The organism is Roseateles sp. GW821-FHT09G03, from assembly GCF_059416045.1.
Genome location: NZ_JBWKOK010000007.1, coordinates 57,672 through 170,198, shown reverse-complemented (window position 1 = coordinate 170,198; position 112,527 = coordinate 57,672). Strand labels below are relative to the sequence as shown.

General features: G+C 68.9%; 96 protein-coding genes and 3 tRNA genes (2 of these 99 running past the window's edge). 48 read left to right on the top strand and 51 right to left on the bottom strand.

The window, feature by feature from the left end:
* Window positions 1–807 carry the 5' portion of an O-fucosyltransferase family protein gene (locus AC07OZ_RS23770; protein ID WP_495469538.1) on the bottom strand. The gene continues 159 nt to the left of window position 1, outside the view, so 807 of the gene's 966 nt are visible here — the first part of the coding sequence; the start codon lies at window positions 805–807; its stop codon lies off the left edge, out of view.
* Between the two features lie 225 nt (window positions 808–1,032).
* Between AC07OZ_RS23770 and kdsA the strand changes: the two genes are divergently transcribed.
* On the top strand, window positions 1,033–1,872 hold the full coding sequence (gene kdsA, locus AC07OZ_RS23765) for a 3-deoxy-8-phosphooctulonate synthase (RefSeq protein WP_495469537.1): 840 nt from the start codon (window positions 1,033–1,035) through the stop codon (window positions 1,870–1,872).
* Here the strand turns inward: kdsA and AC07OZ_RS23760 are convergent.
* The 13 genes from AC07OZ_RS23760 to AC07OZ_RS23700 all read right to left on the bottom strand — a co-directional run bounded on the left by AC07OZ_RS23760 (window position 1,820) and on the right by AC07OZ_RS23700 (window position 17,095).
* Window positions 1,820–2,968, bottom strand: coding sequence for a glycosyltransferase (locus AC07OZ_RS23760; RefSeq protein WP_495469536.1), 1,149 nt, complete (start codon window positions 2,966–2,968; stop codon window positions 1,820–1,822). The two genes, kdsA and AC07OZ_RS23760, sit on opposite strands and share 53 nt — an antisense overlap.
* Window positions 2,969–3,111: 143 nt before the next feature.
* Entirely contained in the window at window positions 3,112–4,176 is a 1,065-nt protein-coding gene (locus AC07OZ_RS23755) for a glycosyltransferase (RefSeq protein ID WP_495469535.1), read from the bottom strand.
* A 219-nt stretch (window positions 4,177–4,395) separates the two neighbouring features.
* Window positions 4,396–5,697, bottom strand: a complete 1,302-nt coding sequence (locus tag AC07OZ_RS23750) for an acyltransferase family protein (RefSeq protein WP_495469534.1) — start codon at window positions 5,695–5,697, stop codon at window positions 4,396–4,398.
* A gap of 133 nt (window positions 5,698–5,830) precedes the next feature.
* Window positions 5,831–6,970 (bottom strand): non-hydrolyzing UDP-N-acetylglucosamine 2-epimerase, encoded by a 1,140-nt coding sequence (wecB, locus tag AC07OZ_RS23745; RefSeq protein ID WP_495469533.1) that lies wholly within the window; start codon window positions 6,968–6,970, stop codon window positions 5,831–5,833.
* Between the two features lie 7 nt (window positions 6,971–6,977).
* Window positions 6,978–7,529, bottom strand: a complete 552-nt coding sequence (rfbC, locus tag AC07OZ_RS23740) for a dTDP-4-dehydrorhamnose 3,5-epimerase (protein ID WP_495469532.1) — start codon at window positions 7,527–7,529, stop codon at window positions 6,978–6,980.
* Window positions 7,529–8,419 carry a glucose-1-phosphate thymidylyltransferase RfbA gene (rfbA, locus tag AC07OZ_RS23735; RefSeq protein ID WP_495469531.1) on the bottom strand — a complete coding sequence of 297 codons (891 nt, stop codon included), beginning with the start codon at window positions 8,417–8,419 and terminating at the stop codon, window positions 7,529–7,531. The genes rfbC and rfbA overlap by 1 nt, the downstream gene beginning before the upstream one ends.
* A 14-nt stretch (window positions 8,420–8,433) precedes the next feature.
* Window positions 8,434–9,315 carry a dTDP-4-dehydrorhamnose reductase gene (rfbD, locus tag AC07OZ_RS23730; RefSeq protein ID WP_495469530.1) on the bottom strand — a complete coding sequence of 294 codons (882 nt, stop codon included), beginning with the start codon at window positions 9,313–9,315 and terminating at the stop codon, window positions 8,434–8,436.
* A 3-nt stretch (window positions 9,316–9,318) separates the two neighbouring features.
* The gene (gene rfbB / locus AC07OZ_RS23725) at window positions 9,319–10,377 is read right to left on the bottom strand and encodes a dTDP-glucose 4,6-dehydratase (protein WP_495469529.1); all 1,059 of its coding nucleotides are present in this window, start codon (window positions 10,375–10,377) and stop codon (window positions 9,319–9,321) included.
* 82 nt (window positions 10,378–10,459) lie between these two features.
* Window positions 10,460–11,740, bottom strand: coding sequence for a nucleotide sugar dehydrogenase (locus AC07OZ_RS23720; protein WP_495469528.1), 1,281 nt, complete (start codon window positions 11,738–11,740; stop codon window positions 10,460–10,462).
* Between the two features lie 103 nt (window positions 11,741–11,843).
* On the bottom strand, window positions 11,844–13,253 hold the full coding sequence (locus tag AC07OZ_RS23715; RefSeq protein WP_495469668.1) for a mannose-1-phosphate guanylyltransferase/mannose-6-phosphate isomerase: 1,410 nt from the start codon (window positions 13,251–13,253) through the stop codon (window positions 11,844–11,846).
* Between the two features lie 130 nt (window positions 13,254–13,383).
* Window positions 13,384–14,406 (bottom strand): UDP-glucose 4-epimerase GalE, encoded by a 1,023-nt coding sequence (galE, locus tag AC07OZ_RS23710; protein WP_495469527.1) that lies wholly within the window; start codon window positions 14,404–14,406, stop codon window positions 13,384–13,386.
* Window positions 14,407–14,505: 99 nt separating this feature from the next.
* A complete protein-coding gene (locus AC07OZ_RS23705) occupies window positions 14,506–15,678 on the bottom strand; it encodes a porin family protein (protein ID WP_495469526.1) in 1,173 nt (390 codons plus the stop codon).
* Between the two features lie 22 nt (window positions 15,679–15,700).
* Complete coding sequence (locus AC07OZ_RS23700; protein WP_495469525.1) at window positions 15,701–17,095, bottom strand: undecaprenyl-phosphate glucose phosphotransferase; 1,395 nt, start codon at window positions 17,093–17,095, stop codon at window positions 15,701–15,703.
* Between the two features lie 136 nt (window positions 17,096–17,231).
* Here AC07OZ_RS23700 and AC07OZ_RS23695 point away from each other — a divergent pair, with 136 nt between their 5' ends.
* Together AC07OZ_RS23695 and ubiB are read left to right on the top strand one after the other, a co-directional pair.
* Window positions 17,232–17,765, top strand: coding sequence for a hypothetical protein (locus AC07OZ_RS23695; protein WP_495469524.1), 534 nt, complete (start codon window positions 17,232–17,234; stop codon window positions 17,763–17,765).
* A gap of 25 nt (window positions 17,766–17,790) precedes the next feature.
* On the top strand, window positions 17,791–19,344 hold the full coding sequence (gene ubiB / locus AC07OZ_RS23690; RefSeq protein WP_495469523.1) for a ubiquinone biosynthesis regulatory protein kinase UbiB: 1,554 nt from the start codon (window positions 17,791–17,793) through the stop codon (window positions 19,342–19,344).
* Window positions 19,345–19,385: 41 nt separating this feature from the next.
* On the opposite strand, the gene AC07OZ_RS23685 is transcribed toward ubiB, so the two are convergent.
* The 6 genes from AC07OZ_RS23685 to AC07OZ_RS23660 all read right to left on the bottom strand — a co-directional run bounded on the left by AC07OZ_RS23685 (window position 19,386) and on the right by AC07OZ_RS23660 (window position 22,257).
* Window positions 19,386–20,108, bottom strand: coding sequence for a sigma-70 family RNA polymerase sigma factor (locus AC07OZ_RS23685; RefSeq protein WP_495469522.1), 723 nt, complete (start codon window positions 20,106–20,108; stop codon window positions 19,386–19,388).
* The gene (gene sctJ, locus AC07OZ_RS23680; RefSeq protein WP_495469521.1) at window positions 20,083–20,640 is read right to left on the bottom strand and encodes a type III secretion system inner membrane ring lipoprotein SctJ; all 558 of its coding nucleotides are present in this window, start codon (window positions 20,638–20,640) and stop codon (window positions 20,083–20,085) included. The genes AC07OZ_RS23685 and sctJ overlap by 26 nt, the downstream gene beginning before the upstream one ends.
* Entirely contained in the window at window positions 20,640–21,002 is a 363-nt protein-coding gene (locus AC07OZ_RS23675) for a hypothetical protein (protein ID WP_495469520.1), read from the bottom strand. The genes sctJ and AC07OZ_RS23675 overlap by 1 nt, the downstream gene beginning before the upstream one ends.
* 13 nt (window positions 21,003–21,015) lie before the next feature.
* Window positions 21,016–21,618 carry a hypothetical protein gene (locus tag AC07OZ_RS23670; protein WP_495469519.1) on the bottom strand — a complete coding sequence of 201 codons (603 nt, stop codon included), beginning with the start codon at window positions 21,616–21,618 and terminating at the stop codon, window positions 21,016–21,018.
* Between the two features lie 92 nt (window positions 21,619–21,710).
* Window positions 21,711–21,992, bottom strand: coding sequence for a hypothetical protein (locus AC07OZ_RS23665; RefSeq protein WP_495469518.1), 282 nt, complete (start codon window positions 21,990–21,992; stop codon window positions 21,711–21,713).
* A 61-nt stretch (window positions 21,993–22,053) separates the two neighbouring features.
* Window positions 22,054–22,257 carry a hypothetical protein gene (locus tag AC07OZ_RS23660; protein WP_495469517.1) on the bottom strand — a complete coding sequence of 68 codons (204 nt, stop codon included), beginning with the start codon at window positions 22,255–22,257 and terminating at the stop codon, window positions 22,054–22,056.
* A 183-nt stretch (window positions 22,258–22,440) separates the two neighbouring features.
* Here AC07OZ_RS23660 and AC07OZ_RS23655 point away from each other — a divergent pair, with 183 nt between their 5' ends.
* The 4 genes from AC07OZ_RS23655 (at window position 22,441) to aspS (ending at window position 27,001) form a co-directional block, all read left to right on the top strand.
* Window positions 22,441–23,925, top strand: coding sequence for a high affinity choline transporter 1 (locus AC07OZ_RS23655; protein WP_495469516.1), 1,485 nt, complete (start codon window positions 22,441–22,443; stop codon window positions 23,923–23,925).
* A gap of 50 nt (window positions 23,926–23,975) precedes the next feature.
* Window positions 23,976–24,344, top strand: a complete 369-nt coding sequence (locus tag AC07OZ_RS23650) for an FmdB family zinc ribbon protein (RefSeq protein ID WP_495469515.1) — start codon at window positions 23,976–23,978, stop codon at window positions 24,342–24,344.
* Between the two features lie 20 nt (window positions 24,345–24,364).
* Window positions 24,365–25,042 (top strand): DUF502 domain-containing protein, encoded by a 678-nt coding sequence (locus AC07OZ_RS23645; protein WP_495469514.1) that lies wholly within the window; start codon window positions 24,365–24,367, stop codon window positions 25,040–25,042.
* Window positions 25,043–25,207: 165 nt separating this feature from the next.
* Window positions 25,208–27,001 carry an aspartate--tRNA ligase gene (gene aspS, locus AC07OZ_RS23640; protein ID WP_495469513.1) on the top strand — a complete coding sequence of 598 codons (1,794 nt, stop codon included), beginning with the start codon at window positions 25,208–25,210 and terminating at the stop codon, window positions 26,999–27,001.
* A 75-nt stretch (window positions 27,002–27,076) separates the two neighbouring features.
* On the opposite strand, the gene AC07OZ_RS23635 is transcribed toward aspS, so the two are convergent.
* The gene (locus AC07OZ_RS23635) at window positions 27,077–27,586 is read right to left on the bottom strand and encodes a hypothetical protein (protein WP_495469512.1); all 510 of its coding nucleotides are present in this window, start codon (window positions 27,584–27,586) and stop codon (window positions 27,077–27,079) included.
* Window positions 27,587–27,804: 218 nt separating this feature from the next.
* Between AC07OZ_RS23635 and AC07OZ_RS23630 the strand changes: the two genes are divergently transcribed.
* Window positions 27,805–29,394 (top strand): ATP-binding protein, encoded by a 1,590-nt coding sequence (locus AC07OZ_RS23630; RefSeq protein WP_495469511.1) that lies wholly within the window; start codon window positions 27,805–27,807, stop codon window positions 29,392–29,394.
* Between the two features lie 29 nt (window positions 29,395–29,423).
* On the opposite strand, the gene AC07OZ_RS23625 is transcribed toward AC07OZ_RS23630, so the two are convergent.
* The 3 genes from AC07OZ_RS23625 to AC07OZ_RS23615 are packed head-to-tail and all read right to left on the bottom strand — an operon-like array spanning window position 29,424 to window position 31,155.
* Complete coding sequence (locus AC07OZ_RS23625) at window positions 29,424–30,125, bottom strand: flagellar basal body L-ring protein FlgH (RefSeq protein WP_495469510.1); 702 nt, start codon at window positions 30,123–30,125, stop codon at window positions 29,424–29,426.
* A gap of 14 nt (window positions 30,126–30,139) precedes the next feature.
* Entirely contained in the window at window positions 30,140–30,739 is a 600-nt protein-coding gene (locus AC07OZ_RS23620; protein WP_495469509.1) for a cell division protein FtsI, read from the bottom strand.
* A 2-nt stretch (window positions 30,740–30,741) separates the two neighbouring features.
* Entirely contained in the window at window positions 30,742–31,155 is a 414-nt protein-coding gene (locus AC07OZ_RS23615) for a hypothetical protein (protein WP_495469508.1), read from the bottom strand.
* 303 nt (window positions 31,156–31,458) lie between these two features.
* Between AC07OZ_RS23615 and nudB the strand changes: the two genes are divergently transcribed.
* The 3 genes from nudB to clsB are packed head-to-tail and all read left to right on the top strand — an operon-like array spanning window position 31,459 to window position 34,126.
* Window positions 31,459–32,031: a dihydroneopterin triphosphate diphosphatase gene (nudB, locus tag AC07OZ_RS23610; protein ID WP_495469507.1), complete on the top strand. Its 573-nt coding sequence runs from the start codon at window positions 31,459–31,461 to the stop codon at window positions 32,029–32,031.
* On the top strand, window positions 32,028–32,855 hold the full coding sequence (locus tag AC07OZ_RS23605) for an endonuclease/exonuclease/phosphatase family protein (protein WP_495469506.1): 828 nt from the start codon (window positions 32,028–32,030) through the stop codon (window positions 32,853–32,855). The genes nudB and AC07OZ_RS23605 overlap by 4 nt, the downstream gene beginning before the upstream one ends.
* Window positions 32,852–34,126, top strand: a complete 1,275-nt coding sequence (gene clsB / locus AC07OZ_RS23600; protein ID WP_495469505.1) for a cardiolipin synthase ClsB — start codon at window positions 32,852–32,854, stop codon at window positions 34,124–34,126. Before AC07OZ_RS23605 ends, clsB begins: the two co-directional genes overlap by 4 nt.
* Before the next feature lie 211 nt (window positions 34,127–34,337).
* Here clsB and AC07OZ_RS23595 read toward each other — a convergent pair whose 3' ends face one another.
* The 3 genes from AC07OZ_RS23595 to hutU all read right to left on the bottom strand — a co-directional run bounded on the left by AC07OZ_RS23595 (window position 34,338) and on the right by hutU (window position 39,069).
* Window positions 34,338–35,612 carry an alpha/beta hydrolase gene (locus AC07OZ_RS23595; protein WP_495469504.1) on the bottom strand — a complete coding sequence of 425 codons (1,275 nt, stop codon included), beginning with the start codon at window positions 35,610–35,612 and terminating at the stop codon, window positions 34,338–34,340.
* A gap of 148 nt (window positions 35,613–35,760) precedes the next feature.
* Entirely contained in the window at window positions 35,761–37,320 is a 1,560-nt protein-coding gene (gene hutH, locus AC07OZ_RS23590) for a histidine ammonia-lyase (RefSeq protein ID WP_495469503.1), read from the bottom strand.
* A gap of 51 nt (window positions 37,321–37,371) precedes the next feature.
* Window positions 37,372–39,069, bottom strand: coding sequence for a urocanate hydratase (hutU, locus tag AC07OZ_RS23585; protein WP_495469502.1), 1,698 nt, complete (start codon window positions 39,067–39,069; stop codon window positions 37,372–37,374).
* Between the two features lie 141 nt (window positions 39,070–39,210).
* Between hutU and hutC the strand changes: the two genes are divergently transcribed.
* From hutC to AC07OZ_RS23550, 7 genes are all read left to right on the top strand, one after another.
* A complete protein-coding gene (hutC, locus tag AC07OZ_RS23580; RefSeq protein WP_495469501.1) occupies window positions 39,211–39,945 on the top strand; it encodes a histidine utilization transcriptional repressor HutC in 735 nt (244 codons plus the stop codon).
* Between the two features lie 73 nt (window positions 39,946–40,018).
* Window positions 40,019–40,573 (top strand): HutD/Ves family protein, encoded by a 555-nt coding sequence (locus AC07OZ_RS23575; RefSeq protein ID WP_495469500.1) that lies wholly within the window; start codon window positions 40,019–40,021, stop codon window positions 40,571–40,573.
* Complete coding sequence (gene hutI / locus AC07OZ_RS23570; protein ID WP_495469499.1) at window positions 40,570–41,823, top strand: imidazolonepropionase; 1,254 nt, start codon at window positions 40,570–40,572, stop codon at window positions 41,821–41,823. Before AC07OZ_RS23575 ends, hutI begins: the two co-directional genes overlap by 4 nt.
* A 27-nt stretch (window positions 41,824–41,850) precedes the next feature.
* On the top strand, window positions 41,851–42,675 hold the full coding sequence (gene hutG / locus AC07OZ_RS23565) for an N-formylglutamate deformylase (protein WP_495469498.1): 825 nt from the start codon (window positions 41,851–41,853) through the stop codon (window positions 42,673–42,675).
* The gene (gene hutF / locus AC07OZ_RS23560; RefSeq protein ID WP_495469497.1) at window positions 42,672–44,027 is read left to right on the top strand and encodes a formimidoylglutamate deiminase; all 1,356 of its coding nucleotides are present in this window, start codon (window positions 42,672–42,674) and stop codon (window positions 44,025–44,027) included. The genes hutG and hutF overlap by 4 nt, the downstream gene beginning before the upstream one ends.
* Window positions 44,028–44,114: 87 nt before the next feature.
* Window positions 44,115–45,671: a methyl-accepting chemotaxis protein gene (locus tag AC07OZ_RS23555; RefSeq protein ID WP_495469496.1), complete on the top strand. Its 1,557-nt coding sequence runs from the start codon at window positions 44,115–44,117 to the stop codon at window positions 45,669–45,671.
* Window positions 45,672–45,949: 278 nt separating this feature from the next.
* On the top strand, window positions 45,950–47,506 hold the full coding sequence (locus AC07OZ_RS23550) for a methyl-accepting chemotaxis protein (protein ID WP_495469495.1): 1,557 nt from the start codon (window positions 45,950–45,952) through the stop codon (window positions 47,504–47,506).
* 15 nt (window positions 47,507–47,521) lie between these two features.
* Here AC07OZ_RS23550 and AC07OZ_RS23545 read toward each other — a convergent pair whose 3' ends face one another.
* Window positions 47,522–49,204: a GGDEF domain-containing protein gene (locus AC07OZ_RS23545; protein WP_495469494.1), complete on the bottom strand. Its 1,683-nt coding sequence runs from the start codon at window positions 49,202–49,204 to the stop codon at window positions 47,522–47,524.
* A gap of 110 nt (window positions 49,205–49,314) precedes the next feature.
* Here AC07OZ_RS23545 and AC07OZ_RS23540 point away from each other — a divergent pair, with 110 nt between their 5' ends.
* Together AC07OZ_RS23540 and AC07OZ_RS23535 are read left to right on the top strand one after the other, a co-directional pair.
* Window positions 49,315–50,193: a DUF429 domain-containing protein gene (locus AC07OZ_RS23540; RefSeq protein ID WP_495469493.1), complete on the top strand. Its 879-nt coding sequence runs from the start codon at window positions 49,315–49,317 to the stop codon at window positions 50,191–50,193.
* 54 nt (window positions 50,194–50,247) lie between these two features.
* Window positions 50,248–51,180: a ketopantoate reductase family protein gene (locus AC07OZ_RS23535; protein WP_495469492.1), complete on the top strand. Its 933-nt coding sequence runs from the start codon at window positions 50,248–50,250 to the stop codon at window positions 51,178–51,180.
* Window positions 51,181–51,275: 95 nt separating this feature from the next.
* Here AC07OZ_RS23535 and AC07OZ_RS23530 read toward each other — a convergent pair whose 3' ends face one another.
* From AC07OZ_RS23530 to AC07OZ_RS23510, 5 genes are all read right to left on the bottom strand, one after another.
* On the bottom strand, window positions 51,276–51,806 hold the full coding sequence (locus tag AC07OZ_RS23530) for a Csu type fimbrial protein (RefSeq protein ID WP_495469491.1): 531 nt from the start codon (window positions 51,804–51,806) through the stop codon (window positions 51,276–51,278).
* A gap of 299 nt (window positions 51,807–52,105) precedes the next feature.
* Window positions 52,106–53,026, bottom strand: coding sequence for an arginase (rocF, locus tag AC07OZ_RS23525; protein WP_495469490.1), 921 nt, complete (start codon window positions 53,024–53,026; stop codon window positions 52,106–52,108).
* A 43-nt stretch (window positions 53,027–53,069) separates the two neighbouring features.
* Window positions 53,070–54,017 (bottom strand): LOG family protein, encoded by a 948-nt coding sequence (locus tag AC07OZ_RS23520; RefSeq protein WP_495469489.1) that lies wholly within the window; start codon window positions 54,015–54,017, stop codon window positions 53,070–53,072.
* A 120-nt stretch (window positions 54,018–54,137) separates the two neighbouring features.
* Entirely contained in the window at window positions 54,138–54,887 is a 750-nt protein-coding gene (locus AC07OZ_RS23515; protein WP_495469488.1) for a HesA/MoeB/ThiF family protein, read from the bottom strand.
* A 3-nt stretch (window positions 54,888–54,890) separates the two neighbouring features.
* Complete coding sequence (locus tag AC07OZ_RS23510) at window positions 54,891–56,051, bottom strand: trypsin-like peptidase domain-containing protein (RefSeq protein WP_495469487.1); 1,161 nt, start codon at window positions 56,049–56,051, stop codon at window positions 54,891–54,893.
* Window positions 56,052–56,064: 13 nt separating this feature from the next.
* Between AC07OZ_RS23510 and AC07OZ_RS23505 the strand changes: the two genes are divergently transcribed.
* Window positions 56,065–56,817: a Nif3-like dinuclear metal center hexameric protein gene (locus tag AC07OZ_RS23505; RefSeq protein ID WP_495469486.1), complete on the top strand. Its 753-nt coding sequence runs from the start codon at window positions 56,065–56,067 to the stop codon at window positions 56,815–56,817.
* The gene (pdxA, locus tag AC07OZ_RS23500; RefSeq protein ID WP_495469485.1) at window positions 56,814–57,842 is read left to right on the top strand and encodes a 4-hydroxythreonine-4-phosphate dehydrogenase PdxA; all 1,029 of its coding nucleotides are present in this window, start codon (window positions 56,814–56,816) and stop codon (window positions 57,840–57,842) included. The genes AC07OZ_RS23505 and pdxA overlap by 4 nt, the downstream gene beginning before the upstream one ends.
* A gap of 22 nt (window positions 57,843–57,864) precedes the next feature.
* Here the strand turns inward: pdxA and AC07OZ_RS23495 are convergent, their stop codons facing one another.
* Together AC07OZ_RS23495 and mscL are read right to left on the bottom strand one after the other, a co-directional pair.
* Window positions 57,865–60,285 (bottom strand): DUF1631 family protein, encoded by a 2,421-nt coding sequence (locus AC07OZ_RS23495; protein WP_495469484.1) that lies wholly within the window; start codon window positions 60,283–60,285, stop codon window positions 57,865–57,867.
* 117 nt (window positions 60,286–60,402) lie between these two features.
* Window positions 60,403–60,846: a large conductance mechanosensitive channel protein MscL gene (gene mscL, locus AC07OZ_RS23490; protein ID WP_067276605.1), complete on the bottom strand. Its 444-nt coding sequence runs from the start codon at window positions 60,844–60,846 to the stop codon at window positions 60,403–60,405.
* Window positions 60,847–61,067: 221 nt separating this feature from the next.
* Here mscL and petA point away from each other — a divergent pair, with 221 nt between their 5' ends.
* The 6 genes from petA (at window position 61,068) to AC07OZ_RS23460 (ending at window position 65,467) form a co-directional block, all read left to right on the top strand.
* A complete protein-coding gene (gene petA, locus AC07OZ_RS23485) occupies window positions 61,068–61,664 on the top strand; it encodes a ubiquinol-cytochrome c reductase iron-sulfur subunit (protein ID WP_067276601.1) in 597 nt (198 codons plus the stop codon).
* 32 nt (window positions 61,665–61,696) lie between these two features.
* On the top strand, window positions 61,697–63,097 hold the full coding sequence (locus AC07OZ_RS23480) for a cytochrome b (protein WP_495469483.1): 1,401 nt from the start codon (window positions 61,697–61,699) through the stop codon (window positions 63,095–63,097).
* A 26-nt stretch (window positions 63,098–63,123) separates the two neighbouring features.
* A complete protein-coding gene (locus tag AC07OZ_RS23475; RefSeq protein WP_495469482.1) occupies window positions 63,124–63,906 on the top strand; it encodes a cytochrome c1 in 783 nt (260 codons plus the stop codon).
* A gap of 166 nt (window positions 63,907–64,072) precedes the next feature.
* Window positions 64,073–64,690 carry a glutathione S-transferase N-terminal domain-containing protein gene (locus AC07OZ_RS23470; protein WP_067276593.1) on the top strand — a complete coding sequence of 206 codons (618 nt, stop codon included), beginning with the start codon at window positions 64,073–64,075 and terminating at the stop codon, window positions 64,688–64,690.
* 14 nt (window positions 64,691–64,704) lie between these two features.
* A complete protein-coding gene (locus AC07OZ_RS23465) occupies window positions 64,705–65,259 on the top strand; it encodes a ClpXP protease specificity-enhancing factor (protein ID WP_495469481.1) in 555 nt (184 codons plus the stop codon).
* Between the two features lie 132 nt (window positions 65,260–65,391).
* Window positions 65,392–65,467, top strand: a tRNA-Thr gene (locus AC07OZ_RS23460).
* A gap of 87 nt (window positions 65,468–65,554) precedes the next feature.
* Here the strand turns inward: AC07OZ_RS23460 and AC07OZ_RS23455 are convergent.
* A complete protein-coding gene (locus AC07OZ_RS23455) occupies window positions 65,555–65,890 on the bottom strand; it encodes a hypothetical protein (protein ID WP_495469480.1) in 336 nt (111 codons plus the stop codon).
* A 256-nt stretch (window positions 65,891–66,146) separates the two neighbouring features.
* Here AC07OZ_RS23455 and secA point away from each other — a divergent pair, with 256 nt between their 5' ends.
* From secA to argJ, 3 genes are all read left to right on the top strand, one after another.
* Window positions 66,147–68,906 carry a preprotein translocase subunit SecA gene (gene secA, locus AC07OZ_RS23450; RefSeq protein ID WP_495469479.1) on the top strand — a complete coding sequence of 920 codons (2,760 nt, stop codon included), beginning with the start codon at window positions 66,147–66,149 and terminating at the stop codon, window positions 68,904–68,906.
* 317 nt (window positions 68,907–69,223) lie between these two features.
* Entirely contained in the window at window positions 69,224–70,339 is a 1,116-nt protein-coding gene (locus AC07OZ_RS23445; protein WP_495469478.1) for an FxDxF family double-cut PEP-CTERM protein, read from the top strand.
* Between the two features lie 106 nt (window positions 70,340–70,445).
* Window positions 70,446–71,675, top strand: a complete 1,230-nt coding sequence (argJ, locus tag AC07OZ_RS23440) for a bifunctional glutamate N-acetyltransferase/amino-acid acetyltransferase ArgJ (protein WP_495469477.1) — start codon at window positions 70,446–70,448, stop codon at window positions 71,673–71,675.
* Window positions 71,676–71,742: 67 nt separating this feature from the next.
* Here argJ and AC07OZ_RS23435 read toward each other — a convergent pair whose 3' ends face one another.
* Window positions 71,743–73,137 carry a hypothetical protein gene (locus AC07OZ_RS23435; RefSeq protein ID WP_495469476.1) on the bottom strand — a complete coding sequence of 465 codons (1,395 nt, stop codon included), beginning with the start codon at window positions 73,135–73,137 and terminating at the stop codon, window positions 71,743–71,745.
* A gap of 165 nt (window positions 73,138–73,302) precedes the next feature.
* On the opposite strand from AC07OZ_RS23435, the gene AC07OZ_RS23430 reads away from it, so the two are divergent.
* Window positions 73,303–74,277 (top strand): response regulator, encoded by a 975-nt coding sequence (locus AC07OZ_RS23430; protein WP_495469475.1) that lies wholly within the window; start codon window positions 73,303–73,305, stop codon window positions 74,275–74,277.
* A gap of 57 nt (window positions 74,278–74,334) precedes the next feature.
* Here the strand turns inward: AC07OZ_RS23430 and AC07OZ_RS23425 are convergent, their stop codons facing one another.
* Window positions 74,335–77,913, bottom strand: coding sequence for a hypothetical protein (locus AC07OZ_RS23425; protein ID WP_495469474.1), 3,579 nt, complete (start codon window positions 77,911–77,913; stop codon window positions 74,335–74,337).
* 141 nt (window positions 77,914–78,054) lie between these two features.
* Here AC07OZ_RS23425 and AC07OZ_RS23420 point away from each other — a divergent pair, with 141 nt between their 5' ends.
* Complete coding sequence (locus AC07OZ_RS23420; protein ID WP_495469473.1) at window positions 78,055–79,335, top strand: class I SAM-dependent methyltransferase; 1,281 nt, start codon at window positions 78,055–78,057, stop codon at window positions 79,333–79,335.
* Here the strand turns inward: AC07OZ_RS23420 and AC07OZ_RS23415 are convergent.
* Window positions 79,284–81,818: a hypothetical protein gene (locus tag AC07OZ_RS23415; RefSeq protein ID WP_495469472.1), complete on the bottom strand. Its 2,535-nt coding sequence runs from the start codon at window positions 81,816–81,818 to the stop codon at window positions 79,284–79,286. The two genes, AC07OZ_RS23420 and AC07OZ_RS23415, sit on opposite strands and share 52 nt — an antisense overlap.
* 101 nt (window positions 81,819–81,919) lie before the next feature.
* Here AC07OZ_RS23415 and AC07OZ_RS23410 point away from each other — a divergent pair, with 101 nt between their 5' ends.
* Window positions 81,920–84,352 (top strand): membrane-bound PQQ-dependent dehydrogenase, glucose/quinate/shikimate family, encoded by a 2,433-nt coding sequence (locus tag AC07OZ_RS23410; protein ID WP_495469471.1) that lies wholly within the window; start codon window positions 81,920–81,922, stop codon window positions 84,350–84,352.
* Between the two features lie 399 nt (window positions 84,353–84,751).
* On the opposite strand, the gene AC07OZ_RS23405 is transcribed toward AC07OZ_RS23410, so the two are convergent.
* From AC07OZ_RS23405 to AC07OZ_RS23370, 8 genes are all read right to left on the bottom strand, one after another.
* Window positions 84,752–85,303, bottom strand: a complete 552-nt coding sequence (locus tag AC07OZ_RS23405; protein WP_495469470.1) for a hypothetical protein — start codon at window positions 85,301–85,303, stop codon at window positions 84,752–84,754.
* Between the two features lie 186 nt (window positions 85,304–85,489).
* Window positions 85,490–87,697, bottom strand: coding sequence for a prolyl oligopeptidase family serine peptidase (locus AC07OZ_RS23400; RefSeq protein WP_495469469.1), 2,208 nt, complete (start codon window positions 87,695–87,697; stop codon window positions 85,490–85,492).
* Window positions 87,698–88,332: 635 nt separating this feature from the next.
* Window positions 88,333–90,681, bottom strand: coding sequence for a TonB-dependent receptor (locus AC07OZ_RS23395; RefSeq protein ID WP_495469468.1), 2,349 nt, complete (start codon window positions 90,679–90,681; stop codon window positions 88,333–88,335).
* A 56-nt stretch (window positions 90,682–90,737) separates the two neighbouring features.
* Window positions 90,738–91,139 carry a DUF2946 domain-containing protein gene (locus AC07OZ_RS23390; RefSeq protein WP_495469467.1) on the bottom strand — a complete coding sequence of 134 codons (402 nt, stop codon included), beginning with the start codon at window positions 91,137–91,139 and terminating at the stop codon, window positions 90,738–90,740.
* Window positions 91,140–91,174: 35 nt separating this feature from the next.
* On the bottom strand, window positions 91,175–92,494 hold the full coding sequence (locus tag AC07OZ_RS23385; protein WP_495469466.1) for a M20 family metallopeptidase: 1,320 nt from the start codon (window positions 92,492–92,494) through the stop codon (window positions 91,175–91,177).
* 31 nt (window positions 92,495–92,525) lie between these two features.
* Window positions 92,526–94,367, bottom strand: a complete 1,842-nt coding sequence (uraD, locus tag AC07OZ_RS23380) for a 2-oxo-4-hydroxy-4-carboxy-5-ureidoimidazoline decarboxylase (RefSeq protein WP_495469465.1) — start codon at window positions 94,365–94,367, stop codon at window positions 92,526–92,528.
* A 29-nt stretch (window positions 94,368–94,396) separates the two neighbouring features.
* A complete protein-coding gene (gene puuE, locus AC07OZ_RS23375; protein WP_495469464.1) occupies window positions 94,397–95,353 on the bottom strand; it encodes an allantoinase PuuE in 957 nt (318 codons plus the stop codon).
* A 100-nt stretch (window positions 95,354–95,453) separates the two neighbouring features.
* Window positions 95,454–96,137 (bottom strand): GntR family transcriptional regulator, encoded by a 684-nt coding sequence (locus tag AC07OZ_RS23370; RefSeq protein WP_067276517.1) that lies wholly within the window; start codon window positions 96,135–96,137, stop codon window positions 95,454–95,456.
* A 188-nt stretch (window positions 96,138–96,325) separates the two neighbouring features.
* Between AC07OZ_RS23370 and uraH the strand changes: the two genes are divergently transcribed.
* The 3 genes from uraH (at window position 96,326) to AC07OZ_RS23355 (ending at window position 98,908) form a co-directional block, all read left to right on the top strand.
* Window positions 96,326–96,679, top strand: a complete 354-nt coding sequence (uraH, locus tag AC07OZ_RS23365) for a hydroxyisourate hydrolase (RefSeq protein WP_495469463.1) — start codon at window positions 96,326–96,328, stop codon at window positions 96,677–96,679.
* Between the two features lie 9 nt (window positions 96,680–96,688).
* Window positions 96,689–97,507, top strand: coding sequence for a xanthine dehydrogenase accessory protein XdhC (xdhC, locus tag AC07OZ_RS23360; protein ID WP_495469462.1), 819 nt, complete (start codon window positions 96,689–96,691; stop codon window positions 97,505–97,507).
* A gap of 144 nt (window positions 97,508–97,651) precedes the next feature.
* On the top strand, window positions 97,652–98,908 hold the full coding sequence (locus AC07OZ_RS23355; RefSeq protein WP_495469461.1) for a urate hydroxylase PuuD: 1,257 nt from the start codon (window positions 97,652–97,654) through the stop codon (window positions 98,906–98,908).
* A 24-nt stretch (window positions 98,909–98,932) separates the two neighbouring features.
* Here AC07OZ_RS23355 and AC07OZ_RS23350 read toward each other — a convergent pair whose 3' ends face one another.
* The gene (locus AC07OZ_RS23350) at window positions 98,933–99,310 is read right to left on the bottom strand and encodes a hypothetical protein (RefSeq protein WP_495469460.1); all 378 of its coding nucleotides are present in this window, start codon (window positions 99,308–99,310) and stop codon (window positions 98,933–98,935) included.
* 128 nt (window positions 99,311–99,438) lie between these two features.
* Between AC07OZ_RS23350 and AC07OZ_RS23345 the strand changes: the two genes are divergently transcribed.
* The 4 genes from AC07OZ_RS23345 to AC07OZ_RS23330 all read left to right on the top strand — a co-directional run bounded on the left by AC07OZ_RS23345 (window position 99,439) and on the right by AC07OZ_RS23330 (window position 101,090).
* On the top strand, window positions 99,439–99,606 hold the full coding sequence (locus tag AC07OZ_RS23345; RefSeq protein ID WP_495469459.1) for a hypothetical protein: 168 nt from the start codon (window positions 99,439–99,441) through the stop codon (window positions 99,604–99,606).
* A gap of 229 nt (window positions 99,607–99,835) precedes the next feature.
* Window positions 99,836–99,921 (top strand) — tRNA-Cys (locus AC07OZ_RS23340).
* Between the two features lie 8 nt (window positions 99,922–99,929).
* A tRNA-His gene (locus tag AC07OZ_RS23335) sits at window positions 99,930–100,006 on the top strand.
* A gap of 148 nt (window positions 100,007–100,154) precedes the next feature.
* Window positions 100,155–101,090: a sugar kinase gene (locus AC07OZ_RS23330; protein ID WP_495469458.1), complete on the top strand. Its 936-nt coding sequence runs from the start codon at window positions 100,155–100,157 to the stop codon at window positions 101,088–101,090.
* 9 nt (window positions 101,091–101,099) lie between these two features.
* Here AC07OZ_RS23330 and AC07OZ_RS23325 read toward each other — a convergent pair whose 3' ends face one another.
* The 3 genes from AC07OZ_RS23325 to AC07OZ_RS23315 all read right to left on the bottom strand — a co-directional run bounded on the left by AC07OZ_RS23325 (window position 101,100) and on the right by AC07OZ_RS23315 (window position 105,636).
* Window positions 101,100–101,864, bottom strand: a complete 765-nt coding sequence (locus AC07OZ_RS23325; protein ID WP_495469457.1) for a rhamnogalacturonan acetylesterase — start codon at window positions 101,862–101,864, stop codon at window positions 101,100–101,102.
* Between the two features lie 167 nt (window positions 101,865–102,031).
* Complete coding sequence (locus AC07OZ_RS23320) at window positions 102,032–105,082, bottom strand: TonB-dependent receptor (RefSeq protein ID WP_495469456.1); 3,051 nt, start codon at window positions 105,080–105,082, stop codon at window positions 102,032–102,034.
* 218 nt (window positions 105,083–105,300) lie between these two features.
* Window positions 105,301–105,636 (bottom strand): cupin domain-containing protein, encoded by a 336-nt coding sequence (locus tag AC07OZ_RS23315; RefSeq protein ID WP_495469455.1) that lies wholly within the window; start codon window positions 105,634–105,636, stop codon window positions 105,301–105,303.
* A gap of 179 nt (window positions 105,637–105,815) precedes the next feature.
* On the opposite strand from AC07OZ_RS23315, the gene kduI reads away from it, so the two are divergent.
* The 7 genes from kduI to AC07OZ_RS23280 form a co-directional block, all read left to right on the top strand.
* Window positions 105,816–106,652 (top strand): 5-dehydro-4-deoxy-D-glucuronate isomerase, encoded by an 837-nt coding sequence (gene kduI / locus AC07OZ_RS23310; RefSeq protein ID WP_495469454.1) that lies wholly within the window; start codon window positions 105,816–105,818, stop codon window positions 106,650–106,652.
* Between the two features lie 32 nt (window positions 106,653–106,684).
* Window positions 106,685–107,446 (top strand): 2-dehydro-3-deoxy-D-gluconate 5-dehydrogenase KduD, encoded by a 762-nt coding sequence (gene kduD / locus AC07OZ_RS23305; protein ID WP_297526818.1) that lies wholly within the window; start codon window positions 106,685–106,687, stop codon window positions 107,444–107,446.
* A 145-nt stretch (window positions 107,447–107,591) separates the two neighbouring features.
* Window positions 107,592–108,479: a carbohydrate ABC transporter permease gene (locus AC07OZ_RS23300; protein ID WP_431261013.1), complete on the top strand. Its 888-nt coding sequence runs from the start codon at window positions 107,592–107,594 to the stop codon at window positions 108,477–108,479.
* Window positions 108,476–109,405 (top strand): carbohydrate ABC transporter permease, encoded by a 930-nt coding sequence (locus AC07OZ_RS23295; protein ID WP_495469453.1) that lies wholly within the window; start codon window positions 108,476–108,478, stop codon window positions 109,403–109,405. The genes AC07OZ_RS23300 and AC07OZ_RS23295 overlap by 4 nt, the downstream gene beginning before the upstream one ends.
* A 51-nt stretch (window positions 109,406–109,456) precedes the next feature.
* Complete coding sequence (locus AC07OZ_RS23290) at window positions 109,457–110,665, top strand: ABC transporter ATP-binding protein (protein WP_495469452.1); 1,209 nt, start codon at window positions 109,457–109,459, stop codon at window positions 110,663–110,665.
* Window positions 110,662–112,002, top strand: a complete 1,341-nt coding sequence (locus AC07OZ_RS23285; RefSeq protein ID WP_495469451.1) for an ABC transporter substrate-binding protein — start codon at window positions 110,662–110,664, stop codon at window positions 112,000–112,002. Before AC07OZ_RS23290 ends, AC07OZ_RS23285 begins: the two co-directional genes overlap by 4 nt.
* A gap of 8 nt (window positions 112,003–112,010) precedes the next feature.
* Window positions 112,011–112,527: the 5' end (the start) of an oligogalacturonate lyase family protein gene (locus tag AC07OZ_RS23280; RefSeq protein WP_495469450.1), read on the top strand. The gene runs 635 nt beyond the window's last position; only the first 517 of its 1,152 coding nucleotides appear in the window; its start codon is at window positions 112,011–112,013; its stop codon lies beyond the right edge, outside the window.

Here is a 112,527-nt window from a genome sequence, read left to right as displayed (position 1 = left end):
CGCATCGACCACGGCCCGGTTCTCGGGGAACAGGTAGTAGACGAAGCGCGGGTCGCCCGCGGGCATCAGGTCGACGTTGGCGTACTGGAACGGGTTCATGAAGCCCGACAGCGGCATGACGACGCGGTCCGCGCGCGACAGCCAGCCCGCGAGCCACGAGAAGGTGCTGACCGCCATGACGATGTGGCGCGACTTCGCGATCACCGAGAAGTCGTGCACCGCGCCGCGGCTCGCCACGAATTCGGCCGCGGGGAAGGCCTCGCGCAGGCTGCGCACGTAGCGGCTGTCGTCGAGCTGACCCAGGAACACGGGCCGCAGCCCGCTCTCCGCCACGAGGTCGCGATAGAAGGACACCGGCAGCACCGTGTACTCCGGATGCACCGCCTGCAGGACCTCTCCCGCGCGGACATTGATCAGCAGCACGTCCGGCCCGTAGCCCTCGGCCTGCGGCAGCAGGGGGAAATGGGCGCGGGCCGCCTCGACCGGCGGGAGGTTGCCGACCTGGGAGGAATAGAGATTCAGCTCCACCCGATCCGTCCCGCGGCGCGCGACGCGCGCAGCGATGGCATCGAAATCCAGCACGGCCGACCGGTTGGACGTGTAGCGCAGCCGGTGGTGCCAGGTCTTCTGCGGGATCGGGGGCAGGTCGATCTGCCATTCGCCGATCCGGACGTTGGACAGCTCGAATCCCGGCAGACGCTCGCGCAGCGACAGGGCCGCGAGGTACTGCAGCATCTTGTTCCCGAGGTTGCCCGGGGCGAAGTCCATCTCGATGACGCCTCGTGGCGCCGTCGTCGTCTGGTTCATGGTGAGCTCCCTGACCGTGCGCCTGGCCACGGCGATGCGTTGTCGCCGATACACCTGGTCACGGGTGTTAAGAATATGCATGCCTCCGCCGATTGCCAGCGCTGTCATCACGCTGTCCCCTCAAGTGGGCGGGCGGCACGCCGGCGCAGCTCCGGAAGGTGGGTGCGCGCCTCCGCGTCGGGGGTCGCGATGGGATACTCCCGGCTTCCCCAGGAAGCGATTCACATGGTCAAGATCAACCACATCGAAGTCGACAACGCCAAGCCCTTCGTGCTGTTCGGCGGCGTCAACGTGCTGGAGTCGGAGCAGTTCGCCGTCGACGTCTGCGGCGAGTACGTCCGCGTGACGAAGGAACTGGGCATCCCCTATGTCTTCAAGGCCTCGTTCGACAAGGCCAACCGCTCCTCGATCAAGAGCTACCGCGGTCCCGGACTGGATGCCGGCCTGAAGATCTTCGAGGCCGTCAAGAAGGCCCACGGCGTGGCCGTGCTGACGGACGTGCATGAGCCGCACCAGGCCGCCGAAGTGGCCGCCGTGTGCGAGGTGCTGCAGCTGCCCGCCTTCCTGGCACGCCAGACCGACCTGGTGATCGCGCTGGCCAAGACCGGCCGCGTCATCAACATCAAGAAGCCGCAGTTCGTCAGCCCGCCGCAGATGAAGAACATCGTCGAGAAGTTCCAGGAAGGCGGCAACCCGAACGTGATGCTGTGCGACCGCGGCGCGCAGTTCGGCTACGACAACCTGGTCGTCGACATGCTCGGCTTCGGCGTGATGAAGCAGGTCAGCGGCGGCAAGCCGGTGATCTTCGACGTGACCCATGCGCTGCAACAGCGCGAGTCCGGCGCCGCCGCGTCGGGCGGCCGCCGCGGTCAGGTGACCGAACTGGCCCGCGCCGGCATGGCCATCGGCCTGGCCGGCCTGTTCCTGGAAGCACACCCGGATCCGGAGAAGGCGCTCTGCGACGGCCCCAGCGCGCTGCGGCTGTCGCAGCTCAAGCCGTTCCTGGAGCAGGTCAAGGCGGTGGATGATCTGGTGAAGGGCTTCCCGGCGCTGGATACGCACTGAGCGTCGCGGCGGCGGGCAGGTCGCCGACCGTCGCCGCTGAGCCCGCCGCGGACCCCGCGGTCGCCGCGCCCGCCTGGATCTCCCGCAGCCACCGGCACAGCCGGTCGGCGTAGTGCGCGAAGGTCATCTCCGCGGCCAATTGCTGCCCTGCGCGCGCCATCGCGTCGCGTGCCGCGCGGTGGGCCGGGTCCTGCATCCAGTCGATCGCCGCGCGCATCGCGGCCGCGTCGCCGGGCGGCACCACCAGCGCATGCACGTCGGCCGTCAGATGGTCGCGCACGCCGAGCGTGTCGGTCACGATCAGCGGCTTGCCCAGCGCCAACGCGTTCAGATAGGTCTGCTGGCCGACGCTGCGGCCTTCCACCGGCAGCAGCGGCACGATCGCCACGTCGCTGCGCATCATCGCCAGGAAGAAGTCGCGTTCGCTCAGCGGGCCCACCCGCGTCTGCGGCGGCATGCCGGTGACCACGTTGGACGTCGCGACCGTGAAGCGGCCGTCCGCGCCCGTGGCCGCGGCGGCCAAGGTGCCGTAGTCCCGCAGCGAGTTGCCGCCGGCGAAGAAACGCGTCGGCGCGTCGATGGCGTGCGCATCGGCCCCGGCCGCTTCCCGGGCGATCTGCTCGTGCAGCCCCGGCATCATCGCCAGCGGCAACTGCGAGCAGAAGGCGGTGAAGCGCGCCGCGCCCGGGCGCAGGCCGGCCTCGGCGGTGACGAGTTCGGCCTCGGCGCTGGACAGGAAGCCGTAGTGCGTCTGCGGTCCCTTCGTCATCCGCAGCAGCGTGCGCAGGAACCAGGCATAGAGCGGGAAGGCGAGCTTGGCGCGACTGTTGAGCGGCACCGCGCGCGGATGCCAGGTGGCGTCGGAGATCAGCACGCCGGTGGCGGGCTTGGCCAGGCGCAGGTAGATCGCCAGCAGCATGTCGAACCACAGGTCGCGCGCCCCGAGCGCCCCGTTGAGCAGGATCGCATCGCCGGCCTTCAGCTGGCGAACGGCGCGGAACACGCCGCGCCGGCCGTCCCGTTCCCGGTGCAACACCGTCACGTCCGGGTGCAGCCCCGGTTTCTCGTCGCACCAGATCGTGCTGTACAGCGCCATCGCCGGCGTCCTCCGCGAAAATTCCGAAGGAGGACTCGCAACTTCCAGGCCATCGCGCGTGTCGTCCGGCCCGTGGATTCGCCGCGACCCCTCGCTCGAGGGGCCCAGGAGGCGCCTCCCGGGACGGGCTCAGCCGAAGCGGGTCAGACCGGCGGCGAGACCCAGGGCGTCGGACCGGTCTGCAGCGGCAGCTGCGACTGGATCTCGCGCAGCAGCGTCGACAGACGCGCGGCGTAGTGCGCGAAGGTCATCTCCGACGCCAGCGCCAGGCCGTTCTGCGCCATCGTCGCGCGCGCGGCGCCGTGTTCGGGCGCCAGCATCCACACCATCGCCTCGCGCAGCGCGGCCGGATCGTGCGGCGGCACGATCAGCGCATGCAGGTCGCCGACCAGGTGGTCGCGCACGCCGATGACGTCGGTGACGATCAGCGGCTTGCCCAGGGCCAGCGCGTTCAGGTAGGTCTGCTGGCCGACGCTGCGGCCTTCGGTGTGCCACATCGGCAGCACGACGATGTCGCTGCGTGCCATGTCGCGGAAGAAGTCGTGGTGGCTGCGTCCCGCCGCGCGCACGTTGGGCGGCAGCGGGCCGAGGTCCTTGGTCGTGGCGATCTCGATGTCCGCGTCCAGGCCCGTGGCGGCTTCCGCCAGCGAGGGGTAGTCGCGCAGCGCGTTGCCGCCGGAGAAGATGCGCGGGCGACGGCTGCCGGCGCTCGCCACGGTCTGCGCGCACAGGGTGCGCAGTTCGTCCAGGATCTCCAGCGGCAGCTGCGAGCAGAACGCGGTGAAGTGGGCCACGCCCGGCCGCAGCGAGGCTTCGCGCGTGACCAGCGCGACCTCGGCCGTCGACAGGAATCCGTAATGCGTGTGCCGGCCGCGGCTCAGCAGCAGCAGCACGCGGTGCAGCAGCGCATAGGCCGGGAACAGGAATCCGGCGCGGCTGTCGCCGGGCAGTGCGCGCGCATGCCAGGTCGCATCGGCGATCAACACGCCCACGCCGCGGCGGAACCAGCGGATGTAGATCGCCAGCAGCATGTCGAACCAGAGGTCGCGCGCGCCGAGGGCGCCGTTGAGCAGGATGGCGTCGCCGGCCACCAGTTGGCGGACCTTGCGGAAGACGCCTAGTCGGCCGATCCGCTCGCGGTGCAGCACGTTCATGTCCAGCGGCAGGCCGGGCTTCTCGTCGCACCAGATGGTGCTGTACAGGGTCATCGTTCTCGCTCTCCGGGTCACGCCCGGGCAAGGCATGGTCGCGGTGACGGACCGTGCGGTCCGCGTGCCCGTCGCACTGGGCCGGTGCGATTCTTGGACGAAGCGGCGATTTTGGGGCAGCTTGAAGCGATTTACTGCGACAACTTCACCGTTCCGGTGCGGTCCCCCTCAGGTGAAGGGGCTGCCGTCCGGGAGGCGGACCTGTGTGAGGAAGCGGGCTCAGGCCCGGCCCGGTGCGGCCGTGGCGCGCGACCCGTGGACAGCGTCCGGCAGACGGCCGTTGAACAGCAGTCGGGTCACGGCGAAGGGACGCACCACCCAGCGGTGGAAGGTCAGGCTGAGCGCCAGCGCGCCAGCGGCGATGACCGCGAACTTCAGCGCCGCGGGCCAGTCCAGCGGGAGCAACAGCAGCGCCAGCGCCACCACCATCAGGTGGTGGACCAGGAAGATCGTGTAGCTCGCTTCGGCAAGTGCGCGCCCCAGACGGCCACCCAGCCCGCCGTGCGGGCGGCCCCGCCACCGGGCGAGCAGGCCGACGGCCGCGCCGGTGGCCAGCCAGATGCCGAGCAGTTCCACCGCCAGCGCGGCCTCGCGCGCCACCGCGTGCGGCAAGGTGCTGCTGTTGGCGTCCCCCCAATTGGCCGCGAAGGCCGCCATCGGCAGCAGCCACCACGGCGTGCGCAGCCAGCCGTTCAGCCACGCCGGGCGCTGTTGCATCGTCAGTCCGGCCAGGAACATGGGGGCGTAGAACGCCAGGTTGAACAGTGTCAGGCCACCCGGTCCCGGCGCATAGGCCAGGCCGCTCAAGCGGACGACGATGAGCAGCGCGTGGCTCAGCAGGGCGCCGACCAGTGCGACGGTCAGCCAATGGATCGGCGTCGCCGCGGCACCGCTGGAAGGGGTCAGGCCTTGCGCCGGCTTCCGGACGATCCGGGCCATCCGTCCCGGCGCGTTCCCCTGCGCGGGCTGTGACGGCAGGACGCCGCGGATCGCCACGCACGCCAGCACCAGCAGGTTCATCACCAGCAGGTCGCGGACGAACCAGAGGTGGGACATCGGCGTCGACAAGGACGCGAGCGCCGCCCAGGGATCGCCGCCGTGGTGCCAGGCCAGCAGGGCGGTCTGCGCGGCGTTGAGCAGGGCCCAGCAGGTCAGCAGCGGCACGCCCAGGCGCACGAGCTGGCGCAAGGCCAGGTCCGGCGCGGCGTGACGCGTCAGGCTGCCGGCGAAGAGCAGTCCCGACAGCAGGAAGAAGCCGGGAACCCGGAAGCTGTGGATGAGCGCGACCAGGGCGTCGAAGGCGGCGCCGCGGTGCGCATCGGCGACCAGCCAGCCGCCGGCGCTGACGAAGACGTCCGCGGCATGCAGGGCGATGCCCAGCACCATCAGGGTGGCGCGGATCCTGTCGAAATCGATGCCGGCCGGGCCGGTGGGCGAAGTGATCGCGTTGGTCGCGACGGTGGACGGCCCGCCGACGGCGGAACCGGCCACCTCCCCTCGCGGGGTGATGGGAACGTGCATGGTTGACCTCCTCTGCACCAGGCGGGCGCCTCTCCGTGCGCCTGAGCGGAGGACTGTACGAGGGCCGCACCCTTGCAGGCGCGCGCACCTGTAACCAGTTCTTTCAGACCCCCCGGAACGAGGGGGCGGGGACTCAGCGAAGCAGGTCGTCCGCGAGCCGGGCGACGATGCGCGCGGCGGCTTGGCCGTCCCAGAGCGGGGGTGGGGGCCGGCGGTCTTCGATGGCATCGAGCCGCTGCAGCGCCAATGCCAGGATGCGCACCGGGTCGGTGCCGGCGATCTGGTTGGTGCCCAGGTCGACCGTGACCGGCCGCTCGGTGTTGTCGCGCAGCGTGAGGCAGGGGATGCCCAGCGCCGTCGTTTCTTCCTGGAGGCCGCCGCTGTCGGTGAGGACCAACGCGGCGCGGCGCCACAGGGCCAGGAACGGGCGGTAGGGCAGGGGCGGCAGCAGGTGCAGCCCGGGCGCGGGCGTCAGGCCCAGCGCCTCGAGGCGGGCCCGCGTGCGCGGATGCACCGGGAACAGCAGCGGCAGGCGCGCCGACAGCGTGCCGAGCGTCTGCATCAATGCGGCGAGCTGCACGGGATCGTCCACGTTGGCCGGGCGATGCAGCGTGACGGCACCGAAGCGGCCCGTGGTCGCATCGCTGGCGCCAGCGGCATCGAGCGCCGCCTGCGCGGCCGCTTCGGCGGCCTGCGCGTGGGCATCGCCGGCATCGAGCCGCCGCAGCTGGAACAGCAGGTTGTCGACCATGACGTGGCCGACCTCGACGATGCGCGGGTCCGGATGCCCTTCGCGGCGCAGGTGCGCGGCCGCGCTGGGTTCGGTCGTGAAGAGCCAGTCCGTGATCGCGTCGGTCGCGCGGCGGTTGATCTCTTCCGGCATCGTCATGTCGCCGCTGCGCAGGCCGGCCTCCACGTGCGCCACCGGCACGCCGAGCTTGCGCGCCGTCAACGCGCAGGCCAGCGTGGAATCGACATCGCCCACGACGACGCAGGCGGCGGGACGGTCCGCGATCACATGCGGCTCATAGGCCTGCATGATCCGCGCGGTCAACTGCGCATGACCGCCGCCGTGGCAGTCCAGCGAGACGTCGGGCGGGGGCAGGCCGAGTTCGTCGAAGAACACGCCACTCATCGCGGCGTCGTGGTGCTGCCCGGTGTGGATCAGCTTCCACGCGAGCCGGCCGTCGGCCCGCAGCGCCCGCACCAGCGGTGCGAGCTTCATGAAGTTGGGCCGCGCGCCGGCGATCAGGTGCAGCAGCGGCGCGGCCATCGGCGAATCAATCGAAGAACTTCGCGTCCGCGAGCAGCGGCGCCTTCGCGTCCTTCTCGGCGAGCTTGAATTCGACGGGCAGTTTCGGCCAGTCGATGCCGATCGCCGGATCGTCCCAGCGCACCGAGCCCTCGGCCTGCGGCGCGTAGAGGTCGGTGGTCTTGTAGAGGAAGTCGGCTGTCTCGCTCAGCACCAGGAAACCATGGGCGAAGCCCGGCGGGATCCACAGCTGGCGATGGTTCTCGCCGGTCAGTTCGACACCGACCCACTTGCCGAAGTTGGCGCTGGACTTGCGCATGTCGACGGCGACGTCGAACACCGCGCCTGCCGTGCAGCGCACCAGCTTGCCCTGCGCATGCGGTGGCAGCTGGAAGTGCAGGCCGCGCAGCACGCCCTGGCTGGAGCGCGAGTGGTTGTCCTGCACGAAGCGCACGTCGTAGCCGCAGGCCGCGTTGAACTTCGGCTCGGTCCAGCTTTCCATGAAGAAGCCGCGCGCATCGCCGAAGACCTTCGGCTCGATGATCAGCACCTCGGGCAGCGCGGTGGGAATCACATTCATCAGAACACCTTCTCGTTGAGCACCTGCTTCAGGTATTGCCCGTAACCGTTCTTGAGCATCGGCTGCGCGAGCTTTTCGAGCTGTTCGGCGGTGATCCAGCCCTTGCGATAGGCGATCTCCTCCGGGCAGGCGACCTTCAGGCCCTGGCGCTTCTCCAGCGTCGCGATGAACTGGCCGGCTTCCATCAGGCTGTCGTGCGTGCCGGTGTCCAGCCACGCATACCCCCGGCCCATGATCTCGACACGCAGCTGCTGCTGCGCGAGGTAACGCGCGTTGACGTCGGTGATCTCGAGCTCGCCGCGCGGGCTGGGCTGGATGTCGGCGGCGATGTCGCAGACCTGGCGGTCGTAGAAGTACAGGCCGGTGACCGCGTAGTTGCTCTTGGGTGCCTTGGGCTTTTCCTCGATGCTGACGGCGCGCTTGTCGGCGTCGAACTCGACCACGCCGTAACGCTCGGGATCGTGCACGTGGTACGCGAAGACGGTGGCGCCGTCGGTCTGCACGTCGGCGCTGTCCAGCAGGCCCGCGAAGTCGTGGCCGTAGAAGATGTTGTCGCCCAGCACCAGCGCGCTGGGGGCGCCGCCGATGAAGTCCTTGCCCAGGATGAAGGCCTGCGCCAGGCCGTCCGGGCTGGGTTGCACGCAGTACTGGAGGTTGATGCCCCAGCGCGCGCCGTCGCCCAGCAGCGCCTCGAATCGGGGCAGGTCCTGCGGCGTGCTGATCAGCAGGATGTCGCGCATGCCCGCCAGCATCAGCGTGCTGAGCGGGTAATAGACCATCGGCTTGTCGTAGACCGGCAGCAGCTGCTTGCTGATCGCCAGCGTGGCCGGGTGCAGCCGGGTGCCGGAGCCGCCGGCCAGGATGATGCCCTTGCGGGTGTCGTTGCTCATGGTCGAACCTCCGATCACAGGATCTCGTCGAGCAGCCGGTCCACGCCGGTCTGCCAGTGCGGCAGCACCAGGCCGAAACGGTCCTGCAGCTTGTGGTTGTCCAGGCGCGAATTCAGCGGGCGCGGGGCCGGCGTCGGGTAGGCGCTGCTGGCCAGGGCCTCGACCTGCTCGGGCTGGACCTTCAGCGTCACGCCCTTGTCCCGCGCGCGCGTCAGCACGTGCTGCGCGTACTGGTGCCAGCTGGTCTCGCCGCTGGCGACCGCGTGGTAGGTGCCGCACAGCGCGCGGTCCTTCAGCGTGGCGCGGATCAGGTGCGCGGTGACATCGGCCAGCAGATCCGCGCCGGTCGGCGCGCCGATCTGGTCGGCGACGACCTTCAGCTGCTCGCGCTCGGAAGCCAGGCGCAGCATCGTCTTGGCGAAGTTGCCGCCGCGCGCCGCGTAGACCCAGCTGGTGCGCAGCACCAGCGCGTCCGCGCCGGCGGCGGCGATCGACTGCTCGCCCTCGAGCTTGGTCTTGCCGTAAATGCTCAGCGGACCGGTGGGCGCGTCCTCGAAACGCCAGTCGTTGCCGGCGCCGTCGAAGACGTAGTCGGTCGAGTAATGGACCAGCAGCGCGCCGAGCGCCTTGGCCTCTTCAGCCAGCACGCCGGTCGCGAGGGCGTTGATCTGGCGGGCGGCTTCCGGCTCGCTCTCGGCCTTGTCGACGGCGGTGTAGGCCGCGGCATTGACGATGACGTCCGGCGCGACGCGGCGCACCGTGGCGCGCAGCGTGTCGCTGTCGCCGAGGTCGCCGCCTTCGCTGCGGTCCAGCGCGACCAGTTCACCCAGCGGGGCGAGGGCGCGTTGAAGTTCCCAACCGAGCTGGCCGTTCTTTCCGAGCAGCAGAACTTTCATGACTCAGCCACCGTACTGCTTGGACACCCACTCGCGGTACGCGCCCGAGAGCACGCGCGAGGACCATTCCTCGTTGGCGAGGTACCACTGCACCGTCTTGCGGATGCCGGTCTCGAAGGTCTCGGCGGGGCGCCAGCCCAGGTCGCGCTCGATCTTGCGGGCGTCGATCGCGTAGCGGCGATCATGGCCGGGACGGTCCTTGACGTAGGTGATCAGGCGGGCATACGGGCCGGCGGGATCGGGGCGCAGCTCGTCGAGCAGCGCGCACACCGTCTTCACGATGTCGATGTTGGCCTGCTCGTTCCAGCCGCCGATGTTGTAGGTCTCGCCCAGCGTGCCGCCGGCCAGCACCGCGCGGATGCCGGAGCAGTGGTCGGTGACGTAGAGCCAGTCGCGGATCTGCTGGCCGTCGCCGTACACGGGCAGCGGCTTGCCGGCCAGCGCGTTGACGATCATCAGCGGGATCAGCTTCTCGGGGAAATGGTACGGGCCGTAGTTGTTGCTGCAGTTGGTCGTGACCACCGGGAGGCCGTAGGTGTGGTGCCAGGCGCGCACCAGGTGGTCGCTGGCGGCCTTGGACGCGGAGTACGGGCTGTTGGGCTCGTACGCGTTCGTCTCGGCGAAGGGCGGGTCCTCGGCCTTCAGCGAGCCGTAGACCTCGTCGGTCGAGACGTGGTGGAAGCGGAAGGCCGCTTTCGCGTCGCCCTCGAGCGCGGACCAGAACGCCCGCGCCGCCTCGAGCAGCGTGAAGGTGCCCTCGACGTTGGTGCGCATGAAGGCGCCGGGACCGTGGATGGAGCGGTCGACGTGCGACTCGGCCGCGAAGTGCACGATCGCGCGCGGCCGGTGCGTGGCGAGCAACTGGTCGACGAGCGCGCGATCGCAGATGTCGCCCTGCACGAAGACGTGGCGCGCATCATCCTTCAGCGAGGCCAGGTTCTCGAGGTTGCCCGCGTAGGTGAGGGCGTCGAGGTTGACCACCGGTTCGTCGGAGGTCTTGAACCAGTCGAGCACGAAATTGCTGCCGATGAAACCGGCGCCGCCGGTGACGAGGATCGTCATGAAACTTCCCTGGAATGTCTGCGATCCGCGCGGATCGTCTGAAATGGAACTTGAAGCGCCGGCGCCGGAGCGCCGTCCGCTGTCACAGCCGCCAGACCCGCAGGCCGGCCGCGCGCAGATTGTCGCTGCTAAACGCCGCCTTCACGTCGATGAAGGCCCCGCCCTCGACCAGCTTGCCGGCGAGGTCGGCGGCGCCCAGCGCCTTGTACTCGCGATGGGCGACCGCGGCCACGATCGCATCGGCGCGCGGCAGGTCCTCATAGGCGTGCAGCTGCACGCCGTATTCGTGCATCGCCTCGTCGGCCTCGGCGGCGGGGTCGGTCACGAAGACCTCGACGCCGTAGCTGCGCAGTTCCTGGATGATGTCGATCACCTTGGAGTTGCGCAGGTCGCCGCAGTCCTCCTTGAAGGTCAGGCCCAGCACGTTGACCTTGGCGCCCTTGACGTGGGAGCCCGCGGCGATCATCTGCTTGATGGTCTGCTCCGCGATGAACTTGCCCATGCCGTCGTTGATGCGCCGCCCCGCCAGGATCACCTGCGGGTGGTAGCCCAGCATGTCGGCCTTGTGGGTCAGGTAGTACGGGTCCACGCCGATGCAGTGGCCGCCGACCAGGCCCGGCTTGAACTTCAGGAAGTTCCACTTCGTGCCCGCCGCTTCCAGCACCTCGGAGGTGTCCAGGCCGATGCGCTCGAAGATGATCGCCAGTTCGTTCATCAGCGCGATGTTCAGGTCGCGCTGGGTGTTCTCGATGACCTTGGCGGCTTCCGCCGTCTTGATGCTGGACGCGCGGTGCACGCCGGGGACGATGATCTTCTCGTAGGTCTTCGCGACGATGTCCAGCGTCTCGGGCGAGTCGCCGGAGACGATCTTCAGGATCTTCGTCAGCGTGTGGTCCTTGTCGCCCGGGTTGATGCGCTCCGGGCTGTAGCCGACGAAGAAGTCCTGCTTCCACTTCAGGCCGGATTCGCGTTCCAGCACGGGGATGCAGACCTCCTCGGTCGCGCCGGGATAGACGGTCGATTCGTAGACGACGACCGCGCCGCGCTTCATGTGGCGCCCGACGCTGGTCGAGGAACCGATCAGCGGCCTGAAGTCGGGGATGTGGGCCTCGTCGACCGGCGTCGGCACGGCGACGATGATCACGTCGGCCTCGGCCAGGCAGGCCGGGTCGCTGTGGTACTCGGCGTGGACGGCGGCCCGGACCTCCTCGTCGCTCAGTTCACGCGAGGGGTCGGTACCGGCGCGGCATTTCTCGACCTTGTCCACCGCGATGTCGAACCCGATCGTGCGGCCGTGCTTGCCGAATTCGACCACCAGCGGCAGTCCCACATATCCCAACCCGACGACGGCGATCACGGACACGGCCTTCTCCTGTTCTTTCCGAGGACGGCTTTGTATCCGACTTTCATCCGACTTTCGTGTCGCCGCCCATCGCGTCCCCCCGGGGTGGGGGTCAGTGGATCCATCAGTTCCGGCCGTAGGTGTCCTGGTAGCGCACGATGTCGTCCTCGCCCAGGTAGGAGCCGGACTGGACCTCGATGATCTCCAGCGGCACCTTGCCCGGGTTGGACAGGCGATGCACCTGGCCCAGCGGGATGTAGGTGGACTGGTTCTCGGTCAGCAGCAGGGTCTTGTCGCCGTTGACGATCTCGGCCGTGCCCTGCACGACGATCCAGTGCTCCGCGCGGTGGTGGTGCATCTGCAGGCTCAGCGAGGCGCCGGGCTTGACCATGATGCGCTTGACCTGGAAGCGCTCGCCCATGTCGATGCTGTCGTACCAGCCCCAGGGACGGTGCACCTTGCGGTGCAGGTTCTGCTCCCCGCGCTGGGTGGCGGTCAGCTGGTTGACGATCTTCTTGACGTCCTGGCTCTTGCTGCGGTCGGCGACCAGCACCGCGTCCGGCGTCTCGACGACGACGATGTTGTCCAGCCCCACCGCCGACACCAGCCGGCTGGTGGCATGGACCAGCGTGTTGCGGCTGTCCGCGATGATCGCGTCGCCGCGGCTGGCGTTGCCGGACTCGTCCTTGTCCGCCACCTGCCAGACCGCTTCCCACGCGCCCAGGTCGTTCCAGCCCGCGTCCAGCGGCACCATGCGCAGCGCGATCGGGCTGCCGGGGCAGCGCTCCATCACGGCGTAGTCGATCGATTCCGACGGCACGGCGGCGAAGGCGTCCTTGGCCGGACGCACGAAGGAACCGTCCACCGCCTTGCCGTCGAAGGCGACGCGCGTGGCCTGGTCGATGTCGGGACGGAACTGCTGCAGGGCCTGCAGCCAGACGCTGGCGCGCAGCACGAACATGCCGCTGTTCCAGTAGTAGCCGCCCTGGTCCACGTACTTCTGCGCGGTCGCGGCGTCGGGCTTCTCGACGAAGGCCTCGACGCGCAGGCCCGCGCCTTCGGCGCCGGCGCGGATGTAGCCGTAGCCGGTTTCCGGACGGTCGGGGGTGATGCCCAGGATCACGATCGCGCCGTCCCTGGCCTGACGCACGGCGTCCTGCAGCGCGGCGGTGAAGGCGGGGCCGTCGACGACGGTCTGGTCCGCCGGGGTCACGACCAGCACCGGATCCGCGCCGCCCTCGATCGCCTGCAGCGCGGCCAGCGTGATGGCCGGCGCGGTGTTGCGGCCCACCGGCTCCAGCACGACGGCGCCGGGCGAGAGCTTCTGTTCACGCAGCTGGTCCAGCACCATGAAGCGGTGCTCCTCGTTGCCGACGATGATCGGCGCCTTCACCGCGATGTCTTCCGCGGAGAGCGCGGCCAGGCGTTCCGCCGCCTGCTGGAACAGGCTGGTATTGCCGTTCAGCACGAGGAACTGCTTGGGGTAGCCGGCGCGCGACAGCGGCCACAGCCGCGTTCCGCTGCCGCCCGCCATGATCACCGGTTGCACATCGATCTGGCTCGGGGTCTTGCTCAAGGTACTGCTCCCTCTGGGTCTTGCGCCGGCCGCGTCGGGCCTGGCCTGTGTTGAACGGGAAAAGAAGATTGTCGTCGGGGCGGGGCGCTCAGCCCTCGAAGCCGTTGGGATTGGCCGACTGCCAGCGCCAGCTGTCCTCGCACATGCGGGCCAGGTCGTGGCGGGCGGTCCAGCCCAGCTTCTCGCGCGCCAGCGCCGGATCGGCGTAGCAGGCAGCGACGTCGCCGGGACGGCGGGCGACGATCTCGTACGGGATCTCCCGGCCGCTGGCGGCGGCGAAGGCGTCGACCAGCTCCAGCACGCTGTAGCCGCGGCCGGTGCCGAGATTGACCCAGATCGACTCGTCGCCGCGCAGCAGGAAGTCCAGCGCCGCGACATGGCCCTCGGCCAGGTCGACGACGTGGATGTAGTCGCGCACGCCGGTGCCGTCGGGGGTGTCGTAGTCGTCGCCGAAGACCGACAGCTTCGCGCGCCGGCCCACGGCCACCTGCGTCACGTAGGGCATCAGGTTGTTGGGGATGCCGCGCGGGTCCTCGCCGATGCGGCCGCTCTCGTGCGCGCCGACCGGGTTGAAGTAGCGCAGGCAGGCGGTCTGCCAGCGCGGGTCGGCGGCGCCGAGGTCGCGCAGGATGCCTTCGCCGATCAGCTTGGTCGCGCCGTAGGGGTTCACGGCCATCAGGTCCGCGTCCTCGCGCAGCGGCAGCGTCTTCGGCTGACCGTAGACGGTCGCGCTCGACGAGAACACGATGCGCTTGCAGTCGTGCCGGCGCATCGTCTCGCACACGGTCAGCAGGCCGTCGAGGTTGTTGCGGTAGTAGCTCAGCGGCTTGGTCGTCGATTCGCCGACCGCCTTGTAGGCGGCGAAGTGCACCACGGCCGCCGGCTGGTACTCGCTGAAGACCGCGTCCAGCGCCGCGCCGTCGCAGACGTCGAGCTTCTCGAACAGCGGCGTCTGGCCGCTGAGCTCGGTCAGGCGCTCCAGCACCTTCGGCGAGCTGTTGCTGAAGTTGTCCACGCCGACCACGCGATAACCCGCCGCCTGCAGCGCGAGCCAGGTGTGGGAGGCGATGTAGCCGGTCGCGCCGGTCAGCAGGATGGTCTCGTTGGCCATGGAATCGGGGCTCGCGCGGGTCGCGCGCGGGAAGGTGGCGGTGGATCGGAGGGCGGGGCGGTCAGTATGCGCCGGGCGGCGGGGCGAGGGGTCGACCGGTCAACGGATCATCCCCTGCACGTAGCAGCCGGCGGTGTTGGCGTCGTAGGCGTAGAGCACGTTGGTGGTGTCGCGGCTCTGGTGGCTGTACTGGCAGCCCACCGTGACGTTGCGCAGCGCCTGCCAGGCCAGGCCCAGGCTGTACTGCTTGGTGTTGTCCTTGTAGCTGGTGCCGAACTGGTCGTCGTGACGGTTCAGGCGCGTGTAGCCGGCGCCCAGCTGCGCGGTGAGCTTGCCGGTGAGCTGGTAGTTGAACTGCGTCTGCACCGCCGTCTGCACGCGGTTGAAGTCGGACACGCCGTTGGTGATGCCCTGGTAGTAGGTCTCGATGCCGGTGTCGCGCGAGAACTGCGTGCTCATCGACCAGCGGCCGCCCGGGCGCCATTCCCAGTTCAGCGCGCCGGTGACGCCGCTGAAGCTGTCGGAGGTGCTGCGGCTGATGCGCGCGTTCAGGTTGCTGGAGCCGGTGGCGCGCCACAGCGCGGTGAGGTCGATGTCCTTGCGGTCGTACTCGAAGCCGTTGAACGGCACCTTGCCCTTCGTGTAGCGGCCCGCGATGCCGAAGCGCCACGCGCTGCTGGCGTTGTAGAGCAGGCCCAGCGACTGCGCGTCCTGCCGGAACTCCTGCGTGTCGAAGACCGACAGCGAATAGTCCCGCGCGCGGTGGATCCAGGAGGCCTCGATCGAGTACGAGCTCAGCGTCGGCAGGCCCAGCCGCGCGGTCGCGGTGGCGCTCTGGTCGGTCTGCAGGTTTTTCTCGGTCGTGGGCGCGACGGCGGTGGTGCTGTTGAAGTCGGCCAGCGTGCGCTTGCGGGTGTACTCCAGCGTGCCCGACAGGTTGCCCACGGTCTCCCAGTTGACGCCGCCGCCCAGGTCGTAGCCGTTGTTGTTGAGCCGGCTGTTGTCGTTGTAGCGGGTGTCGTTGAGCCGCAGGTTGCCGTAGACGCGCTGGCGGCCCAGGCGCTGGTCGACGCCGCCCAGCAGGCTGACCGAGGTCAGCCGGTCGCTGTTCTCGCCGGAGGCGGAACGGAACACGTTGCTGGTGTAGTAGTGGCCCAGCGAGCCGCCGACGTACCAGGGGCTGCCGGCGTCGCTCTGTGCCCAGCAGGGCGCGGCCAGGGTCGCGGAGGCCAGCAGCACGAACGGCAACGGCAGGCGGTGGAGTCGCTTCATCGATGGGGTCCCCTTCTTGTCGTCAATAGGCATGGCGATCGAACAGCATCAGCCGGACGGTCCGGACGATGATCTGGAGATCCAGTCCCAGCGACCAGTTGCGGAGGTATTCGAGATCGTATTCGACGCGCGCCTTCATCTTGTCCACGGTGTCCGTCTCGCCGCGCAGGCCGTTGACCTGCGCCCAGCCGGTGATGCCCGGCTTGACCTTGTGGCGGACCATGTAGGCCTTGATGATCTGGCGGTATTCCTCGTTGTGCGCGACCGCGTGCGGGCGCGGACCGACGATGCTCATGCGCCCCTGCAGCACGTTGATGAACTGCGGCAGCTCGTCCAGCGAGGTCTTGCGGATGAAGGCGCCGAACGGCGTGATGCGCGGGTCGCCCTTGGTCGCCTGCTTCACGACGGCGCCGTTGTCCATCGAGCGCATCGAGCGGAACTTGTAGACCATGATCTCCTCGCCGTCCAGGCCGTTGCGGCGCTGCTTGAAGATCACCGGTCCCGGCGAGCTGAGCTTCACGCCGACGGCCAGCATCAGCAGGATCGGCGAGATCAGCACCAGGATCAGCGCGGCCAGCACGATGTCGCTGATCCGCTTGACGACCTCGTTCACGCCGGTGAAGGGCGTCTCCAGGATGCCGACGACGGGCACGCCGTTCAGGTCCTGCAGCCGGCCCTGGATGATGCTGATGCCGAAGACGTCGGGCACGAAGAACAGCGAGGCGGTCGTGCCCTGCAACTGCTCCAGCAGGCGCAGGATGCGCGGCTGCGAGCCCAGCGGCAGCGTGATGTAGACCTCGCGCACGCCGTGCGCGCGGACGTAGTCGCTCAGCTGCGGCAGCGTGCCCAGCACGCGGCCCAGGCAGTCGGGGTGCAGCCGGTCGTCGGTGCGGTCCTCGAAGAAGCCCAGGCAGTCGGCGCCGCCGACGCTGCCGAACTGCAGCGCCCGCGCCACCTTCGCGCCCAGCGGTCCCGCGCCGATGATCACCGCGGTGCGCCGGATCCACGGCTGGCGCGAGCGCCAGCGCAGCACGCGCCGGCCGATCTCGACCGCGACGATCTGCGCCAGCGGCGTCAGCAGCGCCCACCACAGCAGCACCGGCCGCTCGAAGTAATGGAAGCTGCTGGTCGCGTAGGCGAACATGCCCAGGATCAGCAGCAGCATCAGCCAGGAGCCGACGATGTCGGTGACGGCGCTCGCGGGGTGATCGGCGAAGCGGTTGCGGCCCGGGAAGGTCAGCGCGAACACCAGCATGCACAGCGTGTAGGTGGAGCGCATGACCGGCTCGCCGAACCAGGCCAGCAGCATCAGGTAGACCAGGACGATCAGCGTCGGTTCCAGGAAGGCCGCGATGAAGGATTGGACCGACTGCGGCGCGCTGTAGAAGGTTCTCTTGTAATTTCGGTCCTCAAACATCACCCAGTGGTCCTTCCCCGGCCAGAGCCGGAAATTCTCGCTCAATAACCTGCACGGACTCGTAACGGGACCCCCTAGCTTGTCACCGGTTCCCCCGTGGCCGGACCGCTCTCGCGGCCTGCCTACAATCCGCCCCATGCTTCAAGAATGGTCCAAGCTCCTCGCCCCCGCGGTCCAGGATCGCATCACGCTGTTGCTCAACCATGTCATGTCCCGCGAGCCCGTCGCCACCGCGCGCCTGGCCCCGCACACGGGCAAGACATTGCGACTGCGCCTGGCCGGCTGGCCGGCGATGCTGCCGGCCGCACCGGATCTGCGCCTGCGTGTCACCCCGGCCGGTCTTCTGGAACGGATGGGCGACGAGGATGCCCCTAGGCAAGAAGCGGACCTGCTCATCGAGCTGGACGCCTCCAACCCTGCCGCGGCCGCCTTCGCGGCGCTGTCGGGCGCGCGTCCGGAGGTGCGGGTGCAGGGCGACGCGCAACTCGCCGGCGACTTCAACTGGCTGATCGATCACGTGCGCTGGGACGTCGAGGACGACCTGGCGGCCATCACCGGCCCGGCCGTGGCGCACCAGCTGGGCCGCTTCGGCCGCGCCGCCGCCGCGGCGATGGCGGCGCTGGCCCGCACGGCGGGCCGCTTCATGCCCGACGGCCAAGGCCGGGCATGAGCCCGTCCCGGAACGAGGACGGGGCATGAGGTACCTGTCCCGCCTGCTGGTCATCGTCTGGACCCTCTACCGGCACGGGCTGGACGAGCTGGCGCTGTCCACGCTCAAGCGCCGCCGGTTCCGCTTCCTGCGCCGGCTGATCACGGTCGGCCGCGCCTGGGACCAGCCCCGCGGCATGCGCCTGCGGCTCGCGCTGGAGCGGCTCGGGCCGATCTTCGTCAAGTTCGGCCAGCTGCTGTCCACGCGGCGCGACCTGGTGCCGCCCGACATGATCGAGGAACTGTCCCGGCTGCAGGACAACGTGCCGCCGTTCCCGGCCGAGCTGTCGCGTGAACTGATCGAGCGCGCCTTCGGCCGCCGCATCGAGGAGCTGTTCGCCACCTTCGACGCCGAGCCGGTGGCCAGCGCCTCGATCGCGCAGGTCCACTTCGCGACCTTGCATGACGGGCGTGAAGTCGCCGTCAAGGTGCTGCGTCCGGGCATGCTCGACATCATCGAGGACGACCTGGCCCTGATGCGCACGCTGGCCGGCTGGGTGGAACGTTTCTCGGCCGACGGCCGGCGCTTGAAGCCGCGCGAGGTCGTCGCGGAGTTCAACACCTATTTGCACGACGAACTGGATCTGGTGCGCGAGGCCGCCAACGCGGCCCAGCTCCGCCGCAACATGCAGGACCTGCAGCTGGTGATGGTGCCGGAGATGATCTGGGAGCTCTGCCGCAGCGAGGTCATCGTGATGGAGCGCATGCGCGGCGTGCCGATCTCGCAGCTCGAGCGGCTGCGCGACGCCGGCGTCGACATCCGGAAGCTGGCCCGCGACGGCGTGACGATCTTCTTCACGCAGGTCTTCCGCGACGGCTTCTTCCATGCCGACATGCATCCCGGGAACATCCAGGTCAGCCTGGATGCGCCCACCTTCGGCCGCTACATCGCGCTGGACTTCGGGATCATCGGCACGCTGACCGAGGTCGACAAGGACTACCTGGCGCAGAACTTCATCGCCTTCTTCCGCCGCGACTACAAGCGCGTCGCCGAGTTGCACATCGAATCCGGCTGGGTGCCGCCCGAGACCCGCGTCGATGAACTCGAGGGCGCGGTGCGCACCGTGTGCGAGCCGCACTTCGACAAGCCGCTGAAGGACATTTCGCTGGGTCAGGTGTTGATGCGCCTGTTTCAGATCTCCCGCAGATTTAACGTGGAGATTCAGCCGCAGCTGGTTTTGCTGCAAAAAACGCTGCTCAACATTGAAGGATTGGGCAGGCAGCTCGATCCTGAACTGGACCTCTGGGCGACGGCCAAGCCCTTCCTCGAGCGCTGGATGGACGAGCAGATCGGCTGGCGCGCCTTCCTGCGCCAGTTGAAGAAGGAGGCACCGCGCTTTGCGCAGATGGTGCCGGAGTTCCCCCGGCTGATGCACGAGGTGCTGCGCCAGCGCGCCGAGGACGGCCATGCCGACCTCACGCGCCAGCTGCTGGTGGAGCAGCGCCGCACCAATCATCTGCTGCAGGCACTGCTGTGGGGCGTGGGCGGCTTCATGCTCGCCCTCGTGCTGACCCAGTTGGCGATGCGCTGGATCGACTGAGGGCGAGCGTCGGCGCGGAGCGCCCACGCAAGACGCCCCTCTCAGGTCGCGTAGTCGGCGAAGCCCTGCTTGAGCCGCGAACGGAGCAGGGTCCGGACCCGGTTCACGCGTGATCGCACCGTGCCGATCGGGATCGCCTGGATCTCGGCGACATCGCGGTAGGACTCTTCCTGCAGGCAGGCCAGGTCGAAGGTGCCGCGAAGATCCGGCGACAGCCCGGACAAGGTCACGTCGACGATGCCGGCGAGCTGCCGGTAGGCGACCTGCTGGCTGACGTCCATCGAGGAATCGCGCGGCCGGTGCGCCGACTCCGAGTCCATCATATGGGGCGACTCATCCAGGCTCTCCATCTGCCCGCTGCGCTTGGAGCAGCGCGCCACGTGGTTGCGTGCGACGTTGGCGGCGATCCCGAAGAACCAGGTCTCCACCGACGAGCGCGCCTGGAAGCGGTCGGCGCAGCGCGTCGCCTCCAGCATCGCATCCTGGATGATGTCGTCGAGCTCGCCCGGCGAGCGCTCGTAGCGCCGCAGGAAGCGTTTGAGCTTGCTGGAATCGCTGCGCGAATCCCGCGCGATCTTGACGATGTGGGTCAGCACCAGTTGCTGGCGTTGCCGGACGAGCTCCGGGTCCACGGGCTCGATCGGCTCGATCTGCCCGGTCTTGTCGATCGGTTCGGCCGGCCCCGTCAGCTCGAGCAGTTCGACCTGCTCGACGGCCTGGCCGGGATCCGTGTTGTCGTCATTGGCTTCGGTGGAGTGGTTCATTGCTGGTCACCACCAGCTTGCGGATGCGGGGCTCGTAGGCGGCCGTGTCCCAGCCCGGCACGTGCTTGATCAGGATCGAGCAGGAGGACGGCAGCACCGGTTCGCCGGGGACGATGCGCTCCGGCAGCACGGGGTGGACCCGCGCGAGCACCACGCCGTCGATCTGCGACAGCGTGCTCTCGAGTTCCTGGGCCAGCGCCGAGAGGAAGCGGGCGCGTTCCTCGGTCGGCGTGGAGATCATGCCGTCCTTCTTGAACACGTCGCCCATGCGCGTGAAGGCGCTGCGCGGCAGCCCGGCCGCCTGCAGGATGGCGACTGCCGACGCGAACCGGTCCTGCGGCACGCGCACGGCGAAGAGCTGCTTGCCGGCGGGCGCCTTCGCGACATCGAGGCCGTGGCGGTCGAGTTCCGCGGTGATCTCGTTGGCGTCCTTCTCGTTCAACCCGGTGTAGAGGTCGACCGAGCCGGAGCAGCCCGCGAGCAGCGCCGCCAGGGCCATCGATGCGGCGGGAAGCCGTCCGGCGCGCCTCATCAGGCGGCCGTCGCGACTTCTTTGATCGTCGACCCGATCTTGCCGAGCGCCTTGGCGACCAGCGTGGACCGGTAGTCGAGTTCCTGCATCTGCTGCGCGATCAACGGGGCGATGCTGGCGTCGCCGGTGCGTCTCATGCGGTCCTGCAGGTGGTCCAGGCGGGCCTTGGACGCTTCCACCGAGGCCGCCAGACCCGCCATGGCCTGGGGATCCCGCGCCTGGGCGAGTGCCAGCGACAGGGGGCGCTGGATGCGGGCCACCTGGTCCACGGCCTGGGCGAACCGGGTGCCGCCCGGGGAGCGCGCGGAGGGGCTGCTGCTGACCGCGTCGACGCTGCGGCCGGGGCCGAAGGGGATCTCCATGGCGTCTCCCCGTTCAGTCCTGGCGCATGGCCAGATCGAGGTCGATCAGCACGATGCGCTTGGCGGTTTCCAGCAGGTCCTGCATGAACGGCGTTTCCGCCGGCAGGGCGCTGAAGCTCGATTCGATGGTCTGGTGCAGTTCGCTGCCTTCGGCCAGGCCCATCTGGACCGCGGTCTTGTACAGCGACATGGCGCGGGCCATCGTGGCGAGGCCTTCGTCGGGCGCGTCGTCGGAAGCGTCGCCGGGAGCGTCGCCGGACGCGTCGCGGGAAGTGCCCTGCGACGCCATCGCCATCATGGCGGGATCGGGCTCGATCTCGCCGAAGCCCTCCTCCTTGGCGAGGTCGAACGCCGACTGCATGTCGAAGTCCGAGGGGGTGCGGTCCTGCGCGGAGCGGATGGCCTGCACGATGCGGCCGGTGGCCTGGTCGAGGATGCGTTCCTCGCGTTCATCGGGCGGCGTCGACTGGTCGGCGAAGGCGGTCCAGGTGCCGGCGCTCGTGGGCGCGGCAAAGATGTCGGGATGGCTGTCCATGAAGGCGGCGATGCAGGCTCGCTTCTCAAGGACGTGGGCCGGTACGGGGGCCTGTTCGGCTGCGGGAGCAAGTTCGATCATGGCGGTAGCGGAGTGAAGCGCGGCGCCGTGCGCCGCAGGAGCGGGCGGCGCCGCGCGGCGCCGCCCTGCGGGGAGGTCGGCGACCTAGGCCGTCACCAGCCGAAGCCGCGGCCGAAGCCACCGCCGAAGCCGAAGCCACCGCTGAAGCCGAAGCCGCCGAACCCGCCAATGCCACCGAAGCCGCGGAAGCAGTTCGCCATGTTCGCGGCGCAACTGCCCATGAAGGAGCCGCAGAAGCTCGATGCGAAATCCATGCCGCGGCCGAAGTAGCCGCGCGGGCCGCCCATGCCGCTCATGGGACCTTGGCGCATGCCGTCGTTGAGGCCCGTTTGATAGGCGAGTTGTTCTTTCAGGCGATTGACTTCTCCAGACATGAGAGAGTCCTTTCTTGATGTTCAAGGGGGAAGAACGAGCGCCTCTGGCGCTCACGGGGGGTCAGCGGAAGCTGACCTTGTCGATCGAGTTCATCATTGCGCCGGCCACCTCGAGGCGCGTGTCCGTCACCTTCTGGTTCAGGACGGCCAGCTGCTTGTTTCGGGTGACCTGCTGGCCGGCCTGGCCGACGTCGTCGCTCTGGTCCTGGGTCTGCTGGTTCGCGAAGAACTGCGAGGAGGGGTCGAAGCCCATTCCGTAAGACATGTGTTGATCCTTTCAAGGCGCGCGTGGGCGCTGAAACGATCAGTAGGAGCGACGGAAAGCGGAGTTCGCGGGGCGGGAGGAACCCGGGGCAGCAAGGGCTGGGGTTCCGGGGATAATCCGCGCGCCTTTTTGTGTGTGGACCCCCACACTTTTGCCTTCCCCGCATTCCCAAGGCCCGCTGCCATGCTCCTGACCCTGGTCATCCTCTACCTGCTAGTCACCATCGCGATCGGCCTGTGGGCCGCCCGGCGGGTGAAGAACACGGCGGACTTCGCCATTGCCGGGCGACACCTGCCCCTGGTGATGATCGTCACGACGACGTTCGCGACGTGGTTCGGCTCGGAGACCGTGCTGGGCATCCCGGCCAAGTTCGTGCAGACGGGGCTGAACGGCGTCGTCGAGGACCCCTTCGGCGCGGGCTCGTGCCTGATCCTGGTGGGCCTGTTCTTCGCGGCGAAGCTCTACCGGATGACGCTGCTGACGATCAGCGACTACTACCGCGAGCGCTACGGCCGCGTGGTCGAGGTGGTCTGCAGCTTCATCATCATCCTGTCCTACCTCGGCTGGGTGGCGGCGCAGGTCACGGCGCTGGGCCTGGTGTTCAAGCTGCTGTCGGGCGGCGCGATCAGCATCCCCGTCGGCATGATGATCGGCACCGCGTCCATCCTGGCCTACACGCTGTTCGGCGGCATGTGGTCGGTGGCCGTGACCGACTTCATCCAGATGATCATCCTGGTGGTCGGCCTGTCCATCATTGCCTGGTTCGCGGCCGACATGGCCGGCGGCGCGGACAAGGTCATCACGCTGGCCAGCAGCCAGGACATGTTCCGCTTCCTGCCCGAGCCGAGCTTCCACGACATCGTGTTCTTCCTCGGCGCGGCCGTGACGATGATGCTGGGCTCGATCCCGCAGCAGGACGTGTTCCAGCGCGTGATGTCGGCCAAGGACATCAAGGCCGCGACCCGCGGTCCGGTCATCGGCGGCCTCTGCTACATCCTGTTCGCCTTCGTGCCGATGTTCATCGTCGTCAGCGCGCTGATCATCATGCCGGAGGCCGCCAAGCAGTTGATCGCCGAGGATCCGCAGCAGGTCATCCCGCGCCTGGTGATGGACCGCATGCCCTTCGTGATGCAGGTGATCTTCTTCGGCGCGCTGCTGTCGGCGCTGAAGTCGACCGCCTCGGCCACGCTGCTGGCGCCGTCGGTGACCTTCGTCGAGAACATCTGGCGCCAGTTCTTCCCGCGTGTCTCGGACAAGCAGGAACTGCGCACCATGCGCATCGCGGTGCTGCTGTTCTCGGTCTGCGTCTGCGGCTACGCGATCGCGCTGCAGGGCACGTCGATCTACGAGATGGTCTCCGGCGCCTACCAGGTCACGCTGGTTGGCGCCTTCGTCCCGCTGGTCTTCGGCCTGTACTGGAAGCGCGCGACCACCCAGGGCGCGATCTTCGCGATCGTGCTGGGCGTGGTCGCCTGGCTGCTGTTCCTCATGACGCCGGCCGGCGAGCAGTTCCCGGCCCAGCTGGCGGGCCTGCTGGCGGGCATCGTCGGCATGCTGATCGGGTCGCTGGGACCGCAGGCCATCGCCGATGCGCACGGGTCGCACCACCGGCTGGCCGGTGTCCGGGCGGAAGGCGCGGCGAGCGGTGCGGCAGGCGTCGAGGCGTAGAGCCCGGGCCGCTCTATATAATTTCGGGTTTTGACCCGGTTGTCCCCCTCATGCCGATCTATGCCTACCGCTGTGGCGGCTGCGGTCACGCCAAAGACGTGCTGCAGAAGCTGTCCGACGCCCCGCTGACCGTCTGCCCCGCCTGTGGCGCGGAGAGCTTCTCGAAGCAGGTCACCGCCGCCGGCTTCCAACTGAAGGGCTCGGGCTGGTACGCGACCGACTTCCGCGGCGGCTCGACCGCGGCCGCGGCGACATCCGCGGCCGCGCCGGCCGCCGGTGCCGAAGGGGCCTCGAGCACGGGCGGCACGCCGGCCGCATCGTCCGCTTCTTCAGCCACTTCCGAATCTTCTTCCGGCTCGTCGGCCTCCTCCTCGGCATCGTCGGGCGGGGCCTGCGGCGGCTCCTGCGCCTGCCACTGACCTCGAGCCCGGACCCAGGCATGCGCAAATACATCATCACCGGCCTGCTGGTCTGGCTCCCGCTCGCGATCACCGTCTGGGTGCTGCTCTGGGTGCTCGGCATGATCGACGGCGTCTTCGTCTGGCTGCTGTCGGCCGTCGGCGCCGTGCTGCCGCTGGCCGCGCAGGAATCGCTCAAGCAGCTGCACGACATCCCCGGCCTGGGGGTGGTCGTCATGGTGGCGCTGCTGATGCTGACCGGCATGTTCGTCGCGAACATCTTCGGCCAGTGGTGGCTGCGCCAGTGGGACCGGCTGCTCTACAAGATCCCCATCGTCAAGAGCATCTACAGCTCGGTCAAGCAGGTCTCGGACACGCTGTTCTCGTCCAGCGGCAACGCCTTCCGCGAGGCGGTGCTGGTGCCGTACCCGCACCAGGGCTCCTGGACCATCGCCTTCGTCACCGGCACGCCGCGCGGCGAGGTCGCCCAGCAGCTGGGCACGCTCAGCGGCGCCGAGGCCGACGAGCACGTGGCGCTGTACGTGCCCACGACGCCCAACCCCACCTCGGGCTTCTTCCTGATGATGCCCCGGGCGCAATTGCGGCCTTTGGCGATGAGCGTCGACGAAGCGCTCAAATACATCATCTCGATGGGGGTGGTGGCGCCTCAAGGGGATCCTCCCGCGATCGTCCTGCCGGCCGAAGCCACCCGAAATTGACCGGGCTGAGCGCCCCGGCAAGCGCTCAGTCCTGAGGGTCCGTTGGACCCCGCCAGCGCCCTTGTGAATCGCTGGCCGCGCCCGTCGTCGAGCCCCGTGCCGACAACGCACCGAAGGCGCGCCGCCAGCCCCGCCCCGAACACTGAAGCATTTCCGGAGAACCCCATGCGTACCTGCTATGCCGGCCAAGTCAGCGAGAAGCTGCTGGACCAGACCGTGACCCTGATGGGCTGGGCCCATCGCAGCCGCGACCACGGCGGCGTCATCTTCATCGAACTGCGCGACCGCGAAGGCCTCGTGCAGGTCGTCTGCGACCCCGACCGCCCCGAGATGTTCAAGGTGGCCGAGAGCGTGCGCAGCGAGTTCTGCATCAAGGTCGTCGGCAAGGTGCGCGCGCGCCCGGCCGACAAGCAGAACAGCAACGTCGCCAGCGGCAAGGTCGAAGTCCTGTGCCACGAGCTGGAAGTGCTGAACCCGTCGGTGACGCCGGCCTTCCCGCTGGACGACGAGAACATCTCCGAGACCACGCGCCTGACGCACCGCGTGCTGGACCTGCGCCGCCCGTACATGCAGAACAACCTGATGCTGCGCTACCGCGTGGCCATGGAAGCGCGCAAGTTCCTGGACGAGCACGGCTTCGTCGACATCGAGACCCCGATGCTGACCAAGAGCACGCCGGAAGGCGCGCGGGACTACCTGGTCCCGTCGCGTGTCCATGACGGCATGTTCTTCGCGCTGCCGCAGTCGCCGCAGCTGTTCAAGCAGCTGCTGATGGTGGCGGGCTTCGACCGCTACTACCAGATCACCAAGTGCTTCCGCGACGAGGACCTGCGCGCCGACCGCCAGCCCGAATTCACGCAGATCGACATCGAGACCTCGTTCCTGGGCGAGGAAGAGATCCGCGCGATGTTCGAGGGCATGATCCGCCACGTCTTCCGCAAGGCGCTGAACGTCGAGCTGGGCGACTACCCGGTGATGAAGTACGCGGACGCGATGCACCGCTTCGGCTCCGACAAGCCGGACCTGCGCGTCAAGCTCGAGTTCACCGAACTGACCGACGTGATGGGCGACGTCGACTTCAAGGTCTTCTCCGGCCCGGCGACGACGCCCGGCGGCCGCGTGGTCGCGCTGCGCGTGCCCGGCGGCGCGACGATGAGCCGCGGCGAGATCGACAGCTACACCGAGTTCGTCAAGATCTACGGCGCCAAGGGTCTGGCCTGGATCAAGGTCAACGAAGTGGCCAAGGGCCGCGAGGGCCTGCAGTCGCCGATCGTGAAGAACCTGCACGACAAGGCGGTCGCGGACATCCTGTCGCGCACCGGCGCGCAGGATGGCGACCTGATCTTCTTCGGCGCGGACAAGGCCAAGGTCGTCAACGACGCGATCGGCGGGCTGCGCCTGAAGATCGGTCACAGCGAGTTCGGCAAGACCTCCGGCCTGTTCGAGGACAAGTGGGCGCCGCTGTGGGTCGTCGACTTCCCGATGTTCGAGGAAGACGAGGAGAACAAGCGCTGGGCCGCCGTGCACCACCCGTTCACCGCGCCGAAGGACGGTCACGAGGACCTGATGGTCACCGACCCGGGCAAGTGCGTGGCCAAGGCCTACGACATGGTGCTCAACGGCTGGGAACTGGGCGGCGGTTCGGTGCGTATCCACAAGGCCGACGTGCAGGCCAAGGTCTTCGAGGCGCTGAACATCAGCCCCGAGGAACAGCGCGTGAAGTTCGGCTTCCTGCTGGACGCGCTGCAGTACGGCGCGCCGCCGCACGGTGGCCTGGCCTTCGGCCTGGACCGTCTGGTGACGCTGATGACCAAGGCCGAGTCGATCCGCGACGTGATCGCGTTCCCGAAGACGCAGCGCGCGCAGTGCCTGCTGACCGGCGCGCCGTCCTTCGTCGACGAGAAGCAGCTGCGCGAACTGCACATCCGTCTGCGCAACCCAGGCGCGGCCACGGCCTGACGGCCTGACGAGCGTCAAGCCACAACGCCCCGAGGCTCGCGCCGTCGGGGCGTTTTCATTTGGACGACGCAGGCGTCAATCGAGCTTGTGCGTGTACCCGAAGCCGAAGGACTCGACGCTGGTGGGACTGTCGGAGCTGCGGCCCTGCAGGCTGCGTTCGCGCGACGGGCCGTAGTTGATGCCGGGCGAGCCGATGCGCTGTTCGCCGACACGCCGCGAATCGTGATGACGCAGCACCGTCCGGGTCTCCAGGGTCCCCTTGCCGGACGACACGGTCGAGAGCGTGCGCGAACGGTGCTCGAGGACGTCGCCGTCGGCCGTGTACTGGCGCTCCGTCTTGTCGATGGCCGGAGAAGACGGGCGGGTGGCGAGTCGCGTGATGAGGGGCGGCCGGTGCGGGGTCGATGCGGCGCCGGCATGCCGGGTGTGCAGGCCTGCGGACGCGGCCGGATGAGCGGGGATCGGGGGCGTCTCCGCGGCCGCGGGCAGCACGATGACCAGGCCGAAGATCGCGGCGGTGATCATGGTGGACAGCACGATGGCACAGGCGCTGCGGCTGGCGGGGAGGGGGTGGTGAGTTGTCATGGGAATGGGACGTCGAAGGAGGAGGTCGATCCTCCCGTGTTGACGGTCTGCTCTTCAATGGCATGAGTGAGTAGCGGTTCGTCGCTCACTCACATGAATGTGTGTGCGGGGCCCACTTATCAGTCGGATTCGATGAACAACGCCCCCGCGGGGGCATCCATCGGGGCGTTTATGCTCCTGTCGTTCCCCGCAATGGGGGCACATGGAACGGGACAGACATGGCGACGGGCGAGCGAGGAGAACGCGGGAGCAAGGGCAGGGACGGCCGCGCGCGGCAGGCGGGCGCGCGACGCGGCGCCGGCCCGGGCGGACGCGTGTCCCTGACGCCGCAGGCGCGCTGGGAACGGCTGGTCATGCGCCGTCCGGGCCTGGCCCTGCCGCGGCTGCAGCGGCTGATCGCGCGCGAGGGTGAGCCGCCGTTCCAGGCGCTGCTCGGCGCCTTCTTCATCCTCGAACGCTGGGGGCGCGGACCGGAGCTGCAGGCGGAACTGGAGCGCGCCATCGCCCGCGCGCTGCAGCACCGGCTGCTGGAAGAGGCGGCGGAACTCAGCGAGGCGCTGGGCCGCATGCACTACCAGCGCGGCGACTATGTCCAGGCCTGCAATGCCTGGAGCCAGACGCTGGAGCTGGCCGACGACGAGACCCGCTGGGCCTGTCTGGCCCGGATCGGCCTGGCGCACCTGTGTTTCGCGCTCGGCGACTGGGCGCGAGGCGGCCGGGTGCTGGACCAGGCCGAGCTGCACTATCCGCAGCTGGGCGACGATCCCTACATGCGGTCCAAGATCGCGCTGAACCGCGCGGTGTCGCTGCGCGCGACGCAGGGGCCTCAAGCCGCCTTGCCGCGCCTGGACGAGGCCCGCGCGGACGCGCGCGCCGTCGGCCACCGCGACTACGAGGCCGAGGCGATGTGGCACCACGCGCGCTGCGCGCGGGACAGCGGCGCGGTGGAGCATGCCCTGACCCTGGCGGCGGAGGCGGAGGATCTGTCGCGGCGCTGCCGCTACCGGTGGCTGCAGGCGCAGACGCTGCTGCTGATCAGCGAGCTGCGGCGCGGCACCGAGGCCGTGCCGCCCGCGCAGCAGGCGCTCGCGCTGGGCGAGGAGATCCAGTCGCGGTCCCTGCAGGCGGCGGCGCACGGTCGGCTGGGACAGCTGATGGCGGAGCAGGAACAGCTCGGACCGAGCTGGTATCACCAGCAGCAGCGGCAGCGGCTGGAGGCGACGCTCGGACAGACGGAACTGCCGGCGCGGCTGGAGCAGCTCGCGCGCTTCGACACCGATCCGCATGGCGCGGAAGGCTTGCTGCTGACGCTGGGACGTTCCGGCGCGGCGGTGGCAAGCGTCGCCGACGTCGAGATGCAATGGCAGCAGGCCCGGCCGCGGCTGCTGGAGGCCTTGGCGCTGACCGGACTGGATCTGCGCTGGACCGCGGCGGGGGCCGCCCCGCTCGTGGGGATGGCGGCGCGTCCCGGCCGCTCATCGCAGACGCTCTCGCTGAGGAACGCGGCAGGCGCGGTGGTGGGTGAGCTGGTGCTGGAACGCGCAGAGGGGGCCGTCTGGTCGCGCGCCGACCGCAGCCGGGCCGAACGGCTGGCCGGCTGGCTGCAGCGCTTGATCGCCCAACTGCCCGCGCCTCAGGCGCCGGGCGGCACGTCCGATGCCGCGGACCCGGGGGCGCAGGCGCGGGACCTGGTGGCGATGCTGGAGCGGCTCTCGAGCAGCGCCGGCGCCACGGACGCCGGCACGCGGCGCCCGGCTCTGGCCGAAGCGCTCGAACTCGCGCGGCGGCTCGCCGCCCGGCTCGCCTGAATCGACGTCCATCGCCGCGCGGGAGGCGATCACCAGATCGCCAGGCTCGATGTCAGCACCCGCTGAAGCCAGCTGCGCCGGGCCGCCTCGGACACCTCGCCCTTGCCGGCGATTTCCATCCGCGCGTTGACGACGTCCGCGGACTGGACCTGGTTGCCGCTGCGGATGTCCTGTGGGTTGACGACGCCTGAGAAGCGCAGCGTCTGCAGCCCGCCATTCATCGCGATGCTGCGCTCCCCGGCGACGACGAGGTGGCCGTTGGGCAGCACGTTGATCACGGACACGGCCATCTGGCCGCTGAGGCTGCCGCTGGCTTCGGTGTCGCCGCTGCCCTTGTACGAGTCGCTGCCCGACGCGGTGGCGTCGGCCTTGAGCAGCCGGTCGACGATGCCGACGTTGCTGGAACCGCCCGGTCCCTTGACCGCGAGCTTGTTGTCGCGGCTGGTATCGGTCTTGCTCTTCTGCGTGGCGCTGAGCGACTCGCTGATGGCGACCTTCAGCGAATCGCCGACCTGGCGCGCGCGGCGCTCGGTGGTGAAGAGCGAGGCCGCGGCCATGCCGGGCTGGTAGATCGCGCCGTTGTTGACGCGCTCGACATAGGCGCCGTCGGGCGGCGGCATCACCTGCACCGGGCCCTGCACCAGCGACTCGTGCGAGGCGCAGGCGCTCAGCAGCGCGGCGCCCAGCAGCAGTCCGCCGCGTCGTCGCGCGGCCGTGGAAACGTTGAACATGATTCCCTCCTCCCTCACCCTTCGAAGCCTGTGAGCAGCGCCCGCACCACCGGCGCGAGCTTGTTGCGCGTGCTGGCCCACTTGCCCATGCCGAGCGTCGCGTCGTCGCTGCGATAGCTGCTGGCGGCCATCAGGCGCCCGCCGGCGTCATGCAGGCTCAGCGTCGCCTGCGCGAGGTAGGGCCGGATCTGGTCCGACAGCGGTGGCTTGTCCCACTGCTGCAGACCCTGGTAGTGCACCCAGGCCGGGCAGGCCTCGTCGCCGGGGCGCACGCCGGCTTCGAAGACGCGGGCCTGGACCTCGTGATCGCGCAGCTCGGCGATCAGGGCCGGGACGAATTCGGGCAGCGCGAGCGAGCGGTTGTATTCGATGCAGACGCGCTCCGGGAGCGCCGCGTCGTGGAACACCGTCTGCGTCGCGCGCGCCGGCCCCTGGCCGATGGCCATCGTCGCCATGCCTGCCGTGGCCTTGGCCAGCTCGATGCTGGGCATCGGGCTCAGCAGCGAGCAGCCGGTCAGCGGCACCGCAATGCCCAGCGCGAAGGCTCGGACGAAGGCACGGGCACGGACGAGGGCGAGCGCACGGGCCAGGCCCGGGGCGGCGGCGGCGCGCATGGTCAGAGGATCTCGTCGATCAGCGCCTTGCCGGCCACGGCGCCCGCGGCGAGGTAGCCGCCGACGGTGCTGCCGAGCTCGCCGGCTTCCTTCATCACGGTGCTGGTGCCGCTGGCGACGGCGTCCTTCACGTCGCCGGCCAGTTCCTTCACCTCGGACAGGCCGGTCGAGATCGCGTGGCCCACGTCCTTGGCGCCGTCTTCGAGCGCCTGCAGGCCTTCCTCGCTCCAATGCACGACGGTGCTGACGGCGTTCTCGCCGCCCTGATAGGCGGCCTGCGCCAGGCCGATCGCGCCGGCGGCGACGGTGCCGTATTCGCGGGCGTTGATCTCGAAGCTGCCGCTGGGGCGGCTCGTGAGCTGACGGGAGGCGACCAGCGGAGCGCCGGTGCCGTTCGTGGTGGTGACGGTGGTCATGACCCCTCCGGGGTGGTGGTAGCGACGGAAGTCATTCTTCCGGGGGGCGGCACGGCGGATGCCCTCATGAACCGCGGCGTCCGCAGCCTCTACAAACTTTCTATATTTCCTGCCGCACATCTGCCGACGCCGTTGTTCGTCGACTGTGAACAAGCGTTGCCTTCGCGCTCGGCCCGTGTGTCGGGCACCGCGATGCGCCCGTTCATGTCGACTGTTTGTCGCGCGTGTGGGAGTCCATGTCGGCGGCGTGCCGGGCCCGGCACACGCCGGCCGCGCCATGACCCTGGGATATGCTTGCCCGCTATGAGCGACGTGCCTCTCGCCCCTCTCGGCCCTGCCGCCACCCCGCTCCCGGCCGCCGCCCCGACGGCTGCCGCCGAACTGGCTGCGCGTGCCTACAAGATTCCCGAGTCGGTGCTGGTCGTGATCCATACCGACACGCTGGACGTGCTGATGCTGGAACGCGCCGACCGGCCCGGTTTCTGGCAATGCGTGACCGGGTCGAAGGATGCGCTCGATGAACCCTTGAGCGACACCGCCCGCCGCGAGGTGCTGGAGGAAACCGGCATCCGCGTGCAAGACCTGGCCCCCGGGTCACTCGTCGACTGGCAGCTGGCCAACGTCTACGACATCTATCCGGTCTGGCGCCACCGCTACGCGCCGGGCGTGACGCGCAACACGGAGCACGTCTTCGGCCTCACGGTGCCGTCGGGCACGGCGGTGACGCTGGCGCCGCGCGAGCACCTCGATTTCCGCTGGCTGCCGTGGCGCGAGGCGGCGGACCTGTGCTTCTCGCCGTCCAATGCGGAGGCCATCCTCCAACTGCCCGCCCGCATCGCGCCGATCGTGGCGCGCCACGAAAGGGCCGCCCCATGATCCGCCGAACGCCGCGTCACGCGGCCCTGGCCAATTCGGCGACCACGGACACCTCGCCGGCCGACAGCGTCGGACGCCTGCGCGTCGCGACCTACAACATCCACAAGGGCGTGCGCGGGATGGGCCTGGGCAAGCGGCTGGAGATCCACAACCTGGGCATGGGCGTGCAGGCGCTGGACGCGGACCTGGTGTTCCTGCAAGAGGTCCGGCTGTTCCACCACCGCGAGGCGCGCCAGTTCGACCGGAGCTGGTTCGGCTGGCCGGAGCAGGGCCAGGCGGAGTTCCTCGCGCCGGAAGGCTACGAGGTGGCCTATCGCACCAACGCGGTCACCCGCCACGGCGAGCACGGCAATGCGCTGCTGTCGCGATATCCGCTGGGAGACATCGGCCACCACGACGTGTCGGACCATCGCTTCGAGCAGCGCGGGCTGCTGCACGTGCCGGTGCGCTGGCAGGGCACCGAGGTGCACGCGGTCGTCGCCCACCTGGGCCTGATCCATGGCAGCCGGGTGCGACAAATCCAGAAGCTGGCGGCCTTCATCGAGGACCATGTGCCGCACGGCGCGCCGCTGGTCGTGGCCGGTGACTTCAACGACTGGGGCGAGCGGCTGGAAGAGCCCATGCGAGCGACGGGCCTGAGCCGGGCAATGCTGCCGGGCGCCAAGCGTTCGCTGCCGACCTTCCCGTCGCGGGTGCCGGTGTTCTCGCTGGACCGGATCTACACGCGCGGTCTGCGCTGCGTCGACATGAAGGTGCCGCGCGGTCCGACGTGGGCGCGCATGTCCGACCACCTGCCGTTGCTCGCCGAGCTTGTGCTGACTTGAAGCGGACGCAGGAACCCCTCTTCCCGTGGACCCTGGGGTCCCAGCCCAGCTTCACCGGCGGCAACGCGGTGCGGCTGCTGTGCGGCGGCGATGCGCTGTTCCCGGCGCAGGTCGAGGCGATCGACCGGGCCGATCATGAGGTCTGGCTGGCGACCTACATCTTCCATGACGACGAGGCCGGCGCCGCGACCGTCGACGCCCTGAAGCGCGCGGCGCAACGCGGCGTGCGGGTGAGGGTGGTGGTGGATGGCTTCGGCTCGAAGGGCAGCCTGGGCTGGCTGCGGGGGCAGCTCGAAGGCACGGCGGTCGCGCTGGCGGTGTTCCGTCCGATCGACCGGTGGTGGAACTGGCTGCATCCCGGTCAGTTGCGGCGGCTGCATCAGAAGCTGTGCGTGGTGGATGGGGTCGTGGGTTTCGTCGGCGGCATCAACGTGATCGACGACCGCGTGGATCTGCACCATGGACGCACGGAGACCCCGCGGCTGGACTTCGCGGTGAGCGTCAGCGGGCCGGCGGTGCGGGCCATCGAGCAGGCGGCGCGTGCGGTGTGGACGCGCGCCTGGCTCGGCCACGATTTCGGCGACGAGATGCGGGCGATGATCCGCAGTGCCTCGCCGGCGCGGCGCGCGAAGCGACTGATGCGGCGCATCCGAATGCCGCGCGGGGAACACCGCCGGCGGGATCCCGACCGGCTGCCGCCGGTGCGCGCGGCCTTCGTGCTGCGCGACAACCTGCGACAGCGCCGCACGATCGAACGCGCCTATGTCGAGGCGATCCGCGCCGCGACCGCGCGGGTCGATCTCATCACGCCCTACTTCTATCCGGGGCAGCGCTTCCGCCGCGCGCTGAAGGACGCCGCGCAGCGCGGCGTCCAGGTGCGGCTGCTGCTGCAGGGCAAGGTCGACTACAAGATCGCCGCGCTGGCCGCGCACGCGCTCTACGACGAGCTGCTCGGGCACGGCGTCCAGATCTACGAGTACACGCCCGCCTTCCTGCACGCCAAGATCTGCGTCGTCGACAACGACTGGGCCACCATCGGCAGCTCCAACATCGATCCGCTGTCGCTGCTGCTCAACCTGGAAGCCAACGTCGTCGTGCGCGACGCGCCGTTCGCAGGCGACGTGGCGCGGGAGTTCGACGCGGCGGTGGCGAAGTCCCTGCGCGTCGAGCAGACGGCGGGGCGAGGGATTCGCGGCTTCCTCGGGCGCGCGCTGGTGGCGTGGGTCGCCTACGTCTACCTGCGGGTGGCGGGCGCTACCGGGCGCTACTGACGCGCGCTCCACGCGCCGCAGGAATTGCTCCCTCTCCCGCTTGCGGGAGAGGGCAGGGGTGAGGGCCAGCAGCCTCACGCACGAACTGACTGCGGGTTGCCAAGCGCGGGCACTCCACGCAGCAGGGGGCGTCCCTCCGGGAACCCCCAGCAGCATTCCGGCCCCACTCGCAGTCGCTGACTTCATCGGCTTGGGACCGATGACTGCGGAGTCACTTGGTGTAGGTACCAGGGCCTGGCGGCATCGAGGGTCGGACGCCGGTGGGGAACGGATCCTGCTGCGTGCTGTTGGCCGAGCCGGTCCTGGCGTTGAACTGCTTGTCGATGAATCTCAGCATCGGTTCGACGCGTGCGGCCCAACTGCCCTCGTCGTGTCCGGCACCCTCGGCCTCGAGGTAGCCGATGTCGGCACCCGCCCAGCCTCGTGCGGACAACACCGACCGCAATTTGCGCAGCTGCTTGATCGAGTCCGGACCTTCGTTCGTGCCCATGTCCAGCCACAACTTCGGGCGTGGCTGCGACATCGGCAGTGGCGTCTTCTGCGTGTCGCGGATCGGGAACTCGTCGTCCCACCACAGTGACGGCGACACCACCAGCGCCGTGCCGAATACGTCGCCATGGTGCACGGCGAGCCACAGGCTCACGATGCCGCCCAGCGAGGACCCGCCCACCGCCGTGTGCGCCGCATCGGGCAAGGTGCGGTAACGCGCGTCGATGGAGGGCTTGAGCTGTTCGATCAGGTAGCGCGCATAGGCCGGCGCGAGACCGCCGCGCGTCTGGCCCTCGAAGGTTCTCGCGGTCGCGGTGTACTCGTCGATGCGGCGCGAGGTGTTGTTGACCGCGACGATGATCAGCGGCTGGATCTGGCCGTCGACGACCAGGCGCTGCGCGGTCTCGTCGACCTGCCACTCGGCGCCCGCGGCGGCGGCGTCGAAGACGTTCTGGCCGTCATGCAGGTAGAGCACCGGATAGCGGCGCTCGGTGTCGCGCTCGTAGTTGGGCGGCAGCCAGACCTGCACCGGACGCTGGGCGACGAAGTTGCCAGGCAGCGGAGCCAGCCGTTCGATGGTGCCGGCGCGGCTCAGCGAGATCGGCGCACCGGGGGCGTTGAAGGCGCGGGTGACGCGCACCTCGTCGGCGACCAGTTCCAGCGACCGGTTGGAGCCGGTCTCCCAGTCGCCTTCCGGATCGTTCTGGCCGGGATGCTCGACGTGGAACTTGTAGGGCACGTTGCCGCCGGGCGGGATGCGCTCGAAGACGGCGGTGGCGCTGTACCAGCCGTCGCGTCCCAGCCCCGCGGCCGGCGCGACCAGCGAGCGTCCCCAGTTGAGCGGCGCCGCGCCGCCGCGCACGCCGACGATGTCCTTGGCCGGGTCGAAGCGGCCGGCGGCGATCTCCTCGCGCATGTCGATGTCGAAGACGACCTTGGTGGCGGCGAAGGCGTGCGGCGCGACGAGCATCGCCGCGATCAGCAGCAACAGGCTCATTACGAAGCGCACAAGCAGGGGCGAAGCGCGTTCCGGCGCGGGGAGGGTGGAAACGCGAACGGCGCGCGGTGAGCGCGCCGTCGAGGCGGTGTGTGGCATGCGGGACTCGCGCGGAGGTGGCGGGCGAGGCCCGCCGAGGCCTCGGATATTAGTCCAGCACGACCATCTCTGTGCGCGCGCGAAGGAGCGCGGCCGGACCGCGCGGACCGTCGTCGTTGACCAGCACGAAGGCGCGTTCGATGTCAGGCGCCAGATAGTGGTCGGTGGACATCGCCGGGCAGCGCTCGCGCAGCAGCGCGTGCACGTCCTCCAGCGGCGCGGAACTGCGCAGCGGCCGCAGGAATTCGATGCCCTGCGCGGCGGCCAGCAGCTCGATGGCGACGATGTGCGCAGTGTTGTCCAGCATCGGGCCCAGGCGACGCGCGCCGAAGGTGGCCATCGAGACGTGGTCCTCCTGGTTGGCGGAGGTCGGCAGGCTGTCGACGCTCGCGGGATGCGCCAGCGACTTGTTCTCGCTGGCCAGCGCCGCGGCGGTGACGTGCGCGATCATGAAGCCGGAGTTGAGGCCGGCGTTTTCGGTCAGGAAGGCGGGCAGGCGAGAGACGCCGGTGTCGATCAGCATGGCGATGCGGCGCTCGGCGATCGCGCCCACTTCGGCGATCGCGCAGGCCAGCGCGTCGGCGGCGAGGGCCACCGGCTCGGCGTGGAAGTTGCCGCCGCTGACCATCGCGGCCGGGCCGTCCTCGGGCGCGAACACGAGCGGGTTGTCGGTCACCGCGTTGGCTTCGCGCAGCAGCACGTCGCGGACGTAGCGGGACTGGTCCAGGCAGGCGCCCATGACCTGCGGCTGGCAGCGCAGGCAATAGGGGTCCTGCACGCGGTCGTCGCCGTCGCGATGGGACTGGCGGATCGGGCTGCCGGCGAGCAGCGCGCGGTAGGCAGCGGCGGTCTCGATCTGGCCGGGCTGGCCGCGCACCTCATGGATGCGGGGATCGAAGGGACCATCGCTGCCGCGCGCAGCGTCCAGGCTCAACGCGCCGCTGACGACGGCGGCGGCGTAGACGGTCTCGAAGCGCAGCAGGCCTTCGAGCGCCAGCGCCGTCGAGGTCTGCGTGCCGTTGATCAGGGCCAGGCCTTCCTTGGCCTCGAGCACCAGCGGCTTCAGGCCGGCTTTCTCGAGTTCCGCGAGCGCGGGCTTGCGCTGGCCGTCGACCAGCATCTCGCCTTCGCCCATCAGCGCCAGCGTCATGTGCGACAGCGGCGCGAGGTCGCCCGAGGCGCCCACCGAGCCCTGCGCGGGCACGTAGGGCACGAGGCCGGCGTTGAACGCGTCGAGGATGCTCTGGACGACCGTCTCGCGCACGCCGGAGAAACCGCGCGCCAGCGAGGCGGCCTTCATCGCCAGCATCAACCGCACGACCGGCGGCGCCAGCGGCGCGCCGACGCCGACGCAGTGCGAGCGGATCAGGTTGCGCTGCAGGGCGGCCAGTTCGTCCTTGCCGATGCGCTTGGACGCGAGCTTGCCGAAGCCGGTGTTGACGCCGTAGACCGGGTCATCGCCGGCTGCTGCGGCTTGCACGACGGCGGCGCCGCGGCGGATCGCCGGCCAGGCGTCGGCGTGCAGCGCGAGCGTCACGCCGCCGGCGCGGATGCGGCGCAGCTGCTCCAGCGAGAGCTTGCCGGGATTGAGTTCGAGGGAAGTCGTCATGGGAACTCGGATCGAATCTGATTCGGTTTCTGGAGAAGGGCCAGGAGGCGCTCAGCGGCCCAGCATCGGCAGCTTCAGGCCGCGTTCCTGCGCGGTCTTCTGCGCCAACTCGTAGCCCGCGTCGGCGTGGCGCATGACGCCGGTGCCGGGGTCGTTCCACAGCACGCGGGAGAGGCGCTTGTCCGCGGCTTCGGTGCCGTCGCAGACGATGACCACGCCGCTGTGCTGCGAGTAGCCCATGCCCACGCCGCCGCCGTGGTGCAGCGAGACCCAGGTCGCGCCGCCGGCGGTGTTGAGCATCGCGTTGAGCAGCGGCCAGTCGGAGACGGCGTCGGAGCCGTCCTGCATCGACTCGGTCTCGCGGTTGGGGCTGGCGACCGAGCCCGAATCCAGGTGGTCGCGGCCGATGACGATCGGCGCCTTCAGCTCGCCGGTGCGGACCATCTCGTTGAAGGCGAGGCCGGCCTTGTGGCGCTCGCCCAGGCCCAGCCAGCAGATGCGCGCGGGCAGGCCCTGGAAGGCGATGCGCTCGCGGGCCATGTCCAGCCAGCGGTGCACGCCGGCATGGTGCGGGAACAGCTCCTTGATCTTGGCGTCGGTCTTGTAGATGTCCTCCGGATCGCCGGACAGCGCGACCCAGCGGAACGGACCGCGACCTTCGCAGAACTGCGGGCGCACGTAGGCGGGCACGAAGCCGGGGAAGTCGAAGGCGTTCTTCACGCCCTGGTCGAAGGCGACCTGCCGGATGTTGTTGCCGTAGTCGACGGTCGCGATGCCCATGGCTTGGAAGTCCAGCATCGCCTGCACGTGCACGGCGCAGCCGCGCGCGGCGGCGGCCTTCAGGTCGGCGTGCTTGGCCGGATCGGCGGCCGCGGCCTTCCATTGCTCGACGGTCCAACCCACCGGCAGGTAGCCGTTGATCAGGTCGTGCGCCGAGGTCTGGTCGGTGACCAGGTCCGGCTTGATCGCGCTGCCGGCCTTCACGCGCGCGACCAGCGCGGGCAGGACCTCCGCCGCGTTGCCCAGCAACGCGATGGAGACGGCCTTCTTCTCGGCCGTGTACTTCGCGATGCGGGCCAGCGCGTCGTCGAGGTCGGTCGCCTGTTCATCGACGTAACGCGTCTTCAGGCGGAAGTCGATGCGCGACTGCTGGCACTCGATCGTCAGCGAGCAGGCGCCGGCGAAGGTCGCCGCCAGCGGCTGGGCGCCGCCCATGCCGCCCAGGCCCGCGGTCAGCACCCAGCGGCCGACCATGTCGCCGCCGAAGTGCTGGCGGCCGGCTTCGGCGAAGGTCTCGTAGGTGCCCTGCACGATGCCCTGCGAGCCGATGTAGATCCACGAGCCGGCCGTCATCTGGCCGTACATCATCAGGCCCTTGCGGTCGAGCTCGTTGAAGTGCTCCCAGTTGGCCCAGGCCGGCACCAGGTTGGAGTTGGCCAGCAGCACGCGCGGCGCGTCGACGTGCGACGGGAAGACGCCGACCGGCTTGCCGGACTGGATCAGCAGCGTCTCGTCCTCGTCGAGGTTCTTGAGCGACGTCAGGATCTGCTCGAAGCAGTCCCAGTTGCGCGCCGCCTTGCCGATGCCGCCGTAGACCACGAGCGCATCGGGGTTCTCGGCCACGGCCGGATCCAGGTTGTTCTGGATCATCCGGTAGGCGGCCTCGATCAGCCAGTTCTTGCAGCTCAGCTGCGTGCCGGTGGGCGCGCGCACCGGGCGCGGCTGAGCGGTGGAAGGGGTCGTCGTCATCGATGTCTCCTGGTCTGAGCTGCGAGTTCCGGCCGCCATGGATCATGCCGCCGGCCGGTTCTTTGCGGTCCGATGGGGCGCGATCATAGGAGTGGTTTTCATGGTTGTCTATACAAGTACAGTCAAGTAGGATTCCGCCCCATGGCGATCCCCTCATCGAGCGCGGCCGGCAACGGCCCCTCGCCGCAATACCTGAAGGTGAAGACGCATCTGCGCGAAGGCATCGCCGGCGGACGCTGGCGGCCGGGCGAGCGTCTGCCGTCCGAAGCGGAACTGACCGAGACCTTCGGCGTGAGCAGGATGACGGTGAACCGCGCGCTGCGCGAGCTGCATCAGGAAGGCATGATCGAACGCGTGCAGGGCGTCGGCACTTTCGTCGCCGAGCTGCACCGGATCGCGTCCACGCTGACCGTGCGCGACGTGCATGAAGAGATTGCCGAGCGCGGCCATCGTCACGAGGCCAAGGTCCATGTGCTGGAGACGCTGAAGGCCAGCGCCGAGCAGGCCGCGATGCTGGGCCTGCGCGCCGGCGCGACCTTGTTCCACAGCGTCATCGTGCACCGCGAGAACGGCATCGCGATCCAGTGCGAGGACCGCCTCGTCAATCCGGCCTGCGCACCGGCCTACATGGACCAGGATTTCGAGCGCGTGACGCCGACGCACTACCTGCTCGAGGTCGCGCCGCTGTCGGAGGCGCGCTATACGATCGAGGCGGCGATGCCCACGGCGCTCGAGGCGAAACTGCTGGGCATGCCGCGCGGCGAGCCCTGCCTCGTCGTGAAGCGGGCGACGTCGAGCCTGGGCCGCACGGTGACGGCGGTGCGATTGGTGCATCCGGCCAGCCGCTATTTCTTGGAAGGCAGCTTCCAGGCGTGACGTTTGGTGACGTATCGGCAGGGGCGGTTCTTTGAAAATCCCGGGCTTCAACAAAACCAACAATCAGTCGGACATGAGCTGGATGAGGATCACCGCCGACGAGGTCGCACCGACCCCGTGGCGCAATGGAGGAGGCCGGACGCGCGAGCTGCTCGCCTGGCCGCATGTGGCGGACTGGAAGGTCCGCGTCAGCATCGCGGACATCGACCGCGATGGTCCGTTCTCGGCCTTCCCGGGCGTGGACCGCTGGTTCGGCGTGCTGTCGGGCGGCGGGGTGATCCTGCGCGGCCGCGCGCTGAAACCGAACGAGGGCATCGTGCAGTTCGCCGGCGAGGACGCGCCGAACTGCGTGCTCATCGACGGTCCGACGCAGGACTTCAATGCGATGCACCGCCGCGACGCGGGCGTGTTCCGCGTGCAGCCGGCGGACCGGCCCGTGATCCCGCACGGGGCGCAGTGGCTGGGCTTGTTCACGCAGGAGGGCGGAATGATCATCCACGGTCACCGGTCGGTGCCGCTGGCGCCGCACACGCTCGCCTGGTGCGAATCGCCGGCCTCGCAGAGCTGCGTCTTCGACGACGGCGATCAACACGGCCCCGCGTGGTGGCTGATCTGGAGCGAGTCATGACGAACGGGTCCTCGACGGCAGGCGTGGTTTCGACAGACGCGCCGCGGCGCGTGCTGTATGCCAATGCGACGCTGACCACCCTGGCGGGCGACCGCGACTGGGGCCTGGTCGACGACGGCGCCTTGCTCGTCGAGGGCGAGGAACTGCGCTGGGTCGGACCGATGGCGGACCTGCCGGCCGATCTGCGCGACAGCGCCGTCGAGCTGCGCGATCTCGGCGGTCTGCTGGTGACCCCGGGTCTGATCGATTGCCATACCCATCTGGTCTACGGCGGCGAGCGCTCGGCGGAATTCGAATTGCGTCTGCAGGGCGCCACCTACGAAGAGATCGCGCGCGCCGGCGGCGGCATCCGCTCGACGGTCGCCGCGACGCGGGCGGCGAGCGAGCAGGACCTCCACACGCTGGCGGTGCAGCGCGCCCGCGCGCTGATGGCCGAAGGGCTGACGACGCTGGAAGTGAAGTCCGGCTACGGCCTGTCGCTGGCGGACGAGGCCAAGTGCCTGCGTGTCGCGCGCCGGTTGGCGGCGCTCGGTCTGACGGTGAGGACGACCTACCTCGGCGCGCACGCGTTGCCGCCGGAGTTCGACGGCCGTCAGGACGCGTATGTCGATGCCGTCTGCGCCTGGCTGCCGGAGCTGCATCAGCAGGGCCTCGTCGATGCGGTCGATGCCTTCTGCGAGCGCATCGGCTTCACGGCCGACCAGACGCGCCGCGTGTTCGAGGCCGCCCGCGCGCTCGACCTGCCGGTGAAGCTGCACGCGGAGCAGCTCAGCGATCAAGGCGGCGCCGCGCTCGCGGCCGGGTTCAATGCGCTCTCCTGCGATCACCTCGAATACCTCAGCGACGCCGGCATCGCGGCGATGGCGCGTTCCGGCACCGTGGCGGTGCTGCTGCCCGGCGCCTTCTACTTCCTGCGCGAGACGAAGCTGCCGCCGATCCAGGCGCTGCGCGACGCCGGCGTGCCCATCGCGCTGGCGACCGATCACAACCCGGGCAGTTCGCCCGGACTGTCGCTGCTGCTGATGCTCAACATGGCCTGCACCTTCTTCCGAATGACGCCGGAAGAGGCTTTGCGCGGCCTGACGGTGAATGCGGCGCGGGCGCTTGGCTTGCCCGATCGCGGGCGGCTGGCCGCCGGTCAACGCGCCGATTTCTGCATCTGGGAAGCCGCGCATCCGCGCGAGCTGGCCTACTGGTTCGGGCGCAATCCGCTGCGGCAGACCGTCGTCGGCGGACAGCCGCGCGGCTGAGGCGCCAGGAGACACGAGGAACGAGCGATGAAGCACGACGTCTTTGAACTGCGGCGCGGCCGCACCCCGCTGCTGATCAGCATGCCGCACGTGGGCCGCGAGATCCCGGCGGACCAGCATCACCGCTACGTGGAGCGCGCGCTCGGCAGCGAGGACACCGACTGGCACCTGGAGCCGCTGTACGCGCCGATCGCCGAGCAGCTCGGCGCCGGGCTGCTGGTGCCGCGCTTCTCGCGTTACCTGATCGACCTGAACCGCCCGCCCGAGGACACGCCGATGTATCCCGGCGCCTCCAACACCGAGCTGTGCCCGACGCGCTTCTTCACCGGCGAGCCGCTCTACAAGGACGGCCTCGCGCCCGATGCGGAAGAGAAGCAACGCCGCATCGAGACCTACTGGGCGCCGTACCACCAGACGCTGCAGGGCGAGTTGCAGCGGCTGCGCCAGGAGCACGGCTTCGCGCTGCTGTTCGAGGCGCACAGCATCCGTTCGGAGCTGCCCTGGCTCTTCGAGGGCCAACTGCCCGACCTGAACATCGGGACCGTCGAAGGCAAGTCCTGCAAGCAGGTCACGCGCCAGGCGATGGAGATCGCGCTGCAGGCGCAGGACCGCTTCAGCTGGGTCGTCGACGGGCGTTTCAAGGGCGGCTACATCACGCGCCAGTACGGGCGGCCGGAGCTCGGCCAGCAGGCCGTGCAGCTGGAGATGTGCTATCGCTGCTACATGGTCGAGAACGACCTGGGCTACACCGGGTATGAACTGGATGTGGCCTGCGTCGAGCGTGTCCGGCCGGTGCTGACGACGCTGCTGCAGGCCTATCTGCTGGCCAATCCGACGCGGAACGCCGCATGAGTCCGGCGACCTTCCACGCGCCGCTGGCATGGCTCGCCGGACGTTGGCAGGCGGACGTGCTGATGCGCGTCGGGGCCGATGGCCATTGGGTTGAACTCGTCGCCGGCGCGCCGGCCCCGGCGGACGCTGTCCGCCTGAGCGGGCCAGTGATGCCGACGCTGGTCGACGCGCACAGCCACGCGTTCCAGCGCGCCTTCGCCGGCCTGTCCGAGCAGCGCGACAGCGACAGCGACGACTTCTGGTCCTGGCGCGACCGCATGTACGGCGTCGCGCTGCGCGTGACGCCGGCGCAGCTGAAGACCATCGCGGCGCAGCTCTACACGGAGCTGCTGGCCGGGGGCTACACGCAGGTCTGCGAGTTCCACTACCTGCATCACCGCGAGGACGGAACGCCGTACGAGGACGAACTCGCCATGGCGATGGCGCTGGCCGAGGCGGCCCAGGAGACCGGCATCGGCCTGACGCTGCTGCCGGTGCTGTACGCCCATGCGGGCTTTGCGCACAAGGGCTTGAAGGACACGCAGCGGCGCTTCCGCACCGATGCGGAATGGGTGTGGCGCGCCTGCGAGCGCATCAACGCGGCCGGCCTGCCGCTGGTGCGCTCTGGCGTGGCGGTGCACTCCTTGCGTGCCGCGCACGCCGACGATGTGCGGGCGCTGCAGGCGCTCGTCGGCGACGCGGACATTCCCATCCACGTGCATGTCGCGGAGCAGCAGCAGGAAGTCGACGACTGCCTCGCGTCCACCGGCAAGCGGCCGATCGACCTGCTGGCCGACTACGGACTCGATCCGCGCTGGCACCTGGTGCACGCCACGCACAGCACGCGGGACGAGATCGCGCGCATCGCCGCGAGCGGCGCGGGCGTCGTGATCTGCCCGGGCACCGAAGGCAACCTCGGGGACGGCTTGGCGGACCTGCCCGGCTGGCTGGGAGCGGACGTGCCGCTGACGGTGGGCTCGGACAGCCAGGTCACGCGCGGCTGGGTCGAGGAATTGCGCTGGCTGGAGTACGGCCAGCGACTGGGCCAGCAGCGGCGCAACGTCGCGGCGCGGCCGGGGCGGCAACCGTCGACGGCCGCACGCCTGTTCGACGCTTGCGTCGCGGGCAGCGCGCGGGCGGCGGGCCTGGACGCATGGGGCCTGCGGACCGGCGCGCGTGCGGACTTCCTGGTGCTCGACACGGCGGCGAGCGGCCTGGCCGGACTGCCGGACGCGGCGCTGCTGGACGGGCTGATCTTCGCCAGCCAGGGAGTCCCCTGGCGCGAGGTTTACGTCGCCGGCGAACGCCGCGTCATCGACGATCCTCGGCGGCGCGAAGACTTCGTCGAGACGATGAACGCGCTCTGGCGCTGATCCTCGACACCCCCGTTTCCGCAGGATGTCCGGCTGGCACGCCGGCTGCTAGGCTTTTCCCACTCCTTCTACACCGTTGGGAATGCCATGTGGTCCATGCGCAACTTCACGATCCGGACGCGACTCATGGCGCTCGGCCTGTTGTCGGTGTTCGCCTTGCTGCTGATCGGCGGCGACGGCCTGTGGGCGATGGCCCGCACCAAGCAGGACTTCGAGCACTACGTGCAGCAGGACGTCGAGTCGCTGGTGCAGCTCTCCGAGATCCGGGCCGGTGTCGGCAACCTGCGGCGCTACGAGAAGGACATGCTGATCAACATCGGCGACGACGCCGCGGTGAAGCGCTACCAGGACGAATGGCGCAAGGCCTTCGAGGGCGTCAACAAGAGCCTGGACACGATCGGGCAGCTCGACATCCTGCCGGAGATCAAGTCGATGCCGCCGGCGATGAAGGCCTCGCTGGGGAGTTATCGCAGCGGACTCGACGGCATCGTCGAGCGCATCCTGAAGCAGGAGTTCGTCGATTCCGCCGAGGCCAACCGGCAGACGGAGCCGATCAAGGGGCCGGTCCGCGAGATGGACAAGCAGCTCGGGGCCATGACGAAGGCGATCATGGAACGCGGCAACCAGGAGGTGCAGCGCATCGACGGGGAAGAGCGCCGGGTCCGGATGGCACTGGGCGGCGTGATGCTCGTGGGCATGCTGGTGATCGGGACCTTCACCTTCTTCAACATCGCGTCGATCCTGACGCCGCTGGCGCAGGCGGTCAGCACGACCGAGCGCATCGCGCGCCAGGATCTGAGCGAACGCCTCGACGTGCTCGGTACCGACGAGACGGCCGCGATGATGCGCGGCGTGCAGGGGATGCAGACGTCGATCCGCGGCGTGGTCAGCGGCGTGCGCAGCGCCACCGACAGCATCGCGACGGCGTCGCGCGAAGTGGCGGCCGGGGCGCACGACCTCAGCCATCGCACGGAGCAGGCGGCGTCCAACCTCGAGGAGACCGCGTCGGCGATGGAGCAGCTCACCGCGAGCGTGCAGCACAACGCGGACTCGGCGCGGCAGGCCAAGGCGCTGGCGGAAGAGGCGGCGGGCGCCGCCGGGCGCGGCGTCGACGTGGTCGGGGAAGTCGTGCAGACGATGGGGAAGATCAGCGCGTCGTCCGCGCGCATCGGCGACATCATCGGCACCATCGACGGGATCGCGTTCCAGACCAACATCCTGGCGCTGAACGCGGCCGTCGAGGCAGCCCGCGCGGGCGAGCAGGGACGCGGTTTCGCGGTCGTCGCGAGCGAAGTGCGATCGCTCGCGCAGCGCAGCGCGGAAGCGGCCAAGGAGATCAAGCAGCTGATCACCACGAGCGGTGAAAGCGTCTCCAGCGGCGCCGCCCTCGTCGAGCGCGCCGGGCAGACGATGAACGAGATCTCCGAATCGATCACGCGCGTGTCGCGCATCGTGGCTGAGATCAGCCACGCCACGACCGAACAGAGCGGCGGCATCAACCAGATCGGCTCGGCGATCTCGCAGCTGGATCAGATGACGCAGCAGAACGCGGCGCTCGTCGAGGAGTCGGCGGCCGCGGCGCAGAGCCTGCAGCATCAGGCGGATGCGCTGTCCCAGTCTGTGGCGGTGTTCAAGCTCGGTTGAAGACCTGCCCTTCATCTGTCGGGGCGTTGGCCGCCAGAGCGCAGGGCCTTGGCGTCAAGCGCCAAGACCCCGCGCTCTGCCGTCCCCGATCACTGTCGTACTTCTGCGGATTTGCTACCGGGGACTTCGGAAGATTTTCGGGGCGGACTTCGGGTGGGGGCGTTCGTGACATCCGTTCGGGAGGACTCCACGGTGGACAGGGTTTAGAGTGCGGCGTCCTCGGGCGCTGGCATGACGGCTGCTAGGCTTTTCCCATCGATCCATCTCGTTGGGAAAACATGCAGTCTCTGCGCAACTACACGATCCGGACCCGCCTGCTGGGTCTGGGTCTCCTGTCCGTCCTCGCACTCCTGCTCATCGGCGGCGCCGGCCTCTGGGCGATGGGCAGCTCGCGTGCCGACTTCCAGCAGTACGTCGCGCAGGACGTGGGTGCGCTGACGCAACTCTCCGAAGTCCGTGCCGGCATCGGCAACCTGCGCCGCTTCGAGAAGGACATGCTCATCAACATCGGCGACGACGGCACCGTCAAGCAGGCGCAAGCCGATTGGCAGAAGACCTACGCCGGTGTGATCCGCTCGCTCGACACGCTGTCCACGCTCGAGGTCAGCCCGGAGATCCGCGGACTGCCGCCCAAGCTCAAGCAGTCGCTCGAAGCCTACAAGGCCGGCGTGGACGACATCGCCAAGCGCATCCTGAATGCCGACTTCGTCGATGCCGCCGAGGCGAACCGCTCCACCGACGCCATCAAGGCGCCCGTGCAGGCGATGGACAGCGGCGTCGGCGAGATGACGAAGGCCATCCTGCAGCACGGCCAGGACGAGGTGGAACGCCTCGGTACGCGCGAATTGAGCGTGCGCGGCGTGCTCGGTGTCGTCATGGCAGTGGGCGTGGCGCTGATCGCGCTGCTGACGGTGCTGAACATCCGCTCGATCCTGGCACCGCTGGCCCAGGCCGTGCGCACGACCGAACGCATCGCCCGCAAGGACCTGAGCCAGCCCGTCGAGGCGGAAGGCTCGGACGAGACGGCCGCGATGGCGCGCGGCGTGCAGGGCATGCAAGCCTCGATCCGCGAGGTCGTCAGCGGCGTGCGCAACGCCACCGACAGCATCGCGACGGCGTCACGCGAAGTGGCCGCCGGCGCGCACGACCTGAGCCAGCGGACCGAGCAGGCCGCGTCGAACCTGCAGGCCACCGCGTCGGCGATGGGTCAGTTGACGTCGAGCGTGCAGCACAACGCGGCGTCCGCCGGCGAGGCGAAGGCGCTGGCCGAGCAGGCCGCCGAGGTCGCCGTCCGCGGCGTGAGCGTGGTGGGCGAGGTCGTGCAGACGATGGGCCGCATCAGCACCTCGTCGGCGCGCATCGGCGACATCATCGGCACCATCGACGGGATCGCGTTCCAGACGAACATCCTGGCGCTGAACGCGGCGGTCGAAGCCGCCCGCGCGGGTGAGCAGGGCCGCGGCTTCGCCGTCGTCGCGAGCGAGGTGCGATCGCTCGCGCAGCGCAGCGCCGAAGCCGCGAAAGAGATCAAGCAATTGATCACCGCCAGCGGCGAGAGCGTCTCCAGCGGCGCCGCGCTCGTCGAGCGCGCCGGGCAGACGATCAACGAGATCTCCGACTCGATCTCGCGCGTGTCGCGCATCGTGGCCGAGATCAGCCACGCCACCGCGGAGCAGAGCGGCGGCATCAACCAGATCGGCTCGGCGATCTCGCAGCTGGATCAGATGACGCAGCAGAATGCCGCGCTGGTCGAGGAGTCCGCCGCCGCGGCGCAGAGCCTGCAACACCAGGCCGACGCGCTCGCCCAGTCGGTCGCGGTCTTCAAGCTCCGCTGACCGGGCGCTCCCGACTCAGCAGGGCATGAACTGCACGCGGTTGCGCCCCGCGTGCTTCGCGGCATAGAGCGCCTGGTCCGCCGTCTCGACCAGGGGGGCCGGCTTAGCGGGCGGCTCGCCCGCAGCCAGGCCGATGGAGACGGTGACCTGCAGTCCCTCCACCAGTTCGCCCCAGTGGTGGCTGGCGATGGCGGCGCGCAGTCGCTCGCAGATGTCCTGGGCGCGTTCGGGCGGGACGCCGACGAAGACCAGCATGAACTCCTCGCCGCCGACCCGCGCCAGCAGGTCCGCGCTGCGCAGCTGACGGCGCAGCACCTGCGCGACCTTCTGCAGCGCCTGGTCGCCGACGCCATGTCCGAAGGCGTCGTTGACCTGCTTGAAGTGGTCGATGTCCAGCAGGCCCAGCGAGATCGGTTTGTCCTCCTGCCTGGCGCGCTCCAGCAGCAGGGGCAGCGCGAACTCCGCATGCCGGCGGTTGTTGAGTCCCGTGAGTGCGTCTTCATGCGCCATGCGGCCGAGTTCCGCCGCCTGCCGCCGCAGTCGCTGCTGTTCCTGTTCCGCGAGATCCGCGCGCTCGCGTTCGCGTCGCGCGTCCTGCATCGCATGTTCGGCGCGTGCCTGCGCTTGCTGGAATTCCTGGCGGATCAGCATCGCCTCGGTCTGCAGGGCCATCGCATTGCGCGCGGACTGGCGCTCCAGCGCGGTCAGCTGCTCGTGCGCCGCCAGGGCCCGCGCCGCGTCGCCGCGGAGCTTGTAGCCGCGATAGATCGCCAGCGTGAGCTGCCGCCGCAGCCGGGCGGGCAGCGATTGCGGCGCCTGCTGGCCCACCAGGTCCTGGAGCGTCTCGAGCGCGGGCAATGCGTCCTGCGCGCCGGCGGCATCGTCGCGCTTGAGCTGCAGCAGCGCCCGCTGCGCCCGGGCCTGCAGCACCATGCCGGCATAGCCGTGGCGCTGCGCCAGACGCTCGTATTCATCGGCGATCTGGAGCGCCTCGTCGATCGCACCGGTGCCGAGCTGCAGCTCGACCAGGTTGGACAGCGACACGACGACCAGGAACGGGTTGCCTTCTTCGCGCACCAGCGTCGCCGCCCGCACTGCATACGGCTCAGCCTGCGCGAGCGCCTCGGCGGAGGCGGTCCGGTCCTCGTCGCGGATCGCTTCGGCATGCGCCTGCAGCCAGAAGTGCGCGAGGTTATTCAGGCAGGAGAGCAGCAACTCGCGCTCGCCCGGGGCTTGCTGCTGGGCGATCTCCAGGGCCTGCAGCGTCTGCTGGCAGGCCTGCTCGACCTGGTCCGAGACCGCGAAGGCCACGGCCAGCCGGTTCAGCGCCCAGGCTTCTCGCGCGGCGTCCTCGGCGCGGCGCGCGGCGGCCAGGGCCTGCCAGCCGGCCTGCATGGCGTCCCGGCCCATCTGGAACTGCGCGTAGACGTAGCAGAGCTCGGTGAGCGCCTCGGCCGTCCAGACGTCCTGGTCGTCGCCATCGATCAGCCGGACCAGCGCCGCGGCCTCGCTCGCGCGCCGCAGCGCGCCCGGCAGGTCGCCCTGTCGCGGCAGGTTGTGGGCGATGAGGATCAGCGCCCGTGCCCGGTCGCGCACCGTGTCGGCGGCCACCAGGGACAGCTCCAGCGCATCGGTGGCGTCGCGGTAGGCGCCGCGGCGGCTCAGATGCTGGGCTCGGGCCAGTTCGCGTTGGAACAAGGCGGACTCTCCTCCGTCGATGTTGTCGACCTTGATGGCACAGCATTCGCCGCCGCATAGCGCACGTCAATGGCGGCATGCCTGAGTGGACGATGGATACAGTCGCGTGCATGGCAAAAGTCTCGAAAGCGCCGCCCGCATCCAGCCGCACCGCCGAATCGTCGCCGATCCCGGCGTCGGCGGACCGCGCGCTGGTGGGCGTCGACTTCACCAGCGCGCCGACGCCCCGCAAGCCGATCCGGTTGGCCATCGGTCGTCGGCAAGGGAGCGTCCTGAAACTGGAACGCCAGGTGGCGATCCCGACGCTGGAGGCCTTCGAATCGTGGCTCGGAGAGCCCGGGCCCTGGCTCGGCGGCTTCGACCTGCCGTTCGGGCTGCCGCGCGAGCTCATCGAGACGCTGGGCTGGCCCACCGAGTGGGCGCCGTTGATCGCGCACTACGCGAGCCTGTCGCGCGCCGAGATCCGGGACACCTTCGCCGCGTTCTGCAATGCGCGTCCGGTGGGCGGCAAATTCGCGCATCGCGCCTGCGACGGTCCCGCGGGGTCGTCGCCGAGCATGAAGTGGGTGAATCCACCCGTCGCCTACATGCTGCATGCCGGCGTGCCGCGCCTGGTGCGGGCGGGCGTGCATCTGCCGGGGCTCCATGCCGGCGACGGGACGCGCGTGGCGCTGGAGGCCTATCCGGGGCTGCTGGCGCGCGAATTGATCGGCACCCGCAGCTACAAGAGCGACGATCGCGCCAAGCAGACGCCCGATCGCTTGATCGCCCGCAAGGACCTGATCGAGGCGCTCGAACAGGGGCGCAGCCGTCTGGGCCTGCGGCTGAAGCTCAGTCACGCGCAGCGAGACGAGCTCGCCGATGACGGCAGCGGCGACAAGCTCGACGCGGTGCTCTGCCTCATGCAGGCCGCCTGGGCCGACGGGCGGCCGGACTACGGGCTGCCTGCCGACATGGATCCGCTCGAGGGCTGGATCGTCTGCGCCTGACGCGCTCCGCCGGCCGTTCCCCCTTCTTCAATCGCCAACAACGAGGACGACCCCATGACCCGCATCGATGACACGCCGACCCCGCAGACGCCGCTCCAGATCGCCGTGATGGGCGCCGGCGCCGTGGGTTGTTTCTTCGGCGGCATGCTCGCCCGGGCCGGGCACGACGTGACGCTGATCGGACGTCCGGCTCATGTGGAAGCCATCCGCGATCGCGGCCTGCGCATGGAGACACGGATGTTCGACGAGCAGGTCCGTCTGCGCGCCGACACCGAACCCTCCGCCGCACGCGGCGCGCAGGTGGTGCTGTTCTGCGTGAAGTCCACCGACACGGTGTCCGCCGCACAGGCACTCGCGCCTTACATCGGCGCGGAGACGCTGCTGCTGTCGATGCAGAACGGCGTCGACAACGCCGAGCGGCTGCGCGAGACGGTGCCGCAGCCGGTATCAGCGGCGGTGGTCTATGTCGCGACGGAGATGGCCGGTCCCGGCCACGTGAAGCACCATGGGCGCGGCGAGCTGGTCATCGAACCGGCGCCCAGCGCGGATCGGCTCGCGCGGGCGCTCATCGCGGCCGGCGTGCCCACCGAGGTCTCGGACAACGTGCGCGGCGCGCTCTGGTCCAAGCTGCTGATCAACTGCGCGTACAACGCGCTGTCCGCACTGGCGCAGCAGCCGTACGGCGAGCTGGTGAAGGGGGAGGGCGTCTGGACCGTGATGGACCAGCTCGTCGACGAGGGCCTCGCGGTGGCGGCGGCCGATGGCGTGACGCTGGTGGGAGACGTCCGCCAGGCCGTGCGCCAGATCGCCGAGACGATGCCGGGACAGTTCTCGTCGACCGCGCAGGACATGAGCCGCGGCAAGCGTACCGAGATCGACCACCTCAACGGCTTCCTGGTCCGCCGCGGCGAGGCGCTGGGCGTGCCCACGCCGGCGAACCGCGTGCTGCACACGCTGGTGCGGCTCGCGGAACTCAGTCGGGATTGAGAAACCGGACAGACCTGGTCCGGCCATGAAAAAGCCGGGTCAAGCCCGGCTTCGAAGGGGAGCGCGACCTGTGGTCGCGGCTCAATCGTTGACGCTCAGTAGGTGATGGTCAGCGTGACCGTGTCAGCGTAGTTGCCGGGCACGATGCCGGCCAGCGACGGCAGGCGGCCGTAGACGGTCAGCTGCTGCTGGCTGCCGGTGCCGGTGCCGGTGTACACGCCGCTGCTGTTGCCGTCGCCCCAGACCTGGGTCCGGCCAGCGTCGAGGTACAGCTGGTACGGCAGGCTGTTGTTGCCACTCTTCATCACGCGCGATCCGAAGGCCGATGCGTTGCCCGCGTTGGCGCCGGCACTCAGCGCGACGCTGTAGGGCGTGGTCTTCGTGCAGGTGACGTTGAGCGCGGTCGACGCGTCCACCGGGCCGGGCGTCTGCAGCGGATCGATCGAGCCGCCGAAGGTCAGCGTGCTGCCGGTGACGTTGCAGGCGACCAGGATGGTGGCGCCGACCTGGAAGGTGCCCGAACCGCTTGTCGGTGTGGCGGCGTGGCTGACACCGATGGCGCCAACGATGGCCGCGGCGATGGCCAACGTTCGCGAGAGAACTGAAGACAACTGACGTGACAACATGGTTGGGTTTCGATTCTTGCGTCGCAGGTGTCGGCGGGCTGCAATGACGTCGGCGCGATGCACTCCAATGTCGGGCCTCTTTGCCGTCCCTGGGTATCAATTGGACACGATTTTGTCAGTTTCACTCTGTGAGCCACTTCACGGATCGTGGGCATCGGCCTAGAGAGTGCCGTCCAATTGGGGAGGAGTGCTCCTCATTTTGATTGGTATCGCAACCATCGCTGTCGGGAAGCTGACCGATGTCCCGCATGTGACGCAAGTCTCACGTCGAGCATCGGCACGCCCGCGTCAATGGCCGATCACTTGCGCATCAACGTGGACTTGCCGAACAGTGACTCGACCAGATCCACCGCCACCAGCGCGGTCTTGTTGCGGACATCCAGCGCCGGGTTGAGCTCCATGATGTCCAGCGAGCCCAGCCGGCCCGTGTCCGCGATCATTTCCATGCACAGCTGCGCTTCGCGGTAGGTCGGTCCGCCGGGGATGGTGGTGCCGACCCCGGGCGCGACGTCCGGATCGAGGAAGTCGACGTCGAAGCTCACGTGCAGGTGGGTGTTGGCGTCCATCGTCGCCAGCGCCAGCTCCATCGTGTGGCGCATGCCCATCTCGTCGATGTAGCGCATGTCGAAGACCTCGAGACCGACCTCGTGCACGAAGCGCTTCTCGCCTTCGTCGACGCTGCGGATGCCGATCTGGCGGATCCACTTCGGATCGATCGCCGGGACCTTGCCGCCGATCTCGATCAGTTCCTGCGGGCCGTAGCCGCACAGGCACGCGACCGGCATGCCGTGGATGTTGCCGCTGGGCGTGAGCTTGCTGGTGTTGAAGTCGGCATGCGCGTCCAGCCACAGCACGCGCAGTTTCTTGCCCGTGTCGCGGCAGTGGTGGGCCACTGCGGCGATCGATCCCAGGCCGAGGCAGTGATCGCCGCCGAGCAGGACGGACATGCGTCCGGCGTTGAGCTCCGCATAGACCGCGTCGTGCACGGCCCGGTTCCAGGCCGTCACTTCGTCCAGATGGCGGTAGCCATCGGTCGGCGGCTGCCAGGGATTGGAGGGCCCGACGAGGTTGCCGCAGTCCTTGACCTCGACGCCGTGCGCCCGCAGCGCCTCGGCGAGCCCGGCGACCCGCAGGGCCTCCGGTCCCATGCTGGCGCCCCGAGCGCCGGCCCCCACGTCGGTCGGGGCGCCGATCAGGCTCACGTGTCGTGCTGCGGTCATGGTCGAACCTCTCTTGCTTGCTGGAAGGCCCCGCGGGGCCGGATCAGGTGCCGTCGGCCGGGACCGCGCCGGTCCCTGGATGGCCGTTCGTGCCATTCGTGCCGTTAGAGCCATTCGTGGCGCCGCCGATGTCGTATTCCTTCATCAGCAATGCCCAGGCTTCGTCGGCGGTCTCAACGTAGTGGAAGAGCTGCTCGTCGCCCGGGCTGATCATGCCGGTGTCGATCAGCAGCTCGAAGTCGATCAGGCGCGACCAGAAATCGCGTCCGAACAGCAGGATCGGGCGCCGCCGGCACTTGCCGGTCTGGATCAGCGTCAGCGTCTCGAAGAGCTCGTCCAGCGTCCCGTAGCCGCCCGGGAACGCCGCCAGCGCCACCGACCGCATCAGGAAGTGCATCTTGCGCAGCCCGAAGTAGTGGAAGCGGAAGCAGAGTTCCGGGGTGATGTACTGGTTCGGGCGCTGTTCATGCGGCAGCACGATGTTCAGGCCGATGCTGCGGCCGCCGGCTTCGTGCGCGCCGCGATTGCCGGCTTCCATGATGCCGGGACCACCGCCGGTGACCACGTACAGCGGGTGCGCGAAGTCCTTGGTCGTCTCGGTGACCAGCCGCGCGAACTTGCGCGCTTCCTCGTAGTAGCCGCTCATCACCAGACGACGCTCGGCGCGTTGCACCGCCGCCTCGTCCTTGGCGGCACGGGCCGCGTCGACAGCGGCTTGCGCCGACTCGCGATCGGCGATGCGCGCGCTGCCGAAGATCACCACCGTCGACTGGATATTGAGTTCCTGCTGGATCAACTCGGGCTTCAGCAACTCCAGCTGCATGCGCACCGGGCGCAGCTCCGGTCGGACCAGGAAGTCCGTGTCGGTGAACGCCAACTGGTAGGCGGCGGGCGGATTGGCGTCGAAAGCCGCGTCGAAAGTGGCCTGCTGCTGGGCTTCCTCCTGTGCGGAAGGGAAGTTGCGGGCGGTGAGTTTGTCGCTTCTGATCATGATTCGTTGGCCCGAAAGCTTACGGGCGTTGCCACTTAATTTCTGTTCGTTCCCCGGGGCAGGACACGGCCCAGGATGTTGGTTTGTTGCGTTCGCTCGTGATCGCCATCGGTGCCGGGGTCAGTCCTTGCCGCAACACGGGCAACGCGGGTCGCGGGCGACCTTGAGGTCGGTCCATTCCATGCGGCGGGCGTCCAGCATCAGGAGGCGGCCCGGCAGTGTCGACCCCATGCCCGTCAGCAGCTTGAGGGCTTCGGCCGCCTGCATGCTGCCGATGATCCCGACCAGAGGCGCGAACACGCCCATCACCGCGCAGCGCTGCTCTTCCGGCGGCTGGTCCGCGGGGAACAGGCAGGCATAGCAGGGGAATGCGCGATCGCGGCTGTCGTAGACGCTCAGTTGGGCATCGAAGCCCAGCGCCGCGCCCGACACCAACGGCCTGCCGTGTTTCACGCAGGCGGCGTTGACGAGGTGGCGCGTCGGGAAGTTGTCGGTGCAGTCGAGCACGACATCGGCCAGCGGCACCAGTTCGTCGAGCAGCGCCGCGTCGGCGCGCTCGGTGATGGCCTGGACGCGGGGCTCCGGATTGATCGCCGCGATGCCGGCGGCGGCCGACTCGGCCTTGGGCTGGTCCACGCGCGCGAGGCTGTGGGCGATCTGGCGCTGGAGATTGGTCACGTCGACGCGGTCGTGATCGACCAGCGTGATGCGGCCGACGCCCGCGGTGCCCAGGAACAGCGCCGCGGGTGACCCGAGCCCGCCCGCGCCGATCACCAGCGCGTGCGCGTCCAGCAGGCGTTGCTGGCCCTCGACGCCGATGTCATCCAGCAGGATGTGGCGCGAGTAGCGCAGCAGTTGGTCGTCATCCATGGCTCATTCCGGCACGGCGTCGTCGGTCGTCTGCGGCTGCCGCAGGCCGACCTGCAGCGGCAGCTTCAGCGCGTCCTTGCCACGCTGTACCGTGATCAGTGTCTGGCTCTCCGGTTTCAGCGCCGCGACGACGTTGACGAGCTCGCGCGGAGACCGCACCGGCTGGCCCGCCACCTCGGTGACGACGTCGCCGGCCTCCAGGCCGGCCTTGGCCGCCGGGCTCGCCTTGAAGACTTCCTTGACCAGCACGCCGTGTTCCACCGAGAGCTTGAGCGTTTCCACGACCTCGGCGTTGATGTCGCCGGTGATCACGCCCAGCCAGCCGCGCGAGACCTTGCCGTCCTTCACCAGCGCTTCCAGCACCTGGTACGCCGAATCCACCGGGATCGCGAAGCCGATGCCCAGGCTGCCTCCGCCGGTGCGCGAGTAGATCGCCGTGTTGATGCCGACCAGCCGCCCCTGCACGTCGACGAGCGCGCCGCCGGAATTGCCGGGGTTGATCGCGGCGTCGGTCTGGATGAAGTTCTCGAAGGTGCTCAGGCCGAGCTGCGTGCGGCCCAGCGCGCTGATGATGCCCGACGTGACCGTCTGGCCGACGTTGAACGGATTGCCGATGGCCAGCACCACGTCGCCGACCTGCAGCTCGCCGGCCTTGCCGGGATGGATCACCGGCAGCGGCGGCGGCAGCGTGATGCGCAGCACGGCCAGGTCGGTTTCCGGATCGGTGCCGACCAGGCGCGCCGGCGTGTCGCGGCCGTCGGCGAGCTGCACGCGAATCTCGGTCGCACCGGCGACGACATGGTTGTTGGTCAGCACGTAGCCTTCGGGGGAGACGATCACCCCCGAACCCAAACCCATCTGCGGGCGCTGCTGCTGCGGGCGCTTGCCGAAGTGGAAACGCAGCCAGGGGTCGGCGTCGATCTCGCGCTGGCTGGGGGCCGGCTTGTTGGCGAGCACCGCGACGACCGCCGGCGACGCCGCCTGCGCCGCCGCGGCGAAGCTGAACTGGACCGACGCGCGCGGCGGCGCGCCCGCGGCGGCCGGCAGCGTGGGCACGACCTTGGGCGCCTCGTGCAACCATTCGGGCTTGAGCGTCGATACGACGAAGTAGCCGGCCAGCGCCACCGTGGTGGCCTGGGAGAAAATCAGCCAGGTTTGACGCAAGAGAGATCCTGTCATGGCACATCGCACGGAGCTGGAGCGGCTGCTCGCCGCCACGCTGGAGCCCACGCGTTTCAAGGATTATGGGCCGAACGGTCTTCAGGTCGAGGGCCGCGACCAGATCCGGCAACTGGTGTGCGGGGTCACCGCGAGCCTCGCGTTGATCGACGCTGCCATCGAGTCCGACGCCGACGCGATCCTGGTCCACCACGGCCTGTTCTGGCGCGGTCAGGATGGTCGGGTCACTGGCTGGATGAAGCAGCGGTTGTCGCGTCTGCTGACGAACGAGGTCAATCTGTTCGCCTACCACCTGCCGCTGGACGCGCATCCTGAACTCGGCAACAACGCGCAACTCGCGAAACATCTGGGCTGGGCCGCCGAAGGCCGTTTCGGCGAGCAGGACCTGGGCAACATCGGCGCGCTGCCGGCGGCGTTCGAGTCGTTGGCGGCGCTGGGCGCCCATGTCGAACAGCGGCTCGGGCGAGCCACGATCCAGGCTGCCGGCGATGGCCGTCCGCTCAAGCGCGTCGCGTGGTGTACCGGAGGGGCGCAGGGATACTTCGAGGCGGCGATCGCCGCGGGCGCGGACGTGTTCATCACGGGGGAGATCTCCGAGCCACAGGCGCACTACGCGGCGGAGACCGGCGTGGCGTTCATTGCTGCCGGCCACCACGCGACCGAACGCTACGGCGTGCAGGCGCTGGGACGTCAGGTGGCTGAGCAATTGGGCCTGCAGTACCGTTTCATCGACATCCCGAACCCCGCATGAGCGCCGTCGTCGAGAGTTCCCGGCCCCTGCTGCTGACGATGGGCGATGCCTGCGGCATCGGCCCCGAGATCGCCGTCGCCGCGTGGGCGCAGAATCGCGGGGCGGACCTGCGTCTGGTCGGCGACGTCGACGTGTTCCGGCGCGCGCTGCGCTTCATGGGCTTGCGCCTGCCGGTGGCGCTGCTCGAGCGCGCCGACGATCCGGCACCGCCCGATTGCCTGCCGGTGTGGCAGCCACCGGGTCTGCCGGAGGATCTGCTCGCGCAGCCGTTGGGCCAGGTCAGCGCCGCGGCGGGTGCGGCGGCAGCCCGTTGCATCGTCGCCGCGACGAAAGAGCAACGGGCAGGTCGGTCGCGCGCGCTCGTGACGGCACCCATCCACAAGGAAGCCCTGCATGCCGCCGGAATCGACCATCCGGGCCATACCGAACTGCTGCAGGCGCTGTGCGCCGACACGGATGGCCGGCTGCCGCCGGTGCGGATGATGCTCGCCAACGAGGAGCTTCGCGTCGTGCTGGTGACCATCCACGTGGCGCTCCGCCAGGCGGTCGATCAGATCACCACCGGCCGCGTGCTGCAGACGATCCGCATCGCCGACGCCGCCCTGCGTCGTGCGGGCATCGCCGCGCCCCGCATCGCGGTGGCGGGCCTGAATCCGCATGCGGGCGAGGGCGGATTGTTCGGCGGCGAGGAGATCGAGCACATCGCGCCGGCGATCGAACAGGCGCGGACCTTGGGCATCGATGCAAGTGGTCCGTTCGCGCCGGACACGGTGTTCATGCGGGCACGACATGCACCGCCGAAGCATCCGGGCGAGTTCGACGTGGTGGTCGCGATGACCCACGACCAGGGGCTGATCCCGGTGAAGTACCTCGGTGTGGAGGAGGGCGTCAACGTGACGCTGGGCCTGCCGCTGGTGCGGACGAGTCCCGATCACGGCACCGCCTTCGATATCGCCGGGACGGGGCGCGCGGATCCGTCGAGCATGAACGCGGCGATCCGCATGGCCCGCGCGCTGGCGGGCTGAGCGTCCGTCCGGCAGGCCGGCTTCAGTGCTTGGCGCCGAGTGCGGCCAGTTGCTGCCGTGCACGCGCCGTGGCGCGCTCCAGCAGATGGGCGTGTTCGAACGCCCGCAGACGGCCCCCCTCGCACAGCTTGTGCAGCATGCGCGAGGTCATCGTCAGCGTCTCCTGGTGCTTCGTCCCGTGGGTGAAGATGAAGAAGCTGCGCGTGGCGCTGATGTGGGCGAGCCGCACCTTGATCCAGTCGCCGTCGCGGTGCATCCGGTAGGCGGTGCCGATCTGCAGGTGGTCGATCAGCAGTTCACCTGAAGGCGGGGAGGGCGCTTCTTCCGCGGCGGGCAGGCCGTCGATGCTGATGTCCACCGCCTGCAGCGGCTGGTGCTCGTCGGCGCCGAGGTCCAGGTCGATGTCGACATGGCCGTCCCAGTCGACGTGCTCGTCCTCCATCAGGCCGAGCCGCTTGGCTTCCTCGTCGGAGAGTTTCTCGCTCAGATCCAGGTCCAGCGGCGCGGCGCTGTTGTGCGCGGGCAGGTCCTGCTCGCGCGGGGGCGCCATGCCGAAGACGGACTCCAACTGCTTGGCCAGCAGGTTGTATTCCAGCGGGCTGAGGGCCTGGCCCTTCAGCGAATCGGCATGCGCGGGCAGCAGCTCCGCGAAGAACTTCTTGCGGTCCGGCTCGGGCCAGCGGACCATGTCCAGCCCTTCGTTGAGCGTACGCATCAGCACCGGCAGTGACGCCAGGAAGCCCTGGCGCTGCTGGGGCGTCGTCTTCGGCTGGACCGACAACACCAGATCGCGGCCCATGTTGCGCAGCCGCTCGACCAGTGTCGCGTCGAGGTCCGGATGACGCGAGGCGTGCACCAGGACCTCGCTCCAGGTCTGGGTGAGGAACTGGCGCAGGAAATCGCGCATGTCCACGCTGGACATCGCCTGCTGCAGCTGCTGCATGTAGCGGCGCTGCAGGCGCAGCTCCGTTTCCTTGCGCTCCAGCAGCGCGGCGGCATCGCCTTGCGATTTCAGCGTCTCGGCGGTCTGGTCCTGGATGAACTGTTCGAGCTGGCCCAGCTTCGACTCGTACAGCTCCATGCGGTCGAAGTCACCGCTGACGACGTCCTGGATCAGGTCGCGCACCAGGGCCAGGAAGGACTTGCCGGGCTCGTCGGTGAAGTCGTCGTAGGCCGCGGCCAGCGTCGCGATGCGATTGACCAGGCGCCGTACCGGGTGCCGGCGCGAAGAGAAGAAGGAGCGATCCCCCAACGCCGCGCGCAGCACGGGAAGCTGCAGGCGCGCGATCTGCTGCGCCATCAGCGGCGGCAGCTTGGCGTCGGACAGGATCTGGTCGAACAGGCCGGCGACGACGTCGATCACCATGTGATCGAGCGAGCCACTGGCCGCCTGCCGCAGTTCGTCGCGGTGCAGGTGGATCAGGTTGGGCGGCAGCACGATCGGGCCGCCTTCGACATAGCTGCCGGGATCGCCATCCCAGCCTTGCCACTGGCTGTTCACGGGCAGCCCGCCGCTGCCGGTCGCGGGCATGCCGACGGATGGGCTCATCGCCAGCCGCCGCATCAGGTCCATCAATTGCGGATCGACCGACCAGCCGCCCATGCCGCCACCGGCGTGGCCGCCGCCGGTCGTTGCATATCCATCAGGGCTGCCGCCGTGGAATCCGCCAGCCACGCTGTGGAGGCCGCCGGCACGGCTGCCGTGGACGGCGGCATGCAGCGCGCCGGGCAGGGTGGCGTAGCGGCTGTCGTGCAGCGGCACGCCGGACGTCGTGCCGCCATGCAAGGACTGACCCCGCGAGGATCCGGCGGTCGCCCGCACGCGCAGGTCCTGCGGACGCAGGCCGCGGCTGCGGAACAGGCCGGCGATGTCGGCATAGCAGGCGCGCATCTCCAGGGCCAACGCGCGGGTGAGCTCGTCTGTCAGGATCTGGCGCGTGTCCGCGTCGTCGGTGACGGCGTTGACGCCCTCGATCAGTGCCTGGGCGATCGCCTGCGGGCGTAGCGGGTGGCGGTCCTCCGCGATGCCGGGGATGTCGCCCATATAGGAACTGACTTCGCGCAGTTCCCATTCGCTCTGGTGCCCGAGCGCCAGACCGATCCGGTCGGTCGCGACCATCGTGTTGACCTGGTCGTCGTCCATCAGCGAGAGCTCGTCCCACTGCGTCGCCTTGGGCGCGGCACGGGATGCGGCGGTCGGGGCGGAGCCGGCACCCGGCGCCTCGGCGGCCTGCTGCCGGATCGACTGGTCGAAGCGCTGCGAGAACAGCGCCTGATGCTTCCGGAAAAGGAATTGCGCGGACAACAGCGAATCCCGCCGCTTGGCCTGTCCAGAGGACAGGGCGGCGAGACCGAGACCTTCAGCGCCGCGTTCCGCGGCTTGTTCCGCCGCCAGGCGTACGCGTTGGAGCGCTGCGTCGACGTGGGGGTTCAGACGGTTCATCGAGGCATCGAGCACATTGTGGTGACCGCACCACACGCCAAGTATCGGCGATGGCCATCCCCCGTCCGGGTGGGGCTCACCCGGCTTGTGCGCAAAAGGTGCTCATTGAGCGCAGATTTACGCTTTGTCACGCCTCAGCGCGTCGCGGATCTCGCGCAGCAGCTGGATGTCTTCCGGCGTGGCGGCGGGTTCGGCCGGGGCGGCGGGGGTGTCGCGCTTCAGGCGGTTCACCTGCTTCACCATGATGAAGATGATGAAGGCCAGGATGATGAAGTTCAACAGCACCGTCAGGAAGTTGCCGTAGGCGAAGAGCGGCACGCCCGCCTTGGTGAGGGCCTCGTAGGTCATCGGCCCGGCGTAGTTGGCGGGCGGATCCGACAGCATGACGAAGTAGCTGCTGAAGTCCAGTCCGCCGACCGCCTTGCCGACGATCGGCATGATCAGGTCCTTGACCACCGAGTCGACGATTTTTCCGAAGGCGGCGCCGATGATCACGCCCACGGCGAGGTCCATCACGTTGCCCTTGACGGCGAACTCACGGAATTCGGTCAAAAAACCCATCGCTTGCTCCTTGTGCTCCACGTGTGCGAAGGCGCCAACTACCAAGCGCTTTCCCGGGGGCGGCCTCCGCCTCCGGGCAAGCATCCTAACGGCGTTTGCACCACGACAAATGTCAACGTGGTGCACCGATGCACATCGGTAGAGCGCCTAGGGGCGGACAGGAAGTTTCTTACCTAGAATCTTTGGTTGCCCCTGATCAGAAGTTCCCTGTAAGGACCCTCATGAGTGACCCACAAGTGGACCAAGGCAAGCGCACCTGGCTGATCGCCACCGGCTGCGCGGGAGCAGTAGGCGGCGTGGCCACCGCCGTCCCGTTCGTCAGTACCTTCGCGCCGAGCGAGCGCGCCAAGGCAGCCGGTGCCGCCGTCGAGGTGGACATCGGCGGCCTCGCCCCCGGTCAGAAGCTGACCGTCGAATGGCGCGGCAAGCCCGTCTGGATCGTCCGCCGGACCAAGGAGCAGCTCGATGCGCTCAAGGGCAACGATCCGGAACTCGCCGACCCGCAGTCCGATCGCAAGGCCTTCCCCATTCCGGAGTACGCCAAGAACGAATGGCGCTCGCTCAAGCCGGAGTACCTGGTCGTCGTCGGCATCTGCAGCCATCTCGGCTGCTCGCCCAGCGAGAAGTTCCAGACCGGTCCGCAGCCCTCGCTGCCGGACAACTGGCATGGCGGCTTCCTCTGCCCCTGCCACGGCTCGACCTTCGACATGGCCGGGCGCGTCTTCAAGAACAAGCCCGCGCCCGACAACCTCGAGGTGCCGCCTTATGCGTTCCTGTCCGACACCCGGCTGTTGATCGGTGAAGACAAGAAAGCCTAATTCCCCAGGAACAGGACCGAGGCAGACAACACATGGCTGAATTCAAGGAAGCACCCGCCGGAGCCCCCTTGGGCGTCAAGCTGATGACCTGGGTGGACAACCGGTTCCCCGCGTCCAAGCTCTACAAGGAGCACATGTCGGAGTACTACGCTCCGAAGAACTTCAACTGGTGGTACATCTTCGGCTCGCTGGCGCTGCTGGTGCTGGTGATCCAGATCGTCACCGGGATCTTCCTGGTGATGCACTACAAACCGGACTCGACGCTCGCGTTCGCGTCGGTCGAATACATCATGCGGGACGTCCCCTGGGGATGGCTGATCCGCTACATGCACTCGACAGGCGCGTCGGCGTTCTTCGTCGTCGTCTACCTGCACATGTTCCGCGGGCTGCTGTACGGGTCGTACCGCAAGCCGCGCGAGCTGGTCTGGATCTTCGGCTGCGCGATCTTCCTGTGCCTGATGGCCGAGGCCTTCATGGGTTATCTGCTGCCCTGGGGCCAGATGTCCTACTGGGGCGCGCAGGTGATCGTGAACCTGTTCGCCGCCGTGCCCTTCGTCGGCAACGACCTGGCGCTGCTGATCCGCGGCGACTACGTGGTCGGGGATGCGACGCTGAACCGCTTCTTCAGCTTCCACGTGATCGCGGTCCCGCTGGTGCTGCTGGGGCTGGTCGTCGCGCACATCATCGCGCTGCACGAGGTGGGCTCGAACAACCCGGACGGTGTCGAGATCAAGGCGAAGAAGGGCGCGGACGGTCTGCCGCTCGACGGCATCCCGTTCCACCCGTACTACACGGTGCACGACATCTTCGGCGTCGGCCTCTTCCTGATGGCCTTCTCCGCGGTGATCTTCTTCGCGCCGGAACTGGGCGGCTACTTCCTGGAGTACAACAACTTCATCCCGGCCGACCCGCTGAAGACGCCGCCGCACATCGCGCCGGTCTGGTACTTCACGCCCTTCTATTCGATGCTGCGCGCCACCACCGACGTCATGGTCCAGGTGCTGTGCGGCGTGATCGCGCTGTCGGCGATTGTCACGCTGCTGCGCGGCGGGCTGTCGACGCTGGGCAAGGGGATCGTGGTGGTGGGGGCGGCGGTCGGCATCGCGCTGCTGCTGACCTTCGACGCGAAGTTCTGGGGTGTCGTCGTCATGGGCGGCGCGGTCATCATCCTGTTCTTCCTGCCCTGGCTGGACCACAGCCCGGTCAAGTCGATCCGCTACCGGCCCGACTGGCACAAGTACCTCTACGGCATCTTCGTGCTGCTCTTCCTCGTGCTGGGCTACCTGGGCGTCAAGCCGCCGTCGGATGCGGGAACGATCGTGTCGCAGATCGGCACGCTGTACTACTTCGGCTTCTTCCTGCTGATGCCGTGGTGGAGCAAGGCCGGCCAGTTCAAGCCGGTGCCCGATCGCGTCACGTTTCACCCGCACTGAACCGCCAACGTCACGGAGTCGAACGAATGAAGAAAATCATCGCCACGCTGCTGACGTCGCTGTGCCTGAGCGCGGGACTGACGTCGACGGCGCTCGCGTCTGAGGGCGGCATCGAGTGGGACCGTTTCCCGACGTCGAAGATGAACGATCTGGCCGCGCTGCAGCACGGCGCCAAGATCTTCGTCAACTACTGCCTGAACTGCCACAGCGCGAGCTTCATGCGCTACAACCGGCTGAAGGACATCGGCCTGACCGACGAGCAGATCAAGGGCAACCTGCTGTTCGCCGGAGACAAGGTGGGCGAGACGATGAAGGTCTCGCTGGACCCGAAACAGGCCAAGGAATGGTTCGGCGCGCTGCCGCCGGACCTCACCGTGATCGCCCGTTCACGGGCCGACGGTGCGAAGGGAACAGGGGCGGATTACCTCTATACCTACCTCAGAAAATACTACCGCGACGAAACCAAGGCCACGGGATGGAATAATCTCGCTTTCCCCAGCGTGGCCATGCCGCATGTGCTGTGGGAGCTCCAGGGCGTCCGCACCGCCAGGTTCGAGGAAGAAAAAGACCCGCATGACCCGGCCAAGGTCACGCATGTCTTCAAGGACTTCGTACAGGTGACGCCCGGGACGATGACACCGCAGCAATACGACGAGTCCGTTGCCGACCTGGTCGCCTATCTCCAGTGGATGGGCGAGCCGGCGCAAGGGACGCGTTTCCGGCTCGGGATCATCGTGGTGCTGTTCCTGCTGGGGTTCACCGTGTTCGCCTGGCGCTTGAATGCCTCCTTCTGGAAGGACATCAAGTAAGAACCGATGACTCGGCCGAAGGCCGGGTCCTCAAGCGCAGTGGGGCGCCGAACAGGCTCCCACTGCGTTGTCGTTTGTCTGTTCGGTCTTTGACCGCGCCGGCGTTGAACTGTGTTGTTTGTAGAAATCGATGAAGCCGAGAGGCTTCGATCAGGAGTCCACTGCCATGATGGTGCTTTATTCCGGAACCACTTGCCCCTACTCGCACCGTTGCCGGTTCGTGCTGTTCGAGAAGGGCATGGACTTCGAGATCCGTGACGTCGACCTGTTCGCCAAGCCCGAAGACATCGCGCTGATGAATCCGTACAACGAGGTGCCCATCCTCGTGGAACGCGACCTCATCCTGTATGAGTCGCACATCATCAACGAGTACATCGACGAGCGCTTCCCGCATCCGCAGCTGATGCCCGGCGACCCGGTGGCCCGCGCCCGCGTGCGCCTGTTCCTGTTCAACTTCGAGAAGGAACTGTTCGCCCACGTCAACGTGCTGGAGAACCGCGGCCAGACGGTCAAGCCGACCGAGAAGCAGCTGGAGAAGGCGCGTTCGCAGATCCGCGACCGTCTGACGCAGCTGGCGCCGATCTTCCTGAAGAACAAGTACATGCTGGGCGACGACTTCTCGATGCTGGACGTCGCGATCGCGCCGCTGCTGTGGCGCCTGGATTACTACGGCATCGACATGTCGAAGAACGCCGTGCCGCTGCTGAAGTACGCCGAGCGGATCTTCTCGCGTCCGGCCTACATCGAGGCGCTGACGCCGTCCGAGAAGGTGATGCGCAAGTAATACACTGGCTCCCCATGGATGACAGCAAGGACGGCGGCGGTCTCGCCGCCAGCTCGACGCGGCCGTACCTGATCCGCGCCCTGCACGAGTGGTGCACCGACAACGGGTTCACGCCCTACGTCGCGGTTCACGTGGATCGCACGGTCCAGGTGCCGCTGGAGTACGTGAGCAACAACGAGATCGTGCTCAACGTCGGTTTCGACGCGACCAGCAACCTGGACCTGGGCAATGAACTGATCCAGTTCAAGGCCCGGTTCGGTGGCGTGGCGCGCGAGATCATCGTGCCGGTCGATCACGTGGTCGCGATCTATGCGCGCGAGAACGGCCAGGGCATGGCTTTCCCGCCGCCGTCGGCCGACGATGCCGTCGCGCGTCAGCCGGCGTCGCCGAGCGCGCCGCGCGGTCTGCGGCTGGCCTCGGATGTGAACGGCGGCAGCAATGCCGGCGGCGCGCCGCAAGGCGAGTCCAAGCCGGAGCCGGTCGCGCCGGCGGCCACGACGCCGCCGGACGACGACGATCCGGGCGCTGGTCCGTCGGGCGGCCGCCCGGCGCTCAAGCGCATCAAGTGATCGTCTGAGCCCTCGTCCAAGTGCGGGGGGCGAGTGGAGGGAGAAGGCGCGGTTTTTCGATCCGGACCCCTCGAAGCTGCGTCTAGAATGCAGCCCGCGTCGCAGCTTCTGCGGTGCACCAGTTTTCCTTGTGCCGGCTTAGCTCAGTTGGTAGAGCAACCGCCTTGTAAGCGGTAGGTCATCAGTTCGAATCCGATAGCCGGCACCATCGAACACACAAGCGCACGCTTGTTCCGAAGCCCCGTTTCGTCGCCTGACGAGCGGGGTTTTGTTTTTTCCGCATCCGCGGCGGAAATCAGGACTGCCGCACGCGGATCCGGAGCTCGCCCTCGAGCAGCAGGCCTTCCTCATGCAACAGGCGCAGCAGGGTCGGCTGCAGGTGCCGCAGCTTGGCCGCGATGGCGGCGTTGTCGGCGACCAGCGTCCATCCCTGCTCGTCGAGCGTGCCGGCCTGGACGAAGCGCTTCATCGCACCGGGCAGCGCGACGCTCACGGCCGCCAGATGCCGCCGCGACAGGGCCAGTTGGTTCCCCAGCCGCGCCAGCATCCCGTTCTGCGACATGGCCCGGCCGAAGTCCAGCGGATCGGGCGCGTCGGGCTTGACGCGAGGGGGCAGATAGCGGGTGGCCATGGGCGGGCAGTGTAGTCCCGCCGCTGGGAAACCCGGAGTCCGCCGCCGGTCCGGCGCGGTGGGCGCCGCCCGGTGCCGCCAGGGGCCGGGTGCTAAACTCCGCCGGTTTTTCTCCGCGCAGACGCTTGCAACCCGAGGCTCCTGTCCTCATGTTCACCGGTCGCGCGGCGCTGCCCTCATCAGGCCGCCCACGAGGCGGTCCGCCGGGCGTCCAGGCCCGGTCGACCGGGCCTTCCACAGAACTTCAAAAAGCCGCATGTTGCCCAAGCTTTTGACCCAGATTTTCGGCAGTCGCAACGAGCGCCTGCTCAAGACCTATCGCAAGGACGTCGAGCGCATCAACGCGCTGGAACCGCAGTTCGAGGGCCTGAGCGACGACCAGTTGCGCGCGAAGACCGAGGAGTTCAAGCAGCGCATCGCCAACGGCGAGACCGTCGACGACATCCTGCCCGAGGCCTTCGCCGTCTGCCGCGAGGGCAGCAAGCGCGTCCTCAAGATGCGCCACTTCGACGTGCAGCTGATCGGCGGCATGGTCCTGAACGCCGGCAAGATCGCTGAAATGCGCACCGGCGAAGGCAAGACGCTGATGGCGACGCTGCCGGTCTACCTGAACGCGCTGACCGGCAAGGGCGTGCACGTCGTGACGGTCAACGACTACCTGGCCCGCCGCGACGCCGAGTGGATGGGGCGCCTGTACCGCTTCCTCGGCCTGACCGTGGGCATCAACTACTCGGGCCTGCCGCGCGACGAGAAGCAGGCCGCCTACGGCGCCGACGTCACCTACGGCACCAACAACGAGTACGGCTTCGACCACCTGCGCGACAACATGGTCTACGAGGTCCGCGACCGCGTGCAGCGCAGCCTGGCCTACGCGATCGTCGACGAGGTGGACTCGATCCTGATCGACGAGGCGCGCACGCCGCTGATCATCTCCGGCCAGGCCGAGGACCACACCCAGATGTACGTGGCGATCAACGCGGTGTCCCCGCAGTTGAAGCGCCAGGTCGGCGAGCTGGATCCCCGCACCGGCGAGGGCGTGATCGAGCCGGGCGACTTCACCGTCGACGAGAAGTCTCACCAGATCTACCTGACCGAGGACGGTCACGAGAACGCCGAGCGCCTGCTGGGCCAGGCCGGTCTGCTGGCCGAAGGCGCGTCGCTGTACGACGCCGCCAACATCACGCTGATGCATCACCTGTACGCATCGCTGCGCGCACACCACGTGTATCACCGCGATACCAACTACGTCGTGCAGAACGGCGAAGTCATCATCGTCGACGAGTTCACCGGCCGCCTGATGACGGGCCGCCGCTGGAGCGACGGTCTGCACCAGGCCGTCGAGGCCAAGGAAGGCGTGCAGATCCAGGCCGAGAACCAGACGCTGGCCTCGGTCACCTTCCAGAACTACTTCCGCATGTACGGCAAGCTGTCGGGCATGACCGGCACGGCCGACACCGAGGCCTACGAGTTCCAGGAGATCTACGGTCTCGAGACCGTGGTGATCCCGCCGAACCGTCCGACGGTGCGCAAGGACGAGCTGGACCTGGTCTACAAGACGACCAAGGAGAAGTACGACGCCGTCACGCAGGACGTTCGCGACTGCCACGAGCGCGGCCAGCCGGTGCTGGTGGGCACGACCTCGATCGAGAACTCCGAGAAGGTCGCCGAACTGCTGACCAAGGCGGGTCTGCCGCACCAGGTGCTGAACGCCAAGCAGCATGCCCGTGAAGCGGACATCATCACGCAGGCCGGCCGTCCGGGCGTGATCACGATCGCGACCAACATGGCCGGCCGCGGTACCGATATCGTGCTGGGCGGCAGCATCGAGAAGGACGTCGTCGCCATCGAGAACGACGAGGCGCTGTCCGAGTCCGACAAGCACGCGAAGATCGCCGCGCTGAAGGCCGACTGGCAGAAGTTGCACGAGCAGGTGAAGGCCGCGGGCGGCCTGCGCGTGATCTCGACCGAACGTCATGAGAGCCGCCGCATCGACAACCAGCTGCGCGGCCGCTCGGGCCGCCAGGGCGACCCGGGTTCGTCGCGCTTCTACCTGTCGCTGGACGACCAGCTGATGCGCATCTTCGCCGGCGACCGCGTGCGCGCGATCATGGACCGGCTCAAGATGCCCGAAGGCGAGGCGATCGAAGCCGGCATCGTCACGCGCTCGATCGAGAGCGCGCAGCGCAAGGTCGAGGCCCGCAACTTCGACATCCGCAAGCAGCTGCTCGAGTACGACGACGTGTCGAACGACCAGCGCAAGGTCATCTACCAGCAGCGCAACGAGATCCTCGAGGCGCAGGAAGTGCTCGAGCAGATCACCCATCTGCGCAAGGGCACGCTGACGGATGTGGTCCGCGGCTTCGTGCCCGAGGAATCGCTGGAAGAGCAGTGGGACCTGGCCGCGCTGGAGCGCGTGCTGCGCGACGAGTGGAAGCTCGAGGTGCCGCTGGCCGAGATGCTCAAGAAGAGCGAGACCCTGACCGACGAGGACGTGCTGGACGCCGTGCTGAAGGCGGGCGAGGTCTCGTTCCAGGACAAGCTGGACCGCGTCGGGCTGGAGCAGTTCACGCCGTTCATGCGCATGGTGCTGCTGCAGAGCATCGACCAGCACTGGCGCGAGCATCTGGCCTCGCTGGACTACCTGCGCCAGGGCATCCACCTGCGCGGTTACGCCCAGAAGAACCCGAAGCAGGAATACAAGCGCGAGGCCTTCGAGCTGTTCTCGCAACTGCTGGACGCGGTGAAGCTGGAAGTGACCCGCGTGCTGCTGAACGTGCGCATCCAGTCGCAGGAGGAGGCCACGGCGGCCGCCGATGCGATCGAACAGCGCGCCGAGAACGTCGGCAACGTGACCTACACGCATCCGAACGAGGACGGCTCGATCTCGCAGGATGCGGCACCGGTCGCGGGCGGGACCGAGGCGATTCCGGCCGAGTGGGGCCACGTCGGTCGCAACGACCCCTGCCCGTGCGGCAGCGGCAAGAAGTTCAAGAGCTGCCACGGCAAGCTGGCCTGACCGGTCGCTGCTCCTGACATCGACGGCGCCCTGCGGGGCGCCGTTGTCGTTTCCGGCGTTGAACCCACCTTCGATCCGGCTTGGTTCGATCCGGCTTGGAAAAGGCGCCGGGGGTCAGTCCTTGCGTGACGGATTCACGGGCCGCCCGTCGCGCCCGGCCGACGCATCGCGCTCGCGATGTGCGCTTTCTCACGGCGCAAGCGCGGGGGCGCGTTGCTCCCCCCGTGGCGAGGGGGACACCGTACAGAACCCCCTCGATAGAGTCCGCCGCATCGACCTGCCGCCGCGGGTCTCCAAGGTCTCCGGACCGCACCGCCATGACGCTCACGACCCGTCTCCTTGCTGCTGCCGCCACCGCCATCCTGACCGCCGCCGCCGCGTCCGCCGCGTCCGCCGCGCTGGCCGCGCCGGTGACCGCGGCCCAGTCCGTCGCGCTCCAGCAGGGCGCGAGCGCCGACACCAAGACGGCCGGCTTCAGCATCGTGCACTCGACGGCCGGCGAGTTCGTCGACACCTTCACCTTCTCCGGCATCGACCGCTGGGGCATGGTCAACGCCAGCCTGACGACGATCGGCATGTCGACTGCGTTCGACATCAACTTCGTCAGCGCGGTGCTCAACGGCGCGACCTACAACTTCACGCGCTCGACGATGGGCGGCTACAGGAACGCGCTCGAGATCGCCGCGCTGCCCGACGTGCGCCTGAGCGGTCCGCTGGTGCTGACCGTGCGCGGCTACGCCGGCCAGGGCCTGGCGGCGGGCACGCCGATCAGCGCGAGCTACTCCGGCACGATCAACGTGACGCAGGTCCCTGAGCCCGGCACGCTGGCGCTGGCCGTGCTGGCGCTGCTGGGCGGCGGCCTGATCGTGGCCCGCCGTCGGCAGGCGCTGGTCCGCGGCGGTGCCGCGGCGGCGCTGCTGGCCGTGGCCGCGACGGGCGCTCACGCGGCCGACTGGAACCAGAACGTGCCGCTGGCCGGCGCGGGCAGCGGCCTGACCGCCGCGCCCTTCGCGATCCACACCGAAGTCGGCAGCTTCATCGATACCTTCCATTTCAGCTTCACCGGCAGCGGCTGGGTGGATGCGTCGCTGATCACCGTGTTCTCGGGACAGTCGCAGCAGATCAGCTTCAGCGAGGCCACGCTGAACGGCCAGGCGCTGTCCATCGGCGCGCCCGACAGCGACGGCAACGGCACCAGCTGGATCAGCGCCAGCCTGCCCAGCAAGCTGCTGGCCGGCGACTACACGCTGATCGTCAAGGGCTACGCGGGTGGCAACCTGGCGGCCGGCACCAACGGCATCTCGGCCAGCTACTCGGGCACCTTCAACGTGCTACCCGCCAGCGCCGTGCCGGAGCCGCAGAGCTACGCGATGTTCATCGGCGGTCTCGTGCTGGTGTCGCTGATGCTGGGCAAGCGCCGCCGGAGCCACTGAACCGCAGCGGATCCGCAGCCGCCCCGACCGACGCCCCGCCTGCCGGGGCGTTTGTCATTGCGCGGCTCCTACAATCGCGGCCATTTCCCCACGGACGTCCTTCACCATGCCCGTCAACCTGACCGCTCCCGATCCGCAAGCCCTGCTGCCCGTCCCCGGCGTCCGCCTGGGCGTCACGATGGCCGGCGTGCGCAAGGCCAACCGCCGCGACCTGACCGTGATCGCGCTGGACGAAGGCGCCAGCGTCGCCGGCGTGTTCACCGCCAACCGCTTCTGCGCCGCGCCGGTCCAGGTCTGCCGCGAGCACCTGGCCGCCGGCACGGCGATCCGCGCGATCGTGATCAACACGGGCAATGCGAACGCAGGCACCGGCGCGGACGGTCTGGCGCGCGCGCGCCAGACCTGCGACGCACTGGCCGCCGAACTGAAGCTCGACGCCAGGCAGGTGCTGCCGTTCTCCACCGGCGTGATCATGGAAACGCTGCCGGTCGACCGCATCGTCGCCGGCCTGCCGGCCGCGATCGCCGCGCTGAAGGCCGACAACTGGGCCGAGGCCGCCGCCGGCATCATGACCACGGACACGCTGCCCAAGGCCTGCTCGAAACAGGTCACGATCGGCGGGAAGACGGTCACCATCTCCGGCGTCTCCAAGGGCGCCGGCATGATCCGTCCGAACATGGCGACGATGCTGGGCTTCGTCGCCACCGACGCGGTCCTCGCGCCCGAACTGCTGCAGCCGCTGGTCAAGGAAGCGGCGGACCTGTCCTTCAACCGCATCACCATCGACGGCGACACGTCGACGAACGACTCGTTCGTGCTGATCGCGACCCATCAGGCCGGGCACGAGCGCATCACCTCGCTGACCAGCGCCGAAGGCCGCGCGCTGCGTGACGCGGTGGTCGCGGTGTCGCAGCAGCTGGCGCAGGCGATCGTGCGCGACGGCGAGGGCGCGACCAAGTTCATCTCGGTGGTGGTCGAGGGCGGCAAGGACGAAGCCGAATGCCGCAAGGCCGCCTACGCAATCGCGCACTCGCCGCTGGTCAAGACCGCGTTCTTCGCCAGCGATCCGAATCTGGGGCGCATCCTCGCGGCCGTCGGCTACGCCGGCATCGACGACCTCGACCAGAGTCTGATCGATCTGCACCTGGACGACGTCCACGTCGTCACGCAGGGCGGCCGCCGGCCCGAGTACAGGGAAGAGGACGGCCAGCGCGTGATGAAGCAGAGCGAGATCACCGTGCGCGTGGGCCTGAACCGGGGTCCGGCCCAGACCACGGTCTGGACCTGCGATTTCAGCCACGAGTACGTGACGATCAACGCCGACTACCGCTCTTGATCGTTCTGGATCGACCGGTCCCGGAGGGTCAGTCCTGAAGGGGCAGAACGGCGCTGAGCGGCCCTGATCAGAAGTCGACGGCGCGGGTCCCGCGGATGCCGCGGGCCAGCAGCGTGGCGTTGATCAGCTGAGCTTCCTCGCGGCTGCCGAAGGGCCACACGGCCGCGCGCCAGCCGTCCTTGGTCAGGAAGACTTCGCCGTTCGGGACGGTCTTGCCGCCGAGCGTGGCGGCGATCATCTCGCGCATGCGCGCCAGCTGCGCTTCGGCGTCGGCCTTGTTCTTGTGCGGCTGGCTCACCAGCGCCACCAGCTTGGCGCCGGGCGCGCCATCGTGCTTCATGAGGCTGCCCAGGCCCGTCTCGTCGACACTCACCCGGCGCTCGGCCTCGGTGCCCGTGGCGGAGGCCCCCGGCTTTGCCGGATCGGCCGATGCCGTCGCGCCGGCCGACGCCGTCTGCGCGGGCGGTGGCGCGTCCTTGGCGCGTTCGGCGCCGGCCTGCAGCGTCGGACGGATGTTCGGGATCACGCCGGCGGGCGTCGATGCGGCAGGCGCTTCCGTCGCTGCGGGGACGGATGCCGCGGCGCTCGCGGCCGAAGCCGGATCGGTGGCCGCCACGGCGGAGGCGGGCGTCGAAGCCGCGGGGGCCGCTTGCGCGGACCGTGCCGCCTGCTCGGCCAGCGCCGCCGCGGAGGCGGCCTGCGCGGCGGATGCGGCGGACGCCGTCTCGGCGGCCGCCTGGGCCGCCAGTGCCTCCTTGGACGGCTTCGACGAGGGCCACAGCGCCCAGATCGCGGCCACCAGGACCAGGGCCGCCACGCTGCCGGCAACGCCCAGCCGCGCGGGATCCAGCGCGCGCTGTCCCAGCACCTGGTCGCGACGCCCCACGAGCACGCGTCGCCGCGCGGGGCCCGCATCGAAAGCGGCACTCAGCAGCACCAATTCCATCGGCCATGCACCAGGCTGGTTCGCATCGGCGGCCAGTGCGCGTTCGTCGATGTCGACGCGGCGCAGCGGCAATTCGTCAGGCGCGGTGGTGAAGCCGTTGTCCAGGGCCATCGCCGCGACGGCGGGCGTCTTCAGGCCGGGAATGAATTCCTCGATCCAGGCGGGCCGCGGCCCCGAAGCCGCGGCCTGGCGTTGCCAGGGCAGGCGACGCTTCGGTGGCGGGGGCGCGACCTCGGCGGGCGCGCCGCCTTCGAGGCTGGGTTCCTTGGGCAGCGCCTGCGCCATGAAGGGCAGGGCCACCGCGCCGACCGTGTGGATGTCGGCGATGCCGAGCCGGCGCGCCAGCGGATGCTTGTTGTGCCAGTTCACCAGCAGCCAGGCGACGACATCGGGCGACGGCCCTTCCCACGGCGCCGCGGGTGCAGCGGGTGCGGCGGGCGGAGCGACAGGGGCGGCGGCCTCGCCGGAGGGCGGGGCGGTCGGATCGATGTCGGGCGTGGCGGGGGTATCGTCCATGGCGCCGGCCATTGTGCGTCAGCGCTCGCGGCCTCGATCGCGGCGGGACCGGGGTGATCGCCCCGGAGTTCGCGGCTTGGTCCCCGCTTCATTCCGCCTGCGTCCGGTGTCATCCCGTCATCGCCGTGCTTGAGGGGCGGGCACGGGACTTGTATGGTGAAGGACATGCCCACCCCGCCCACCGCCGACCTGCCCGCAGCCCGTCACGAGGCGCCGGCGCGGCTCCTGGTCGTCCAGTCCCTCGCGGTCCAGCCGCTCGCGGCGGTGCTGGAAGAGAGCGGCTACGAGCTCCTCCGCGCCGCCGATGCGATCGCGGCGATGGACGGCCTGGCCGCGGGACCGGCGCTGGTGATCATGGACATGGAACTGCCCGAGCTGCCCGGCGACGGCCCGCTGGAACTGTTGCGGCGCCTCGGCGGCGGCGGCATCCCGGTGTTGACGCTGAGCCGGCCGCGCGATGCGCTGCGGCTCGGCGCCCTGCTGGCGGCGGGGGCCGTGGAGTGCCTCGTCAAGCCGGTGAGGATGAGCGACCTGCTCGCGCGCGTCGAACGCCTGCTGCACCCGGTGTCCGCGGCGGCGCCGACGGCACCGCGCCGGCCCACGGCCAGCATGACGGTGCGGGAACGCGACGGCCATTGCGCCTGGCAGACGCCGCAGGCGCGCGGGCTGATGGCAGCGTACTTCCCGCCGCCCTGGTCGGAGCACGCGCGCCTGCCGCCGGAGGTGCTGGCCTGGCTGCACCGCGAAGCGCTGCGCCGTCGCGCGGGCGCTCCGCCCTCGTCGCTGACGATCGCGCCGCCGTCGGGCGCGCCCCGGCAGCGCCTGAGCTTCGCGCTGATGGCGGCCGACGCTGCCGTCATCGGCGACGGGCACTGGCTGCTGGTGCTGCACGAGGCCGACGAGGCCGCGAGCATCGCGAAGCTGGCCAAGGCGCTGGACCTGCCGCTGCCGGACGCGGAGCTGCTGTTCGGCCTGCTCGGCGAGCCCGCGCCGGACCAGCAGGCCCGGGCGCTGGGGCTGGGGGAGCCCGCCTATCGCGTGCGCCTGGAGGAGTTGTGCCGGCGCCTGGACGTGCCCGATGTGGATCGGGCGCGGGAACGGGCGCGCTCCGCCCTGGGAACGGCCGCCATCGCCGGATGAAACCGGAAGCGGCTGGACAAGCCGCTGGACTCGTGACCTTCGATGGGGCGGCCGGGCTCAGCGCCCTGGCGGGCCCTGTGCCGGATCGAGCGCCGCCAGCTCATCGGCGCTGAGCCATCCCCGCTGCCCGCAGCGCAGCAAGGCCTGGCGCCAGACCTCGAGGCAGCGATCATGCCCCGCGGCCACTGCGGCGTCGCGACCGGGGCGCTCGTCCTCGTCGTACGCGGGAAGCAATTGCCGCAGCGCGCCGTCCTCCAGCAGTCCGCCGGCGTGTGCCAGCAGGACGGCGTCGAGCCAGACGCTCAGCGCCACGTCGTGCCCCTGCGCGAAGGCGAGGTGGGCACCGGTGCGGCCGGAAGCGGATCTGGCTTCCAGCATGCGCTGGACCAGCGCCTTCGGAAACCGGGCTTCCCGCCCGGCTCCCAGCATCGCCTTGGCGAGCGCGTCCATCACGTCGGGACGGTTGCGCTCGAAGGCGATCAGCAGCGGAGGCGGGCCGTCCTGGCCTTCCAGCCGGAGGCGCAACACGGCCCGGTCGATCCAGCGCCGCGCGACGGCGGACACCAGCGCCTGGAGGACGTCGGTGAGCCCGGGATATCGAACCGTCGTCGTGGCGATGTCGTCCAGTTCGTCGATGTCGAGCGCGGCCGCCAGCGCGGGCGCATGCAGCGCGTGCTGCCGCAACGGCCATGACGCGAGTTCGTCCAGGCAGTGCGTCAGCATCGAGCGATCCTCCAGGCTCATCAACCGGCCCAGCAGCGAGGGCGAATCCCCGTGCCGCTTCGACAGCAGCGCCTGCAGCTGCGAGGGGGACAGGCTCTGGTCCTCGACGAGCGCGCGAAGGCCTCGCAGGTAGCGTTTCAATGCGGGCCAGGCGTCGGGCGGAGCGCCGTCGGCAAGAGGCCGGATCAATGCGCCATCGGCGTGGCGCAGGGGCAGCCAGTCGAGCTGCTCCGGCGACATCGGCCTTGCGCCCGTGACGGCGGATTGCACCAGACGCATGTACCGGTCGATGGCGCCTGCGATCCCATGCGCGAAGGCTTCCGCGAGCGCCGGCACGCCGCGGACGCTCTCCGCCCGCATCAGGAGGCGGGCCTGGACCGCAGTCAAGGTCCCTTGCGTCTGCATCTGGAGGATGTGCCGCCAGTAGGTGCCGACGGTGTCCAGGTGACCCTGGCGCAAGGCGAGCGCCAGGGGACCGGTGCCGTCGCCTTCGCCTTCGCCTTCGCCTTCGCCTTCGCCTTCGACGTCCGGCGACGGACCGGCGCGCAAGGCCTCGATGGCCTGGTCGAGCGACAACTGCCCCTGCTGCAGCGCGGCGGGGACGCCGCTGAGATACCACGACAGCGACATCGTGGCGCCCCGAGACAGCGCCTGACCCAGGGCCGTCGGCCCCGGCCCGCCATCGGACGCGTGGAGCATCCGTTGCATCCACTCGCCATCGTGGCCCTCCCTGCTGCAGAGGGACAGCAGACCGATGAGCACGACCCGGACAGTGGCCCCCCGGTTGTCCGCCATGGCCGCGCGGAAGGGCGCCTCCAGGACGGCCTCAGAAGGGGCGGAGGACGCATCCTCTTCCTCCTCCTCCGGTTCGCGACAGAAGGCCTCGGGCGTCATCAGGAATCGCCCGATCTGTTCCGTGTCCAGGCGCCCGCCTTGATGGAGCCTTCCCACGGCGTCCAGGATCATCGACAGACGCGGGGCGTGCGCGTCCTGCATCATGAGGGATCGCAGCCAGTGCGGCCGGGCCGCGGGGGCGCTGAAGATCGCCTCGGCCAACAGGGGACCCCGGACCTTGTCGGCGGCAGCCGCCGCTTCCACCAGCTGCAGGTACTGTCCCAGCACATGGGGGTTGGCGTGCAGCAGCAACGGGCGGTCCAGCCGGTCGGCCCTGAGCGACGACAGCAGCGCGGCGAGCGTCGGCGTGTCGAGCAGGGCCAGCCCGCGCGAGAGCGAGCTCAGGTAGGCGTGCGCCGCCTCGTCCTCTTCTGCCACGAGATGGCGCAGGTAGTGCGACAGCATGGCCCCGCGGCTCCAGAGCTGTCGACTGCGTTCCTGGCCTGCGGCGTGCAGCAGGGCGATGACGAAGTCGGCGTCGGCCCGGAGTTCGTTCACGTCGATCAGCATCTGGGCCATGTCGTCGGTCAGCGCTTTCTGCCAGCTCTGGAGGCACCAGGATCGGAAGCGGTCGTCCCCGAGGCGCTCGGCCAGTTCGCGGGCGTCGCCCCAGCGACCGAGCCAGCCGTGCGGCAGCTCCATGAGCTCGTCCCTGGACGCGTTCCGCAACATGACTCCGAACAGGGCACTTCGCTCGCCGGGCTCCAGGCGTTCCACACGGACGTCGGGCGAGGGGTCCCGCAGCAGGCCCGCGCGTTCCGCGCGATGGAGATGGCGCGCTTCGGGCAACGAGTCGACGGCGATGTCGCCCATGCCCGCCCGCTTGACGGCCAACTCGTCGTCGATGAGGACCACGCGCCGCGGGCCGCGTTGACCGGCCCACTCGTACAGCGGCCGCTCGCGCGGCGGCACGGTCAGGCCCTGCGCGGCGAGGTTGCGGCGTATCTGGACCGTCACCAGCGTGGCATCGCCGTGAAGCGCCGGCGCTCCGCTCCGCGTGCGGATGAAGGCGTCCATCGTGAGCGGTCCGTACGCCGCTTCCATGCCCTGGACCAGCATCGAGAGCCGGGCGCAGTGCGAGGTCGTGCCGTCCGGCGCCGGGCGCGTCCCCGCCATCAGGTCGAGTGGTTCGCCGCCCAGCCAGGTCCTGAGATCCGACGACACGCTCGACAGGCAATCGTCCGCCAGTTGTCGCGCCACGCGCAACGGGGTGAGGGTCTTCACCAGACGTGCCCGCAGCGGTTCGACCAGGTCCGCGACACGCCCGTCGTAGGAGATGAGCCCATCGTCCCGGCGCGGTTCCCGGCCGGACAGCCGGAGTTCCGCGATGGTGGCGGCGACGACGTGGACCTCCAGCGACTGCATCCGCCGCTGCCCCGGTCTGAGCGGCGTGTGATGCTCGACCTGGAGGGCTTCCTGCTCCAGGACATTCCTGATCGCGGCGCTCGCGCGCCGGCGCAGATTGCCGTCGCGCAGGATCTCCAGCGCGTCGTGCGCGCGAGCGAGGTCATTGACGACGCGCATCCCGCACAAGTACATGCCGGCGATCATCCGACGGAAGATCGTGCGCCGTTCTTCCTCGGGCAGACCGTCGTCGGCGATGCCTGCGGCGCACGCGGCCAGCAGTCGCTTGCCGCGTCCGAAGAGCTGGGGCAGGTAGGCCTCGTGGAAGGCGCCGTCGTTGTCCAGCAGATGTCGCTGGAACTCCGTCAGCGCCGCGTGAGGGAGACGATGCCGCGTGGCGAAGGCCTTGAGCGCGTCGATCGAGGCTTGCATCTGCGCCCGCGCGCGCGGCCAGTCGGGACCGGCGCGGAATGCGATGAACGCCGGCGGCAGGGCCGTGGCGCTGCAGGGGCCGTTGTAGTCGACCGCGCCCGTGGAGGCGCTGACGTCGCCGCGCTCATCTTGGTGACTCTGCTCGTCGCGGTCGGCAGGGCCGGTGTCGGCGGGCACATCGTCGGTGTCGACGAACAGCGTGGGATCGAAACCGAACGGGAACGCGGCGCCAATGGGTTGCATGCCCGGTCAGTGGCGCGGGCGCCGCGCTCGTGTTTCGGAGCGGTTTCCGCGTTTACAGGTGATCGTCCAGCGGACATCCGTCGGCCCTGCATCACGCATTTCGCTTTGGCGGGACAATCGCGGCTTCCCCCAGGACCATCGATGTTCAGTTCCCTCCTTGCCCCCGATGCCGGCGCCGCCTCGCCCGACGCGCGCGAGCGCTTCCTCCGCCTGCTGCGCACCGCGCTGGCGGAGCGCCGTTTCCAGCGCCTGCTGCTGAACCGTCACGAGGGCGAAGACACCTCGATCGAGCGCCTGACCGTGCGCGACATCGAGCTGCGCGGCGAACGCGCGCTGAGCTTCCTGTGGCGGCACAAGACGAGGGACGTCACCAAGAACCACCCGCTCGAGGAGGGCCTTGCGCTGATCGACGGCCTGCTGGGGCACGACTTCCAGCAGGCGCACCTGGACACGCTCGGCGAGGAGGTGCAGCTGCGCTTCAGCCGCAAGGGCAAGCCGCTGCTGCAGGTCGGGAAGAAGGCGGGCGCCACCGTCGCCGACGCCGGGACGGACGCGGGCGGCGCGACGGCATCCGGCGGACACGACCGCGCGAAGCCCCGCGAGCTCTCCGCCGACAGCCCCTTCTGGCGTGACCTCGGCGTCACGCACGAGATCAAGGGCCAGCCCGCGCTGGTGCCGGCGATGGCGCGCAAGTGGAAGCAGATCAACAAGTTCATCGAGATCTTCGGCGCGGCCGTCCGCAAGGCGGGTCTGGACGAACCGGGCACGCCCGTGCGGCTGGCCGACTTCGGCTCGGGCAAGGGCTACCTGACCTTCGCGATGCACGACTGGCTGCGCGCGCAAGGCCTGGCACCGCGGGTGCAGGGCGTGGAGCTCAAGCAGGACATGGTGGCGCTGGGCAATGCCGCGGCGGCGCGGCACGGGCTCGAGGGCCTGAGCTTCGAGCACGGCGACGTGCGCGAGCGCGGCGACCAGCCGCTGGACGTGATGGTCGCGCTGCATGCCTGCGACATCGCGACCGACTACGCCATGCACTTCGGCCTGCGCAGCGGCGCGCGCATCATCATGTGCGCGCCGTGCTGCCACAAGGAGATCCGCCCGCAGATGACGACGCCGGCCGCGCTGCGGCCGCTGCTGCAGCACGGCATCCACCTCGGCCAGGAGGCGGAGATGGTGACCGATTCGCTGCGCGCGCTGCTGCTGGAGCTGATGGGCTACGACACGCAGGTCATCGAGTTCATCGCGCTGGAGCACACCAGCAAGAACAAGATGGTGCTGGCCGTGAAGCGCCCGCAAGACCCGACCCCGGCGCGCCGCGCGGAGCTGCTGGCGCAGCTCGAGGAGATCAAGCGCTTCTACGGCTTGCGCAGTCAGGCGCTGGAGACGCTGCTGCGGGTGGACGGCAGGCTCGAAGCGGCCTGAACCTGAGCCTGGGCGGCCAGCCGGCCCGGGAGCGCCGCGCGCCACGCGTGGAGGTCGGCCTCCGCCGCGGTGCCGCCGCGCTCCGCGGCCACGCGCAGCAGGGCTTGGGGTTCTCCGTTGGGCAAGCCCGCCGCGGTCAGCAGATCCGTCGGCCACAGCACTTCCGCGGCACATGCCGCGTCGAGTCCGGCGAGGTAGCGGGTCAGTGCGCCGCGTACGAATGACTCTTTCACAGGGGACAAGGCCTGCTCCGCTTCCCGTGCGTCGGACAGCAGGATGCGCCGTGCCGCCGCACTGTCGAGCAGGTCCTCCCGGACCCTGTCGGTCACCCACTCGAACAGACGGCCCACCAGGTCGGATTTCCCCGAGAGCAGCGCGGCGCTCATGAGCGGCGACGACACGGGATAGCCAGCCTTGCTGTTCACCTGGAGCAGGCCGGCGGTCTCTTCCGGGTCCAGATCGAGCTGGATCGCGAGCTGACGGATCAGCGCGAGTTCAGCCAGCAGACGTTGCGGCGTGCTGTAGTAGAAGGCCGTCTCCAATGCGGCGGACAGGCCCCCATATTCGTTCAGCAGCGGCGCAGTCAATCGCCGTGCAGGCCCCTTGCGCAGCGCCAGCAATGCGACGACCAGGGTGTCCCACGCCGGGCCGGCCACGCTCGATCGATCGCTCTCCAACGGATGGGCGTGCTTGAATTTGAGCAGAGGGCCCCTCGCGGCGGCAATGGGTACGGCGGGCCCGAGTTGTCGCGCCATGCGGCGGAGCAATCTGAGTTGAGGCGGGCGACCATAGGCCGCCGCGTCCCCATCCTTGTCCCGCCCCCTGAACCGCGACTCGGTGTTCAAGAATCGATCGCGTACCGCCTGTTCATGCAACTGGCGCTGCCAGCTGTCCGTGAAGCCCTCGACCTCCCAGGCCTCCAGCAGGGCTGCAAGCGGGGCACTGCTGTGGCCGCGGAGCAGCAGATGCAGCGCCTCGTCCAACGCGTCCGCTTCCCACGTCGATGCGCACTGGCTCAGCCATGTCGCGAGGGTCTCGTCGTCCAGCCCTTGGCGCTCGATGACCCTGTCGAGACCCTCGGCGGTCGGGAAGGCAGCGACCCGCTCGCGCGTGGCCTGCGGGTCCGATTGCGCGTGCGGCAGCGACTCGGCGAAGTCCCTCAGCGCCTGCCGGGTCCGCGTGTCGAGACCGCGAGGCAGTCCGCTGGGGCGCAGCAGTGCCTCGATCTCCTGCCGGCCCAGGAGGCGCCGCGGCGGGTTCAGTTCTTCGCCTGCCTCGTCGACGAGGGCGACGTACGGCCATCGGTTCTCGAACAGGACCGTGCGTTCGCGTCTGCCATGGAGGCGGCGCTCCTGGAGCACCAACTCCTGCGGCGGCGGAGCGATGCGCTGTTCTGCCATGTTGTGGCGGATGCCGATGGCCAGGACACGGGCGTCGTGGGTCAAGCCGCCGCTGAGACCGTCGTCATCGTCCAGCGCCGCAAACTGGTGGACATGCAGATCGCCGAACCGACGGACGAACGCTTGCAAAGTCGTTTCCAGCAAGGATCCGTGGGCGGGGTTGTCGCACAGCGCGAGCGGGCGTCCCTTCAAGCCTTCCTCCAGTTTCACGCGAACTTCCCTCAGGCAGTTCACGGCCAGCTCTTCCGCGATCCTTGTCATGTCCATGCGTTGCGTCAGGGCGGCGGCGCACCGCCTGATCTCGCCTGGAAAGGCGCGGACGTCGAGGATGAAGGTGTCCCTCACCTCGGACGCCCGTGAGAAGCCCGGCAGGTTCAAGGCGGCCGCGAACGGATCCAGCGCGTGCGGCGTCGAGAGATCATGGCCGGCGAGGCGGGCTTCGCGTTGCAGCAGCAACCTCAACTCGTTGAGCGCCGCGATGGAGTACGCGGACCAGACCGATTCTCCGAGCCCTCCAGCCAGGCCAGCGAGCCGCAGCGCCGCCCGTTTCAGCTCCGAGGCGTGTCGTTCCGCGCACTCTTCCAATCCCGTGAGGCGCTGGAGCGCATCGCAGCGGTGCTCCAACGGGATGTCTTCGTTGCCGAGATGCCCGGCCAAGGCTTCCAGATGCAGCTTGTAGTTGGGCCGATAGAGCTCGGTCTCACCGCTGACCTCGCACCCCGCGCGCTCCTTCCGGAAGTCGAGCAGGTGCAAGAGTTCATTCCTGGCCGTCGTCAGGCGATGTTTCTCGGTGAAGTCGAGGACGGTCGTGAAAGCCGTCTGCCATTCCCCGCGCGCGCGATCGCCTTCGGGACTCTCAAGGAACTGGCGGTTCTCCCTCATCAGCATTCCCTGCATCTGGCTGATCTCGGCGCCGCGCTGCATCTCCGGCGCATACGCCGGGGCCTGGCCGGCATCGGCGCCGCCGACCCGGCCGCCGTCGAGCCTGCGCGCCTCGGCGTGCATGCGGTCGAAGAACGCCGGTTCGAAGCTGTAGCAAGTTTGGATGACGGGCGTCCAGGACGATGAGGAGGGGAAGGTCATGAGGCTGTGTGCCTGCCGGGCCCGAACGGTTCCGCGACGCTGCCGGAATGAATCTTGCCGAGCGTCGCCATGGCCGTGCTTGCGGCGCTTCAGGCGACTTGATGTCCAACGTCCTTGCACCGTCCCCCGCCCCCGTCCCCTGGCTGGCCCGCGTCCTCGGCGCCGCGCTGCTGATCCTGGGTTTCGTCATGCTCGCCGCCGGCGGTCTGCTGGCCTCGCTCGGCGGCAGCTGGTACTACGCGTTGTCGGGCCTGGCCTGGGCCGTCATCGGCGCGCTGATGTGGGGGCGGCTGCGCGAGGCCGTCTTCGGCTACGCGCTGTACTTCCTCGCCACGCTCGTGTGGAGCCTCTGGGAAGTGGGCCTGGACTGGTGGCCGCTGGGCGCGCGGATCGGCGTGCCCTTCGTGATCGGCGCGGTGCTGCTCGCACTGGTGCCGACGATGCGACGTCACCTGCCCGTCGACGACCTCCGGCGCGTCGCGTGGCGCAGCCCGCCGGCCCTCGCGCTCGCGGCGGCGCTCGGGATCTTCGTTGTCGTTGCCGTGACGTCCTGGACACGCGATCTTCATTCGGTCGAAGGCACGATGCCGGCCAACGGCGCCGCACGTCCGCCGGGCGCGCCGGCCTCCGGCGCGGCGTCGGTGCCGGACGGGGAATGGCACGCCTACGGCCGCACCGGCTTCGGCCAGCGCTGGTCGCCGCTGGCGCAGATCACGCCGGCCAACGTCGGCGATCTCAAGCTGGCCTGGGACTTCCGCACGGGCGATGTCCGTGGCCGGCCCGGCGACCCCGTGGAGACCACCTTCGAGGTCACGCCGCTGAAGGTCGGCGAACGTCTGTTCCTCTGCACCCCCCACCAGACGGTGCTCGCGCTGGACGCGACCACGGGCCGCGAGCTGTGGCGCTTCGATCCGCAGGTGCGCGGACAGCTGGCGCTGCAGCATCTGACCTGCCGCGGCCTGTCCTACCAGCCGCCGCCGGACGCGATGGCGGCCGCGGGCGCGCAGCCGGCGGCCTGCGCGGCCAAGCTCTTCATGCCCACCGCGGACGCGCGGCTGATCGCGCTGGATCCGGTGTCGGGCAAGACCTGTCCCTCGTTCGGCCGGCAGGGCGCGGTGAACCTGATGGCCGGCATGCCCAACGCCCAGCCGGGCGCCTACTACTCGACCTCGCCGGTGGTGGTGACCCGCAAGCTGGTGATCGTCGGCGGCACGGTGCTCGACAACGCGTCGACGAAGGAACAGTCCGGCGTGATCCGCGCGTATGACATCGAGACCGGCGCGCTGGTCTGGAACTGGGATTCCGCGAATCCCGACGTCACTGCGCCGATCACGGCGGGGCAGAGCTACACGGCGAACTCGCCCAACAGCTGGTCGGTGGCCAGCGTCGACGAAGCGCTCGGCCTGGTCTACCTGCCGATGGGCAACCAGCCGCCCGACCAGTGGGGCGGCAAGCGCTCCGCGGCGGTGGAGAAGCACTCGTCATCGGTGGTGGCGCTCGATATCGCCACCGGGCAGGTGCGCTGGAACTTCCAGACCGTGCACCATGACCTGTGGGACTACGACGTGCCCGCGCAGCCGGTGCTGGTGGACCTGACGGTGAAGGGCCAGCGCGTGCCGGCGCTGGTGCAGCCGACCAAGCAGGGCGAACTCTTCGTGCTGGACCGGCGCGACGGCAAGCCGGTGTTCCCCGTGACCGAGACGCCGGCGCCGCAGGGCGCGTCGGCGGGCGACTTCAGCGCGCCGACGCAGCCGGTGTCGGCGATCTCGTTCAACCCGCCCGAACTGCGCGAGCGCGACATGTGGGGCGTGTCGATGTTCGACCAGCTCTGGTGCCGCATCGCCTTCCACAAGCTGCGCTACGAGGGCCGCTTCACGCCGCCGTCGGAGCAGGGCTCGCTGATCAACCCCGGCAACTTCGGCGTCTTCAACTGGGGCAGCATCGCCGTCGATCCGGTGCGCGGCATCGCGTTCACGACGCCGGCGGTGCTGGGCTTCACCTCGACGCTGGTGCCGCGGCGGGACGACACCTCGCTGCTGGTGCAGGACGGCGGGCCGCCGAAGGGCGCGCTGCCGGCGCTCAACGAGAACTTCGGCGCGCCGTTCGCCGCGAAGATGAAGCCCTTCACCTCGCCGCTGGGCATCCCCTGCCAGGCGCCGCCCTGGGGCACGGTGGCCGGCGTCGACCTGAACGAGGGCAAGGTCGTCTGGCGGCATCGCAACGGCACGGTGCGCGATCTCTCGCCGCTGCCGGTGCCGTTCAGGCTCGGCGTGCCCAGCCTGGGCGGACCGCTGATGACGGCCGGCGGCGTGGCCTTCCTGTCGGGCAGCATGGACGACTATGTCCGCGCCTACGACGTCAACGACGGCCGCATGCTGTGGGAAGGCCGCCTGCCCGCCGGCGGCCAGGCGACGCCGATGACCTACCTCGGCGCGGACGGCCGGCAGTACCTGCTGGTCATCGCGGGCGGGCACGGGTCGACCGGGACCAGGCCCGGGGACCACGTGCGCGCGTATGCGCTGGAGAAGCGTTGACCGGTGCCGAGCGGATCCGGCAACAGTGCCGAAAAAAAGCCCGGCCCCTCGTGGAGAGGCCGGGCAAGGGCGCTGTGACGCCGCCTGAACGTCCCGACTGCTGGGGGCGTGGTGCTGCGGCGTGGCGAATGGGGAGCGCTTGCGCGCCGGCCATGGGCGACCCGCTGGGGGACGCGGCCCGGGCGCGTGGATCGTGAGAACTCAGGTCCGCGGGGGCGGGACCGGCGCCGGGGCTGGCATTCCGGGGCAGGGACGCGGAGGCGTGGACTGCGGGGAGGCGGGCGTGCGGCGTGTCGTCATGCTTCGCATCATCGCCTTCGTCAAAGATTCCGAGACGACAAGAACAGGGCGCAAATCCGGTCAAACAAGTGGCCGGAAATCACGTCCATTTCCGCGCTTTCAGGGAAGCCGCGCCTGCCGCGCCGTGGGGCGCGGGTCCTGCGCATCGCGGATCAGCGCGAGGCCCCGTTCCCGGCTCACGAGGCCCGCCGCCATGAAGGTGTCGACTTGGCCGACCCAGCGGTCCGTGGCGGCGGCACGCGTCCGGCTCATCGGCGACATGGTCTGGCCCGCAAGCGTCGGCATGGCGGCGCCTAGCGTTCTCGCCACCTGGTCTTCCGGCCACGGTGCCCTGCCGGGAAAGCGCTTCTGCGACATCGCGGTCTTGAGAGAGACCAGGGCGGCCACATAGGGCGCCGCAGCGGGATTGGCGCGGCTCAGGTCGCTGTCGCCCAGCGCGCCGAGCAACTGCTGGAGGCACTTGGCGCCGTCGATCTCCTGCCGGTCGGTCAGGTCCCGCAATCGATCGATCGCCGTCCGGGCGCGATCCGGGTTGGCTTCCTGGAGCGCGATGCGCAGCTCTTCAGCCGGCTGCTGGTGGATGGGCCAGACGGGATCGTCGACGATCTCCCAGTCGTGGTCGATCGGGCGTCGGATGGTGGCAGGGCACATGGCATGCATGGAGACGTCGGAAGCAGTGGTTGGACTGATCAGTTGTCGCCTGCGCCTGCTTCGGTTCGCTCCATGATGTTTCCGGAAACGACAAACCCGGCGCGCATGACGCGGGCCGGGTTCGAGAACGATCCGGTTCGGTGCGCGCGAACGCACCGATGGGTCAGCGTGTCGCCATGACGCGCATCACTTGACGTCCATGCCGAACGTGTTCGCGATGAAGGCCAGGATGTCCGCGCGCTCCTCGATGATCTTGGAGGTCGGCTTGCCGGCGCCGTGGCCGGCCTGCGTCTCGATGCGGATCAACTTGGGCGCGGGACCGGTGTCGGCGGCCTGCAGCGTCGCGGTGTACTTGAAGCTGTGGGCCGGGACGACGCGGTCGTCATGGTCGCCGGTGGTCACCAGGACCGCCGGATAACGCGCGCCGCTCTTGATCGTGTGCAGCGGCGAGTAGGCCTTCAGCCACTGGAAGTCGGCGGCGTTCTCCGAGCTGCCGTAGTCCGAGGTCCACGCCCAGCCGATGGTGAACTTGTGGAAGCGCAGCATGTCCATCACGCCCACCTGCGGCACCGCGGCGCCGAACAGGTCCGGCCGCTGGTTCACGACCGCGCCGACCAGCAGGCCGCCGTTGGAGCCGCCGTTGATGGCGAGCTTCGCGGGCTGCGTGTACTTGCTGGCCACGAGGTACTCGCCGGCGGCGATGAAGTCGTCGAAGACGTTCTGCTTCTTGCCCTTGGTGCCGGCCTCGTGCCAGGCGGCGCCGTACTCGCCGCCGCCGCGCAGGACCGCCAGCACGTAGACGCCGCCCATCTTCATCCAGGTCGCGGCGGTGACGCCGTAGCCCGGTGTCATCGGCACGTTGAAGCCGCCGTAGCCATAGAGCAGCGTCGGGTTGGTGCCGTCCAGCTTCAGGCCCTTGCGATGGGCGATGAAGATCGGCAGCTTCGTGCCGTCCTTGCTGGTGACGAAGACGCGCCTGCTTTCGAACTGGTCCGCCTCGAACGCGGTCTGCGTGCGCTTGAACAGCTCGGCCTTGCCGGTCTTCGCGTCCAGGCGCCAGATCTCGCCGGGCGTGGTCAGGCTGGTGTAGCTGAAGAAGGTCTCGGGGTCGTTCCACTTGCCGCCGAAGCCGGCGGCGGTGCCGACGCCGGGCAGCTGGAGGTCGCGCACATGCTTGCCGCTGGGGGCGTGCACGCGCACCAGCGTGGCGGCGTCCTGCAGGTAGCTCAGCACCAGTTGGCCGCCGACGCCGTTGGCGGCGGTCAGCGCGTCCTTGGTCTCGGGCACGAGCGTGGTCCAGGTCTTGGGATCCTTGGCCGTCCAGTCCTTGTCCAGGTCGATCGCGATCAGGCGGCCGCGCGGCGCGTCCTTGTCGGTCTTGACGATCAGGCGCTGGCCGTCGAGCACCACGGGGCTGTACTCGGCATCGAAGCTGACGGTCAGCGGCACCGGCTTGGCGCCCGCATAGCCGCCCTTGCCGTCCAGCGGCAGCAGCATCAGGCCGTTCTTGCGGGCGGAGCCCTTCCAGACGTTGATCAGCGCGAGGCGGCCGTCGTCGGTGACCTCGACGTTGAAGCCCCATTCCTTCTCGGCGGGGTTCTCGACGACCAGCGTGTCGGCGGACTGCGGCGTGCCCAGGCGGTGGTAGTAGACCTTCTGGAAGTAGTTGGCGCCGGTGAGGGCGGCGCCTTCCTTGGGCGCGTCGTAGCGCGAGTAGAAGAAGCCCTTGCCGTCAGGGGTCCAGGACGCGCCGGAGAACTTCACCCACTCGATGGTGTCGTCCAGGTCCTTGCCGGCGTCGAGGTCACGGACCTTCCAGGTCTGCCAGTCGGAGCCGGCGCCGGCGGTGCCGTAGGCCATCAGGCGGCCGTCCTTGGACACGGCGCTGCCGGTCAGGGCGACGGTGCCGTCCTTGGACAGCGTGTTGGGGTCGAGCGCGACCTGCGGCGTGTCCTTCAGGCTGCGGGCGGTGTAGAGCACCGCCTGCTGCTGCAGGCCGTTGTTGCGGGTCCAGAAGTAGCGGCCGCCTTCCTTGTAGGGGACGCCGAACTTCTCGAAGTTGTAGAGATCGGTGTAGAGCTTGCGCGCGGGCAGGCGCTGCGGCATCGCGGCGAGGAACTTGTCGGTGACCGCGTTCTCGGCCTGGACCCAGGCCTTGGTGTCGGCGCTGTTGTCGTCCTCGAGCCAGCGGTAGGGGTCGGCGACGGTGGTGCCGTGGTAGTTGTCGGTCTGGTCGACCTTGCGGGTGACCGGGTAGGTCAGGCCTTGCGAGCTTGCAGCGGCGGTCGAGGCAGTGGCCGGGGCCGCGGTGGCCGGGGCGGTCTGAGCGGTGGCGGCCGTGCCGGCGCCGAGCCCGACCACCAGTGCGGCGGTCAACGAGAGGCGGGTATGCATGCGATGTGCTCCTGGAGTCGGGAAGCCGCCCCGCGGCTCGTGGCCGTGCGGGGCGGTGCGCGGGGATTGTGCCCCGCTGCCCTTGGGGTGCCTTTGGTCAGGGCGGGGAACTACGGGGTGGACGAACCGCGACGCCGTGTCGCCGCCGGGGCTGGCTCAAAGTGATCGTCTTTCGCGATCGACCGACTTGTCCGAGTCGTTTTGGGCTCTGGCTCGATTCCCGAGGTCCGGCCTCGTTCTCAGAATCCTGCATTCCCTCCTCATTGGAAAGTGCAGGTGCAGAATGAATGCTCAACTGGACCCCATCGATTTTGATCGTTCTGTTTTTGAGTCAGAGCCGGAGACGGACTTGCTGACTGTCCGCCTCGATGTCGCTCTGATTCGCAAGCTAGAGGTGGTCGCGGACCGTATCGGCCTCTTGATGGATGACCACGTGGCCGGCTATCTCGAAGAGGCGATCTTCATCAATAGCCGTGGGTTCTTCCATCCGGATAACACCAGGGCGTACAGGTATCGACTCATGCGAGAAGCTCGTCGATCCAATGCGCTTGGTCACGACCTGGCCCTCATGCAGGCCAGGCGGGAGATCGCGGAAGCGTTCGGAGCGAAGAGGTCTTCCGACCTCTCTAGCGGACTCAGTAATCCCACCTCGCCTCGAGCTGGAACGTCCTCCCCGGATACGGATGGAAGTTCCAGTACTGGTAGTTGTTGAGGTTGTCGATGCCGGCGGCGAGGGTCCACTGCCTGTCGATCTTCCACTGGGCCCGAACGTCGACGGTGAAGTACTTGCTCGCCGCCATGTAGGCGAAGCCGTTGACGTCGCTGTTGTCGAGCGTGCTGAACTGCTTGCCGCTGTAGCGCGCGCCCAGGCTCAGGCTGAGGTCGTCGCGCGCCTGCCATTGCGCGAGCATCGTGGCACGCCAGCGCGGCACGCGCGGCTGCCACTTGCCGATCGTGTCGCCCGGCACCGTCGCGTAGCCGGTATTGGCCAGGATGACCGAGTCGGCGAAGGTCACGCTGCCGGTCAGGGTCACGCGTTGCGGCAGACCCGCCGTGCCGCTGAGTTCGACGCCGCGCGTGCGCACGTGATCGATGTTCTGCACCGTGGCCGTCGAGACGGTCACGCCAGGATTGATCTGTGAATAGAGCGCATCCCGGCTGTCCTCATGGAACAGCGTGATCCTCAGCGCATCCCGACCTTTGCCGGTCCATTCGGCACTGAGTTCGCTGGTCCAGCTGCGCTCTGGCGTCAATGACGGGTTGTTGTTGATGAAGTCGCCGTTCGGGGCGAACCCGCCCTGGAACAGCTCGCTCACCGTCGGGAAACGCACCGCACGGCCGGTGCTGGCCTTGATCACCCACTGCTCGCTCAATCCGTAGGACAACGCGGCCTTGGGTGACCACGCCGTCTGCGATCGATCCGGGTGGGGGTGTGGCAACTGGTCCGCCAGCGTCTGCGTGATGCCGTCGAAGGCCTGCCAGTGTTCGCCGCGCAAGCCGAGCACGGCCGTCCAGTCCGGGGCGAAGCCCCAGGCATCCTGGACGAAAACCGCGCGGATGCGCGTGTCGCCCTGGAAGCGCGAGGTCTGCGCGCCGCCGGCGCTGTCGTGCCAGTCGCTCAAACCGAAGACTCGACTGCGCAGTCGGTATTGCTCCTGCGACACGCCCGCGTCGACCGTGTGATCGCTGCCGTCGGGCGTCCAGGTGAGCTTGCCCGACAGTGTGTTCCAGCCGGTGCCTGCCTGATCCGTGAGCCGACCGGCGTTGGGTGCCGCGCTGGTCGGCGCGTACGCCCGCGAGCGATCGGCGAGGTAGTCGTACAGGCTGCCCGACACCTCCCACCCGAGCCCGTCGCGAACGCGGCGCTTCAGCGAGATCGCATGCATGCGATGTTCGAGCTCGTCGCGCGTCTGCGGGAAGTCGTTCGCGCTCAGCGAGTAGCCCTTGCCGTCGATGCTGACCGGCTGTGTGATGCCGCCACCGGCGCGGTGATCGATCGCCCGTCCGTTCGCATCGGTCAGGAAGCTCTGCGAGCGGCCATCCGAGTCGTTGCTCCACAGTCCGAAGACATACATGGCCCGCAGGCCCGGTTCGAAGTCGTAGGCGAGCTTCAACTTCGCCTGATCCTGCACCGTGTCGTACTGCGTGCCGCTGCCCAGCAGGAGCCACGGCTGGTTGCTCCGGTTGAGTCCCCGGACCGCGCCGGTGACCGGCACGGCGCCGGCGACGGGTGCTGAGGAACTCAAGGTCCGCGTCGCGAAGGTCTGAGGCTGCCCCTCGCTGTCGGTGCGGCCGGCATGCAGCCACCACGAGAACGCCCCCTCGGCGCTGCCGATCGACGCGCTGGCCTGCTTCGCGTCGTAGTCGCGCTTGTGGCCGTAGAGGTCGTTGGGCTGATGGCTGTAGCCCACGCGCGCGTGCGCCTCGAAGCGCGTCGGCATGCGTGTCTGGTAGTCGACGACGGCCCCGACCGCATTGCCCGAGTACGCCGCCGAGAACGGCCCGTACATCACGTCCACGCGGGCGATCTCCTCCGGCGAGACCAGTCCCCACCGCGGCGCGAAAGTCGCGCCGTTGCCGAGCAGGTTGGACAGCAGGATACCGTCCGCATACACCAGCGAACGCGCGCTGTTGCCCGTCCCGGAGGCGCGCGTCGACAGCACCGCGTGGTTGTAGTCGCCGATGTAGCGCTTGCGCACCAGCAGGCTGGGCAGGTACTTGAGCGCGTCCTCGGCGTCTGTGGCGTTGATGTCGCGGGCGATGGCCTCGCCGGTGACGCCCTCCATCGTCGTGGGAATGCGGCTCGGGAGCGAGGTCGGCGCGGCACCGTCAACGCGGACGATGCCCAAGGTCTGGGCGCGGAGGGGGGCGTCGACGGCAGCGTCCTCCGCGGCGTTCACGGGCGTGAACGCGGCAGCGGAAGCGGACGCCAGCACCGTCAGCGCGCCGGCTCGAAGCCGACGCGCACGGGAAATGCTGTGCATGGAAAGGAACTCCAACGGAAATGAAGGAGCACCGGCGCAGGCCGGTGCGGCAGGCTTCAGACCGTCAGGGGAGGCGCTCTCGCCGGCGCGCTGCGCCAGGCATGGGCGGTGACCGTCGCGCTGTAGAAACGCTCCGGCAGGCCGTGGCGCAACTCGGTGCGCAGCGGCAGCACCGCAGGCACCGGCGGCAACGGCAACGCATCCTGGTGCAGGTGGCAGAACGCACAGTGCTGGAACAGTGCATGGTCCTGGTCGTCGACGCCGCTGTCCGCCAGGCCGGCACGCAGCTCGGCAGCGCGCGGGCCCACCACGCTGGACCGGCAGATCTGCGTCCACGGCGCCAGATCCCCGTTCAAGGCCTGCGCCGCCATGGACGCCGCCGGCAGCAGCGCCGCCAGCCAGAAGACCAGGACAGTCATCCAGCGGGCGAAGGCGGTGGGGGAATGCAGGCGCAGCACGCGGCGGATTCTAGGCGCGCCGCGCCGGCGGGTGCTCAGCGAGTCTGCAACAGATCGAAGAGCGTGCGAGCGACGACCTTGGTCGCCCGGCGCAGATCGTCGAGCTCGACACGCTCGTCTGAACGCTTGGCATGCGACTCCAGCACGGTGCGCGGACCCGCGCCGTAGATCGCCGCGGGAATGCCATGCTCGCCGTAGAGACGCACATCGGTGTACAGCGGCGTGCCCGAGGTCGGGATCGGTTCACCGAACACCGCCTCGCCATGACGCTGCAAGGCTTCGACCAGCGGCCGATTGCCCGGCAACGGCTTGAGCGCACGCGCGAGCAGCAGGCGCTTCACGTCGACCGTAATGCCCGGGAACGAGGCCGCCGCCTTCGCGATGGTGTCGCGGATCTCGGCCTCGACGACGACCGGATCCTCTTCCGGAATCATCCGGCGATCCAGCTTCACCGTGACCTTGCCCGGCACGACATTGGTGTTGGTGCCGCCCTCGATGCGACCGACATTCAGGTAGGGATGCTTGATGCCGTCGACCTTCGACGTCACCTGGCGGTACTCGGCATTGCGCGCATAGAGCGCGTTCAGGATCACGACCGCGCCCTGCAGCGCGTCGATCCCGGTGTCGGGGATCGCGGCATGCGCCATCTTGCCGTGGACCGTCACTTCCATCTGCAGGCAGCCGTTGTGCGCGGTGACCACCTGGTAGCTGAAGCCGGCGGCCAGCAGCAGATCCGGCTTGGTGAGTCCTTGTTGCAGCAGCCAGCCGGGACCTAGTTCACCACCGAATTCCTCGTCATAGGTGAAGTGCAACTCGACGCCGCCCTTCAGCGGGGCGCCCTGCGCGGCGAGCGCCTCCACCGCACGCAGCGCGAAGGTGTAGGTCGAGAAGTCGCTCTTGCTCACGGCAGATGCGCGTCCGAAGAGCTTGCCATCCACGACCTCGCCGCCATACGGATCGTGCGTCCAGCCGTCGCCGGGCGGGACCACGTCGCCGTGCGCATTCAATGCGATCACGGGACCGCCATGGCCGGCGTCATCGGTGCCGAAGCGGCGGCGGACGATCAGGTTGGTCAGCGATTCCAGCCCGTACTCGCGCACCTGCGCCTGCGGCACCGCGTGCTTCTCGGCGACGTAACCCATCTCGGCGAGCAGTTCGGCCGTGCGCTCGGCATGCGGGGCGTTGTTGCCCGGCGGCGTGTCCGTGGGCACGCGCACCAGCGCCTGCAGGTAGCGGACCTGCTCGTCGAAGTGGGCGTCGATCCACGCGTCAAGCGCGTCGTACGAGGCCTGGGGTGACGGCTGCGAAGAGGTCGCGGATGGGGGCAGGGACGGGTGCTGAGGGGAAGCGGTCATGGGGCGTTCTATCCAGGGGATCGGGCGGCGTTCACAGCCGGTCGAGCAGCGCGAGGAAGGCCTGCACGCAGAGCTCGGTGTCGTCGTTGCTGATCGCTTCGAGCGGGTTGTGGCTGATGCCGAGGTTCAGTCCGCGCTGGAACAGCATGGCCTGCGGCATCGCCTGGTGAAGCTTCATCGCGTCGTGGCCGGCGCCTGAAGGCATCCGGTGCACCGGCAGGCCGAGGGCGTCGACAGCCGACTCCCAGCGGGCCTGCCACGCCGCATCGCTTGGTGCGGCGGCGGCGGCCTCGGTGCGCTCCAGCGTGAAGGTGACGCCGCGGCGCTCGCAGATCTCGGCGAGACGGGCGCGCACGTCGGCGTCGAGCGCATCGCGCGCGGCGTCGGTCGTCGCGCGGAGATCGAGGCTGAACCGGCATCGGCCCGGGATCACGTTGATCGATCCGTTGGGCACCTGCAGCTGTCCCACGGTGCCGACGACCTCGGGCACCGCGCCCGCGCGTTCCTCGACGTAGAGGATCAACTCCGCCACCGCCGCGGCGGCGTCACGCCGACGGTCCATCGGCGTGGTGCCCGCATGCGAGGCGAGCCCGCGCACTTCACCGACGTAGCGCAGGCTGCCGTTGATCGAGGTGACGATGCCCAGCGGCAGGTCGAGTTCGTTGAGCACCGGGCCCTGCTCGATGTGGACCTCGATGAAGCCGAGGTAGCGCGCCGGATCCCGCTTGAGCGCCTGGATCGCCTCCATCGTGCCGGGCAGGCCGGCGTCGCGCATCAGGTCGCGCAGCACGACGCCGTCGGCGTCCGCCTGCTCCAGCCATGCGGGATCGAAGCGGCCGACCAGCGCGCTGGAGCCGAGGAAGGTCGCCTTGTAGCGCTGGCCTTCCTCCTCGGAGAAACCGATCACCTCGATGCCGTGCTTGAGCCGGCGACCTTGGCGCTTGAGCTCGCGCACGCAGGCCATCGGGACGAGGATGCCGAGCCGCCCGTCGTACTTGCCGCCGTTGCGGACGGTGTCGTAGTGACTGCCGGTGAGCAGGCGTGGAGGCTCGCCGCTGTCGCCGCCGTGTTGGCCGTGATGTTCGCCGTGATAAACGCCGACGACATTGCCGACGGCATCGATGCCGACCTCGTCGAAGCCGCACTCGCGCATCCAGTCGGCGAGCTGCGCCGCCGCGGCGCGATGGGCCTCGGTCAGGTAGAGGACGGTCAACTGGCGGTTCTCCGCGAAGCCGGGATCGGAGAAGCGCGCCAGCGACTCCGCCCAGTCCCAGACCTGGTTGCCGAGCGTCGGCGCCACGCCGAACTTGTCGTTGAGCCGGATCTCCGCGATGCGGTGGATGTTGCGCAGGCACTCGGCGCGCTCGATGTCCGGATGCCCGTTCAGGCGTCGCGCGAAGGTGTCGATGATCTGCTGCCGCGTCAGGCCGTCGCCGCGCGGGCCGCGCACTGCGAGGATGAACGGCCAGCCGAAACGCGCGTTGTAGTCGGCATTCAACTGCTGCAGCCGGGCGAACTCCTCGGGCGTGCAGTTCGTGAGGCCGGCCTTGCTCTGCTCGTTCGTCGACTCGGCGGTCAGTGCCTGCGCGACCATCGCCTTGCCGGCGAGCTCCGGGTGCGCGCGGATCAGTCCGAACTGCTCATCGAGCGCGGCTTCGCGCACCACGGTCGCCATCGCATGCTTCAGCGCCGCGAGGCTCGCGAAGCCGCCCGCAGTGCCTCCGGGACGCGTGGCGAAGGCGCGTCGCGCGATCCACGGCGAGTGCTCGTAGATGCCGTCGAGCAGCGCGACGAAAGACTCCTCAGCCGCGGCGTTCAGCGTGGCGAGGGTCAGGGCCGGCGAGGGCGATGGTGTTGGCGAGGAGGAGGTCATCGTTGGGAGTTCATCGTTGGCTCGGCCATTCAGCCCCACACGAAGGCCTTGTCCGCATCGAACGGATGCGTGGCGCGCCAGTGGCGGGCGATGTCGACACGCCGGGCGACCCAGACGCGATCGTGTTTCTCGACGTGGTCGAGGAAGCGCTGCAGCGCCCGCATCCGCCCCGGCCGGCCGAGCAGCCGGCAGTGCATGCCGATGCTCATCATCTTCGGCGCCTCGGCGCCTTCGGCGTAGAGCACGTCGAAGGTGTCGCGCAGGTACTCGAAGAACTCGTCGCCGTGGCTGAAGCCCTGCGGCAGCGCGAAGCGCATGTCGTTGCAGTCCAGCGTGTAGGGCACGACCAGATGCGGCGCCAGCGCGCCGTCGGTCTTGCGGACGTTGAGCCAGAACGGCAGGTCGTCGCCGTAGTAGTCGCTGTCGTACTCGAAACCGCCGAAGTCGGCGACCAGCCGGCGCGTGTGCGGGCTGTCGCGGCCGGTGTACCAGCCCGACGGCCGCTCGCCCGTCAGCTGCTGGATGATGTCCATGCCGATGTCCATGTGCTGGCGCTCGATGGCTTCATCGACGCCCTGGTAATGGATCCATCGCCAGCCGTGGCACGCGATCTCGTGGTTCAACTCCACGAAGGCCTTCGTCAGCTCGGGATGCCGCTCCAGCGCCATCGACACGCCAAAGACCGTCAGCGGCAGCGCGCGTTTCTCGAATTCGCGCAGCAGCCGCCACACGCCGGCGCGCGAGCCGTATTCGTAGATCCCTTCCATGCTCAGGTGCCGCGCGGGGAAGGCCGGCGGGTTGAACATCTCGGACAGGAACTGCTCGCTGCCGGCGTCGCCGTGCAGCACGGAGTTCTCGCCGCCCTCTTCGTAGTTGAGGACGAACTGCACGGCGATGCGCGCCTGGCCGGGCCACTGCGCATGGGGCGGATGCTCGCCGTAGCCGACGAGGTCGCGGGGATAGCCGGGAGAGACGACGGGCTTCATGCGATGGACTTCATGGAGGTGTCGGTGGACATGTCGATGACCGTGCCAGTGGACGTGTCGGTGGGCGTGTCGGTGGACATGTCGGAAGAGGGCGGCCGCATCAGCGCTGAAGGACCGACTTCAGGTCCTGCACGCGCGGATCCAGCCGCAGGTTGGCCTCGACGTTCCCGAGGTGGGCGTCGAGCAGCTTCAGCGCCGCGCGCTTGTCGCGCGCCTCCAGCGCGTCGACGATGGCGTCGTGCTCGGCCTGGGACTCGGCGGCGGAATGGGAGCTCTGGTACATCAGCGCGATCAGCGAGCTGCGCGAAAGCAGGTCGGTCAGCAGCTGCGCCAGCACCTCGTTGCCCTGCATGCGGGCGAGCACGACGTGGAAGTCCGCCAGCAGCCGCGTGCGGCCGGGCACGTCGGTGCGGGCGACGGCTTCGCGTTCCTGCTTCAGATGGGCGCGCAGCTGCTTGATCTGCGCGGGGGTGATGCGCTGGCAGAGGTCGGCGAGCATCGCGGCCTCGAGCATCTTGCGCACCTCGAAGACCTGGCGTGCCTCCTCGACGCTGGGCTGCGCGACGAAGGCGCCGCGCGCCGGCTCCAGCCGCACGAGCCGGTCGCGGCTGAGCTGGTTCAGCGCCTGCCGCACCAGCGTGCGCGAGCAATCGAAGATGTCCGCCAGTTGCTGCTCGACCAGCTTGGTGCCCGGCATCAGCCGTCGCTCCACGATCGCCTGCGTGATCGCGGCGGTGATGCGTCCGGTGACGGAAGCGCTGGCGTCGATGTCCCGGGCGTTCATGGCGATGTGAGTGACGGGCGTGAAGGATGAGCTTGGAGGGCGGAGCGGACGGACGAGGGGCGCAGCCCGCGAACCGACCTGTAGGAGAGGCCCGGAGGACGAAAGAACCTTGAGTGGCGCCGGGTGTGCAGTGTGTTCGAGAGTGTATACACTTTGTGCTTTCATTCTTCTTTTCCACGAAGGCGCCGATGGGCAAGCTCACGACACACGTCCTCGACACCATGCATGGCAGCCCGGCCGCCGGCATGGCTGTCCGGCTGTACCGGATCGACGCGGGCGAGCCGCATCTGCTGCAGGCGCTGACGCTCAATGCCGATGGGCGTGCGGACGGCCCGCTGCTGGAAGGCGAGGCGCTGCGCGTCGGGCGCTACAGGCTGGTCTTCGCCGTGGCCGACTATTTCCGCAGCCGCCGCGTGACGCTGCCGGAGCCGGCCTTCCTGGACGAGGTGCCGCTGGACTTCGGGATCGCCGATCCCGGCGCGCACTATCACGTGCCGCTGCTGGCGAGTCCCTGGTCGTATTCGACCTACCGGGGCAGTTGAGGGGTTCGCATGCGGTCCTGGCAGACGCTGGCCCTGAGACTCGCGCGCGAGCCGGCGGTGCTGGTGCGGGTGGATGAGCTGCAGGGCAGCGGCCCGCGAGAGGTCGGCGCGTGGATGGCGGTGACCGCATCCGACGTCGTCAACACGATCGGCGGCGGGCAGCTCGAATTCGACGCGATCGCCAAGGCGCGGGCTGCGCTGGCGGCGGGGCGCGTGCTGGAAGCGCGCCAGCGCTTCGCGCTCGGGCCGTCGTTGGGGCAGTGCTGCGGCGGCGTCGTGTGGCTGACCTTCGAATGGCTAAACGCGCAGTCGATCGCGGGCTTGGCTGATCGCCTCGGCAATCGGAGCGAATGGCGGCGTGTCGTGCTGTTCGGCGGTGGACACGTGGGACGCGCCATCGTCGACCTGCTGGCGAAACTGCCGGCGACGGTGCACTGGATCGACAGCCGCGAGGGCGTGTTCCCTGAGCCGCTGCCGGACAACGTGCGCGCCGAGCAGTCCGAGCCGGTGCAGGGCGCGGTGCCGACGCTGGCGCCGGGCTCGCACGTGCTGATCATGAGCTTCAGCCACGCCGAGGACCTCGACATCCTGGCCTCCTGCCTGAAGCGCCAGCGCGAGTCGCGGGACCTGCCGTACATCGGCCTGATCGGCAGCAAGAGCAAGTGGGCGACCTTCCGCCACCGGCTCGAGGCGCGGGGCTTCACGCCCGCCGAGCTGGCGCATGTGACGTGCCCGATCGGCATCCCCGGCATCCCGGGCAAGCAGCCGGAGATGGTGGCGTTGTCAGTTGTTGCCCAGGCGATGCAGGAACCGACCGAGCCGCTATGACGGCCAGCGGCCGTCGCAGCCCGCACGCCAAACTGTATACACTTCCATTCTCAACGTCGCCGCGGCGCCCCGGTCTTCTCAGCGCGACGCTTGCCGGTTCACAGCGCCCGCAGTGGTGGTCCGGATCTTGCTCGACGTTCGTTGATGGACAGCTACCTGCTTGACTGGGCCAATCTGCTGCTGCGCTGGCTGCACGTGATCGTGGCCATCGCCTGGATCGGCGCCTCCTTCTATTTCGTCTGGCTGGACAACCACCTGCTCAAGCCGCAAGCCGAGGACCTCAAGTCCAAGGGCGTGGACGGCGAGCTGTGGGCGGTGCACGGCGGCGGTTTCTACAACCCGCAGAAGTACATGGTCGCGCCGGCCAACCTGCCGCAGCACCTGCACTGGTTCTACTGGGAGAGCTACTGGACGTGGATGAGCGGCTTCGCGCTCTTCGCGCTGCTGTACCTCTTCAACGCCGACACCTACCTGATCGACAAGCGCGTCTTCGACTGGAGCGCGCCCGCGGCCGTGGCCGGGGCGCTCGGTTTCCTGGTGGGCGGCTGGCTGGTCTACGACCAGATCTGCCGGCGCTTCGGGCGCAAAGCCGACGGCTCGATCGGCAACGATGGCGTGGTGCTCGGTCTGATCGCAGTGGCCGTCGTCGGGGCGGCGTGGGGCGCATGCCAGCTCTTCGCCGGCCGGGCGGCCTTCCTGATCACCGGCGCGATGATCGCCACGATGATGAGCGCGAACGTCTTCTTTTGGATCATCCCGGGCCAGAAGCAGGTCATCGCCGACATGCGGGCGGGCCGGCCGGTGGACCCGGTCCACGGCCAGCGCGGCAAGCAGCGCAGCGTGCACAACACCTACTTCACGCTGCCGGTGCTGATCGCGATGCTGTCCAACCACTACGGCATGCTCTACAGCCACGCGCACAACTGGCTGGTGCTGGTGATGCTGATGCTGACCGGCGCGCTGGTGCGCACCTGGTTCGTGAAGCGCCACAAGGGCATCGACGCGTGGCCGCTGCTGGTGGCGGTCGTCATGCTCCTCGCGGTGCTGATCGCGTGGCTGGCGCCGCAGCCGGCGACGGTGCCCGTCACGATGGTTCCCCCGACGACGACGACGGCGACCTCGTCGGCAACACCCGGCCCCGGCGCGACTGCTGCGCTGAGTGACTCCACTGAGGTGTCGTTCGAGCAGGTGAAGACGATCGTCAATGCGCGCTGCCTCGCGTGCCACAACGCCGCGCTCGCACCCAAGCGGATCCAGTTCCACGAGCCGCAGATGATCGAGCAGCACGCGGCGGAGATCTACCAGCAGGTCGTGGTGCAGAAGACCATGCCGCTGAACAACGCGACCGGCATCACCGATGAGGAACGGGCGACGTTGGGGCGGTGGTTCAAGGCGAGGTGAGGGCGCCCGCTTGCGGCAAGCCACTCACGTCGTGTCCGTCGACCATGTCTTGAGCACCTGCCGCAGCTTCTTGCGCCCGTCACTGTTGGTTTCCCGATAGGTCTTGAGCGCCAGCGCGACGAACTGCTGTTCGGCCTGGCTCATGCCCTTGGGCGCGCGTTCCTCATCGAGCCAGCCTGACGGTTGTCCGCAGCGGTCCTCGAACTGGCGCGCGAGCTTGTCCCCGATGGGGCGCTCGCCGGACTTGGCCATGCTCCAGGTCGCGCGGCTGACTTCGAGCTTCTCCGCGAAGGCCGCCTCAAGCCCCTTCGGCGATCCGCCGGTGGCGATGCTCTGCTCGACGAACTCCTGGAAGAGCGACAGGACGTTCTGGCGGCGGAGGGTCGAGGTGGGGGTGGTCACGAGCGATGTGAAAAGTATTCACAGATTCTAGTTGACGGCGATGTGAACGGTGTTCACAATCCGCTTCATTCCAGAACAACGGAACGGGTCGACCGACCTGCTCCCTCCAGAATTCGAACGAGCTGATCATGAACCGCGCCATCGCCCTCCAGACCAACGCACTGCCCATCGGCGGTGTGGCTGCGTCCATGGTGAACGCGCATCGCCGCTGCTGTCATTGCCATGCAACCGAAGGCCATCCCCACCGGATGGCTGGTGCGGATGACGGGGCGGATCACTCAGCGCGCAAGGCCTAGCCGACAAGCGCGCCACGATTCGCAGGACTCGAAAGAGGCCCGGATTCCGCAAGGATCCGGGCCTTCTTGTTTTTCACTTCTTCTCTCGGGTGTGTCCGTGCACAAGCGGCGGGCCGGCTCGACGTGCATGTGTGCCGACGCGGCCGCGCCGGCATGCAGCGAGACGCACCGCTCAAGCGGCCGGGCTCGCGTGCGGACACAGCCGAGAGAGGACATCTCACGCATTCATCTCGACGTAGCCAAGAGGTTCAAGGCGGCGGATTGCAAATCCGCTGGCGCAAGCCGTCCCCGGTTCGAATCCGGGCGTCGAGTCCAGTTCAAGGGTGGCCGTAGCGCAGTCGGTCAGCGCGCCGGGTTGTGGCCCCGGAGGCCGTCGGTTCGATCCCGACCGGTCACCCCAATTCATTTCCTCTTCAGCCTTCACGCATTCGAGCCGGTCTCGCAGCACGCGATGAGGCCTCGCTAGGGGTCACTCCCGTGGTGCGCGCCGCCCTCTGGAATCAGAATCCAAAACACCGTTTCAAAAACAGGAAACGCAGAGGATTCCGATGACCCAACGCGTGGCCGTGATCGGCGAATGCATGCTGGAACTCAAGGGCGAGGCCTTCGGCGCGATGACGCTGGGCTACGGCGGCGACACCTTCAATACCGCCGTCTATCTGCGCCGCTGCGGTGCGGCGGCCGGGCTGGAGGTGGCGTACGCGACGGCCCTCGGCGAGGACGGCCTCAGTGCGGGGCTGCTCGAACGCTGGCGCGAGCAGGGCATCGACACGCGGCTGGTGCGGCGCCTCGCGGGGCGCATGCCCGGGCTCTACATGATCGAGGTCGACGGGCGCGGCGAGCGCAGCTTCCACTATTGGCGCGACGCCGCCGCGGCGAAGGCGTACTTCGATGTCGAGCGCACGCCGCTGGAAACGCACGCGGATGACTTCGATGCGCTTTACCTCAGCGGCATCACGCTCGCGATCCTGCCGCCGGCGGGGCGTGAACGCCTCTATGCGCTGATGGGCGTGATGCGCGAGCGTGGTGCTCACGTCGTCTTCGACAACAACTACCGGCCTCGCCTGTGGGCGGACCGGCACGCGGCGCGTGTCGAGTTCGAACGGGCCTTCTCGCTCGCCACGATCGCGCTGGTGACGGCGGACGATCACCAGGCGCTCATGGATTTGCCTGACCCCGACGCCGCGATCGCGCATGCGAAGGCTTTGTCGGCGCCCGAGGTGCTCATCAAACGCGGCGCTTCGTCGACGCTCGTTCGTGCAGCCGATGGACAGGGACGTTGGCTCGAAGCGCCGACGCAGTGGGTCGAGCGCGTCGTCGACACGACGGCAGCGGGGGATTCGTTCGCGGGCGGCTATTTGGCGCGTCGGCTGGCGGGACACGATGCCGTAGACGCGGCGGCGCATGGCAATCGCGTCGCAGCGCGCGTGATCGGTCATCCCGGCGCGATCATTCCCGCCGAGGCGATGACGGATCTGCTCTGAGGGAAAGGTTCAGCGCATCCAGCGCTTGAGCTCCGGCATCACGACGACCAGTTGCTCGGCGACCATCGCCGAGAACACCTGCGCGCCCTTGGGGCCGAGGTGCGTGCGATCGAAGACCGGATTCGCGGCGCCCGCGCGTTCGGGCGCTGACGCGGCCTGCACTGGGGCGTCGATCGGCTTCGGCGCCATCGCCAGCGTGTCGGCTTCGGTCTCGCCCATCGTCTGGACCGCCGCGTGGCTGATCGCGTTCAGGTCGATCAGCGGAACCTGGTGCTCGGCGCTGACGCGGATTGTCGCGTCGGCCCACGGGCGCAGGTTGTTCTCGAGCCTGCCCTGCGCGTCGAAGCTCCGGCGCGTGAGCGGCGTCAGCATCACCAGCCGCGCGCCGGTCGGCGCGACGTCGGTGATGTAGCCGGCGAGGTTCACGGGGAACTCCGTCTGCAGGTCGGTGGAGCGGCCCGGCTTGCCGGGCTGATCGTTGTGGCCGAACTGCATGAGCACCACGTCGGTCTGGCCGGCCGGTCGATCGCGCAGCAGCGTCAACACCTGACCCCAGCGGCCTTCGGCGCGGAAGCTCTTTGTGCTGCGGCCGCCCTTGGCGACGTTGAGGCAGGTCACCTCGGGTTTGAAGCGCGCGCAGAGCGCGTCGCCGTAGCCGCTCTTCGTGGCCATCGTCGAATCGCCGACGAGGATCACGCGCAACGACGACGCCGAGTTCTGCGCGTGTGCGGCGCCGGCCACAAGGACGAGTGCCGCGAGCCATGACTTCTTCATGAGTGCTCCGTGGTGATGCGACCGGAATGGGGCTTGGGGTTCCCGGAGGGAGGCCCCATGCCCCGTGGAGAGTCGGCGCTCATCCTCACGCAGTCATTCGCGAGTCATCCACGGTGCTGCGAAAGGAATGGGGCGGAGCGCCGGCGCTCCGCCCCACGCAGTCAAGCTCAGAACTTGTAGCTCGCCCCCAGCAGGAACTCGCGACCTGTCACGTGATAGACGACAGGGCTGTTCCGCGCCCTCGAGATGAACTGGTCGTTCACCTCGTTGGTCAGGTTGACGCCTTCCAGCGTGATGGTGAGGTGGTCGTTGACCTTGTACGAGATCGACGCGTCCACGTTGAGCGACGCGTTCTTCCCTTCGACGTCGTTGTTGTTCTGCCCCGGCACCCGCGTCAGGAACGACGAGCGCTTCGAAGCCGACACCCGCGCGCTGAAGGTGTTGTCGTCGTAGTACAGCGTCGCGTTCCATGACTTGGGCGACATGTTGAGCAGGTCGTCCGAGATGGTGCTGTCGCTGGTCGGCGAGATCAGGTAGGTGATCTTCGACTTCACGTAGGTGTAGTTGAGCACCGTGCCGAAGTTCTTGCCCCAACTGGGCAGGAAGGTGAACGGCTGCTGGTAGTTCAGCTCGATGCCGCGCAGCTTGCCCCCCGGGGTGTTGATCGGCGTCGTGAGCTGGAACACTTCCTCGCCGGTGAAGTTGGACGGCAGCAGCGACAGGGGCAGCCCCGTCTGGTTGTACGGCGCGTTGGTCCGCAGGCTCTGGATGTAGGTGTCGATGTTCTTCTGGAACAGGCCCACGCCGATGAAGGCGTTGCGGCCGAAGTACCACTCCAGGCTGCCGTCGAAGGTCTTTGCGCGGAAGGGCTTGAGGTACGGATTTCCCGTGGTGATCGACAGCGTGCCGGTGGTGCTGATCGTGCCGCCCGGGTTCAGGTTGCCCAGCTGCGGACGCGCCATCACCTTGGCCGCGGCGAAGCGCGCGATCAGGTCCTTGGTCAGGTTGGCCGAGACGTTCAGCGCCGGCAGCCAGTCCTTGTACTTCTGCCCGATCACGACCTCGGTGCCGCCGCCGGTGGCCAGGTAGCCGGTCGCGTCCTGCTCGGTCACGACGTAGCGCACGCCCACGTTGCCTTGCAGGCGCAGGCCGAGCAGGCGACCCTCGAAGTCCGCCTGCACGAAACCGCCGGTGTCCTTCTCGACCACCGCGCGGTTGTTGCCGCGCGCGTTGCCGTTGGTGATCGAGGACAGCGTGTAGTCGCCCGGACCGCCCGCGGGGCCGCTCTTGATGCAGTTGCAGTAGATGTCGTAGGCCGCGGCGATCGCGTTGAGGTCGGGGATGACCCACGAGGTCGGCGTGCCCGCCGGCAGGCTGAGCCCGCGGCCGAAGCCGGTCAGCATCTTCGTCAGCACGCCCGAGCCCGCCGCCGGCGAGAAGATCGTGTCGTTCTGGTTGATGCGCCGGAATTCGAAGGTGTCGAAGCTGTATTTCTTGTAGTCGAGACCGGCCTTCAACGTCAGCGTGTCCGGCATCACCTCCCAGGCCAGGTCCAGGTGCGCGATGTCGTTGACGTTGTTGGCACCCTGAGGCCGGATGCGGATCTCGCTGGTGGTCGTGTTGGTGACCGTCGTCGGCTGCGTGCCCGTGGTGACCTGCGGCACGCCGACGATCTGCAGCGCGCCGTTCTGCGCCGCCGGATCGAACGGGTACTTGATGACCGGCAGCCGGTCGTTGTTGCGGAAGTCCAGCGTGTAGCCGTTGACGTTCAGCGCGTCGAGCGTGACCGTCGTCTGCACCGGGTTGCGGAACTTGGAGTCGGCCCGGCCCACCTTCGCATTGAGCTTGAGGTGGTCGGTGATGTCCTGTTCCAGCGTCAGGCTGGGTTGGCGGAAGGTGGTCGTCAGCTCGTCATAGCGCGACTCGGCGCGGATGTCGACGCCGTTGAACACGCCGTACTGCAGCGCACCGTTGGGCGCGTACTGCGCCTCCACCACGCTGGTCTGCGGCTTGCCGCCCTGGCTCGCCGTGCGGCTGAACGAGATGGCCTCGAGGAAGTCCTCCCGGCGCGTCGCGTCCAGCTTCGAATACAGCATGTCGAAGGTCAGCAAGGTGCTGTCCGTCGGCTTGAACTGGATGGAGCCGGTCAGGCCGAGCCGGTCCTGGTCATGCGTGAGCCGGCCGTAGCGCGGCAGGCGCGGGTGGAAGTTGTCGGCGCTGCTGGCCGCGTTGTAGGCCGCGGTCGCGCCGGGCGATGCGGGCAGGCGCGGCACGCCCTGCGCGGCGGGACCGCAGTTGGTGGCGGTGGTCGTCGGATTCGCCGGGGTCACGCCTTGCGGCGAGCACCAGCCGCCGGAGGACGCGCCGTTGTCCCAGCGCACCGTCGAGAAACCTTCCTCGAAGAGACGGCGCTTCGAGTACGCCCCCGACACCAGCACGCCCAGCTTCTTGTCGAGGAACACGTCGCTGAGCAGGAACGCGGCGCGCGGATCGGTCTCGCGCGCCAGGTCGTTGTAGCGACCCTTCACCGAGGCGGCGATGACGCGCTTGTTGAAGTCGAAGGGCCGCGCCGCCTGCAGGTCCACGGTCGCGCCGAGCGAGCCCTCGTCCACTTCGGCGGAGCTGCTCTTGCGGACGGTGATCGTGTTGAAGAGCTCCGCCGCGAAGACGTTGAAGTCGAAGCCGCGCGAGCGGTTCGCGCCGCCGGAGCTGTCGGTGCCGCCGGTCGTGGCCAGCGCCTCGATGCCGTTGATGCGCACCCGCGTGAAGTCGGCGCCCAGGCCGCGCACGGTGATGTTGCGGCCTTCGCCGGCGTCGCGGTCGATGACGACGCCCGGGATGCGTTGCAGCGACTCGGCCAGATTGGTGTCGGGGAACTTGGCGATGTCCTCGGCCTTGATCACGTCGACGATGCCGCGGTCCTGGCGCTTGGCGTTCAGCGCGCTCTCGAGCGAGGCGCGGATGCCGGTGACGACGACGGTGTCGAGCGCCTTGTCCGCGGCCTTGTCGGGGGCAGGTGTTGCCGACGCGGCGGCCGATGCGGCGCTGGCCGGCGCGGGCGCGGCCTGGTCCTGGCTCCAGGCGGGCAGCGACAGCGTGGCCGTGCCGAGCAGGCAGGCGGCGAGGCGGGTCAGGCGAGGCGCCGACGCCGCGGCAGGCGATGCTCGACGCGGGTTGGACGTGGACGTCCCGAGGCGAGTCCCAATGCGATGGGGCATGACGTTGTCTCCAAGGTTCTTCTGCGGCCGCGGGCGTGGGATCGTGGCCCGTCGCTCTCGCGGCATCGGTCGGTCGCAGGCGCGCGCAGGGCGCCGGCAGGGCGGGAGCGGTCATCGCTGCAGTGCGATCGCCGCCTCGGTACTGCTGTTGCGATCCGCGCCGGACGCGGACCCTGGGGAACTGCTGGAACGGCCAGAACGGCCGGGATGGCGGGCGGCTAGAGGTAGTCCTCGCGTCGCGGCGAGAACTGGTCCAGCAGCGTGCTGCCGGCCTCCAGCGCGACGACGCCGTGCGTCGTGAGCCGCGGCGCGACGAAGGCGTCGCCCGGCTTGAGCACGCGTTTCACCCCGCCGACGTCGCATTCGAACGAACCGCTGATCACGAACGCGATCTGGTCGTGCGCGTCGTGCGCATGGGGCGTGCCGATGGCGCCCTGGTCGAACTGGACCAGCACCGACATCAGCTCCGGCGTGTGGCCGACGATCTTGCGGCGGATGCCGTCGCCGAGCTCGGTCCACGGTTCGGCGTCGTTCAGGAAGTACGGGCTGCTCATCGGGTCGTCTCCTGGATTCAGGACGGTTCTCGGCCGTCGTTGCGAGCAACTATAACGACGCCGCAGAAAATTGAAACAGTGGTTCACTACATAGAAACCATAGTTTCGGGAAAGTCCGCAGGCCCGTACGCTGCGATCCCATCAGAGCTCGTGAAGCCACCGGACCGCCAGGAGACGACATGGAAATCCGCCAACCCATCCACAGTGAACACGCCCGCACGCTGGACACCGAAGGCCTGCGCCGCCAGTTCCTGGTCGACGACATGTTCAAGCCCGACGAGGCGACGCTGACCTACAGCCAGATCGACCGGATCATCGTGGGCGGCATCATGCCGGTGACCAAGCCGGTGACCTTCTCGGCGGAGCTGGGCAAACACACCGGCACGGATTACTTCCTGCAGCGGCGAGAGCTGGGCCTGATCAACATCGGCGGCGCGGCGCGCGTCTTCGTCGACGACACGCAGTACGACGTCGGCCCGCGCGAGGCGCTCTACATCGGCCAGGGCGCGAAGATCGTCGAGTTCAAGAGCGTCGACGCGACGAACCCCGCCAAGCTCTACTTCAACTGCGCGCCGGCGCACACCGCGTATCCGACGCGCAAGGTCACGCTGGCCGAGGCCTCGCCGGAGACGCTGGGCTCGCCCGAGACCAGCAACCGCCGCACCATCCACAAGTTCCTGGTGCCCGACGTGCTGCCGACCTGCCAGCTGCTGATGGGCATGACGCAGCTGGAGCCGGGCAGCCTCTGGAACACGATGCCCTGCCACCAGCACGACCGTCGCATGGAGGTGTACTTCTACTTCGACATGAAGTCCGACGCGGTGGTGTTCCACATGCTGGGCGAGCCGACGCAGACCCGCCACCTGGTCGTGCGCAACGAGCAGGCGGTGATCAGCCCGAGCTGGTCCATCCACTCCGGCGTCGGCACGCAGGCCTACACCTTCATCTGGGGCATGGTCGGCGAGAACCAGGTGTTCAAGGACATGGACCATGTGCCGATGACGACGCTGCGCTGAGCCGTCCTCATCGAGCCGACAGAAAGAACCACATGATCCTGGACAACTTCCAACTCGACGGCCGCGTGGCCATCGTCTCGGGCTGCAACACCGGCCTGGGGCAGGGGATGGCGGTCGCGCTGGCGCAGGCCGGCGCGCACATCGTGGGCGTCAACGTGTCCGACCCGGCGGAGACGCGCACCGAGGTCGAGCGCCTGGGGCGCCGCTTCCTCGACCTGCGCGCCAACCTCGGCGACATCAGCTGCATCGAGGGCCTCGTGGCCGAGGCCAAGTCGCTGACCGGGCGTGTCGACATCCTCGTCAACAACGCCGGCATCATCCGGCGCGAGGACGCCATCCGCTTCAGCGAGAAGGACTGGGACGACGTCGTCGACCTCAACCTGAAGACGGTGTTCTTCTTCTCGCAGGCGGTGGCCCGGCAATACCTGGCACAGGGCGGCGGCGGCAAGATCATCAACGTCGCGTCGATGCTGTCCTTCCAGGGCGGCGTGCGGGTGCCGTCGTACACGGCCAGCAAGAGCGGCGTGATGGGCATCACCCGGCTGATGGCCAACGAATGGGCCTCGCACGGCATCAACGTCAACGCGATCGCGCCCGGCTACATGGCGACCAACAACACCGCCGCGCTGCGCCAGGACGAGACGCGCAACGCCGCGATCCTCGACCGCATCCCGGCGGGTCGCTGGGGCAGCCCGGACGATCTCGCCGGGCCGGTCGTGTTCCTCGCATCGAAGGCGTCCGACTACGTGAACGGGTACACCGTCGCGGTCGATGGCGGCTGGCTGGCTCGATAACCGGGCCCACCCCCTACGCGCTGCGCGCGCCCCCTCAAGGGGGCGAACCCGATGACCCGGCAAAGCCGGTCCATGGGTTCCGCTGGATGAAGACACCACGCGCGCGGTTTTGATGATCGGCCACCGACGAGACAACGGGGGATCGATGTACGAGAACAAGAAGCTGGGCTTTCTGTTCGTCCTGCCATTCGTGCTGGGCGTGCTGCTGTTCAAGCTTTTCCCCTTCGTGATGAGCTTCGCGCTCAGCTTCACGCAGTACGACCTGATCGATCCGCCGACCTTCGTCGGTCTGCGGAACTACGAGGAGCTCGCGACGGCGGACCCGCTGTTCCGCAAGTCGCTGGGCGTGACGCTGCTCTTCGCGCTGCTGGCGGTGCCGCTGCGCGTGGGTTTCGCCCTGTTCATCGCGCATGTGCTCAATTTCAAGCTGCGCGGCATCAACTTCTTCCGCGCCGCGTTCTACATCCCGTCCATCCTCGGCGGCTCGATCGCCGTGGCGGTGCTGTGGCGTTTCGTCTTCGCGCGCAACGGCCTGGTCAACCTGGTGCTGATGAAGCTGGGCATCGAGCCGATCGCGTGGCTCGCCGACGAGCATTACTCGATGTGGACCATCGTGCTGCTGTTCACGTGGCAGTTCGGCTCCGCGATGGTGATCTTCCTGGCAGCGCTGCAGAACGTGTCCATCTCGCTCTACGAGGCCGCCGAGTGCGACGGCGCCAGCAAGATGCAGCAGTTCTGGAAGATCACGGTGCCGCTGATCACGCCGGTGATCTTCTTCAACGTGATCATGCAGATGGTGCACGCCTTCCAGGAGTTCAACGGCCCGTACATGATCACCGAGGGCGGCCCGCTGCATTCGACCTACGTGCTGGCGCTCTACATCTACGACCAGAGCTTCCGCTTCTTCAACCTCGGCTACGGCGCGGCCTTGTCCTGGGTGCTCTTCGCGCTGGTCGGTGGCCTGGCGGCGCTCTCCTTCTGGAGCTCGAAGTACTGGGTCTTCTACTCCGGCGAGAAGGAGACCAAGCGATGAGCCGCCGGACTTCGCAACTCCCTCTCCCGCTGGCGGGAGAGGGCGGGGGTGAGGGCAGCGGTCGTGGCACCGCCCCCGCCCTGATCCTGGGCCGCGACCGCGGCAACCGCACGCTGCGCTACCTCGCGCTCGGCGCGGTGGCGATCGTGATGCTCTACCCGCTGCTCTGGCTGATCGGCGCCTCCTTCAAGAGCAACGCCGAGATCTTCAGCTCCGCCGGTTTCCTGCCCGACCGCCTCGACTTCAGCGCCTACGCCAAAGGCTGGAAGACCAGCACCGAGTACACCTTCGCCACCTACTTCCTCAACAGCTTCCTGATCACCATCCCGCGCATCATCGTCACGGTGATCTCCTGCGTGCTGGTCGCCTACGCCTTCGCACGCTTCGAGTTCTGGGGCCGCAAGCTGCTCTTCAGCATCATGATCGCCACGATGATGCTGCCGCTGATCGTGCTGCGTCTGCCGCAGTACTTGGTCTTCCGCGAGATCGGCTGGCTGGACTCCTACCTGCCGCTGATCGTGCCCTCCGCTTTCGCGACGGACACCTTCTTCGTCTTCATGCTGGTGCAGTTCCTGCGCGGCATCCCGCGCGACATGGAAGAGGCCGCGCAGATCGACGGCTGCAACGCGCTGCAGCTGCTGTGGTTCATCATCGTCCCGCTGCTCAAGCCGGCCATCATTTCCGTGGTCGTCTTCCAGTTCATCTGGACGATGAACGACTTCATGGGCCCGCTGATCTATCTCGCGTCGGTCGAGAAGTACCCCGTCTCCCTCGCGCTGAAGATGAGCATCGGCGCGACCGAGGAGGTCGAGTGGGCCAACGTCATCGCGATCTCGGTCGTGGCGCTGATCCCGTCGGTGGCGGTGTTCTTCGCGGCGCAGAAGCATTTCATCGAGGGCGCGACGTCCAGCGGCGTCAAGGGCTGAGCCCAGACCCCGCCCGCGAGAGCAGACAAGAAAAGAACCCGGAGACACGACGTGGCAAGACTGAGCCTCAACAAGATCGAGAAGGTGTACCCCAACGGCTTCAAGGCCGTGCACGGGGTGGACCTGGAAGTGCGGGACGGCGAGTTCATGGTCTTCGTCGGCCCGTCGGGCTGCGCGAAGTCGACGCTGCTGCGGATGATCGCGGGGCTGGAGAGCATCACCGGCGGCGAGCTGCGCATCGGCGACCGCGCCGTCAACGCGCTGCCGCCCAAGCAGCGCGGCATCGCGATGGTGTTCCAGAACTACGCGCTGTATCCGCACATGAAGGTCTACGACAACCTGGCCTTCGGCCTGAAGCTGGCCGGCACGCCGAAGGCGGAGCTGGACCAGCGCGTGCGCCACGCCGCGGGTCTGCTGGAGATGGAGCATCTGCTCGACCGCTACCCGAAGCAGCTGTCCGGCGGCCAGGCGCAGCGCGTCGCGGTGGGCCGGGCGATCGTGAAGAAGCCGGACGTGTTCCTCTTCGACGAACCGCTGTCCAACCTCGACGCCAAGCTGCGCGCTGCGATGCGCGTGCGGCTCACCGAGCTGCACCGCACGCTGCGCGAGAGCCGCCAGCCGGCGACGACCGTCTACGTCACCCATGACCAGGTCGAGGCGATGACGATGGGCGAGCGCATCTGCGTGCTGAAGGACGGCGTGATCCAGCAGGTCGACACGCCCACGGCGCTGTATGACCGGCCGGCGAATGCCTTCGTGGCGGGCTTCATCGGCTCGCCGGAGATGAACCTGCTGGAAGGGCGGCTGCTCGCGACCGACAACGGCCTGGCCGTCGAGGTCGGCGGCGCGAAGCTGCCGCTGCCGGCGGAGAAGACGGCCGGCATCGCATCGCTGCCGCGCATGGCGGACGGGGCTGTCACCTTCGGCCTGCGGCCCGAGCACATCGGCCTCGCGCCGCGCGCGCAGGGCGACAGCGTGCCGGTCGGCGCGCGGGTGCGCTTCACCGAACACATGGGCTCGGAGGTCTACCTGCATGCGGAGCTCGGACCGCTGCCGATCTCCGCGCGCATCCCGGCCGAGCAGGCGGTGGCGCTGAACGGCCTCGCGCGTGGCGACGCCTTGACGCTGCATCTGCAGATGTCGGCCTGCCACCTGTTCGACGCGACGAGCGGGCTGAACCTCCTGACGATGCCGGCTTCGTCCTCCTCCTCGACGTCGTCGGCAGCGGCGTCGACCTCGGCCTCCGGGACCTACGCATGAGCCTGCCGCGACGACAGCTGCTGGGCATCGCCGCGGGATCGGCCGCGGTCGCCGCGACTGCGGGTGTGACGGCGGCGCTGACCGCGTCGGGCCTGCGCGCGCAGGACAAGCCCACCGTGCTGCGCTTCGCCTGGTGGGGCGGCGCCGGCCGGCACGAGGCGACGCTGAAGGCGCTCGCGCTCTTCGAGCGCCGCCACGGCGTGCGCGTGAAGGCCGAGTACATGGGCTTCAACGGCTACCTGGAGCGGCTGACGACGCAGATCGCCGGCGGATCCGAACCCGAGGTGATGCAGATCAACTGGGCGTGGATGGCGATGTTCAGCAAGCGGGGCAACGGCTTCGCGGACCTCAATCGATTCGGGCGTCTGCTGGACCTCGCGCAGTTCGATCGCGACGACCTCGCCTACGGCGACGTCGCCGGAAAGCTCAACGCGCTGCCGGTGTCCTTCAGCGCGCGCGTGATGCTGTGGAACCAGGCCGCATTCGATCGGGCCGGCCTGGCGCTGCCGACGACCTGGGACGAGCTCTTCGCGACGGGGCCGGCGTTCCGGCGCCTCCTGGGCGAGGACGCCTATCCGCTCGACGGCGAGCTCTACGACATGATGCTGCTGTCCCAGGCCTGGGTGCAGCAACGGCACGGCACGGCTTACATCGATCCCGCGCAGCCGCGCGTGGCGATGAACGAGGCCGCGGCGCTCGACTGGGTTCGCACCTACAAGCGGCTGGTGACCGACCACGTCGCGACGCCGCTGCCGCTGCGCGCGAGCCTGGGCGGCGCGGAGAAACCGACCGAGCAGCAACCCGACTGGGTCGTCGGCCGCTGGGCCGGCAACTACACCTGGGACTCGGTCATCGCGCTGCGCGCGTCCACGCTGGACAAGCAGCAGAAGCTGGTGCTCGGCGAGTTCCCCACGTTGCCCGGCGCGCTCGACAGCGGCATGTTCGGGCGACCGACCGTGATGTACGCGGTGAGCCGTCACGCCGAGAAGAACGGCCGCGCCGAGATGGCCGCCAAGCTCGTCAACTTCCTGCTGACCGACCCGGAGGCCGCGGCGCTGCTCGGCCGCACGCGTGGATTGCCGTCGGCGCGCGGTCCCTACGAGCAGCTGAAAGCGGCTGGCAAGCTGCCGCCGCTTGAAGTCGCTGCGCACGAACAGATCAAGGTGCAGCGCGAGTCGGGCCGGCTCAGGCGCCCGGCGCCGCTGTTCGAGCACGCGCGGCTGCACAAGTTCATGCGCGAGGTCTTCGAGACCGTCGCGTACAACAAGACCAGCGATGTCGATGCCGCGCGCCGCCTGGTGACCGAGGGCCAGGCCTTGCTGCAGCGGATCAAGTGAAAGCCATCATGAAAGCCAACGAACGACAGCTCCACTTCGCCACCCGCGAGGATCCGGACACCGGCGCGCGCGTCACGCGGCTGACGCCCACCGACGTGACCTGCCATCGCAACTACTTCTATCAGAAGTGCTTCACCAACGATGGATCCCAGCTGATCTTCGGCGCCGAGTTCGGGCCGGGCACGAGCTGGAACTACCACCTGCTCGACCTCAGGACGCAGGTCGCGACGCAGCTCACCGACCAGCCGGGCGAGAACACCTTCGGCGGCTTCCTCAGTCCCGACGACCGCCATCTCTACTTCGTCCGCGCGGAGCGGCAACTGATCCGGCTGTCCATGCGGGATCTGGGCGAGGAGGTCGTCTACACCGTGCCCGAGGGCTGGGTCGGCTACGGCACCTGGGTCGCGAACTCGGCCTGCACGAAGATGGTCGGCATCGAGATCGCGGCGAGCGACTGGTTCCCGCTCAGCGACTGGCAGAAGTTCCATCAGATGTTCCATGCGAAGCCGCGCTGCCGGCTGATCC

What these genes read in the sequence shown, in the direction of transcription:
- AC07OZ_RS23520 (WP_495469489.1), bottom strand. Translation starts at nt 54,017, where the DNA reads ATGATCAGAAGCGACAAACTCACCGCCCGCAACTTCCCTTCCGCACAG.
- AC07OZ_RS23515 (WP_495469488.1), bottom strand. Translation starts at nt 54,887, where the DNA reads ATGGATGACGACCAACTGCTGCGCTACTCGCGCCACATCCTGCTGGAT.
- AC07OZ_RS23435 (WP_495469476.1), bottom strand. Translation starts at nt 73,137, where the DNA reads ATGGACGATACCCCCGCCACGCCCGACATCGATCCGACCGCCCCGCCC.
- AC07OZ_RS23540 (WP_495469493.1), top strand. Translation starts at nt 49,315, where the DNA reads ATGGCAAAAGTCTCGAAAGCGCCGCCCGCATCCAGCCGCACCGCCGAA.
- AC07OZ_RS23675 (WP_495469520.1), bottom strand. Translation starts at nt 21,002, where the DNA reads ATGGAGATCCCCTTCGGCCCCGGCCGCAGCGTCGACGCGGTCAGCAGC.
- AC07OZ_RS23700 (WP_495469525.1), bottom strand. Translation starts at nt 17,095, where the DNA reads ATGTTTGAGGACCGAAATTACAAGAGAACCTTCTACAGCGCGCCGCAG.
- AC07OZ_RS23395 (WP_495469468.1), bottom strand. Translation starts at nt 90,681, where the DNA reads ATGCACAGCATTTCCCGTGCGCGTCGGCTTCGAGCCGGCGCGCTGACG.
- AC07OZ_RS23475 (WP_495469482.1), top strand. Translation starts at nt 63,124, where the DNA reads ATGAAGAAAATCATCGCCACGCTGCTGACGTCGCTGTGCCTGAGCGCG.
- AC07OZ_RS23755 (WP_495469535.1), bottom strand. Translation starts at nt 4,176, where the DNA reads ATGACCCTGTACAGCACCATCTGGTGCGACGAGAAGCCCGGCCTGCCG.
- sctJ (WP_495469521.1), bottom strand. Translation starts at nt 20,640, where the DNA reads ATGAGGCGCGCCGGACGGCTTCCCGCCGCATCGATGGCCCTGGCGGCG.
- AC07OZ_RS23605 (WP_495469506.1), top strand. Translation starts at nt 32,028, where the DNA reads ATGATCCGCCGAACGCCGCGTCACGCGGCCCTGGCCAATTCGGCGACC.
- hutC (WP_495469501.1), top strand. Translation starts at nt 39,211, where the DNA reads ATGGCGATCCCCTCATCGAGCGCGGCCGGCAACGGCCCCTCGCCGCAA.
- AC07OZ_RS23625 (WP_495469510.1), bottom strand. Translation starts at nt 30,125, where the DNA reads ATGTTCAACGTTTCCACGGCCGCGCGACGACGCGGCGGACTGCTGCTG.
- AC07OZ_RS23595 (WP_495469504.1), bottom strand. Translation starts at nt 35,612, where the DNA reads ATGAGCCTGTTGCTGCTGATCGCGGCGATGCTCGTCGCGCCGCACGCC.
- AC07OZ_RS23535 (WP_495469492.1), top strand. Translation starts at nt 50,248, where the DNA reads ATGACCCGCATCGATGACACGCCGACCCCGCAGACGCCGCTCCAGATC.
- AC07OZ_RS23760 (WP_495469536.1), bottom strand. Translation starts at nt 2,968, where the DNA reads ATGGCGCTGTACAGCACGATCTGGTGCGACGAGAAACCGGGGCTGCAC.
- AC07OZ_RS23455 (WP_495469480.1), bottom strand. Translation starts at nt 65,890, where the DNA reads ATGGCCACCCGCTATCTGCCCCCTCGCGTCAAGCCCGACGCGCCCGAT.
- AC07OZ_RS23650 (WP_495469515.1), top strand. Translation starts at nt 23,976, where the DNA reads ATGCCGATCTATGCCTACCGCTGTGGCGGCTGCGGTCACGCCAAAGAC.
- uraH (WP_495469463.1), top strand. Translation starts at nt 96,326, where the DNA reads ATGGGCAAGCTCACGACACACGTCCTCGACACCATGCATGGCAGCCCG.
- argJ (WP_495469477.1), top strand. Translation starts at nt 70,446, where the DNA reads ATGCCCGTCAACCTGACCGCTCCCGATCCGCAAGCCCTGCTGCCCGTC.
- hutU (WP_495469502.1), bottom strand. Translation starts at nt 39,069, where the DNA reads ATGACGACGACCCCTTCCACCGCTCAGCCGCGCCCGGTGCGCGCGCCC.
- mscL (WP_067276605.1), bottom strand. Translation starts at nt 60,846, where the DNA reads ATGGGTTTTTTGACCGAATTCCGTGAGTTCGCCGTCAAGGGCAACGTG.
- AC07OZ_RS23705 (WP_495469526.1), bottom strand. Translation starts at nt 15,678, where the DNA reads ATGAAGCGACTCCACCGCCTGCCGTTGCCGTTCGTGCTGCTGGCCTCC.
- hutH (WP_495469503.1), bottom strand. Translation starts at nt 37,320, where the DNA reads ATGACGACTTCCCTCGAACTCAATCCCGGCAAGCTCTCGCTGGAGCAG.
- xdhC (WP_495469462.1), top strand. Translation starts at nt 96,689, where the DNA reads ATGCGGTCCTGGCAGACGCTGGCCCTGAGACTCGCGCGCGAGCCGGCG.
- galE (WP_495469527.1), bottom strand. Translation starts at nt 14,406, where the DNA reads ATGGCCAACGAGACCATCCTGCTGACCGGCGCGACCGGCTACATCGCC.
- puuE (WP_495469464.1), bottom strand. Translation starts at nt 95,353, where the DNA reads ATGAAGCCCGTCGTCTCTCCCGGCTATCCCCGCGACCTCGTCGGCTAC.
- AC07OZ_RS23295 (WP_495469453.1), top strand. Translation starts at nt 108,476, where the DNA reads ATGAGCCGCCGGACTTCGCAACTCCCTCTCCCGCTGGCGGGAGAGGGC.
- AC07OZ_RS23430 (WP_495469475.1), top strand. Translation starts at nt 73,303, where the DNA reads ATGCCCACCCCGCCCACCGCCGACCTGCCCGCAGCCCGTCACGAGGCG.
- hutF (WP_495469497.1), top strand. Translation starts at nt 42,672, where the DNA reads ATGAGTCCGGCGACCTTCCACGCGCCGCTGGCATGGCTCGCCGGACGT.
- AC07OZ_RS23495 (WP_495469484.1), bottom strand. Translation starts at nt 60,285, where the DNA reads ATGAACCGTCTGAACCCCCACGTCGACGCAGCGCTCCAACGCGTACGC.
- AC07OZ_RS23355 (WP_495469461.1), top strand. Translation starts at nt 97,652, where the DNA reads ATGGACAGCTACCTGCTTGACTGGGCCAATCTGCTGCTGCGCTGGCTG.
- wecB (WP_495469533.1), bottom strand. Translation starts at nt 6,970, where the DNA reads ATGGCCGCGCCGCTGCTGCACCTGATCGCCGGCGCGCGGCCCAACTTC.
- petA (WP_067276601.1), top strand. Translation starts at nt 61,068, where the DNA reads ATGAGTGACCCACAAGTGGACCAAGGCAAGCGCACCTGGCTGATCGCC.
- AC07OZ_RS23445 (WP_495469478.1), top strand. Translation starts at nt 69,224, where the DNA reads ATGACGCTCACGACCCGTCTCCTTGCTGCTGCCGCCACCGCCATCCTG.
- AC07OZ_RS23555 (WP_495469496.1), top strand. Translation starts at nt 44,115, where the DNA reads ATGTGGTCCATGCGCAACTTCACGATCCGGACGCGACTCATGGCGCTC.
- AC07OZ_RS23300 (WP_431261013.1), top strand. Translation starts at nt 107,592, where the DNA reads ATGTACGAGAACAAGAAGCTGGGCTTTCTGTTCGTCCTGCCATTCGTG.
- kduD (WP_297526818.1), top strand. Translation starts at nt 106,685, where the DNA reads ATGATCCTGGACAACTTCCAACTCGACGGCCGCGTGGCCATCGTCTCG.
- AC07OZ_RS23315 (WP_495469455.1), bottom strand. Translation starts at nt 105,636, where the DNA reads ATGAGCAGCCCGTACTTCCTGAACGACGCCGAACCGTGGACCGAGCTC.
- hutI (WP_495469499.1), top strand. Translation starts at nt 40,570, where the DNA reads ATGACGAACGGGTCCTCGACGGCAGGCGTGGTTTCGACAGACGCGCCG.
- AC07OZ_RS23285 (WP_495469451.1), top strand. Translation starts at nt 110,662, where the DNA reads ATGAGCCTGCCGCGACGACAGCTGCTGGGCATCGCCGCGGGATCGGCC.
- AC07OZ_RS23615 (WP_495469508.1), bottom strand. Translation starts at nt 31,155, where the DNA reads ATGACCACCGTCACCACCACGAACGGCACCGGCGCTCCGCTGGTCGCC.
- AC07OZ_RS23660 (WP_495469517.1), bottom strand. Translation starts at nt 22,257, where the DNA reads ATGTCTTACGGAATGGGCTTCGACCCCTCCTCGCAGTTCTTCGCGAAC.
- AC07OZ_RS23505 (WP_495469486.1), top strand. Translation starts at nt 56,065, where the DNA reads ATGGCACATCGCACGGAGCTGGAGCGGCTGCTCGCCGCCACGCTGGAG.
- AC07OZ_RS23630 (WP_495469511.1), top strand. Translation starts at nt 27,805, where the DNA reads ATGGCGACGGGCGAGCGAGGAGAACGCGGGAGCAAGGGCAGGGACGGC.
- AC07OZ_RS23530 (WP_495469491.1), bottom strand. Translation starts at nt 51,806, where the DNA reads ATGTTGTCACGTCAGTTGTCTTCAGTTCTCTCGCGAACGTTGGCCATC.
- ubiB (WP_495469523.1), top strand. Translation starts at nt 17,791, where the DNA reads ATGAGGTACCTGTCCCGCCTGCTGGTCATCGTCTGGACCCTCTACCGG.
- AC07OZ_RS23635 (WP_495469512.1), bottom strand. Translation starts at nt 27,586, where the DNA reads ATGACAACTCACCACCCCCTCCCCGCCAGCCGCAGCGCCTGTGCCATC.
- nudB (WP_495469507.1), top strand. Translation starts at nt 31,459, where the DNA reads ATGAGCGACGTGCCTCTCGCCCCTCTCGGCCCTGCCGCCACCCCGCTC.
- kdsA (WP_495469537.1), top strand. Translation starts at nt 1,033, where the DNA reads ATGGTCAAGATCAACCACATCGAAGTCGACAACGCCAAGCCCTTCGTG.
- AC07OZ_RS23655 (WP_495469516.1), top strand. Translation starts at nt 22,441, where the DNA reads ATGCTCCTGACCCTGGTCATCCTCTACCTGCTAGTCACCATCGCGATC.
- rfbA (WP_495469531.1), bottom strand. Translation starts at nt 8,419, where the DNA reads ATGAGCAACGACACCCGCAAGGGCATCATCCTGGCCGGCGGCTCCGGC.
- uraD (WP_495469465.1), bottom strand. Translation starts at nt 94,367, where the DNA reads ATGACCTCCTCCTCGCCAACACCATCGCCCTCGCCGGCCCTGACCCTC.
- AC07OZ_RS23420 (WP_495469473.1), top strand. Translation starts at nt 78,055, where the DNA reads ATGTTCAGTTCCCTCCTTGCCCCCGATGCCGGCGCCGCCTCGCCCGAC.
- AC07OZ_RS23330 (WP_495469458.1), top strand. Translation starts at nt 100,155, where the DNA reads ATGACCCAACGCGTGGCCGTGATCGGCGAATGCATGCTGGAACTCAAG.
- AC07OZ_RS23470 (WP_067276593.1), top strand. Translation starts at nt 64,073, where the DNA reads ATGATGGTGCTTTATTCCGGAACCACTTGCCCCTACTCGCACCGTTGC.
- AC07OZ_RS23320 (WP_495469456.1), bottom strand. Translation starts at nt 105,082, where the DNA reads ATGCCCCATCGCATTGGGACTCGCCTCGGGACGTCCACGTCCAACCCG.
- AC07OZ_RS23480 (WP_495469483.1), top strand. Translation starts at nt 61,697, where the DNA reads ATGGCTGAATTCAAGGAAGCACCCGCCGGAGCCCCCTTGGGCGTCAAG.
- AC07OZ_RS23410 (WP_495469471.1), top strand. Translation starts at nt 81,920, where the DNA reads ATGTCCAACGTCCTTGCACCGTCCCCCGCCCCCGTCCCCTGGCTGGCC.
- rfbD (WP_495469530.1), bottom strand. Translation starts at nt 9,315, where the DNA reads ATGAAAGTTCTGCTGCTCGGAAAGAACGGCCAGCTCGGTTGGGAACTT.
- AC07OZ_RS23670 (WP_495469519.1), bottom strand. Translation starts at nt 21,618, where the DNA reads ATGATCGAACTTGCTCCCGCAGCCGAACAGGCCCCCGTACCGGCCCAC.
- rocF (WP_495469490.1), bottom strand. Translation starts at nt 53,026, where the DNA reads ATGACCGCAGCACGACACGTGAGCCTGATCGGCGCCCCGACCGACGTG.
- AC07OZ_RS23385 (WP_495469466.1), bottom strand. Translation starts at nt 92,494, where the DNA reads ATGACCGCTTCCCCTCAGCACCCGTCCCTGCCCCCATCCGCGACCTCT.
- AC07OZ_RS23425 (WP_495469474.1), bottom strand. Translation starts at nt 77,913, where the DNA reads ATGCAACCCATTGGCGCCGCGTTCCCGTTCGGTTTCGATCCCACGCTG.
- aspS (WP_495469513.1), top strand. Translation starts at nt 25,208, where the DNA reads ATGCGTACCTGCTATGCCGGCCAAGTCAGCGAGAAGCTGCTGGACCAG.
- AC07OZ_RS23405 (WP_495469470.1), bottom strand. Translation starts at nt 85,303, where the DNA reads ATGTGCCCTGCCACCATCCGACGCCCGATCGACCACGACTGGGAGATC.
- AC07OZ_RS23415 (WP_495469472.1), bottom strand. Translation starts at nt 81,818, where the DNA reads ATGACCTTCCCCTCCTCATCGTCCTGGACGCCCGTCATCCAAACTTGC.
- hutG (WP_495469498.1), top strand. Translation starts at nt 41,851, where the DNA reads ATGAAGCACGACGTCTTTGAACTGCGGCGCGGCCGCACCCCGCTGCTG.
- AC07OZ_RS23685 (WP_495469522.1), bottom strand. Translation starts at nt 20,108, where the DNA reads ATGAACCACTCCACCGAAGCCAATGACGACAACACGGATCCCGGCCAG.
- AC07OZ_RS23665 (WP_495469518.1), bottom strand. Translation starts at nt 21,992, where the DNA reads ATGTCTGGAGAAGTCAATCGCCTGAAAGAACAACTCGCCTATCAAACG.
- AC07OZ_RS23750 (WP_495469534.1), bottom strand. Translation starts at nt 5,697, where the DNA reads ATGCACGTTCCCATCACCCCGCGAGGGGAGGTGGCCGGTTCCGCCGTC.
- AC07OZ_RS23400 (WP_495469469.1), bottom strand. Translation starts at nt 87,697, where the DNA reads ATGCATACCCGCCTCTCGTTGACCGCCGCACTGGTGGTCGGGCTCGGC.
- AC07OZ_RS23715 (WP_495469668.1), bottom strand. Translation starts at nt 13,253, where the DNA reads ATGGCGGGCGGCAGCGGAACGCGGCTGTGGCCGCTGTCGCGCGCCGGC.
- rfbB (WP_495469529.1), bottom strand. Translation starts at nt 10,377, where the DNA reads ATGACGATCCTCGTCACCGGCGGCGCCGGTTTCATCGGCAGCAATTTC.
- AC07OZ_RS23620 (WP_495469509.1), bottom strand. Translation starts at nt 30,739, where the DNA reads ATGCGCGCCGCCGCCGCCCCGGGCCTGGCCCGTGCGCTCGCCCTCGTC.
- rfbC (WP_495469532.1), bottom strand. Translation starts at nt 7,529, where the DNA reads ATGAATGTGATTCCCACCGCGCTGCCCGAGGTGCTGATCATCGAGCCG.
- AC07OZ_RS23550 (WP_495469495.1), top strand. Translation starts at nt 45,950, where the DNA reads ATGCAGTCTCTGCGCAACTACACGATCCGGACCCGCCTGCTGGGTCTG.
- pdxA (WP_495469485.1), top strand. Translation starts at nt 56,814, where the DNA reads ATGAGCGCCGTCGTCGAGAGTTCCCGGCCCCTGCTGCTGACGATGGGC.
- AC07OZ_RS23370 (WP_067276517.1), bottom strand. Translation starts at nt 96,137, where the DNA reads ATGAACGCCCGGGACATCGACGCCAGCGCTTCCGTCACCGGACGCATC.
- AC07OZ_RS23345 (WP_495469459.1), top strand. Translation starts at nt 99,439, where the DNA reads ATGAACCGCGCCATCGCCCTCCAGACCAACGCACTGCCCATCGGCGGT.
- AC07OZ_RS23695 (WP_495469524.1), top strand. Translation starts at nt 17,232, where the DNA reads ATGCTTCAAGAATGGTCCAAGCTCCTCGCCCCCGCGGTCCAGGATCGC.
- kduI (WP_495469454.1), top strand. Translation starts at nt 105,816, where the DNA reads ATGGAAATCCGCCAACCCATCCACAGTGAACACGCCCGCACGCTGGAC.
- AC07OZ_RS23645 (WP_495469514.1), top strand. Translation starts at nt 24,365, where the DNA reads ATGCGCAAATACATCATCACCGGCCTGCTGGTCTGGCTCCCGCTCGCG.
- AC07OZ_RS23465 (WP_495469481.1), top strand. Translation starts at nt 64,705, where the DNA reads ATGGATGACAGCAAGGACGGCGGCGGTCTCGCCGCCAGCTCGACGCGG.
- AC07OZ_RS23575 (WP_495469500.1), top strand. Translation starts at nt 40,019, where the DNA reads ATGAGCTGGATGAGGATCACCGCCGACGAGGTCGCACCGACCCCGTGG.
- AC07OZ_RS23325 (WP_495469457.1), bottom strand. Translation starts at nt 101,864, where the DNA reads ATGAAGAAGTCATGGCTCGCGGCACTCGTCCTTGTGGCCGGCGCCGCA.
- secA (WP_495469479.1), top strand. Translation starts at nt 66,147, where the DNA reads ATGTTGCCCAAGCTTTTGACCCAGATTTTCGGCAGTCGCAACGAGCGC.